We start from the raw sequence: 111,344 nt of genomic DNA, 5'->3' as shown, positions 1-111,344 counted from the left end.
TGCGCTGCCTGGCCGTGGGGTCGATCCCGCCGGCCGCCGCGCTCGGCGTGCTGACCATGCCGCAGCTCTACCTCGTGGCACTGGTCACCGGGGTGCCCCGGAGCGACGGGGGGTCACTTCTTCGCTTCCGGCTTCGGCTTCGGCTGCCCCTTCAGGGCAGGCGCGACCGGCGCGGCCTTGGTGATGTCGAGCGCGAAGTTCTGGACCACCACGGCGCCCCGGTCACGCTCCGGGGTGCTGATCGGGTCGTTCTGGATGCTGCGTCGCTTCATGGGTGTTCACCTCCTTCCATCGACTCGGCGGGAACCCCGGGGCGGTCGCCCCGGGGTGGCCGGGGGAGCGGTGGCGGCCAGGCGTGTTCGGCGAACCGGACCATCGCGGCCAGCACCGATCGGTGGTCGGCGGTCCGGCGGCTGTAGTGGCCGCCGTCCACCCAGAGCAGCTCGTGCGGCACCGCCAGCCGCCGCAGGTCCGCGGCGTACCGGGCGACCTGGTCGGGCGGGCACCGCTCGTCGGTCCGCGAGGCGACCAGCAGGACGGGCGAGCGGACCTGGTGCACGTACGTCCGCGGGTCGGCGGCTCGGTAGCGTTCGGGCACCTCGTCCGGGGTGCCGCCGAAGAGCTGCCGGTCGAGCTCGCGCAGTGCGGGGGTGGTGGTGCGGTACGTGGCGGGGTAGTCCGCGATCGGCTGCGCGGCCATGCCGAGCGACCACAGCTCCGGCTGCGCGCCCATCGCCAGCAGGGCCAGGTAGCCGCCCCAGGAGAAGCCGCACAGGCCGGTGCGCTCCGCGAGCGCCGTACCGTCGGCGACCAGCTCCGCGCGGACGGCGGCCAGGTCCTCGATCTGCGCCAGGCCGACCCGGTGGCCGTACTCGTGCTGCCAGCGGGCGCCGTAGCCGGTGGAGCCGCGGTAGTTGGTGCGCACCACCGCGTAGCCGCGGTCGACCAGGGCGTTCACCCGCGGGTCGTAGGAGTCCCGGTCGTGGGTGGAGGGGCCGCCGTGGACCAGGAAGAGGGTCGGCCACGGGCCGGGGCCGGCCGGGGTGCTGACGAAGCTGTGGATCCGCCCGTACGGCCGGGGCGTCCAGCGCCGGGTGCGGGAGGTGTCGCCGCCGTCCGGGTCGGGGTGGTGCGCCACCTCCGTGCCGGGGCGCAGGACCAGCGGGCGGGGCGGTGTCGACTCCCGGCTCCAGACGCAGTGCAGGGTGCCGTCCGGGGCGCAGGACAGGTCGTGGATGGTGCCGCCGGGGGTGCTGATCTCCTGTACGCGCGACTGTGCGCGCGACTGTGCGTGTGCCTGTACGTGCGTCTGTACGCGCGTCGCCTCCTGTCCCGTCGGCGGGTCGAGCTCGGCGAGGAGGAGCCGGCTCCGCCCGGCCCGCTCGTGCTGGATCAGCACCCCGCGCGGCCCCTGGTACCAGCCGGCCGAGATCTGCGAGTCGAAGGAGAGCCCCGGGTGTCTTCGCAGGCCCGTGCTCGCCCGCCAGGTCGCGACGGTGTACCGCTCGTCCTCCTCGGCCACCAGGAGCAGCTCCGGTTCGTGCACCGCGAGCGGGTTGAACTCGATCGGCCAGAGCCGCAGTCGGCGGTTCCCGGCGAGCCGCAGCGGACCGTCCACCGGGGTGTCGTGCTGGGCGTCCGGCTGGATGTCCGTCGGCCAGAGGAGCACCGAGTCGTCCCCGTCGGGGCGCCCGCCGAGGGCGAGCAGCCGGCCGTCCGGCGACAGGTCGGCCAGGCTCAGGTAGCCCGGCGCCGAACCGACCAGCCGGGCCTCGCCCGCGGGCGGTCCGACGTAGCAGTGCGAGGCGCCGTCGACGCCGACGGCCACCGCCGCGAGCGCGCCCGTCCGGTCGAAGGCGACGCCGTAGGCCCGCCCGGGCGGCACGCCGTGCAGCGCCGCGCCGCCCGTTCCGCCTGTTCCGCCCGCTCCGCCTGTTCCGCCCGCGAACGGCTCGCGCCACCACCGCCCCTCACCGGCGCTGTCGGCGTCGAACCACCAGATGGCCTCGCCGTCCGGCTCGATCTCGCTGAGGTGGACGCCTTCCGGTCGGTCGGTGACCACCCGGCGCCGACCCGTCCCCAGGTCCCAGGCGACCGCCTGCCAGCGCTCCTCGACGAGCCGGGTCTCGACCGCGCGGTCGGCCGCGAGCGCGGCGAAGCCGGGGGACTGGAACGCCTGCGTCATGGACCCGGCCCTTCCGGCTCGACGGCTCGATGGTGGGAACAGGCTGCGCTGAACGTCCCGGGGCCGGTGCGCCGGTGTGAAGGTCCGGTGAACCAGCGTGAAGAAAGGGTCACTTGCGGAAGATTGCGGCCACTCTAGGGAGGCGCCGTGACGGCGACCAGACCTTTCGCACAGTTGGCCGAAAGACGGCTGAAGTGACCGCCGATAGGCGGTGATGCGGATGCGCCGGCAAGGCGCGGAGGCCACCGGCAACGGCCGCCCGCCCACGGGCCCGCCCCGACCCCGACTCCGACCCCGGCCGCGCGGCTGCGCCCGTACGGATGCGAGGCTGGGCCCCGTGAACGAGACGATCATGGCAGCCGCCCGCGAACGAGCCGCCGGACACCGGCGCCGGTTCGACCTCCGCTTCGAGGCCTACTTCGCCGCCCTGCCGGAGCGCCTCGACACGCCGCCGCTCAGCCGCTTCACCCCGCGCTGCCTGGAGCTGCTGCGGGACCTCTCGCTGCGCGGCGGCAAGCGCCTGCGGGTCGCCCTGCTGTACGAGGCCGCCCGACTGGTGACCACCGACCCGGTGCCCGGCCTGGCGGAGGCCGCGCTGAGCATCGAACTGCTCCAGACGCACGGGCTCGTCCACGACGACATCATCGACGACGCGCCCGTACGCCGTGGCGGCCCCTCCACCTACTACGCCTACCGCCGGGAGTTCCCGGAGGCGGGCCGCACCGCCCTCGGCCTGGCCGTCCTGGCCGGTGACCTCGCCGCCTTCCTGTCGATGCGGGTCCTGCTGGAGGCGGACGTCCCCGCCGAGCTGCGCCAGGCGATGCTGGAGGTGCAGCTGAACGCGGGCGCCGAGACCGTCACCGGCCAGATCGTCGACCTCGAACGCGATTTCCGGTCGCTCCCGGACGAGGAGTTCCTGCACACCGTCTGCGAGTACAAGTCCACCCGGTACTCGGTGCTCGCCCCGCTGCGGCTGGGGCTGCTGGCCGCCGGCGCGGACCTGGCCGCCCACGACGCACGGCTGCGCCGCTACGCGACCCTGGTCGGCATCGGCGGCCAGCTGCGCGACGACTACCTCGACCTGTTCGGCGACGAGGACGCCACCGGCAAGTCCACCGGCGCCGACCTCCGCGCGGGACGCCGCAGCTACGCCGTGAGCGCCCTGCTCGCCGCCGCGGACGAGGCCCAGCGGGCCGTGGTGGAGTCCGCGCTCGGCGACCCGCACTGCCCGGACGACACGGTGGAGCACGTCCGCGAGCTGGCCCGGAAGCTGGGCGTGGACGGCAGGCTCCGCTCCGACATGCGCCGCTGCGCCGAGGCGGCCCGCGCCGAGGCCGAGGGCTGGCGCCCGCACTGGCGGGAGGAGGCGGTGGCCTTCTTCGCGGGCCTGCCGCTGTCGAACGTGGTGCCGGACTGACCGGGCTGACCGGGCGCGGGCTCCTCCGCTTCGGGAGGAGCGCCGCTCAGACCCGGGCCGGGAGCCAGCCGTGCTGGACGGCGCGCACACCGGCCTCGAACCGGCTGCGGGCGCCGAGCCGCTCCATCAGTTCCGTGGCGATCCGCCGCGCCGTGCGCGGCGAGACGCCCAGCCGCTTGGCGATCGCCTCGTCGGTGTGCCCCTCGGAGAGCAGCCGCAGGGCGGCCGACTCCTGGCCGCTGAGGCCCCGGGAGTCGCGCACGGCGGGGCCCACCAGGGGCCGCGCGGCGTCCCAGACGTTCTCGAACAGCGCGCACAGGGCCGTCAGCGTGCCGTGGCCGGTCAGCACCACGGCCGCCGCCGCCGTGTCCTCGCTGTTCACCGGGATGACGGCGGTGGCGCGGTCGACCACGATCATCCGGGTCGGCAGCGACGGCTGTCGGAGCCTTCGGGAACTGACGCCCTTGAGGCTGTTGACCAGCTTGGAGAGCTGGATCTCGGGCGGGTAGTGCACCAGCAGATGGACGTGGTCCTGTTCGCCGTTGGACTGCTTCAACTCGGCCTCGAAGTCCGCGCATACGTCCCGCGTGATCTCTTCGCAGCGGGTCAGCATGGCGTCCGTGAAGGCCCTGCGCCGGTACTTCGTGGCGAAAACCAAGTGGACGTGCAGGTTGTGGACGACATGGCGGCCGGTGCGCATATCGGGATTCGGATTCCATCGCGGTGCCATGAACCAAACTGCTACGGTGGGCATCGTGCAGCTTCGGTATGCCTTCCGCGTGTACCCGAGCGCTGGTCAGCGTGCTTTGTTGGCAAGGTCGTTCGGGTGTGCGCGGGTGGTCTTCAATGACGCGCTCCGCGTCCGTGAGGACGCCCGCGCGGCCGGGTTGCCGTTCGTCACGTCGGCCGAGCTGTCCAAGCGGCTGACGGTCTCGAAGAAGACCCCCGGGCGTGCCTGGCTCGGCGAGGTGTCCTCGGTGATCCTGCAGCAGTCCTTGCGGGACCTGGACACCGCGTACCGGAACTTCTTCGACGGCATCAAGGGCAAACGGCCAAAGGCCGGACCGCCGCGCTTCAAGTCCCGTAGGGACAACCGGCAGGCGATCCGCTTCACCGCCAACGCCGGATGGAGGATCACCGACGGCGGGAAGCTGCGCCTGCCGAAGATTGGTGACGTGCGGGTGAAGTGGTCGCGCCCGCTGCCGTCGGTGCCGTCCACGGTGACCGTGGTCCAGGACGCCGCCGGGCGGTACTTCGCCTCCTTCGTGGTCGGGACCGACCCGGCCGCCGACCGTGAGCGGATGCCCGCGGCCGACGCCACGGTCGGCATCGACCTCGGACTGGCCCACTTCGCCGTGCTCTCGGACGGCACGAAGATCGACAGCCCGAAGTTCCTGCGCCGCGCCGAGAAGAAGCTCAAGAAGGCGCAGCGGGTGCTCAGTCGCAAGGTGAAGGGGTCGAAGAACCGGGACAAGGCCCGGGTCAGGGTCGCCCGTGCGCACGCGCGGGTGGCCGACGCGCGGCGCGAGTTCCACCACCGGCTCTCCACCAGGTTGATCCGCGAGAACCAAGCGGTCGCCGTGGAGGACCTGGCGGTGAAGGGACTCGCCCGCACGCGCCTGGCCAAGTCCGTGCACGACGCCGGGTGGTCGGCGTTCGTGACCATGTTGGAGTACAAGGCCGCCCGCTACGGGCGTGCCTTCCACCGGACAGGCCGCTTCGAGCCGACCTCGCAGGTGTGCTCGGACTGCGGCGTCAAGGACGGCCCCAAACCCCTCGGTGTCCGGGAGTGGACGTGCGGGGCGTGCGGGGCTGTCCTGGACCGGGATGTCAACGCGGCGGTCAACGTCGCCAAGGCCGCCGGACTGGCGGTATCGGCCTGTGGAGCGCAGGTGAGACCGGAACGCGTTCCGGCGCAGCGCGGTGAAGCAGGAACCCACCCGAAGCCGTACCGGGCAACGGTGCGACAGGCGGGAATCACTCGCCTTTAGGCGGGTGAGGATGTCAAGAACTGGAACTGTCCCGATCCGGCCCCGCTGGACGAAACCGGCAGGGGACGTTTCCGTCCACCTGACAGCCCTTCCGTCCGCCTCGGGCCACGACGAAGGTAGAGGTCGCCGGCCGGGAGCACCGGCCGGCGAGGCCACCAGGACGAAGCGGCACCGCGGGACGCACGGTCCGGCCGCTCCACCCACCCGGCCCCGCCTCCGTTGAAGGGCCCCACCATGCTGCGCACCCGTCTCGCCAAGGCCGCCGCGGTCGTCACCCTTGCCGTCGCCGCCGCCCTGCCCGCCGTCGCCCTGTCCGTCGCCGGGCACGCCACCGCCTCAGTCCCCCGCGTTGAGGCCGCCGACGTGCACGACGACAACATGATCTGGCAGTAAACGGCACCGCTAACCGGCACCGCCGCGGGCGCCCACGACCGCTGCTCCTGCAGGGCAGCCGTCCCGCCCCGCGCCTATTGAACACCGGTCCCGGTCTCCGTGCCCGTCGCCACCGCCCGACCCGCGGACCGTTCCTCCACTGCCGTACCACGCCTGTCCCAGCCATGCCCGAAACAGGAGAACCCACCATGCGCAAGCGTTCCGCCCGCACGCTGGTCACCGCCGCGGTCACACCCGTCCTCATGCTGGCGGGAGCCCAGATCGCCGTCGCCGGTGTCGGGTCGAACATCGTCGGCACCGCCGAGGCCAACCTCGGCCACGGCGCCTGCGACACCAACAGCGCTGGCGGTAGCGGCTACTACACCAGCTGCGGCGAGAACTGGTGCGCCGACTTCGCCCGCTGGGTCTGGGCGCAGAACGGCGTCAACGTCTCGGGGCTGACCTCCGGGGCCGGCAGCTTCGGACAGTACGGCTCCGGTCTGCACTCGACCCCCCCGCGTCGGTGACGCCGCCGTCTTCAACTACAGCTCCGGCTACGCGGAGCACGTCTCGCTGGTCGTCTCGGTCAACTCCGACGGGTCCGTCGGCACCATCGGCGGCAACCAGGGCAACAGCCAGGTCACCCGCGGCACCATCACCGCCGGCGGGATGTACGGGTCGAAGCACGTCAGCGGCTACGTATCGCCGATCGACGGCCGGGGGTCCTCGGCCGGTACGGAGTCGGGTGGGGCGGGTCGGGTGCGCTGGGCGGACTTCGACGGTGACGGCCGTGCGGACTACGTCATCCTGAACGACAACGGTTCGGCGCGGGTGTTCCTGAACAAGGGTGGTGACGGCCACGGTGGTTGGAGCGACCTGGGCAAGGTCGCCGGCGGTGTCACGGCCGACACCTCGCGGATCAAGTGGGCGGACATCGACGGTGACGGGCGTGCCGACTACAACATCGTGAACCCGGACGGCAGCATCACCAGCTACGTGAACCACGGTGGTGACACCGGTGGCGGCTGGACCCTGCGTTCCAAGATCACCACGGGTCTGACCAGCAACCAGAACACCGTCGACCTGGCCGACATCAACGGTGACGGCCGTGCCGACTACCTCGTGACCACCGGTCCGACCACCGCCTTCCTCAACAACGGCGGAGACGACCGGAACAACCCCGGCTGGATCGACTACGGCCAGATCGCCGCCGGCGCCTGAACCGCGACCGGAAACAGGGAAGGAACCCCGTGAAGCGCACCACCACACTCGCCATGGCCGCGGTGACCGCAGTGGCCGCACTCGCCGCCGTGGCCCCCACCGCGTCCGCCGCCGCACCGACGCCCGCCCCGGTCCTGCGGGTGATGCCGCTCGGCGACTCGATCACCGCCGGGTACCGGAGCACCACCGACGCCGGGTACCGCGGACCGCTCGCCGACCTGGTGGCCCAGCAGAACCGCTACACCGTCGACCTGGTGGGCTCGCGCGGCAACGGCGCGGTGCTCGACCCGGACAACGAGGGCCACAGCGGGTCCATGGTCAACGACCTTCTGGCCGGAGTCGACGGATGGCTGGCCGCTGCCCAGCCGGACGTCGTCCTGCTCCACATCGGCATCAATGACCTGGACCGGGGCACCGACAAGGCGCACGCCGCGGACCGGACGTCGGCGCTGATCGACCGGATCCTGGCCGACCGGCCGGGGGTGACCGTCCTCGTGATGGGCCTGATCCCGACCACGCCGAACCTGACCGCCCAGGTGGCCGACTACAACAGCGCCCTGAGCCAGGCCGTCCTCGCGAAGCAGGCCCAGGGCCGCAAGGTCCGCTACACCGCCGCGCCCGCGCTGACCCCGGCCGAGATGGCCGACGGCCTGCACCCCGACGACCTGGGCTACCAGCGGCTGGCGCAGACCTTCGACCAGGCCCTGGACCGCGCCTTCACGGACGGCCTGGCCGCCCCGGCCCCGGTGCACCACGCCGGTACGGAGTCGGGCGGGGCGGGCCGGGTGCGCTGGGCGGACTTCGACGGCGACGGCCGCGCCGACTACATCGTCCTCAACGACGACGGCTCGGCCCGGGTCCTCCTCAACAAGGGCGGTGACGGCCACGGCGGCTGGAGCGACCTGGGGCAGGTCACGACCGGGATGACCAGCGACCGCAGCCGGGTCCGCTTCGCCGACTTCGACGGTGACGGCCGCGCGGACTACATCCTGATCAACGGTGACGGGTCCGTCCGGGTCTTCCTGAACAAGGGCGGTGACGGCCACGGCGGCTGGAACGACCTCGGCCAGGTCGCGAGCGGGCTCACCGCCGACCCCTCCCAGGTCACCTTCGCCGACTTCGACGGCGACGGCCGCGCCGACTACCTCATCACCCAGCCGGACGGCGCCGTGGGCGCCTTCCTCAACCGGGGCGGTGACGGCCACGGCGGCTGGATCGACGACGGCAAGGTCGCCGGCGGTCTCACCACCGACCGCGGCCGGGTCCGCTTCGCCGATCTCGACGGTGACGGGCGGGCCGACTACAACGTCATCAACCAGGACGGCTCCATCACCACGTTCCTCAACAAGGGCGGCGACGGCCACGGAGGCTGGACCGACTACGGCCGGACGGCGACCGGGCTCACCACCGACCAGGCCACGGTGGCGCTGGCCGACATCAACGGTGACGCCCATGCCGACTACCTCGTCACCACCGGCCCCACCACCGCCTTCCTCAACAACGGCGGTGACGGCCACGGCGGTTGGACCGACTACGGCCGGATCGCGGCGGGCGTCTGAGCCGGCGGGTCATTGATCGACCCGCGTGGCGCGATGCGCAGGGCGGTGGTCTTCGCGGTGGGGAACCCCGCGAAGACCACCGCCCCGCGCGTTCGTGCGCCCGTACGGCCGCGGTCGGCGGCTACCGGCGGGCGAGCGTCGCCGTGACCGCGTCGCGGGCGGCGTCGCGGGGGTCGGCGTCGGTGGAGAGCCAGGCGAGGTGGCCGTCGGGCCGGACGAGGGCGGCGGTGACGCCGGACCAGGCCGGGCGGTGGCCTGCCGGGCGGTCGCCAGCCGGCGGGGCGGTGTGGACGTCGAGGCCGGGCGTCACGTCGTGGGCCAGCGGCGCGAGCGGTGACGGGGCGTCGGGGGCGGTGGCGAGGTCGAGCAGGACGTAGCGGCCGCGGCGCAGCAGGGGCAGCAGCGTGCCGCTGCCGTGGACGGCGAGGTCGGGGGCGCGGGTGCCGGTGAGCGGGTGGGCGCCGGACGGGTCGGCGGGCGGGTAGGTGACGGCGAGCCCGGCGGAGCGCAGGGCCAGGATGTCGGAGAACTCCGGGACGCCGGCGATGAGTTCGCCCAGCAGGTCGCGCATGGCGAGGTTCTCCGGGGTGTAGGTGGTCATCAGGCCGGTCTGCGCGCGGGTGCTGCGCAGCAGGTCGGCGCCGACCGGGTGGCGTTCGGCGTGGTAGCTGTCGAGCAGGCCGTCGGGGGCGGTGCCGGCGAGGGTCTGGGCGAGCTTCCAGCCGAGGTTGCCGGCGTCCTGGAGGCCGACGTTGAGGCCGGGGCCGCCGGCGGGGAAGTGGGTGTGGGCGGCGTCGCCGGCGAGCAGGACCCGGCCGTGGCGGTACCGCTCGGCCTGGCGGGTGGCGTTGCCGAAGGTCGAGATCCAGCGCGGGTCGCGCATGCCGTAGTCGGTGCCGGTGATCCGGCGGACCCGGGTGCGGAGCTCCTCGACGGTGGGGGTCTCGGGTCGTTCCCGGACGCTCCGCGCGTCGTTGCCGACCACCCGGTGGAGGCCGTCGGGCAGTGGGAAGACCATGACGGTGCCGTGCTCGGTGGAGACGGAGTGCGCGGCCGGCGGCGCGTCGAGGACGACGTCGGCCATCCAGGCCCACCGGGTGGCGGCGGTGCCGGGGAAGCCGATGCCGGCGGCGGTGCGCACGGTGCTGCGGCTGCCGTCGCAGCCGACCAGGTAGGCCGCGCGCAGCCGCCGGGGCCCGGCCGGGGCGTCGACGTCGACGGTCACCGCGTCCTCGTGCCGGGTCAGACCGGTCACCCGGTGCTCGCGCAGCAGGCGGACGCCGACGGCCTCGGCGTGGGCGGCGATGAGTTCCTCGGTGCGGGCCTGCGGCAGGGCGAGGGTGAACGGGTAGGGCGTGTCCAGCCGGGAGAAGTCCATCCGGCTGGTGAGCGAGGCGAAGTGTCCGCTGGGCACCCGCAGGCCTTCGGCGAGGAACGGCGCCACCAGCCCCCGGGCGGCGAACAGTTCGAGGCTGCGCGGGTGGACGGTGAGGGCGCGGGAGTGCGGGTCGGGCTCGGCCCGGGTCTCCAGCACGGTCACGTCCACGCCGTGGAGCCGCAGCTCGCAGGCGAGCCAGAGGCCGACCGGTCCGCCGCCGGCGATGACGACCTGGTGCGTGGCGTCCGGTGCGGGGGCGAGGGCGGAGGCGTGCGTGCTGGTGTGCGTGGCTTCGGACATGGCGAAGCCCCCTTTCTTGGTCACTGACCAACGATGGCTCCTCCAGTACACTTGGTCGGTGACCAAGAATCAACCCCGGACCACCGCGCGGCCCCGGCTCGACCCGACCGCCGTGGTGAACGCCGCGCTCGAACTGCTCGACGAGAAGGGCGCCGACGCCGTGTCCCTGCGCGGCACGGCCGAACGCCTCGGCGTACGGATGAACACCGTGCTCTGGCACGCCAAGACCAAGGCCCGGCTGCTGGAGCTGATGGCCGAGGCGATCGTCGCCGAGGTCCGGTTCTCCGACCTGCCCGAGGCCCCGGCCGAGCGCGTGCGCGAACTGGCCCGCCGCTACCGCCGCAGCCTGCTCGCCCACCGCGACGGCGCGGCCGTCGTCGCGGGCACCTACGCCGCCGAGCCCGCGACCCTCGGCTTCGCCGACCACGTCGTGGCGGCCCTGCTCAGCACCGGACTCGACGAACGCCGGGCCGCCTGGACGTTCTGGAGCATCCAGTACCTGACGCTCGGCCTGACCCAGGAGGAACAGGCACTCCGCGCCTCCGACGAGGAGCACAGCCTCGGCCCCGCACTCGCCGACGGCGGCTACCCCGCGCTCGACCGGGTGGCCCGGCACATGGAGGACACCGCGTTCGACGAGCGCTTCGAGTTCGGCCTCGACCAGCTGCTGCGCCCCCTCCGGGAGGCCGAGGAGGGGTGACGCGGGCTCCGGGCGGCGGGGCCCGGACACGACGACCGGCAGGCCGTCCGGTTTTCGTCATGCGGCACGGACTCGACCCCGCGCTCCGGTGGACGCCGTCGCCGCGCGCCCGCCCGCTGCGCCGGGTGCGCGCCCTGGTGCGACGGCGGCGGGCGTCGCACACTGGCGGGGCGACAGTAACCCCGGGTAACGCACGCGCCACCGTCAGCAGGGGGATGCCGATGGAGTACGTACCGATCCTGCGTGGCAAGGCGGGCGAGTTCATCGCCCTTCGCAACATCAGCGCCGACGTCCAGGCGCGCATCCGCCCGCTCCTCGAAGTCCACCCCGACCAGCGCCTGGCCGACGTCGTGCAGACCTTCGCCGACCACGCCGGGGACCACCTGCCCGGCAACCTCACCGTGACCGTCGACTGCGGGCAGCTCTGGCAATACGGCGCCGTGGGGACCGGCTTCCGCGGCCACGCGATGCGCTGGCTCAGCGACGCCTTCCGCGAGTGGCTCCACACGCTCGTCCCCGCCTTCCGCACCACCGACCCGGACGGCTCCCTCGACGAGACCCGCCAGGCCCAGCTCGCCCACGGCGCCGGAGGGTGCCTGCGCGTCGACCTCAACCACCTGCCCCACGGCCCCCGGGAACTGACCGAGGACGTCCGCCGCACCCTCGACGCCGTCGTACTCAAGCCGCCGGACACCGACCTGCTGCTCGACGCCGGCTACCTCCCCGACGCCGACACGGTCACCGGCCTCGTGCCACGGGCAACCGAGGTCCTGGCCTGGGCCCGCGCACTGCCCTGGCGGCGCATCGCGCTCGCCGGCGGCGCGTTCCCGCCGTCCCTGCGCCGCGTCACGCCCCACGTCCTCACCGCGCTGCGCCGCCACGACCTCGACCTCTGGGAGCGCGTCGCCCGACGGGCCGGAGGCCGACCGCCCGACTTCGGCGACCACGGCGTCACCCACCCCGAGCCGCCCGCTCCCGCCCGCGTGCGAGCCGCACCCGTCAACCTGCGCTACACCAGCGGGCGGCACTGGCACGTCGTGCGGGCCGTCGGCATGGCGGGGATCGACACGCTCCGGCTGTGCCGCGAACTCACCCGGGCCGAGGTCTGGTTCGGCGGTCGGACGAACGACGAACTGTCCTGGGGGGACGGTGAGATCCGCCTCCGGGCCGACGGCCTCGCGGCCGGTCCCGGCGGCCCCAGCCAGCGGCGCGCCTGGGAGACCTCCCACCACCTGGCCGCCGTCACCCGGTCCATCGCGGAGCGGGGACGGCCCTGACGGTGCCGCCCGCACGCGGGGCCGTGACGCCTACGGGTGACGCCTACTGGCCGACGTCAGGACGGCAAGGCAATTGGACCGAGCAATGCACCCGCTCGGTGATCATTTGTCGGACAGGCTCCAGCCCTGCCGCTCCAGCCATTCCGAAATCACCTGGTTGGTTTCTTCCGGCATTTCCTCCTGGATCCAGTGACCGCAGTCCAGGCCGACCACTTCCACGTTGGGCACGAACTCTGCCAGTCTTTCGAACCTCGGGATCGCGAAGTCCTGGTCGCCGTAGATCATGAGGGCGGGCTGCTTGATGACCGGGTCCGCGTCCGCCAGCTGGTGCCAGTTGCGGTCGAGGTTCCTGTACCAGTTGATGCCGCCGGTGAATCCCGACGTCTCGAACGCGGAGACGTAGACGGCCAGGTCGCTGTCGCTCATGACGGGCTCACCGAGTGCTGTTTCCGCCTTGGCGAGGTTGATGAACGCCATGCCCGGTTCTGGGGATGCGGGGGGCACGTTCTTCCGGTAGAGGTTGCGGAGGAACCGGGAGGTGTTGGCATCGAATGCGGCGTCCGCGACGCCCGGCTGCCGGTTGAAGTGGACGAAATAGAAGTCGCCGCCGAGGAAGGTCTCCATGACCTCGATCCACGGCGTTTCTCCGCGCTCCTGGTAAGGCAGGCTCAGGTTGATCAGCTTGTTCACCCGGTCGGGGTGCAACAGGGTCAGCCCCCAGACGACGAACGCACCCCAGTCATGGCCGATGAAGGTGGCGTCCTCGTAGCCGTAGTGGTCCAGGAGCGCGACGAGGTCACCCGTCAGGTGTTCGATGTCGTAGTCCGTCACCTCGGTCGGGCGGGATGAGTTGCCATAGCCCCGCTGGTTCGGTGCGATGACGTGGTAGCCGGTCGCTGCGAGGACGGGCATCAGGTGACGCCAGGAGAAGGCGTGCTCCGGCCAGCCGTGGCAGAGCACGATGGGCTTGCCCTTGTTCTCTCGGCCTGCCTCGAAGACTTCGAGCTCCACACCGTTGACCTGGACGAGGGTGGGCTCGGGAAATTCTGCTGGATCGAACACTGCATTTCCTCTCTGGGGCGTTCGCCGGCGGTCGACCTCCTCGATGAGGCCATGTCGCCATCGTGCTCCCCAAACCGGTCACCCCATGACCGGTTTCCATGAGACTTTTATCAGCATGCGATCCGATCGGCTGGTGGCCGTACTCCTCCTGCTCCAACGGCGCGAGCAGGTGACAGCCGCAGAGGTCTCCCGAGAGCTGGACGTCTCCGAGCGCACCGCCCGCCGCGACCTCGACGCACTGGCCATGGCCGGGGTGCCCGTGTACTCCGTACAGGGCCGAGGTGGCGGCTGGCGCCTCGTGGGCGGCGCTCGTACCGACCTGTCCGGGTTGACCGCCAGTGAGGCCCGCGCCCTGTTCCTGGCCGTCGGTCCGGCCTCGGATGCGACGCCGGCGATGAAGGCAGCCCTGCGCAAGCTCGTCCATGCCCTGCCGAAGCCCTTCCAGGTGCAGGCCGAGGCAGCGGCGGCGTCGCTGGTCGTGGACCCGCAGCGATGGGGGGCGAGCCGGATCGAGCACCGGCCGCCGCGCTTCCTCGACGAACTCCAGGACGCGGTGATCAGCGGCGTCCAGGTGTCGCTCGGCTACGTCGACAGCAAAGGCGTCGAAACCCGGAGAACCGTCCACCCGCTGGGCATCGTCGCCAAAGGTCCTGTGTGGTACCTCGTCTCCAACACCGGGACCGGCCGACGGGTCTTCCGGATCGACCGCGTGTCGTCCGCTGACCCGACCGGCGACCCTGTGCACCGACCCGGGGACTTCGACCTTGCCGAGAGCTGGAATGAGATCGCCGAAGAGGTCGATCGCAAACGAACGCCGCTGGAGGTCCAGGCGGTATGCACACCCGACGGGATAGGCATACTCCGGATGGCGCTCGGCGACCGGCTCGACGTGGGAGGTTCCACGACCGATGGCCGCATCGAGGTCGTGATCCGCGGCCCCAATGAGTACATCCTCGCCGGCGAGCTCTCCGGGCTGGTCGAATGGGTCGAGGTGACCGGCCCTCCGGGTGTGCGAGACCACCTGGCCTCGATCGGCAACGCCCTCGTCGAACGATACGGCCGGCCGCGCACCCGCGGAGACCTTCACCCGTCTTGAAGCGGACGAGGCAGGGCTTCGAGAACAGTTCCGTTCAACAGGGTGGGTTCGTCCGTTCGGCAGTCGCCTGGTCACGAGTCGGCGGGCCTGCCGGGCCCTCAGGTTCCGGGGCGCCGGAACGGCTTGAGCCGCACCCCCTCCAGGCTGTCGGCGATCAGCTGGTCCAACCGCCGCTCCCGGGTCTCGTCCCGCTTGGCACTGATCACATGGTGGATCGCCGACTTGCGGTAGGACGGCGCCTGCCCTCTGAACCACTCCCACGCCCGCGGTTCCGCTTGGAAACGAGCCAGCTGCGCCGCCTCGAACTCCCAGACCGGCTTCTCCTCGCGGCCCCGGTCACGGGCTTCGAACACCGCGATGCCGGCCGGCCGCATGAGCCCCTGCGCGGTCAGCTCCTCGATCTTGCGGAGGTTGACCTGGCTCCAGTTGCCGCGCGGCCTGCGCGGGGTGAACCGGATCGTCCAGGAGAAGTCGTCGATCGGGCTCTGCCGGCCGTCGATCCAGCCGTAGCACAGGGCCTGGTCGACCGCCTCCGACCAGCTCAGGGTGGGCTTGCCCGTTCCCTTCTTCCACATGCCCACCCGGCATTCGGAGGCAGTCGCATGGTGCTCCTCCAGCCAGTCCCGGAACTCCTCAGGACTTGAGAAGAAGGTTGGTTCCATGCGCGGTGCTCCCGTCGGTCGACTCGTCGGTTCCATTGAACCTGTCGGGTGCGACAATCCGAGGCCTGGGCGAAGCTGCTGGAACACGTCCAGGTCGACGATGCGGTGGGCCGGGTGGAGTGGACGGTTGCCGTGGACTCCACGGTGCAGGGGTGCGGCCCGCGTGTTGAGGCCATTCCCGGGTGCGGGCGCCCGAACCCGTCGCCCGGCGGGCAGGATGGCCGGCGGCCCGCGCCCCGCCGGGCCTCGACGACCGATCGGAAGGCAGGAACCAGCGATGCCGAAGAGCCCACGGCGATTCACGGCGGTGGCCACCGTCTGCGCCGCACTCATCAGTGCGGTGGGCCTCCTCGCACCGACCGCGCAGGCGCAGGTGCGGACAGGGGCACCGGCGTCGGTGCTCGCCGCACCGGACGCGGAGACGGGCCTGCCGAGGGACACCGGAACTCCCCCGGGCACCGAGGGCCAGTCCACCACGGTCACCCGTCCCGACGGCACCCAGGCGCGGTTCGCGGTCTTCTCGACCGACTACGCCACCGGCCAGACCATCTGGTACCGGACGCAGTCCGCCCCCGGCGGCCCGTTCGGCGCCTGGAGCCAGGTCAACGGCATGAGCCTCAACTTCCAGAACCTGGTGCTCACCGCCGCCGCGGACGCCGACGGCGCCCTGGAGGTGTTCACCATCGGATACCAGTCGTCGGTCCTGGTACGGATCCACCAGGCCGGCCCGGACGGTCCGTGGTCGGCGCCCGAGCCCTTCGGCCCCGCCGGGGCGGGCGTGCCGAGGTTCTTCGGGCCACCGGTGGCCTTCCAGCGGGCGGACGGCACGCTGGCCTTCTTCGAGGTCTACCAGGGCTCGGGCAGCCCGCGGTTGTACGTCAACGAGCAGAGCGCCCCCGGGGTCTGGGGCTCCTGGAACGACCTGGGATCCGGCCCGCTCCCGGCGGGGGTGGCCACTCCCTCCTCCGTCACGCAGTCGGCGGACGGGCGGCTGACGGTGCTCGCGCACATGTGGAACGCCACGTCGTGGACGGCCCGGATCTCCGAGCAGGCTCCGGGCGGCCCCTGGGACCCCTGGCAGGACTGCCGGAACGGCGGCTGCGCCGCGGGCTGACCCCGGCACCCGCCACCCGTATCCGAGCGGCGCCCCGCACGTGAACCCCTCCTGGCCTCCCGGGAGTTGCGTGCGGGGCCGGGCCGCCGGTGCCCAGGCCGTTGTCCGGTCCGGGGTCGGGGCCGGTGACGAAGCCGTCCGGGGAGACCGAGATGTCGGCGATGACGCGGGTCATGCCGGGGTGCGTCCGGTCCGCTGCCCGGGGGCGGCGTCTCCGCCTCCGGACTGCCGCTGCCTGGTTCGTGCCCGGGTCGACGACGCGCGGGCGGAGGGACACGTGGGGCCGCCGACCCGGGTCGGCGGCCCCACGTCCGTCGTCAGGCGGTGGCGCCCTGACGGCGGGCGAGGGCGTCGGAGGCCTTGGCGGTGGCGTAGAGGGAGACGCCGAGGGCCAGCACGAGGGCGGCGCCGGCCGCGAAGACGGTGCCGGAGGAGACGGCCTTGGCGTCCGCGGCCTCGGCGCGCGCCGATCCGGTGATGAACGGGACGACCGCCAGGACGGCGACGCCGAGGGCGACCTCTCCCCACACGACCTTCGGGAAGTGCCGCAGCGTGAGGTGGAGCAGGGAGGAGGTGTCGTCGGTGCGCCGGGCGTGGGCGATGCGGGGCATCAGCCAGAACTGGTTGAAGGCGCCGGCGGTGACGAGGCCGAGGACGAGGAGGACCTTGACGAGCAGGGCGAGGCCGTAGCCGGTGGCCCACAGCTGGGAGACCGCGCCGACGTGCTTCCAGCTGAGCCAGAGGCCGGAGACGGTGACGGCGGCGACGCAGACCATGGCGACCAGGCTGAAGCGGCGCCACAGGTCCGCCCACAGCAGGCCGGCGCCCGTGCCGAGCCGGCCGCGGGTGCCGGCGAGGGCGACGAGCAGGGCGAGGCCGCCGAGCCAGACGGTGCCCGAGACGATGTGCGCCTGGTCGAGGAGGAGGTCGAGCCAGCGGTCGAGTCCGGCGGGGGTGGTGGTCGGGACGGCGGCGATCAGGGTGACGGCGAGGGCGGCCGGCAGCGCGGTGAGCGCTATCGCGTCGACCTGGCGGCGTACGGCGGGGACGAACAGGGCGGCCAGCAGGACGGCCGTCGCGGCCAGGACGGCGTTCTGGACGAGGTGGACGGTGCCCTGGGCGATCCAGGCGCCCTTGGCGGCCGGGGCCTGGAGGTAGTCCCAGAGCCTGCCGGGGGCGAGGGCGTCACCGAAGGGCATGCCCTTGCCGGCGCGGGCGAGGCGGGCGGCGAGCTGGAAGTAGCCGGCGACCAGGAGGACCACGCCGGACACGGCCAGGTAGGTCGCGGCCCTGGTGCGCAGGACCCTGGAGTCGTCGGGGTCCGCGCCGCGCAGGGCGGGGCGGACGGTGGTGGCGTAGGTGACGGTGGTGCCGATGGCCGCGCTGAGGCCGAGGAAGTAGCCGGCCTTGGTCAGGACGCGCCACAGCGGGGGCAGGACGTACGGGGTGGCGGTGGCGGCGAGCGAGGCAGCGTGCATGGGGGAGTCTCACGTGGTGGTGGGTGGATGCGGAGCAGGGTGGTGCGCCGGAGGGCGGGCGGGGTGGCACCCGCCCTCCGGCACCGCCGACGGGCTGTCAGGCACCGGCGGCGACGGCGTCGGGTGCCGTGGCGGCCCTGGCGGTGAGGGCGCGGCCGTAGCGGCGCAGCAGGAGGACCGCGGTGGTGGCGAGGCCGATCAGCAGGCCGAACCAGAGGCCGCGGGTCTCGCCGCCGAGGGGGTAGGCGAGGAGCCAGGAGGCGGGCAGGCCGACGGCCCAGTAGCCGACGAGGGTGATGCGGAAGCCGCTCCTGGTGTCGTCGAGGCCGCGCAGCAGGCCGACGCCGATGTTCTGGGCGCAGTCGAAGAACTGCAGGACGGCGACGACGACGAGCAGGCCGGTGGCGATCTTCAGGCCCTGCTGGTCGGTGGGCGCGTTGGGGTCGAAGTAGGGGCGCAGGACGAGGTCCGGGAGCGCGAGGTAGAGGGTGCCGACGACCGCCATCACCACGGCGCCGCAGGCGAGCGCGGTGTTCTTGATGCGGCGGGCGGCGGCGTACTCGCCGAGGGCGAGTTCGCGGCTGACGTTGATGGACGCGGCGTGTGAGAGGCCGACGGCGACCTGGAAGACGATGTAGATCAGCTGGTTGACGGCGGTGTGGGCGGCGAGCGCGGCGGGGCCGAAGCTGCCGGCGAGCAGCGCGGTGACGGAGAAGAACCCGGCCTCGGAGCCGTAGGTGGCGGCGATCGGCGTGCCGAGGCCGAGCAGGCGGCGGACGGTCGCGGCGTCGGCGCGCCAGAAGTCCAGGCTCAGCAGCGGTGCCAGCCGGTCGTCGCGGCGGGCGGAGGCGTAGAGGGCGAGGAAGGACAGCAGGTAGACGCTGCTGGTGGCGACGCCGATGCCGGTGAGGCCGAGCCGGGGCAGGCCCCAGGTGCCGTGGATGAAGGCCCAGTTGAGGGCGGCGTTGACGGCGACGGAGGCGAGGGTGATCCGCAGCAGGGCCTGGGGGCGGCGCATGCCGACGGTGAACTGGCGGATCGCCTGGAACCAGAGGCAGGGCACGAGGCCGGGGGCGAGGGCGGCGAGCATGCCCTGGGCGCGGTGGGCGACCTCCGCGTCCTGGCCGAGCCAGGTGGCGGCCTGGCCGATGAGGACCATCAGGACGGCGCCGGCCAGTCCGGCGAGGGTGGCGACGGCCATCGCGGCCCGCACCAGGCCCCGGACTTCCTGGTCGGCGGCGTCGGTGTCGGCGTCGGCGGTGGTTCCAGTGGGCTCGGCGGTTCCGGCGCGTTCGGCCCGGGCCGCCGCGGCCGCCACCTGGTTGCCGACGGAGGTGACCAGCCCGACGCCCATGGTGCGGAGCTGGTTGAAGATCACCAGGGCGAGGCCGCCGGCCGCGAGGGCCTCGGTGCCCAGGACGCCCATCATGATCGTGTCGGTGGTGGTGAGGGCGACCTGGGCGAGCTGGGTGAGGGCGAGCGGTACGGCGAGGGCGGCGAGCGCGCGGCTGTCGCGCGCCAGGGTGGTCAGCTGCTGCATGGTGGGTGTCACGTCTCTGGGTGTCACGTCTCTGGAGGTGTCAGGGCCTGCGGAGTTTGGCGAGGGATTCGTCGATGTCGGTCTCGACGGCCTCGTCGAGGAGGTCGCGGGCCGTCATCCAGTCGTCGTTGAAGACGGTGTCCAGGTACTTCTCCCCGCCGTCGTTGATGAACGCGACCATAACGGCGTCCGGCGGCAGGGTCGTCAGGCGGGTCAGGGCGTCGTGGACGACGCCGCCGGCGGAGCCGCCGATGAGCAGCCCGGTGCGGCGGGCGACGACGCGGGCGGTGGCGAAGGCCTCGATGTCGCCGACCTTGACGCCCTCGTCGATGAGGTCGTAGTCGACGAGCAGGCCGATGGTGGCGCCCTCGGGGGTGCCGGTGCCGGACTGGTAGTAGTCGTGGGCGGGCGGGCCGAAGGCGATCGAGCCCTTCGGCTCGACGCCGACGACCGTCACGTCCGGCACGTACGCCTTGAGCTCGCGGGCGGTGCCGCACAGCCCGCCGCCGGTGCCGACGGCGCCGACCAGCACGTCGACCCGGTTGTCCAGGGCCTGGGCGATCTCCCGGCCGACCGCGTGGTAACCGACCGCGTTGCTGGGGTTGTTGTGCTGCTCGGTGAAGAAGGTGTTGTCCCTGCCGCGGGCCATCTCCTCGGCGAGCTCCTCGCGGGCGGCGGTGTGCAGCTCCTCGCCGTCGGTGTCCGCGTCGACGTACACCAGCTCGGTGCCCATCGCCTTCATGCCGCGCAGCTTGTCGGCGGCGGCGTGGTTGTCGACGACGGCGGTGAAGCGGTAGCCGCGTTCGGCGGCGACCACGGCCAGCCCGAGGCCGGTGTTGCCGGAGGTGGACTCGATGATGTGGCCGCCCTCGCGCAGCTGTCCGCGCTCCTCGGCGTCGAGGACCATCTGCCGGGCCATGCGGATCTTGGCGCTGCCGGTGGGGTTGAACATCTCCAGTTTGAGGAGCAGGCGGGCGCCGTTGTCGGCGCGGGCGAGTTCGAACAGCGGGGTGTAGCCGATGAGGTCGGAGATCCGGGTGACCACCGGGGGGCGGTGCAGGGCGTCGGTCATGGCGGGGGGCTTCCTGGTGAGCGCGGTGGGCGGCGTCGGATCAGTGGGATCAGAGGGCGGGGCGGCGGTCGAGGCGCCAGCGCGGTCGGCCGTCCTCGTGCTGGACGACGACCTTGGCCGGCAGGGGGAGGTCGTGGAAGGGGGACTCGTTGGAGTCCATCTGGTAGCCGGCGGTGTTGGGGTAGACGAGGAGGTCGCCGACCCGGGGCCGGGCGGGGAAGGGGATCTTGCGCCAGGTCAGGAGGTCGGAGTCGAGGCAGCTGGCGCCGCCGACGCACGCCCGGTACTCCTCGGCCGCCTGGCCGGGAGAGCGGGGCAGGAGTACGGGCTCGGGCAGGTACTCGCTGTTGAACCACTGCTCGGACAGGCTCAGGCTGGTGCCGTCGACGGTGACGATGCCGTATCCGGCCCGGTCCTTGACGCCCTGGACGACGAAGACGGAGGAGCCGGCCCGGTCGAGCAGCGCGCGTCCGGGTTCCAGCAGCAGCGTCACGCCGGCCTCCCGCAGCCGCTCGGCCAGGTCGGGCCCCTGCCCGCCCGGACGGCCGGTGAGGATCGAGCGCAGCGCGTCGGCCCCGGCGACGGGGGAGTGGTAGGGGTAGAAGTCGCCCGTGGTGAACGCCCTGCCGCCGTGGTAGTGCCCGGGCTCCTGCTCGGCGAGGAACAGCTCCCAGGCGTCGGCGGGCACGTAGTCGACGGCGAAGCCGCCGCCGATGCTGATCCGGTCCGCCCGCAGGCCCATCGTCCGGGCCTTGAGGCACAGGTCGACGAGTTCGCCCGCGAGGTCGGTGCGCGGCCGCACCTCGTAGCCGGACAGGTGGAAGCTGAAGCCCTCCATCCGGACCCGCTCACCGGCCGCGGCGCAGCGCGACAGCGCGGCGTCCAGCTGGTCGTCGTCGAGGCCGAAGCGGCTGCGGGGCTGGGCCGGCGGGTGGCGGCGCAGCAGGAGGCGGACGGGCCGGGGGACGTCCAGGTGCAGGACGCGCTCCAGTTCGTCGAGGGCGTCGACGGCGATCAGCGCGCCCTGGAGGGCCGCGATGCGCAGCAGGGCCTCGGACTTGGCGGGGCCGGTGACGATGAGGTCCTCGCCGCGCACGCCGTGGCCGAGCGCCTCGCGCAGCTCGCCGAGCGAGGCGACGTCGACCCCGGCCCCGGTGGCGGCGCAGCGTTCGACGAACGCGGCGGCCTTGTTGGCCTTCTTGGCGTAGTAGACCCGCCCGTCCACGCCGGTGTCGGCGAGGACGGCGCGGAACGCGGCGAGGTTGGCGTCGAAGCGCTCGGGCAGCAGGTAGTGGAACCCTCCGCCGAGGCCGTGGGCGAGTTCGTGGAGCAGGCCGCTCGTGTGGAGGCGCTCGGCGAGGGGGTCGGGGTGGGCGGGCAGGGTCAGCGCCACAGGTCCACCTCGGTGCCCAGGCCCTGGTCGGCGGCGAGTTGGGCGAAGCGGTGGCCGAGCGCGATGTCGGTGACGACCAGGCCGCTGTTGTAGGCGAAGATCCGCTGGTCGGGTGCGGTACGGGCGTTGGAGGCGCCGGAGATGGCGGCGGGCAGTTCCAGGTCGACGGCGGGCAGGGTGCCGTCGGCGTCGGCCATGTCGGTGCCGGTGACGCGCATCTGGGCCTCGCTGGTGGCGATCACCCGGTCCGCGCGGTGCAGCGTGGACGGGGCGAGGCCGTGGCCGACGAGGATCGCGGTCGCGCCGGGCTTCAGCCAGTCGGCCTCGACGGCGGCGGGGGTGTGGCCGCCGGCGGTGGCGACGATGACGTCCGCGTCCCGGGCGGCCGCTTCGAGGTCGGTGACCAACTCCAGCTCGCGGCCGGGGAAGTGGCGCTCCAGCTCCTGGCGGACGGCGGCGATGCCGTCGGGGTGGGTGCCGGAGAGCAGCAGGCGCTTCAGTCCGGGCAGCGTGGTGAGCAGGAACGGCAGCGCGAGGCGGCCCTGGGTGCCGGTGCCGATCACCAGCGCGGTGGCGGCGTCGGGGGAGGCGCACTCGCGGGCCAGCAGGGCGGAGACGGCCGGGGTGCGCAGCGAGCCGATGCGGGAGCAGTCCATCATGGCGACCGGCAGGCCGGTGACGTCGTCGTAGACCGTCAGCGTCGTGTAGTAGTGCTGCTCGTCGCGGCCCTTGTCCAGGCCGTGCTTGTACGAGGTCTTGAACGCGACGACGTTGCGCACCCCGTCGCGGCCGAGCATGGCGTAGGAGACGGAGTGGCCGTCGGCGGGCCGGACGGTGAGCTTGCGGGGGTTGTCGGACCGGCCGGCGGCCAGGGTGCGGTAGGCCTGTTCGACGGTGTCGACGACGTCGGCCAGGGTGATGTCCAGGCCGGCGAGGTCGCTGGTGGAGAGTACGCGCAGGGTGGTGTCGTCCCGGTCCACGCGGGTGCCCTTTCGGTTCGGTGAGGCGGCGTCTGGAAAAGCAGGGGGGAGAGCGGGCGGTCAGGAGGCCCAGGCGGTGAGGGCGGCCTGGCCGTAGCCGTGCTCGTCGTGCTCGGCGAGCGGGCGGGTGGGGCGGTCCTCGACCCGGACGGAGGCGCGCTTGAGCCAGCGGTCGGTGCCGTCGTAGCGGGCCCGGAAGGGGACGCGGCCGTGGACGACGAGGTCGTTGTCGACGACCAGGACGTCGCCCGGCTCCAGGCTCACCGCGACGGACACCCGGGCCAGCTCCTCGCCCAGGCGCTCGTAGGCGCCGCGCCAGGCCTCGTCCGTCCCCTCCAGCGGGGTGTAGGCGGGGTCGTAGCGCATGGTCAGGCCGTCGGGGGAGTCGAAGAGGGTGGGTACCGGGGCGGGCCGTCCGGGGAACTGCTGGGCCTGCTCGTAGGCGTCGTCGGGCAGGATCGGCGCGACGGGCCGCTTCAGTTGCTCCAGGTCGGCTTGGGCGAGCGCGGTCAGCCGTACGCCGGCCGCGGTGGTGGCGATCCGGTCGTGGTTGCGCATGCAGCAGAGCAGCAGCAGGTGGGCGCGGCCGGGGTGGAAGGCGTCCTCGGTGTGCGGGGTGAGCAGGACGGAGCTGGAGGCGCCGGTCTGCTCGCTCTCGTGCCCGGGCGAGGGCACGATGTTGTGCACGAACCGGCCGTCCTGCTGGCCGTCCCAGGCGATCGGGGTGCCCATCAGGGCGGAGACCAGCAGCAGCGTCACGTCCCACAGCGCGCCGGCGTCGCCGACGGTCGACCAGTGGCCGGGCGTGGGGCCGAGTTCGGTGTCGTCGGGGCGCAGGCCGCGCAGCACGAACAGGCCGTCGGCGGTGTCCACCGGGCGCAGCGCGTGCCGGAGTTCCGCGCTGAGCCGGGTGCGGGTCGCGGGCAGGTCGGCCAGCAGGTCGGGGCTGGTGGCGGAGCCGTGGTGGGCCAGCAACTCGGCGGCGGTGTCGGTCAGTTCCTGGGCGGTGGCGGTGTCGAGGCGGCGTACCGGGGCAGGGCAGGTGGGCACGGCGGGACCTTCCGGGGGCGGGACGGGAGAGGGCGTGCGAGCACGCGGCATCACCGCACCGGTGTGGGACGGGCGGGAGCAGCGCGTGGGGCGTGGGTCCGGGGCGGCTCGAACGGCCGGACGACATGAACGTAACAACGACTTCGAAGTAAGGCAAGCCTTACCCAAATCGGATGTCTACATTTACGTAGTCTCGGCTTCCGGTGGCGGCGCACAGGCCGCGCAGGGTCAATCCTGCTGCTCACGCGGTGTTTTGGGAGTGAGGGGCGCATGGCCGGGATGAGCGTGCGCTCCGCCGGGCGGGTTGCGGGCGGCCTCGAACTTAGGGTAGGTAAGCCTAAGCAAAACGAGCTCAACCCGAAACGAGGAACGAACGTGCGCGTCACCCGACGACAGCTGCTGTGGGCCGGTGCCGGTATCGGGGCGGCCGGTGCGCTGGCCGCCTGCGGCAGCGGCACGGGCGGATCCAAGGACGCCGCACCGGCCGGTACGGCGTCCGCACAGCCCCGCGCCGGGGGAACGCTGAAGGTCGGCGCCCTCGGCAAGGCCTCGGCGATCACCCGTGACCCGCACGGCACCCAGGCCAACGAGAGCGACTACCTGATCATCAGTCTGCTCTACGACACCCTCGCGATACCCGGGGACACCGCCAACACCGTCCCGCGCCTGGCCGCCTCCTGGAAGCCGTCGGAGGACCTGACGACCTGGCGCTTCACGATCGCCGACGGCGCCGTCTTCCACGACGGCACCCCCGTCACCGCCGACGACGTCGTCTGGTCGCTGCGGCGCCTGCGCGACACCCCGGCCGGCAAGAGCCGCCTGCCCGGCATCCAGCCCGAGGGCATCAGGGCCGAGGACCCGAAGACCGTCGTCCTGGTCTCCGACTACCCCAACGCGGACCTGCCGCTGCAGACCCGCCTCACCACCTTCGTCCTCAAGAAGGACACCAAGGACGACGCGATCGCCGGCGCCCCCGGCACCGGCCCGTTCAAGCTCGACTGGTACCGCGACGGCAACGCCCGCCTGGTGCGCAACGACCAGTGGTACGGCGGCAAGGTCCTCCTCGACGCCGTCGAGGTCCGCCTCTTCGAGAGCCCCCAGGCCATGGCGAACGCCCTGCTCGCCGGGCAGATCGACGTCGCCTCCAACGTCGGCGCCGTCGCCGCCCGCACCGCCGAGGCCCGCAAGGACGTCCGGATCCTGCGCCGCCCCAACGACATGGCGATGCCGATCGTCATGCGCACCGCCGACGGCCCCTTCGCCGACCCCCGGGTGCGCGAGGCGCTGAAGCTGGCGGTCGACCGCGACGCGATGGTCAAGCAGGTCCTCTCCGGCTACGGCAGCGTCGCCAACGACATCCTCGGCACCGGCGACCCCGCCCTCGCCAAGGACATCCCCCAGCGCACCCGCGACCTCGCCAAGGCCAAGCAACTCCTCGCGGACGCCGGATTCGACACCTCCCGGACCTACGACCTCATCACCACCGAGGACATCTCCGGCCTGGCCGAGTCCGCGACCCTGTTCGCCACCCAGGTCCGCGAGGCCGGCGTGAAGATCAACGTCGTCAAGCAGGACTCCAAGGTGTTCTGGGACGCCACCTGGCTCAAGGGCACGCTCTACACGACGTACTGGGGCACCAACGACTCGGTCGTCTTCTTCGCCTCCAAGACGATGCTCTCCGACGCCGGCCAGAACGAGTCCGGCTTCAAGGACCCCGCCTTCGACGAGGCCTACCGCACCGCCATGGGCACCGCCGACGCCGCCGCGCGCGGCACGCTGCTGCACCAGCTCCAGGAGATCGAGTTCGCCAGGTCCGGCTACCTGCTGTGGGGCATGGCCGACGGCATCGACCTCGCCGGCGCCGCCGTGCGCGACCTGCCCAAGCTCCCCGGCTACGGCCGCGTCCAGCTCGAGAAGACCTGGCTGTCCCGTTGACCACCCTTCAGCCGCACGGCGTCCCGGCCCGCATCATCCCCGGTGCGGGCCGGGTCGCCCGGCAGGCCGCCCGGCGCCTGGCCATGCTCGTCGTCCTGCTCGCCGGCGTCTTCGCCGCCGTCGAGCTCCTCCCCGGCGACGCCGCCGGCGCGACCTCCGACCGCGGCGTCACCGCCGCCGACCTCGCCGCCCGCCGCACCGCCCTCGGACTCGACCGCCCGGTCGCGGAACGCTTCTGGGACTGGATGACCAGCCTGCCCACCGGCGACCTCGGCACCACCGCGCGCGGCCAGCACGTTACCGACGTCCTCGCCGGCCCCTTCCCCAACACCCTGCTGCTCGGCACCCTGGCCCTCGCCCTGAGTACCATCGGCGCCCTCGCCCTGGGCAGTTGGGCCGCGCTGCGCCCCGGCGGGCGCACCGACCGGGCCGTCGACGCGCTCTCCACCGCCGCGTTCGCCCTGCCGGAGTTCGTCGTCTCCGTCGCCCTCCTGCTCCTGCTCTCCCAGTGGACCGGCTGGCTGCCCGCCGTCACCCTCACCGGCCCCGACGGCGCCCCCGAATCCTGGACCATGCTCGTCCTGCCGCTGCTCTCCCTGGCCGTCCCCCAGATCGGCTGGAACACCCGCATCGTGCGCGGCGCCCTCGCCGACCAGGCCGCACTGCCGCACGTCCAGGCCGCCGTCCTCGACGGCCTGCCGCGCCGGCGCGTCCTCGGCCACCACATGCTCCCCGGCGCGCTGCCCGCCATCGCCGTCGGCATCGCCACCTCGGCCGGCATGCTGCTGGGCGGCACCGTCGTCGTCGAGACCCTCTTCAACTACCCCGGCATCGGCGCCGTCCTGGCCGGAGCCATCACCGACCGCGACACCCCGCTCATCGCCGGCGTCGTGGCCGCGGCCGGCGCCGCCATCAGCCTGCTCCTGCTGCTGGCCGACCTCGTCCGCACCACCGCCCTCGGAGAGGAGCGCCGATGACCGCCGACGCCCCGACAGCAGCGGCCCCCGCGCCCGCCACCCGGCGCAGGGCGCGCGCCCTCGTCCGCGCCGTCCCCGCGCTGCTCCTCGTCCTCCTCGCCCTCGTGGGGCCGTTCCTGGCGCCCCACCCGATCGACACCCCGGTCACCTTCCCGTACGCCGGGGCCGGCGCCGACGCGCCGCTCGGCGGCGACCAGCTCGGCCGCGACGTCCTCAGCCGCCTGCTGACCGGCGGCGCGCCCCTGATCGCCACCGCCCTGGCCATCGCCCTCGTCGTCACCGCCGCCGCCACCGCCCTCGGCATCCTCGCCGCCCTGCGGCCCCGGCTGGGCCGGTGGATCGAACGCCTCGCCGACCTGACGATCCTCCTGCCCTCCGTCCTCGCCATCATGCTCATCGCCCTGGCCTGGCCCGCCGGAGGACGCCTGGCCGTCGCGGCCGCCGCCGTCCTCCTGGGCATCCCGTACGCGGTGCGCATCGTCGCCGCCGCGGCCGCCCCCATCGCCGCCACCGGCTTTATCGAGGCGGCGGCCGCGGGCGGCGAACGGCTGGGGCACCTGATGCTCCGCGAGGTCCTGCCCAACCTGCGCTCCACCCTGCTGGCGCTGTTCGGCCTGCGCTTCGTCGAAGGCGTCTACATCGTCTCCGTCGCCGCGTTCCTCCAGCTCGGCCCCCAACCGCCCGAGGCCGACTGGGCGCTGATGATCCGCGGGAACGCGGCGGGCATCACCCTCAACCCCTGGGCCGTCGGCGCGCCCTGCCTGGCCATCGGCCTGCTCGCCATCAGCGTCAACCTCGCCGCCGAAGCCCTCGCCCCCGCCCGGCCCACCCCGGAGACCCCGCTGTGAGCACCCCCGCTGTGAGCACCCCCGCTGTGAGCGCCCCCGACCCCGCCGCCCGCGCCACCGGCCTGACCGTCATGCTCGGGGACACGCCCCTGCTCACCGACGCCGACCTCGCCCTCGTCCCGGGCCGGGTCCACGCCATCACCGGCCCCTCCGGCGCCGGCAAGACCACCCTGCTGCGCGCCCTCGTCGGCGCCCTCCCGCCCGGCGCCCGCGTCAGCGCCGGCGGCGTCGACGTCCTCGGCCAGGACATCCTCGCCCTGCCGCCCGAGGAACTGCGCCGCCTCCGCCGCCACCGGCTCGCCTTCGTCGGCCAGGACCCGGGCTCCGGCCTCAACCCGCGGATGCGCGTCGAGCGCCTCGTCACCGAGACCGCCGCCGACCGCCGCCGCACCTCCGTACCCGAACTGCTGCGCACCGTCCGGCTGCCCGCCGACGAGCGCCTCGAACACCGCCGCACCGCGGGGCTGTCCGGCGGCCAGCAGCGCCGGGTCGCCCTCGCCCGCGCCCTCGCCCGGCGGCCGGAGATCCTCCTGCTCGACGAACCCACCGCGGGCCTCGACGCCGCCCTGCGCGACGACATCGCCGAGCTGCTGCGCTCCATCGCCGAGCGCGACGGCATCGCCATCGCCTTCACCAGCCACGACCCCGACTTCGTCGCCCGCTGCGCCGACGACGCTCTCGCCCTGTGGCCCGCGCAGGCCCCGTCGTCCGCGCCGTCCCCGCCGCCCGCGCCGGCCCGCCCGGCGGCGGTGGTGGCCGAGAGCGGGCCCCGGCCTGCCGAGGGCGGCGGCCCCGTGCTGAGCGTGCGGGCGCTCGGCGCCCACACGGGCAGCGGCCGCACCCGGCGCACCGTCCTCGCGGACGTCGACCTCGACCTGACCCCGGGCACCCTCACCGGAATCGTCGGCCCGTCAGGCTGCGGAAAGACCACCCTGGTCCGCACCCTAGCCGGACTCCACACGCCCGACACCGGCACCCTCACGCTCCACGACCAGCCGCTGGCCGCCTCCTACCGGCGCCGCACCCGCGACCAGCGCCGCCGCATCCAGCTCGTCCCGCAGAACCCCCTCGGCGCCCTCAACCCCGCCCGCACCGTCGGCGCCACCCTCACCCGGCCGCTGAAGCTGCACTTCGCCCTGCCCGCCGCCCGGTGCGAGGAGCGCGTCGCCGAACTGCTCGACGCCGTCGGCCTGCCCGCGCACTACGCGGCCCGCCACCCCCACGAGCTCTCCGGCGGGCAGCGCCAGCGCGTCTCCCTGGCCCGCGCCCTGGCCGCCGAACCCGACGTGCTGCTCTGCGACGAGGTCACCTCCGCCCTCGACACCGACACCGCCGCCGCGCTCATGGACCTCCTCGACGGCCTGCGCACCGGCCGGGGCCTGGCGGTCGTCCTGGTCAGCCACGACCTTCCCCTGGTCACCGGCCGCGCCGACCACGTCCTGCCGCTCGGGGGGCCGTTGTCCGCACCGTCCGTGAGCAAGCAGCCCGCGGGCAGCGTGCGCTGACCCGGCGCCGCACCGGCTACGGGAGCCCCGCCGGTCGCGGCGCCGTGCTCACCGGCCGGGCGCGGCCCTGTCCGGGCGCGCGGCCGCACCGGCGGCGGCGTCCTGCTCGACGACCCACCTCCGGCGCTGTCCGCCGGTCAGCACCCAGCGGGGGCCCGGCCGCGCGGGCGTACGGCGTCCCGCGCCGCGGCCGGCCGCCGCGCACACCCGCCGCAGCAGGGAGTTGAGCTCGGCGCGCTGGCCCTTCGTCAACGGGGCGAGCAGGTCCTCCTGGACGGCGGAGGCATCCTCGTGCAGCACGTCCAGCGCCGCCTGCCCGGCCGGGGTGATCGTCAGCACTTCCTGCCGTCCGCCGATGTGGACGACCATGGAGTGGACCAGGCCCGCCGACAGCAGGTCGTCCAGCGCCTGGTCGGCGTCGGTCCCGGTCGCGGCGGCGCGCTCGACGAGGTCGTGGCGCCCGTGCGGCCCCAGCTGGGCGAGCGCGGAGAGCAGCGTCTGGTGGGCGCGCCCCATCCCGCGCGAGTCGAGGCGTTCGGCCAGCAGGCGGTCGGCCGCCCGGCCGGCTGTCGACAGGAGGTAGACGGTCTGTTCGAAGGGGCTCGTCGACCCCGTCCTCCCGTCGTACACAGCAGGTCCAATCGTCCGGGAAGGCCGCCGTGTTCTCGGGCCGGGGGCCACAGGGGTGGCATCCGCACGGGAGCGCCGGGCCCCGGGACCGGGTGGACACGGTCCCCGACGGACGGCTGACCGTCGACGGACGACGGCGGCACGGCCCGCGCGCGCAAGCCGAGGCTCACCATACCCGGGCCCGAACAGTTGGTCTACATCGATGTCGTCAAACGGTGCCGTGCGCCAGCAGGGCCCGGGCCGCGTACTCGACGTACTCGTGCAGCCCGTAGGCCAGGCCCACGCCGAGCAGGGTCGCGCCCGCGACGGCCGCGAGCAGGGCGACGGCGGCCCGCGCCCGGTGGCCGGTCGGCCGGGCGGGCGCGGGGCCCAGGAGCGCCTGGACGCGCTGGGGCACCGGACCGGAGCTCACCGACAGCAGCTGGCCCGTGGCGTGGCGGACGGACGGCGACCCGGCCAGGGCCGCCCGGGCGATGGCCGTCGCGGCGGTACGCCGGTCGGCGACCGCGCGGGCGGCCTGCTCGTCGGCCCACCGCTCCAGGTGGAAGTCGAGGTCGGCCCGCAGCCGGCCCAGCGCCGGGTGGACGGCGGCGGCGAGGTCCGCGGCGGCGGAGAGCAGATGATGGCGGCCCCTCAGGTGGGCGCGCTCGTGGGCGAGCAGCACCGCCCGCTCCGTCGGCCCCAGCGCGCGGAGCATGCCGGCCGAGACGACGACCCGGCCGGGACGCCCCCGGTGGGCGGGCAGGGCGAAGGCCTCCGCCTCCTCGCCCGCCACCACGAGCAGGTCGCCGTCGCTGGTCGCGCCGCCGGTCAGCTCCCAGGCGCGGGCCAGCAGCGCGCGCTGCCTCCGCCACCGCCGCCCCAGCCGTACGGCCTGGACGGCCAGCAGCACCCCGGCGGCGCCGGACACCGGCACCACGGCGGGCCACCGGGCGAGGACGCGGGACAGCGGCAGGTGCTCCAGACCCGCCAGGAACGGGACGTGGAACAGGCCGACGAGGGCCGCGGCGGTGCCGCCCGCCAGCAGGACGGCCGCGCCGGCGAGGGTGAACGAGGCCTCGCGCGGCGGCAGCAGGACGGCCAGGCGGCGGGCCGCCGGCACCGCGGCCCAGGGGACCAGCAGCGCCAGGGCGACGAGCACCAGGACCAGGCTCATGCGCGGTCCTCGGGTTCGGCGGCTGCTCCAGCAGCGGCCTCGGCCTCGGGGCGGGTGTCGAGGAGCAGACGGCGCAGGACGTCCTCGTCGTCCTCGGACAGCGAGGAGACGAACCGCTTCAGCACCAGGTCGCGCTGGGGCTCCTTCTCCAGCTCCCGGCGCATCCGCCCGGCCGCCAGTCCGGCAGCGTCCTCCACGGGGGCGTAGGCGAAGGACCGCCCGGGGCGGGAGCGGACCAGGGTGCCCTTCTCGTGCAGGCGGGTGAGGATCGTCGCCACGGTGGTGCGGGCCAGCCCCTGGTTCAGGGTCTCCTTGACCTGCTGGGCGGTCAGCGGCTCCCCGGCCGCCCAGAGCACCGCCAGCACGTCCGCGACCAGCTCCCCGTGCGGACGTCTGGCGTCCCGACCGCCACCCAGCATCTCCACTCCCGTTCTCGCAGCTCTCCGGCAGGCACACCGGAGCGGGCCGCGCGCGTCGGGATGTGAGGTCCGTACCGCCGCTGTCCGCGCGAGGGCGAAGCGCCCATGATATTAGGTGTGCCTAAGCTAACTTTACGGGCCGCTGACACCGCGCTGCCCGGGGGACCGTCGAACGCGGTCCCCCGGGCAGCGCGGTGTCCACGGAGTGCCGTCAGGCCGAGCCGTTCGGGCTGACCCAGTTGTACTGGCGCTGGTCTTCGGATGTCTTCTCCCCCTGTGGTCGCAGCCCGTCGGCGAAGATGACCTCGGGGGTCCGGTTGGACCCCCGCCAGAGGACGTCCTGGTCCGAACGACAGGTCAGTTTCGGTCGGATTTCTTTCACCGGTGCGTCGGGATCGGCTGTGGTGTTCTTCCACTGGATGTACCAGTCGTCGGCGAGCGGGGCGGACCGAATGGTGTGAAGATGCCGGGCGCGCCGATCCCGGCCGCCCGGCGCACCCTCCTTTCCGGGCACCCCGTTCGGGCCACCCGGCGCACCGGGAGCCGGTCCCGACGGCGCGGCGGTGTCCGTCGCCGGATGCGCGACCCGGTTCGGGGCTCCTCCGGAGCGTGGTGCGAGCGGGGGCCGGGTACTACGGTCTCACCGGGTTGTCGCTGTGATGGAGGGCATCGCACATGCGCCTGCTGTTTTGGTCAACGGCCTCGGCCTGTACGGGTGTTGCGGTCGCGCTCGCGCTGTGGGCGGTGCTCGGGGACGCCGCCGGGGCCGAGCGGGCGAGCGCCGTCGTCGGGGCGGTCGTCGGACTCGCCGGGCTCGTCGCCTCGGTGTACGCGCTGCGGCGCGGCGGGCAGGACGACGGCGGCGCCGTCCGGGCCGGCGGACGCGGTGCCGTCGCCGCCGGGGGGAGCGTGACGGGCAACGCGATCGGCGCCGACAGCAGGGTCACGGGGACGCCGCCGGCCCCGCGCGGGGTGTCCGGGCCGGGGCGGGCCGTGTCGGCCGAGGGCGAGGGAGCGGTGGCCGCGGGGGGCGATGTCGCCGGGAACGCGCTGGGCGAGGGCGGCGAGGTGGCCGGCTGATGCCGGGGTCGCGCTTCCGGCGGCGCAGGCCGCAGGACCCGGGAGAGCCCGAGCGGCCGGCCGAGCACGTGGAGGTGCGGGGCGGCGGGGTCGGTGCCGGGGCCGACGTCGCCGGCAACGCCATCGGCCCGCGCAGCTCGGTGACGAACAACTTCAACTACTACGGGCCGGCGGAGTCCGACGCCCACCCCGGCGCTCCGGCGTCGTCGGGCACCGCGCCGCCGGCCGACACCGCCCCTGACGAGCGCCGCTACCAGGTGTTCGTGAGCTCGACCAGCCTGGACCTGAAGCAGCACCGCGAGGCCGTCATCGACGAGCTGGTCAAGGAGGGGTACATCCCCTCCGGCATGGAACTGTTCGACGCGCGGGCGGAGGGCGCCTGGGAGGTCGTCGAGCGGGTGATCAACGACTGCGACTACCTCGTCCTCATCCTCGGAGCGCGGTACGGGGACGTCGGCGCGGGGACCGTCAGCTTCACGGAACGGGAGTACGACCACGCCCGCTCGCTGGACAAGCCCATCCTGGTGTTCGTCCACGCCGACCCCGTCGAACTGCACACGGACAGCTGGCAGCCGACGCCGGAGGACGCGCAGCGGCTGGCCGTCTTCCGCGAGAAGGTGCGGCGCGAGCGGCTCTGGAGGTCCTGGCGCACCGTCGCCGACCTGCGCAACGACGTCACCAGGGCGCTGCGGCTGGCCGTCCGGCACACTCCCCAGCCCGGCTGGGTCAAGGGCAATTCGATCGCGCACACCTTCTCCGCCGAATGGCAGAACCTGGTGGCCCCGGGGACGCAGATCGGCGTGGCCCGGATCAGCGTGGACGGGCAGGCCGGCAACGCCCTGAGCGAGAACCTCGGGAAGGCCTCGTCGATCGGGATCATGTCCACCAGCGGAAAGCGGCTGATCGAGATCCAGACGCCCTACCTGACGAAGGCGCTCGCGGCCGGCTCCCGGATCCGCGTCCTGGTGCCGACGCCCGACGGGCAGTTCCTCGCCGACGTCGACGAGTCCGAGTCGCTGTGGGACCAGCGCTCGCCGATCGCGGCCGAGGTGCGCGAGGTGGAGGCCCGGCTGCGGTCGATCGTGCGCGAGGCCGGGGCGCGCAGCACGGCCGCCGGATCGATCGAGATCGGGTTCTTCACCACGCACCTGCGGTCCACGATGATTCTCTGCGACCGGACCTGGGGATGGGTCACGCTGACCCTGCCGCCGGCGCGGGCCCCGGAGACCCCGTCCCTGGAACTGCGCGGGACCCGGGACTTCGGTCTGATCGACGCCTGCTGGAAGCACTTCGACCGGACCTGGGCCATCGTCGAGGAGCGCGGCGAAGTGAGGACGATATCGTGAGGCGGTCTGCGATGGACTTACGTGACACGTCGGCCCTGTCCCCTGCTACAGCGGGGCGGTGGCGCGAGCGGCTCTCCACGGCCCAGGCCTTCATGCGGGCACGGCGCCACCTGCCGGGCGTGCTGATCGAGGTGGCCGCCCAGCACCCGCTGGCCGACCGGGCCGTGCCGGGCGAGGAGTTCGAGGCCCGGCTGCGGCGCGGCCACGAGCTCTACCGGGGCTACCTGGAGGCCGGCCGGCCGGTGGAGGTCTACGTGCCCGGCAGTCGCCACCGGCACCTCGGGGTGGAGGACGAGAACAGCCTCAGCCGGGCCGGCGGGGAGTTCCTGGAGAAGCTCGGCGTGCCGGCCCCGGTCGTGCGCGGCGACGACCTCAACGAGCGGTACAAGGGCGAGGCCGGCGTCTACGGCTCCGCCGACGAGTGCTTCGTCGCCGCCTCGTACTTCAGGGACGGCGGGTTCGGCACGCTCGTCTCGGTCTGCTCGCCGGCCCAGATGATGCGCAAGACCCTGCACTACCTGCAGTTCGGGGTCTACCCGCTGACCCACACGGCGCCGACAGCGGAGGGCTTCCACGACTTCCTCTACGAACTCCTGGTCGCGGTGCCCGAGGTCATGGGCACCGACGACACGCTCCAGGACCCCGGCTCGGACGGCGCCGAGCGCCTGCGCTCCGACCGCCGCCCCTCGACGGGCTGACACCCGCCGGAGGCGGAACGGCGGAGCGGGCGGCTGGAGCTGCGGGCTCCGGCCGCCTGTCCGGTGGTGGGGTCAGTCGGGGCCGGTGGTGAGGAGGAGGTCGCTGACGCGGTCGGGGCCGGAGGTGACGGTGACCCGGTAGAGGCCCGGGCGGGGGAGGGTGACGGCGGCGACCAGGGTCGCGTCGCTGAGGAGCAGCCGGGGCGTGGCGACGGTCGCCCCGGTGGCCTCGTCGGTGATGCGGCAGGCGGCGTCGTCCGGTGACGCACCGTGCACCATGAGCGGCCAGGGCTGGCCCGGGACGGTCCTTTCGGGGAGGGACAGGCCGAGGCCCGGGCGCTGGAGGGCGTGGCTGACCGGGCGGGGCCGGACGCTGGCCGGCCGCCGGTCGGTGAGCACGGACCGGACGAGTTCCAGGACGTGCGGATCGGAGCAGAGGGTGCCGTGCCGGCCGGACACGAACAGCACGGCGTTCGAGGCGGAGGGCGCGGCGGCGTCGCGCGGGACGAGGCCGTCCCCGCCGCGGTCCCAGCGGACGGCCTCGCCGGACTCGCTCCGGTACGGGCGGCCGTCGTCGTGGGCGCGCGGTGCCGTCAGCACCGGTTCGAGGCCGTCCCCAGCCAACCGCAGGCCCTGCACGGTCGGTTGGCCGATGCCGACCACGGCGCGGGTGCGGGGGAGGAAGGCCGCGCGGGACTCCGCCGCCCGCGCCGCCATGGCGGCGGCGGCGAGCTCCGGATCGCCGCCGAGGCGGCGGACGTCGTCGAGGTCCAGCCGGCGCAGCGCGTCGTCGGTCTCGACGCAGCGGAAGGTCGGCAGCAGGTCGTACACCCCCGGCAGGGTGGCGGCCAGCCCGGACAGCGGGCGCGGGAGGAACCGGCGGCGGCCGACCAGCATCTCGGCGACCGCGGGGGTGCCGTGGAAGGGCGTGGCGATGGTGACCAGGTCGCGGGTGAGCGCCGCCAGCCGGGAGTCGGCCGCCAGCGCCGCCCGGGCGACGAGTCCGCCGGTGGAGTGGGCGACGAAGACCAGCCGGGGCTCCTCGTCGGGCACCCCCGCCCGACGGCGGTGCGGGCTCGCGCGCCAGGCCGCCAGGTGGCGGTGGGCGGCCTCGGCCAGCAGACGCGCGTTCACCTCGGCGGAGAGCCGCCAGTCGTAGGGGAACGGCAGGACGGCGTCCTCGTGGAGGACGGTGGCGTGCAGGGCGTCCAGCAGGGGCTGGTAGGTCTCCAGGCCGCCGAGCGCCGAGAGCCAGGCCGGGGCGCGCAGCAGGCCGTCGGGGCGCAGGCGGTCGGTCCGGCCCGCCCGCTCGTCGGGGGTGACGCGCAGCGAGGAGTCGTCGGTGAGGCTCAGCCGGAGGAGGGTGGTGGGTCTGAGGTCGCCCCAGACGTGCCGGCCGGTCTCGGTGTCGAGGAGCGAACTGCCCATGTGGCCGGGGAGGAGGACGACGGCGTCGTGGGTGGTGTCGCGGGCGGGGGCGGAGGGCGAGGCGAAGTCCACCTCGTGCCGGAGGTTCTCCACCACGGCGTTGTTCAGGGCCTCGGCGTGCTTGCCTCCTGCGCCGAGGTAGGTGTTGACGGCATCGCCGAAGTCAACGCTGGTGAAGGCGGGTTCGGCGTCGTCGGTGTCGGTCGCGGGGAGCGGGACGTCGACGCCGGTGGTCCGGATGAAGTCCTGGAGCTCCTCCGCGGTGAGGGCCTCACGCAGGGCGGCGTCGGCTCCGTCGGAGAGGTCGACGCCGGACTGCTGGGCGGTGTAGGCGACCAACGCCGGTACCTCGTGACCGAGTTCGGTCGCGATGAGCCGGATGAGCTCAGGATTCTGAGCGACATCGTGCAGATCCAGGTCGTTGACGAGCGCGAGTGCGAGGGTGCTGAGCCGCTGGGCGTCAGGCGAGTCGAGGGAGCCGCCGTCCCGGTACAGGCGCAGGAGGTTCGTCATGATCCCTAGAGTGATCACCACGTCCTGAACGACGTCTGCCGAGTGCAGGGCCTGGTTGAGCAGCTCGTGGGCTGAGCCGAAGTCCCCACGGTTCATGGCGCTTCGGGCGCGCAGCATGAGCGTGCCCACCACAGTGGTCGGAGTGGGCTCGGCGGCGAGAATGTCGTCGGCCAAGGTGTCCACCTCGTCCCAACGGTGCAGGGCGGCCAGGACCCTGATGCGCACGGTGGAGAGTCGGAGGTGAGGGCGTTCCCCGAGGAGTGCCATCGCGTCCTCCGGGCGGTCGTCCAGGAGGAACTGGTCCCCGGCGCGCTTTGCCTGCCGGAGCCAGGTCAGGTCGTCGGCCTGCGCCCGGAGTTCCGCGGGGGCGATGTTCCCCATCCGCTCGGCGAGGTAGACCTGCGAACAGGGCGGCAGCTCCTCGTTGGCCGGCTCCAGTAGCCGGCCCGCCTCCTCCTCCCACCGGGCGTCCAGGGTGGCGGTCGGTTCGCCGAGGGCGAGCCGGTGGTACAGCTCCTCGACCCGGTCGCCGACGTCCTCGTAGTGGGCGGCCGCCCGGCCGTGGATCAGCTCCACGACCTCGGCGTGGTCGCGGCGGAGCAGTGGCAGCATGACGGCGCGCACGTCGGCCCGGTGGAGGACCGCGTCCTGCCCCGGTACCTCCTCGACGAGGGAGACCTCGTCCCGGAAGCGGTGGAACAGGCCCCACGCGCGATCCTCGTCCACGGCGCCGAGCCCGCACGGTTCGGCCAGGACGTGGCGGATGACCTCCGGCGTGACCTTCCGGACGATCAGGCCGGGGCTGGCGATGCGGCGCAGGTCCGGGTCCTCCAGGTGGTCGAGGATGCGCCGGTACAGCACGCCCTGGACGGTCTCGGCCTCCAGTTTCCGCCGGAGCTGGTCGTGCAGCGCCGGGTCCCGCAGGGCGTCGGCCTCGCGGCGGAGCAGGGCGGCGGCCAGCTTCAGGTTGAGCGGGCTCCGGCCGACGGTGTCGGTGACCAGGTCGAGTTCCTCGTCGGTGCGCCCGGCGAGTTCGGCGACCTGGCGGCGCAGGTAGTGGCGGGCCGTCGGCGGGTCGAAGCCTTCCAGCGGGAGGGAGCGGAAGCGGGGGTCGTCGACGGGCGCGCGGCCGGCGGCGATGACGCGCAGGTTCGGGCAGCTCCACCGCAGGTCGTCCAGGGCCTGTAGCAGGCGGCGCTGGGCGTACTGGCCGCGCCGCTGCACCCGCTCGAAGGTGTCGAGGGCGAGCAGCGGCGCCCGGCCGCCGTGGTCGGTCCCGAAGGCCGCCAGGAAGGTGCCGACCCGGTGGAGCAGTACGTCGGTGTCGTGGCGGCGTGAGGTCCGGCGCCCGGAGGAGGAGCTGCGGTCCCGCTCCGACCGGAGGTCGGCGGCGATGGTGCGGCGGAGGGAGTGCTCCAGGGCGTCGGCCGGCTCGCGCATGGCCGGTGCCAGCAGGGCGACCTGGCGGACGGCCTCGACCAGGACGGTGAGCGGGCGTTCCGGGGCCAGCTCGGGTCGCTCGAAGGTCAGGTAGACGTGGGCGGCCGGGTCCGCTCCGGCGCGGTCCAGGAGGAAGCGCGACAGCAGCGTGGACTTGCCGACGCCGCCCGGCCCGTGCACCAGGAGCCAGGGGGAGTAGCCGTTCTTGGCGTCGACGTAGTCGGTCAGCGTGCCGAGTTCGTCCTCCCGTCCGGTGAAGCTCTCGTCGGCGAGGGCCTGGAGCGGTTGGAGCAGCCGGGCCCGCTTGAGGTGGTGCTGCACCTCGTCGGCGGAGGGCAGGTCGAGTCCGTGGTCGGCGAGGGCGGCCCGGGCGCGGGGGGCGTCGCGGAACCAGCCGACCACGGTGAGGGCCGCGTACAGCTCGTCGAAGTGCTGTTCCTCCAGCGGCGGGTTCCGCGCGGCGAGGAACCGTTCGGCCCAGTCGCGTGCGGCGTCGCCCTCCGTACGCGGGGCGGCGGTGAGGGTGGCCAGCAGGCGTTCCGGACGGCCCAGGGTCTCGATGGTGTGGCTGCGGACCTCGGGGGCGAGCCGCCAGCGGCGGCCGTCCCGGGTGGTGACCCGTTCGCAGTCCTGGGTGAGGAAGTCCCGCAGGAGCGCGCCGGGTTCGGCCGCGTCCGCGCCCGGGGTGGTGGCCGCCAGGCTCTCGGCGGTGAACGCGCCCAGCAGGACGGTCCGTTCACGGTAGACGGCGTCGGGCATCGGGGCGAGGGTCTCGGTCACCGTCGTCAACATCCCTGGTAGAGGCTTCGGCCGAGGCCGGCGGCCGTGTGCTGGATCGCGGTGGTCAGGGGGAGCGGGCCGTCGGGGAGGCAGCCGTCGTGGCCGGTCTCGCTCAGCACCTTGGCGGCGAGGCCGCGGGCGGTGTCGGCGTCGATCGGGCGGCCGGCTTCCGCCGCGACCGTCCGGAAGAAGTCGTGGAGGTCCTCGATGCCGATCGGGCCCAGCTGTTCCCGGGCGGTGTACCCCTCGACGTCCGGCGGCAGCCAGCCGTCGTAGGCGAGCAGCACGATCCGCAGCCGGTCCGCCATCTCCTCCTCGACCACCGCCTGCACCAGCCGGACGACCGCGCGCAGGGCGGGTTCGGTGAAGCGGACGGACTCCGAGTCGTCGAAGACGAGCCAGTGCCGGGGCTGCGCCGGGACGGACCGCCGCTCCTCCCGCATCCGGCCCCTGAGCTGGCTGACCAGCCGGTCGGCCTGCTGGTCCTCGGAGGAGTGGTGGTCGATCCGCACGCTCCACTCCCGGAACTCGTCGTTGAGGAATCCGGTGAGTTCGGCCACCCGGACCGGCTCGGTGTACTCGCTCAGCCGGATCCGGCAGGGGTGGATCCCCTGGCTCGCGAGCACGTGGTGGATGAGGAACCAGGTGAAGGTCCGGCCGGTCCGCGGACCGCCTTCGACGGTGAGCACGCGGTGGCCGCGGTCGAGGACCATCTCCCGCAGCCGGGAGCGGAGGGACGTCCGGTCGAAGAAGGCGCGCTGCCGGTCGTTGATCAGCCCGTGGCCGAACGGGTCGGTGGTCTGTTCGGCGGGTTGCGAGGTGCGCTGCTCGGCGAGCAGGTACGCGAACACCGGTGAGGCGGCCCGGGAGTTCGGGTCCTCGGCGACGACCTCGACGAGCCTGCGCAGCCGTCCGGTCGCCGCGGCCTTCTCGACGATGTCCGGCCAGACGTCGAGCATCGCCCCCTGCCAGGCGATCTCGGCCTCGGCGATGCCGGCGCGGGCGACGACCTGCCGGGCCGGCTGCGGGAGGCCGTACGTGTACATGAGGGCCCTGAGCAGTTCCGCGGCTCTGGGGTCCTCGTTCGGGAACGCGCGCAGGTCCAGCAGTGCCACCGGCTCACCTCACCCCGGCGGCGGCCAGGCCCTCGGCCACCCGCTCGATCCGGAGGCCCTCGTTGCGGAACTCCGAGGCGCTGAGCCGCTGCCCGATGCGGACGTGGCCCCGGTGCAGGGCGACCAGCCGCCAGCGCTCGTCGAAGACGGGGGCGCCGGAGGAGCCGTACTCGGTGTCCGTCCAGTACTGCACGACCTGCTCGTCCACGTGCCGGACGACGTTGTGCCGGGCGGCGAGCTTCTTCACCAGGCCGTGCGGGTGCTGGATGATGCAGACCCGGTCGCCCTCGGCGACGGTGGCCCGGTCGGGGATCGGCACCACCAGGGCGTCCTCGGGCAGGGGCTCGGCGGCGCGGACCACGGCCCAGTCGCCCTCGGGCCGGCCGACGGCGGTGGCGGGGGCGCAGCGGACGGTGCGGTACCTGAGCTCCCGCCCGTCGAGGTCCTGCTCGTAGCCGAACCAGGCCTCGACCGCCTCGGCGGGCCGGCCGTCGGAGTACAGGACGTGGTGGTTGGTCAGCAGGAGGTCGGGCCCGATCCGGAAGGCGGTGCCGTAGCAGGACTGGCCGTCGGCGTGGGTGACCAGCAGGCGGCAGACGGCGGTGGCGAGTTCGGCGCCGCGGCGCAGGAACGCGACGTCCTGGAACCCGGAGGCGCGGAAGATCTGGCGTTCCTGCTCGTCCGGGTCCCGGAAGGCGGCCCAGTTGCCCGCCGGGAGCTCCGGTTCGGGGGCGGGGAGTACGGGCCGGGCGGCGAGCAGTTCGCGGACGCGGGCGGCGAGCGCCTGGTCGGGGCCCGCGGCGATCCGGTCGAGCAGCGGGCGGAGCTTCTCCTGTTTCCGGGCGACGGTGATGAGGTCGAACCAGACGAGGGACATCGGCTGGTCCCAGTTGACCTCGGCCGGGGCGATGCCCGCCTGCTGGGTCAGCTCCAGCACCGGGTTGACCCGGAAGTGGACGGAGGCGAGCAGGTCGCGGAGTTCGACGGCACCGGGGTCGGTCCACCGGAAGGGGTAGCTGTCCAGGAAGTGGGTCGTTCGCGGTGCGGGGTTCGTCGTCGCCATGCCCTGTGTGCTCGCTCGTCGGAGAGGGGGAAGTCGTGCTGCCGGGGAGGATTCGCGAGGATCGTTACGGCTGGAAGGCCCAGTACGCGCCGTCCGGGTGCGGGACCCGGGCCAGTCCGTAGCGCTGGGACGGCCGGTGGCCGTGGCGCAGCAGCCCGTACAGGTCGGAGAGGACGGACCGGTGGTCGCCCGGGTAGGAGTGGCCCGTCAGGCCGGTGTCGAGCTCGGAGACGTCGACGGTGTCCAGGCCGGGCGCGACCACCACGCCCGGGCCGGCCTGGCCCGCCCGGGGGTGTTCGGCGAGGAGGCGGGAGGCGGCGAGCGCGCGGTCGTTGGCGGAGACGTAGAGGGTGCAGCCGCGCGCCTGGTTGACGATCCGGGGCACGAGCTGGCGGAACACCTCGGCGTCGACGTCGGGCGCGGTGAAGACGACCTGCCCGAGCCGGCCCGCGCCCTCGGGGAGCGCGGTGGTGTCCAGGTCGGCCAGCGCGTCGACGACCACCCGGTTGCCCATGCTGTGGGCGACGACGTGCAGTTCGTCGACGCCGGTGTCCGTCAGCACGTGCCGCAGGAACTCCTGGAAGTACGGGACGGCCCGGCGGGCGGCGTTGCCGTCGGCCGCGTAGTCGGTGACGGAGGCCTTGGACGGCCAGCTGTACAGCATGGGGAGGCCGGTGAAGTTCAGGTCGTAGGCGATCTGGGCGGCGCGGACGGCGGCGTCGGCGAAGGAGACGTTGTAGCCGTGGACGAACACCAGTGCCGATCGGGGGGTTTCGCCGTCCCCGGGGAGGTGGTGGCCATGGGCCCGCTCGGCGAACCCGGCGGCGGTGAGCGGGGTGACGTCGCCGAGCTGGGTGTCCCGGGCCGGGTTGGTGCGGAACCGCAGCCGCCACCAGCGGGGCTTCTCGACGGCGCCGATGCGGTGGTCGTCGGGGACGTTCACCAGGGCTTCCCCGTACGACAGTTGGCCGCGGTCGCCGCCGTAGGACGCGCTGGTGCCGTTCCCGCCGGCCGGCGCGCGGTCGGTGGCGTAGAGGACGGGGACGAGCAGCGAGCGCAGCGCCGTGCCCCAGGAGGGCGGGGGAGCGTCCGGGCCGAAACGCTCCTGGCCGTCGACGAGCGCGTCGAACGCGGCGACGAGGAGGTCGCCCAGGGGCGGGTAGGCCTCGAAGGCGGCGGCCACCGCCTGGGCGGCCTCCTCGACGGGATCGGCCCCGTCGGCCCCTTCGGTCCCGGCTGACGGCGCATCGCCGCGCGCGCTCTCCAGGGCGCGCAGCGCCACCAGGACCTCCGCCTCCAGACGCTCGCGCTCGGCCTCGGACAGGCTGTCGGGCACCTTCGGCCAGACCCGGGCGACGGCCGGCTCCAGCACCTCCCACATGTCCACCATCGTCCCCCACCTGGCTTGTTCACGACGTACCCGACGGCGTGACAACGCGACAACACGTGTCGAACCGGATCGCTCGCATCATAGGTCGTGGAGGGCTACGCGCGGGCGGTTCGCCCAGGTCCGGTGCCGGATCGGGCCACTGTCACGAACGCGTACCGGGGAGGATCTGAGGATGTATCAGAAATCGGAGCACGCCTGACGGTTGACAGGGCCGCGTGTTAGCTTCCGATCGTGTCCCCATCAACTCCGCTCCCGCTCCCGCTGGCCTTCGACACCGCCGGCCTCGAACCGCTCGACGAGGGCCGGTGGTTCGTCCCGGACACCTGGAACGACGTGGTGGTGCTGAGCGTGCGCGAGGCGCTGCCGCCCGCCCCCGTCTGGCTGGACGGGATCGAGGCGCTGCGGGTGACCCTGGCGCGCGGCCACGCCGCGGCCGGCGGATCGCTGCTGGAGGCGGCGGCGGTGTCGCTGGGCGGTGTTCCGGCGCTCTACACCCTGGTGTCCGAACGGCTGCCCGGCTCCCGCACCGGCTTCCGGTTCCGGGGCTCGTTCCTGCTCGCCAGGTCGACCGTCACCGCCGTGCTGACCGGCCAGTTCCAGGAGTCGGGCGTCACCGGCGTCCGCGAGTCGATGGTGCGCCTCAGGCTCGACCCGGCGGGGACGGACAGCGGCGGCCACCCGTACGACCCGGAGCTGCCGTACGAGCGCAGCCACGCCGCCGACTGGGACCCGATGTTCCCGAGGCACGCCCTCTCGCTGGCCCGGGCCTGGGCCCGGACGGTGTGCCGGACGGCCGTGGTGGCACCGGCGTTCGCCGCGCTGCCGCCGTACCGGGCCGCCTGAGGTGCCCGGACCGGCCGTCGGGGTTCCGGCGCCCTGGTCGGTCGGCGAGGTGGTCGCCGACCAGTACCGGGTGCTGCGGGTGCACACCGAGGGCGGCATGGGCGTGGTCTACCGGGTGCGGCACCTGGAGTGGGACGTCGACCTGGCGGTGAAGTGCCCGCGCCCCGAGCTGTTCGGCACGCCGGAGCAGCAGGAGCGGTTCGTCCGGGAGGCCGAGACCTGGGTGTCGCTCGGCCTGCACCCGCACGTCTGCGGCTGCCACTACGTGCGCGTCCTGGACGGGTTGCCACGGGTCTTCGCCGAGTACCTGCCGGGCGGCAGCCTGCGGGAGTGGATCGACGACCGGCGGCTCTACGGGGGCGGCCCGGCCGAGTCCACGGCCCGCATCCTGCGCCTGGCGGTGGAGACCGCCTGGGGCCTGCGGCACGCGCACGAGCGCGGCCTGGTGCACCAGGACGTCAAGCCCGCCAACGTCCTGCTGGACCTGGACGGCACCGCCAAGGTCACCGACTTCGGGCTGGCCCAGGCGCGCGCCACGGGCGGTGAACGGGTGTCCGGCGGTGGGATGACCATGGCGTACGCCTCGCCGGAGCAGGCCAGGCGCGAACCGCTGGACCACCGCACCGACCTGTACAGCTTCGCGGTGTCGGTGGTGGAGATGTTCACCGGCGAGGTGACCTGGCTGATGGGCCCGGTGGTCGGCGAGGCGCTGGCCTCCTACCGGGCGGGTGGCGGTCGCGGGTTCACGCCCGGCTCGACCTGGCGTCCGGAAGGGGACGGCCCGCCGCCGCTGCCGGAGCCGGTCGCCGAGCTGCTGGCCCGCTGCCTGCGCGAGCGCCCGGCCGACCGGCCCGCCTCGATGGCCGAGGTGGCCGACGAACTCGCCGACATCCACCACCGGTTGACGGGCCGGGCGATCGACCGCGGCGAGCCGCGCGAGGCCGAGCTGCGCGCCGACGAGCTCAACAACCGGGCCGTCTCGATGCTGGACCTGGGCCGCGCGCCGGAGGCCGAAGCCGCCTTCGGCGCGGCCCTGGCCGCCGACCCGCGCCACCCGGAGGCGACCTACAACTCCGGCCTGATGCGCTGGCGGCAGGGCGGCCTCACCGACGAGGACCTGCTCGCCGCCCTGGACGCGGCCAGGGCGGACGGCGGCGCCGCGCGGCTGGGGCCGCTGATCGAGGCGGTGCAGCGCGAACGCGGCGCCGTCGGCCCCGCCGCCGAGCCGACCACCTGGACCGTGCCCTGGTACGAGTACGAGCGCTGGACGGATTCGCCCTGGGACGGTGGCCGGACCCGGCGGGCGGCACCCGACATCGAGATCCGGCCCACCCCCGACGGCCGGCTGGCGCTCACGGCCTGCGACGGCGCCGTCAAGCTCTGGGAGGTGGCCACCGGCCGGTGCCTGCGGAAGCTGGACGAGCTGCGGCACACGGTGGACCTCGACGCCGAGGCACGGCGGGCCGTGGGCGTCGGCTCCGACGGCCTGGTCGGGCTGTTCGACCTCGGCGACGGCCGCTGCCTGCGGGTCTTCACCCCGTACTACCGGTCCGGCAGCACCACCGTCCGCTCGCTGCGGCTGCTCGTTGGGGCGGGCCTGGTGGTCGGCGGCACCAGCGACGGCACGGTCCTGGGCTGGGAGCTGACGACCGGCCGGGCCCGCTTCATCCTGGACGGCTTCTCGGGCGGCACCGTCGAGGCGACCGCGGACGGCCGGCTGCTGGTCTTCGACGGCCCCGAGGGAGTGGTCGCGGTGCGCGATCCAGCTGGCGCCGGTGAACAGGCCCCGCTGCTGGAACGCCGCTACGCGCACGAACCGTGCTGCCTCAGCCGGGACGGCCGCACCGTGGCCGCCGCCGTCGGCGACCGGCTCCGGGTGCACGGCCCGGGCCTCGACGCGGAGATCGCCGCCGGCCACGGCGCCGGGCACCGCCTCGCCCTGAGCCCCGACGGGCGGCTGCTGGCCGGCGGGGGCCTGGACGGCGCGGTCCGCCTCTGGGAGCCGGACACCGGCCGATGCCTGCGCACCTTCCGCGGGCACCGGGGCCACGTCGACGCCGTGATGTTCCTGGCCGACGGCAGGCACCTGCTCTCCGCCGGGCGGGACGGCACCGCCCGGCGCTGGCCGCTGCCCGAGCCCCACCCGGCCGCGGCACAGCTCAGCCGCCCCCGTCGGCACGCCGAACTGGACGACCTGAGCAGCCGGCTGGCCGCGCTGGTCGAGCGGGCCGGGCGGGAGCACGCGGCCGGCCGCTGCGCCGCCGCCCTCGACCTGCTGACCCGGGCCCGGGCCCTGCCCGGCCACGAGCGCGATCCCCGGGTGCTGACCGCCTGGCAGGAGCTGGCCCGCGACCGGCGGGTGACCCGCACCGGACTGCGGGCGGCCTGGCCCGCCCGGGTGCTGTACGAAGGCGCCTGGGGCGCGCCGGCCCTGGCACCGGACGGCCGGACGGTGGCCGTCCGGGTGTCCGGGGGCATCCAGCTGCTCGCTGCGGAGACCGGTGAGCGCGGGCCGCTGATCGAGGGCCTGTCGCGGGTGCACGGCAGGCTCCGCTTCGCCGGTGACGGCCGGACGGTGCTGTTCGCGGGCGGCGACGGGACCCTGGGCTCCTGGTCCGCGGCGACCGGTGCCCGGCTCAGCTCGGCCCGGCTCGCCCTGGGCGCGGGGACGGCCTCGTTCACCGCGGACGGGCGGTTCGTCCTGGCCCGTGGCGCCGACGACGGGATCCGGCTGTTCGAGACGGCCACCGGCGCCTGCCGCCGGACCCTGGAGGGCGACCACGGCCGGGGGCCCAACCTCTGGGGGCCCGCGCTCTGGCTCTCCCCCCACGGGCGCACCGCCGTCACCGCGGGCCCGAAGCACTCCATCGGGCTCTGGGACGTCCCCACCGGCCGCCGCCTGCGGGAGTTCCACGGCCACACCGCCACCGTGACCGAGCTGCTGGTCGACGCCGACCGCGGACTGCTGCTCTCCGGCTGCGGCCAGGACCGCGCGATCCGCGTCTGGGACCTGCGCACCGGGGCCTGTCTGCGGGTCCTCGACGACCAGCCGGGCGGCACCGGGGCGCTCCGACTGAGCCCGGACGGGCGGTTCGTGCTGTCGCTCGGCGAGGACGACGGCGCGCTGCGGGTGTGGGAGCTCGGCACCGGCCGCTGCCTGCGGGTGCTGGCCGGCCGTCCGGCCGGCTTCTCCGGGGTCGAACCGGGCCCGGACGGCGGCTCGGCGGTGTGCGTCCGCGGTGACGGTTCCGTTCAACTCTGGTGCCTGGACTGGGAGCTGGCGGTCCGTCGGCAATCATGACGGGAGCGTCGAGGAGAGAGGGGAGGCCGTCGTGTGGTTCGGCCGTAAGCGCAACAAGAAGGCGTCCGAGAAGGCGTCTGCGAAGGCGTCCGGGAAGGCCGGGAGCGACCTGGCGCCGCTGACCCGGGCGATCATGGAGCTGAGCGGCGACCCGGGGCTGGACAGCCGGGTCGCCCGGCAGGAGCGGCAGGCGCGGTCCGGCGATGCCGAGGCCCTGATCCGTCTGGGGGCCCGGCTGCTCGACGAGGGCCGTGACGCCGAGGCCGAACAGCAGTTCCGCCGCGCCGCCGAGCTCGGCGAACCGCTGGCCATGCACAACCTGTCCGTGGTGCTGGGGAAGGCCGGCCGGGCCGCCGAGGCCGCGTCCTGGCAGCAGCGCGCCGCCGAACTCGACTGCGCTCCCGCCATGGTCGGCGCCGGCTTCCGCGCCGTCGACGAGAACCGCCTGGCCGACGCCGAGCGGTGGTTCCGCGGAGCGGCGGAACAGGGCGAGGACCAGGCCGCGTACATCCTGGGCGTGCTGCTGTCCGAGGCGGGCCGCACCGCCGAGGCCGAGCGGTGGCTGCGGGCCGCCGCCGACAAGAAGAACGCGGAGGCGATGTACTCGCTGGCGTACCTGGTGCAGGGGGCCGGACGCGAGCCCGAGGCCGAGCTCTGGTACCGGCGGGCCGCCGACGAGGGGCACCCGCAGGCGATGAACAACCTGGGCACCGTCCTGCGCTACAGCGACCGGGTGGCCGAGGCGCAGGAGTGGTTCCGTCGCTCGGCGGAGGCGGGCGAGCCGATGGGCATGCTCAACCTCGGCGAACTGCTGGAGGCCGGCTCGCCCGAGCGGGCCGCCGAGTGGTACCGGCAGGCCGCCCGACGGGGATCGGCGAAGGCGCAGCGGCATCTGACGCGGATGGCGGAGCAGGGCCCGGGGCGGCCCGCATGAGCGAGGCCACGGTCGTCCTGCACCAGGTGGGCGGCCCCGGGACCGGCGACGAGCACGTCTTCACCGAGCGCACCACCTGCCTGCTCGGCCGGGCCGCCGAGTGCATGCCGCGGCTGCCGGACGACGAGCGCCACCGCACCGTCTCCCGGCACCACTGCCTGCTCGACATCAACCCGCCCGACATCCGGATCCGCGACTTCGGCAGCCTCAACGGGACGTACGTCAACGGGAGGAAGATCGGCCAGCGCGCCCGGAACCAGAGCCCGGAGGAGGGCGCGGCACTCGACCTCCCCGAGCACGACCTGGCCGACGGCGACGAGATCCGGATCGGCGACACCGTCTTCCGGGTCGGCCGGTCCGCCCCCACCCTGCGCCTGCGACCGGCCCGCTGCGCCGCCTGCGGCCGGGACACGGCGGACGAGGCCGACGGCCGGGACGGCAGCTACGTCTGCGCGACCTGCCGGGCCGAGCCCGGCATGGTGCTGCGGCAACTGCTCGCCCTGGCCCGCCAGGGCGGCGGGGCCGTCGCCTCGCTCGCCGACTACGAACTGTCGGCCCAGCTCGGCCGCGGCGGGATGGGCACCGTCCACCTGGCCCGCCACCGGGGGACGGGCCGGGAGGTGGCACTGAAACTGATGCTGCCCAAGGTGGCGGCGAGCACCCGGGCGCGGGCCCTGTTCCTGCGCGAGGTCGCCGTCACCCGCACCCTGCACCACCCGAACATCGTCACCCTGCACGAGGTCGGGTTCGCCGGCGGCACCTTCTTCTTCACCCTCGAGTACTGCCGCGGCGGCAGCGTCGAGGACCTGCTGGGCCGACGCGGCGGGCGACTGCCGGCTGGCGAGGCCGTACCGCTCGCCCTCCAGGCGCTGTCGGGACTGGCCCACGCCCACGCGGCCGGCGTGGTCCACCGCGACCTCAGCCCGGGCAACCTGCTGCTCGACCACGGGCCGGACGGCCGCCCGGTGGCGAAGGTGGCGGACTTCGGCCTGGCCAAGGCCTTCGACCAGGCGGGCCTCAGCGGCCTGACCCGCACCGGCACCACGGCCGGCAAGCCCTCCTGTATGCCCCGCCAACAGATCGTCAACTTCGGCTCCGCCACCCCGGAGGTCGACGTCTGGGGGCTGGCCGCCTGCCTCTACAGGATGCTGACCGGCCGCTACCCCCGCCCGTTCCCGCCCGGCACCGACCCATGGCAGGTCGTCCTGCAGACCCCGGCCACCCCGCTGCGGGAGGTGGCGCCGCACCTCCCGCGCCGCCTCGCCGAGGTGGTCGACCAGGCCCTGCGGGAGCAGCCGGCGATCGGTTTCCCGGACGCCGCCGCCTTCGCGGCCGCGCTACGGGAGGTGCTCTGACCGGCCCGCCCCCGGCACCCGGGGCGGCCGCTACCGCTCGTAGACCATCTCGGGGAAGCGCGGCGACGGGCCGTCCAGGAGGTGGTCGTCGTGGCCGCGCAGCCAGCGGTCGAAGAACGACGCGACGTACGAGCGGGTGGCCGACACCGCGCGGTCCGGGGGGACGTCGCCGACGGCGCCGGTCAGGTCCGTCCCGCTGATCGCGCCCTGGCGGGCGAGCTGGGGCAGCAGGGACTGCGCGTCGGTGTAGGAGCCGTGGCGGGAGCCGGTGAGGGTCACGTCGGCGTGCCAGCCGGTGCTGTGCCGCCACAGGGCGTCCCACCCGGGCTGCCGGTGGTAGCTGCCGGATTCGGGGTCCTGGGTGCCCATGAGCAGGAAGGGCCGGGTGAGGCCGTCCTCGGCGGCGGTGGGCAGGGGCAGTTGGACCCCGGAGCCGTCCGGGTTGGAGAAGTGCAGCTGGCCGTCGAGGTTGACGCCGGCCTTGAGGCGCGGATCGTCGTGCATGGTCTGGAGGGCCGCGGAGCCGCCGCCGGAGTGGTCGACCATGCCGATCCGGTCGAGGTCGAGGGAGGCGGCGAGGCCGGCCGGCAGCCGCTCGTCGTGGCGCAGCCCGGCGAGCCGGTCCAGGACGGAGCGGGTGTCGTCGACCCGGCTCTGCAGCATCCTGCGCAGGAGGGCGCTCATGTCGAGGCCGGGCTGGGCCAGCAGCGCGGGGAAGACGGAGGTGGCGAGGTCCCCGTCGGGGAAGGCGACCTCGGAGGCCTCGTAGGTGTGGTCGACGGTGACGACGACGTAGCCGCGCGAGGCGAGGTCCTCCACCAGGCCGGTGCCCCAGGTGCGCGGGTCCCCGAAGCCCGCCGAGTACAGCACGACGGGCCGCTTGCCACCGGGGAGGGCGGGCGCGTCGGCGCGGGCGTGGGTGCGGATGCCCGCCCAGTCGGTGCGGCCGGGCTCGAAGCGGTAGTCGCTCTGGCCGACGCTCCCGGCGCTGCCGAAGTGGTCGGCGGCGGCGGGGACCATGTACGGTGCGCGGTCGTCGCCGGTGGCGGCCCGGGCGGTCGGGTACCAGAGGCTGATCATCAGCTTGCGGTGCTGCCCGGGCTTCCAGGGGTCGTCCCGGCGGTCGTCCGTCAGCTGCAGGGACGTCGTGCCGACCGGGTACGGCCCGGTGGGCTGCGGCAGCCAGGCCCTGGCCTGCTGCCCGGCGCCCGGCCCCGGCGCCGCCACCGCGCCCGGCGCGCCGACCACGCCCAACGTCACCGTCGCCGCCAGCAGCACCGCCGCCACGGCCCGTCCTCGCCCGCTCATCGTCGTCTCCCCCTCGTTCGGTTTCCGTCGTCGCATTCGACACGGGCGACGGTACGGGCGGGGCGGGGCGGACGCCGTCATCCAGGGGCGCCAAGTCCGCTGTAGTACCCCGGTATGACGGGGCGTTCCGGAGTGTCAGGTGATTCCCCGGTTTCCACCGCTCCGTCCGCTGCCGAGGGCCTCCGGTGGGGCGGCCGCCGTGCGGGGGAGGCATACGGTGAACACCGAGCCGGTGCCGGGGGTGCTGGCCGCGTGGACGGCGCCGCCGTGGAGTTCGGCGAGTTTGCGGACGATGGCGAGGCCGAGGCCGCTGCCGCCGCTCTGGCGGTTGCGGGACTTCTCCGCGCGCCAGAACCGTTCGAAGACCAGCGGCAGGTCCGCCGGGGCGATGCCGTTGCCGGTGTCGGCGACCTCGATGAGCAGGGCGTGGGCCTCGGGCCGGGTCCGCAGGGTGACGGTGCCGCCCGCCGGGGTGTGGCGGACGGCGTTGGCCACCAGGTTGCCGACCATCTGGCGCAGGCGTACCGGGTCGGCGGACAGCTCGTACTCGGCCGTGGCCGTGGCCGTGTCCGTGTCGACGACCAGGGTCACGCCCGACGCCTGCGCCAGGGCGCCGTGCGCGGTGGCGGCCTGGGCGAGCAGGTCCTCGGCGTCCACGGGCTCGCGGTGCAGGGCGAGTTCGCCGGCGTCGGCGGCGGCGAGGTCCCGCAGGTCGTCGATCAGGTGCTGGAGCAGCAGGGCCTCCTCCAGCAGCGAACTCGTCAGGGCGCCGTCGGCGGTGACGACGCCGTCCTCGACGGCCTCCAGCCAGCCGCGGATGTTGCTCAGCGGGGTCCGCAGCTCGTGCGCGATGTCGCCCACCATCGCCCGGCGCAGCTCCTCCAGCTGTTCGCGGCGCTCCGCCATGGCGTTGAAGGCGGCGGCGAGTCCGGCGATCTCGTCCCGGCCGGTCGCGGTCACCCGGGCGGAGAGGTCCCCGTCGGCCATCCGCCGGGCGGCCCGGGTGAGGGCGTTCAGCGGCCGGGAGAGCCGCAGGCCGACCGCCGTGGTGATCGCCACGGTGACGGCCAGCACCAGCGCGGCGACCTCGACGACCCGGCCGCGGTGGGGCGCGGACAGGACGGGGGCCGGCTCCGCCGTGCCGGAGGGCGCGCCGACGAACAGCAGCACGGGCGGAGCCACGTACCGGACGAGCTGCTGGCGACGGGAGTTGGCGAGGCAGGCGGAGACCACCTGGTCCTGCTCCCGGTCGCGGGACGGGGTCCACTGCAGCGACAGGGACAGCTGGACGGGCCGGATCCGCTGGCGCTCCAGGCAGGCGTTGACCAGCCCGGTGAGGTCGGCGAGAGCGGCGCTCTCGGTGCCGGTCGGGGCGTCCAGCACCTGCGGCGGCGCGCAGCGCACACCCGAGGCCGCCTGGCCGCCGGGGACGTTCACCACGGGGCGCCCGGCGGCGTCGTCGGTGACGGTCGCCTCGACGCCCAGGGCCGACCGCAGGCAGTCGGCCCGGGTCCGGGCGGCCTCCTCCATGGCGGCGCGCTCGGCGGCCGTCATCCGGAACGGGCCCACGGCGCGGGCGTCGATCCGGTCGGCGGGGGCGTCGGGCAGCATCGCGAGGTCGACCGAGAGCGGGTCGACGGTGGTGGTGGGCGTACGGGGCAGGGCTGTTCGGCCGGCGGCGGGGTCCGGGGCGGCGGTGGCCGAGGGGGCCGCGGCGGGTGTGGCCGCCGCCGAGTCGATGACCGGCTCGAAGCGCGGCGTGGCCAGCAGGATGCGCTGCCCGGTGTCGGCCGCGAGCCTCCGGACGGTCGGCTCCGCGCCCGTCCAGTCGGGGTGGGTCGCGGCGTAGCCGAGCAGTTCGTGGTAGATCCGGACCTGGTCCGCGAGGACCTGGTGCTGCTCCTGCCGGATCGCGCCCGTCGTGGTGCGGGCCGTCAGCCAGGCCGTCGCGGCGATGGAGCAGAGGGAGACCAGGGCGGAGAGGGCGAGCAGCCGGAGCAGCAGCGTCCGGCGGGGAGGGGCGTCACGACGCACCGTGCGGCTCCTCGGCGAGCTTGTAGCCGATGCCGTAGACCGTCAGGAGCCGGGTGGGGCGCCGTGGTTGGGGCTCGATCTTGCGGCGCAGGTTCATCACGTGGGTGTCGACGGTCCGGGTGGTGATGTACCGGTCGATGCCGTGCAGGTGCTCCAGCAGCTGGGCGCGGGTGAAGACCCGGCCGGGCTGGGCGGCCAGCACCTCCAGCAGCCGGAACTCGCCGGGGGTGCAGCTGACGGGCCGTCCGTCGGCGGTGATCTCGTGGCGCAGCGGGTCGACGGTGAGGGCCCCGGCGGTCAGCACGCCCGGCGGCGGCGCGGTCGGCGTGGCCGGGGGCGTGGCGGAGTCCAGGGGCAGGGACTGGGGCAGGGGCCGGGAGCCGCGGCGCAGCAGGGCGCGGACCCGGGCGACGAGTTCCCGGGGGCTGTACGGCTTGGTGAGGTAGTCGTCGGCGCCGAGGTCGAGGCCGAGCAGCAGGTCCTCCTCGGCGGTGCGGGCGGTCAGCATCAGCACCGGGACGGCGGATTCGACGCGCAGGGCGCGGCAGACGTCGAGCCCGTCCATGACGGGCATCATCACGTCGAGGACCAGGAGCTGGGTCGGGCCTCGGCGGGCCTCCTCCAGCGCGGAGCGGCCGTCGTGGACGACGACGACGTGATGACCCTCCCGTTCCAGGTACAGCCGGACCAGGTCCGCCTGCTTGGGATCGTCCTCGGCAACCACGACGTGTGCGCACATGACCATGATCGTAAAGCGCCTTCGGAGGGCACCCCCACCGGTTCGGGACGGCCTCCCGACAAGTTCCTGACATCTCCGGACCAGGGTGGGGGAGTCCGCCGGGGCAGGTGCCCCGGACCCTGCTGCGAAAGGCGCCCGCCTGATGCCCTCCTCCCGTCCGGTGTCCCTCACCGCCCGCGCCCTCGGGGCGGCCCTGCTGCTCTCCACCGTCCCCGCCGTCGCGGCGACGGCCGCCACCCAGGGGCCGACCCCCGCCGCCGCCACGGCCGTTCCCGCCGCCGCGCCCACCGTCACGGCGGCGGAGGTGATGCCGCACCTCCAGGCCCTGCAACGGATCGCGGACCACAACGGCGGCAACCGCGCGCACGGCACCCGGGGGTACGCGGAGTCGGTGGCGTACGTGAAGCGGGCGCTGGACCGGGCCGGCTTCCAGACGCAGCTGCGCCGCTTCTCCCACGACGGCAAGGACGGCTACAACCTGATCGCCGACTGGCCGGGTGGCGACCCGAACCACGTGCTGCTCTCCGGCGCCCACCTGGACAGCGTCCCGATGGGCCCGGGGATCAACGACAACGGCTCCGGCTCGGCGGCCGTCCTGACCACCGCCCTCCAGGTCGCCAAGGCCGGGCTGAAGCCCGAGCGGCACCTGCGCTTCGCCTGGTGGGGAGCGGAGGAGGCGGGGCTGGTGGGCTCGGCGGACTACGTCAAGAACCTGTCCGAGGGTGACCGCAAGGCCATCGACCTGTACCTCAACCTCGACCAGGCGGGCAGCAAGAACCTCCAGCAGTACCTCGTGGTGAAGGACGAGAAGAACGGCGGGGCCGCGGCCTTCAAGGCCTTCGAGAACTGGTTCGGCAGCCGGGGCTTCGCCACCTTCGACATCCCGCTGGACAGCTCCGACACCGAGTCGTTCGGGAAGGCCGGCATCCCGACGTCCGGCTTCAGCAGCGGCGTCTCGGACTGCCTCCACAGCGCGTGCGACGACCTCGCCAACGTCGACCCCGCGACGCAGGCGACCAGCACCAACGCGCTGATCGGCGTGGTGTGGCAGTACGCCGCCTCCGCTGCCACGGCCCGACCCTGATTCCCCGTCGTCTCCAGGAGCCACAGATGCGCGCACCACTGAGCCACCACCGCCGTAAGGCCGCCACCCTGGTCGCGGCCGCCACCGCCCTCGGCGTCGCCCTGACCGCCGCCCCCGCGGGAGCGGCCGGCATCGGGGACCCGTACTTCCCCGAGGACGGCAACACCGGCTACGACGTGGCGAACTACGACGTCCGGATCGCCTACGACCCGGCGCACCCCGACCGGTTGGACGGTGACACCACCGTCACCGCCCGGGCCCTGCGCCCGCTCGACCGCCTCTCCCTGGACCTGAAGGGCTTCCAGGTCGCCTCGGTCACCGTGAACGGCGCCCCGGCCAAGTCGTTCTCCCGTTCCGGCGAGCACAAGCTGGACATCGAGCCCGCCCGCCGGGTGGCCGGCGGCGCCACCTTCGCCGTACGGGTCGTGTACGCGGGCAAGCCCGACCCCGAGGGCTGGCACCAGCTGGTGTCCGGCGGCGTCAACGCGATGGGCGAGCCGCACTCGGCGACCTCCTGGTTCCCGTCCAACGACCACCCGTCCGACAAGGCCACCTTCTCGCTCACCGCGACCGTCCCCGACGGCTGGACGGCTATCGGCAACGGCCGGCCCGGCCCGACCACCGGCAAGGACGGCTCGACGACCTTCCGCTGGCGCGAGGACAAGCCGATGGCGACGTACCTCAGCACCGTCGCCATCGACAGGTTCACCGTCCACCGCTCGGAACTGGCCGACGGGACACCGGTCATCACCGCCTACGGCCCGGACGTGCCGATCGACGACGTGGCCAAGGCGACGGAGGCCCAGCAGCCGGAGATCATCGCCTTCCTGGCCTCCAGGTTCGGCCCGTACCCGTTCTCCTCCGCGGGCGCCATCGTCCGCAGCTGGACCAAGGAGTCGGGTACCGGCGCGCCGGACCTGGAGACCCAGAGCCGGCCCACCTACACCAACTACTTCTGGGACGCCGCGGCGGTCCACGAGATCTCCCACCAGTGGTTCGGCGACAGCGTCTCGTTCACCGACTGGCGCGACGGCTGCATCGCCGAATGCGTCGCCCAGTACGCCAACCAGCTGTGGGACGAACACCAGGGCAGCGACCTCGACACCGGCTTCTACGCCCCCACCGTCCAGGAGAACCGGAACAAGCCGGAGTTCTGGTCCACCAAGCTGTACGACCCCGGCCAGGGCAAGGAACTCGCCCCGGCCCTCTACTTCAAGGGCTCGCTGATGATGCACGCCCTGCGGCGCACCGTCGGGGACGACGCGTTCTTCGGCACCCTCAAGCGCTGGACCGCCGACCACGCCTACGGCAACGCCTCCTTCCCCCAGTTCGAGGCCCTCGCCGCGAAGGTCTCCGGCAAGGACCTCAAGGGCTTCTTCGACGCCTGGGCCCACGGCACGACGATCCCCCCGCAGCAGTACCTCTACCCCGGCTCCCTGGCCCCGCCGGCCGGCCGGTAGCAGCCCGCCGACGACCGTGCCCGCGGAGGGGCTGTCCCGCTCGGGGACAGCCCCTCCGTCGTGGTGCGGCAGCGGCGACGGTCCAGGCCGTGCCGGTGGGCTGTTTTCTGCCAAATTGGTCTCTACCATTGCCCTGAATCCGGGATTCCGGAAGGCTCGCCGCCGAGCGCCGGGAAGCGGACTCCGGCGTTCTCGCCCGAGGGAGGATCCACCGAGATGGCATTGCGCACTGCGGTTTCCACCATGGCCCTGGCCGGACTGCTGACGGTTGCGGGTGGCCTGGCGGCCGCTCCCGCCGCCCAGGCGTCCACGACGAGGACGACCGGATACACCTACATCGGCATGTACCCGAGCGGCGCCGCGTGCGACGCCGCCGGCCGGGCCTACGTGGCCCGCGGGGAGGCGGTCAGCTACTTCTGCGACGTGGCCCCGACCACGGCCCGGCTCTCGGTCTGGTTCTACTGAGACCGCCTGCCGGGGGCCGTACGGGGTCCGGGCTGACGTCCGCCGCGGCGGGTGTCCGGCGGTGTGACTCCGGCTGAACCGGCAGGTCCGGGTGAGGAGCCGGGGGCGTTCGCGGCGGAGTTCTTCGCTCCGCCGCGGCGCTCGACCTCCGGCGGTGGGCCCGCCGCCGGAGCGGCAGCCGTACCCCCTGGCCGTTTGCCTGTCCGGGTGGCCTTTTACCATCGTGTCGGATTCTCCGACGGACGGTGCCGCCCGCTCGGCCGCTGCGGCCGGGGCTCGCCGTCCGACACCCACACGGCACCACGACTCCACCGCAGACGCTGGAGTCGTGCATCTAGGAGGAACGTTCATGCAAGCCCGGAAGATCGGCGCGGTCGCCGCGACAGCGGTGGCAGTCCTGGCGGCCCGCGACCTCGTCCAGAAGAGGCACGCGCTCCTCCGGAACTTCCCGGTGGTCGGCCACGCCCGCTACCTCCTGGAGACGATCGGGCCGGAGCTGCGGCAGTACATCGTGACCTCCAACGAGGAGGAGCGCCCCTTCAGCCGTGACCAGCGCACCTGGATCTACGCGTCGGCGAAGGAGGAGAACAACTACTTCGGCTTCGGCACCGAGGTCGACGTCGAGCACGTCCAGGGGCACGCCTACCTGAAGCAGCGCACCTTCGCCGGTGCCCTCCCCGACGCCCACGATCCGCAGGCACCGCTGCCCTCGGCCAAGGTGCTGGGCGGGCCGCGCGGCCGCGCCAAGGCCTTCCGGCCGGCCAGCGTGGTGAACATCTCGGCGATGAGCTTCGGCTCGCTCTCCGGCGCGGCCGTCACGGCGCTCAACAAGGGCGCGGCGCTGGCGGGCACGATGCACAACACCGGCGAGGGCGGCCTCTCGCCGTACCACCGCAACGGCGGTGACCTCGTCCTCCAGCTCGGGACGGCGTACTTCGGCTGCCGGGACGAGAACGGCGCCTTCAACCTCGACAAGCTCAAGGAGGTCGTCGCCGGCGCCCCGGTCAAGGCGATAGAGATCAAGCTCTCCCAGGGCGCCAAGCCGGGGCTGGGCGGCATGCTGCCGGGCGCGAAGGTGACCCCGGAGATCGCCGGGATCCGCGGCATCCCGGTCGGCCAGGACTGCGCCTCTCCGTCGCGGCACACCGCGTTCGGCGACGTCGACTCGATGCTGGACTTCGTCGAGCTGATCGCCACCGAGACCGGCCTGCCGGTCGGGGTCAAGAGCGCGGTGGGGGAGGCGGGCTTCTGGCAGGAGCTCGCCACGCTGATGGCTCGCGGCGACCGCGGGGTCGACTTCGTGACGGTCGACGGCGGCGAGGGCGGCACCGGCGCGGCGCCGCGGATGTTCGCCGACTCGGTGTCGCTGCCGTTCCGGATGGGCTTCTCCCGGGTCTACGGCACCTTCGCCGAGCTGGGGCTGACCGACGACCTGACCTTCATCGGCTCCGGCAAGCTCGGCCTGCCGGAGAACGCCGCGGTCGCCTTCGCCCTGGGCGCCGACATGATCAACGTGGCCCGGGAGGCGATGCTGTCGATCGGCTGCATCCAGGCGCAGAAGTGCCACACCGACAAGTGCCCCACCGGCATCGCGACCCAGAACGCGTGGCTCGCCCGCGGCCTGGAGCCGACGTCGAAGGCCGACCGGGCCGCCGCCTACCTGCGCACCCTGCGCAAGGAGCTGATGAAGGTCTCGTCGGCCGTCGGCGTCGCCCACCCGGCGCTCATCACCGCCGACGACATCGAGATCCTGAACGGCGACTACGAGGCCCGCACCCTGGCCGGCGTGTACGGCTACAAGGAGGGCTGGGGCGAGCTCGGCCCGGAGCTGGCCGAGGAGATCACGGCGCTGATGACGGCCGGGCCGGCCGTCTGATCCACCCTGCCGACCCCCGTCGGCCGGCGTCAGGTCGACCGCGACCCGGAGCGCTGACCGTACGGGGGTTCGGCGCTCCCCGGGGGATTGGTCCAGACCTTAAATGGTCCAGACCTATTGACGGGCCCCGCCGCCCCTCCTACGATCCGGACCGGCACAGCCCCACATGTCCCCCCACCTCACCCAAGCCGGGCGTCGCGCCCCCACGCGTCGGCCATGTCCATGGCGCTCGGCGGGAAGGGAGCACCACATGTTCCGTCGAAGGCCGAGTCGTCCACGCCCGCAGCAGGCGCCCGTGGAACGCGCGTCGCAGGCCCCCCGCACCGGCCGCGCCCGGCACGGGTCGAGCGTCCTGACGCGTTCCCTCGCCGGGGTGAGCGCCGCCGCCGTGATCGGCGCCGGCATCGCCGTGGCGGGCACCGTCACGGCCGGCGCCGCCACCCCCAACCTGGTGGCCAACCCCGGGTTCGAGGACGGGCTCTCCGGCTGGACCTGTTCCGGCGGCTCCGGCGCGGCCGTCGGCAGCCCGGTCCACTCCGGCGCCTCCGCGCTCCAGGCCACGCCGACCGGCCAGGACACCGCCCAGTGCACCCAGACCATCAGCGTGCAGCCCAACTCCCAGTACACGCTGAGCGCCTACGTTCAGGGCAGCTACGTCTACCTGGGCGCCACCGGCACCGGCGTCACCAACGCCTCCACCTGGACGGCGAGCAGCCCCTCGTACAGCCAGCTCAGCGTCGGCTTCACCACCGGGGCGAACACCACCTCGGTGACCGTCTTCCTGCACGGCTGGTACGGGCAGCCCGCGTTCTACGCGGACGACGTGGTGCTCACCGGCCCCGGCGGCAGCAGCCCCAGCCCCACGCCGACCACCGCGCCGCCGACCAGCACGCCGCCGACGACGACGCCGCCCACCAGCACCCCGCCCACCACCACGCCGCCGACGACGACGCCGCCCACCACGACGCCGCCGAGCGACACCTGCCCCACGAAGCCCAAGCCGTCGGGCAAGGTCCTCCAGGGGTACTGGGAGAACTGGGACGGCGCCCTGAACGGCGTCCACCCCGGCATGGGCTGGGTCCCCATCACGGACAGCCGGATGGCCGCGCACGGCTACAACGTCATCAACGCCGCCTTCCCGGTGATCCTCTCGGACGGCACCGTGCTGTGGCAGGACGGCATGGACAGCAACGTCAAGGTCTCCACCCCCGCCGAGATGTGCCAGGCCAAGGCGGCCGGGGCGACGATCCTGATGTCGATCGGCGGCGCCGCCGCGGGCATCGACCTGAGCTCCAGCACGGTGGCCGACAAGTTCGTGGCGACCGTCGTCCCGATCCTCAAGAAGTACAACTTCGACGGCATCGACATCGACATCGAGACCGGCCTGTCCGGCAGCGGCAACATCAACACGCTGTCCGCCTCCCAGGCCAACCTGATCCGCATCATCGACGGCGTGCTGGCCCAGATGCCCGCGGGCTTCGGCCTGACGATGGCCCCCGAGACCGCGTACGTCACCGGCGGCAGCGTCAACTACGGGTCGATCTGGGGCGCCTACCTGCCGATCGTCAAGAAGTACGCCGACAACGGGCAGCTGTGGTGGCTGAACATGCAGTACTACAACGGCAGCATGTACGGCTGCTCCGGCGACTCCTACCAGGCCGGCACCGTGCAGGGCTTCACCGCGCAGACCACCTGCCTGAACAACGGCCTGACCATCCAGGGCACCACCATCAGGGTGCCGTACGACAAGCAGGTGCCCGGCCTGCCGGCCCAGCCCGGCGCGGGCGGCGGCTACATGGACCCGGGGTCGGTCGGCCAGGCGTGGAACGCCTTCAGTGGTTCGCTGAAGGGTCTGATGACGTGGTCGATCAACTGGGACGGCTCGAAGGGCTGGAGCTTCGGCGACAACGTCAAGCGCCTCCAGGGGCGTTGATCACCGGCTGACGACGGCCTCCCGCGGTCCGGGCCGCGGGAGGCCGTCGTCAGCCGGTGAAGCGGTCGGCGTGCCGCCGGACGACGCGGCCGGCGGCCCCGGTGGCCAGGATCGGTCGCACGGCCCCTCCGAAGGGGTCCGGACCGGCTCGGCCGGTCGTCAGATGGTGGCGGTGTCGATGACGAAGCGGTAGCGGACGTCGCTGGAGAGGACCCGCTCGTACGCCTCGTTGATCCTCTCGGCGCCGATCAGCTCGATCTCGGCCGCCACGCCGTGCTCGGCGCAGAAGTCCAGCATCTCCTGGGTCTCGGCGATGCCGCCGATGCCCGAGGAGCTCATGCTGCGGCGCCGGCCGCCCAGCGCCCGGATGTCGACCTCCAGCGGCTCCTCCGGGAGGCCGACGTTGACCATCGCCCCGTCGGTGCGCAGCAGGGAGAAGTAGGCGGCGAAGTCGATCGGGGCGGAGACGGTGTTGAGGATGAGGTCGAAGGTGCCCACGAGGCTCTGGAAGGTCGCCGGGTCGCTGGTGGCGAAGTAGTGGTCGGCGCCCAGCCGCAGGCCGTCGTCCTTCTTGCGCAGCGACTGGGACAGCACGGTGACCTCGGCGCCGAGCGCGTGGGCTATCTGCACGCCCATGTGGCCGAGCCCGCCGAGGCCCACCACGGCGACCCGCTTCCCGGGGCCCGCGTTCCAGTGCCGCAGCGGGGAGTAGGTGGTGATGCCCGCGCACAGCAGCGGCGCGGCCTTGTCCAGCGGCAGCGCCTCGGGGACGCGGACCACGTAGTTCTCGTCGACGACCACGGTCTTGGCGTAGCCGCCGTACGTGGGCCGGCCGTCCTTGCCGACGGCGTTGTACGTCCACACCGGGCCCTCGTCGCAGTACTGTTCCAGGCCGGCCCGGCAGTTGTCGCAGGTGCGGCAGGAGTCGACCATGCAGCCGACGCCGACCCGGTCGCCGACCGCGAAGCCGGTGACGCCGGGGCCGACCTCGGCGACGACGCCCGCGATCTCGTGCCCGGGCACCATGGGGAAGACCGCCCGGCCCCAGCCCTCGTGGGCCTGGTGGATGTCGGAATGGCAGATGCCGGCGAAGGCGATGTCGATCAGCACGTCGTGCTCGCCGACCGCGCGGCGCTCGATGGTCGTACGCTCCAGCGGGGCCTTGGGGGCCGGCACGGCGTAGGCGGCGACGGTGGTGGTCATGGGAGTTCGTACCCTCTCTGCGGATGGAGCCGGGCCGGTCGGGTCGGACGGACCGGGACGGTCGAACAGCACACCCACGGTACTCCTGGGGCCGGTGCGCCCTGCTGGGCCGGTGCCCGCTCCGGGGGGCGACCGGCGCGGGTCGGAGGGCCGCCGGTTGTTCGGCCTTTTGTTCAATGACCGAGCGCCGAACCAGAACAACCCCGGTGCGCTACACCGGTAGCGCACGCCACACCCGTGCCGCACGTGGGACCAGGGCCGCAACAGCGGCGAAGGCCGGAAGGGTTCACCAGATGACGACGCTCTGCATCGCGAACAACCGCACCGAGGAGATGGTCGGGGACCTCGCCGGGACGCCGCCGGCGGAGCTGCGGTTCGCCGGGTGCGGGGCGCAGCGGATGCTCTGGTGGGCCGAGGACGGGGACGTCCTGGTGCTGCCCTGCGGCCCCGACCCGGAGTACCTGGCGTACGTCACCGGGCTGACCGGCGTACGGGCCGACAGCCTGGCCTTCGTGGTGCCGCCGCCCGGCGCCCACGGCGACCAGGTGCTCACCGCCGACCGGCTGGCCGACCCGGGCTTCCGCGCCGAGCTGCGCCGCGCGCTGGACGGGCGCGCCGTCGACGAGGTGCTGGCCGTCTCGCCGAACGGCGCGGTGGCCGAGCTGGCGGAAGCGCTCGGGATCGGGCACGCCATGCCCGGCCGGCCCTTCGCCGCGCAGGGCGGCAACGCCCTGGTCAACAGCAAGGCGGGGTTCCGGGCGCTGGCCGCCGGCGCCGGGGTGCCGATCCCGCCCGGGCGGGTGGCCGGCTCGCCCGCGGAGGTCGAGGCCGCGATCGAGGACCTGCTGGCGCGGGGGCACAGCGTGATGGTGAAGGTCGAGTACCAGGCGGGCGGCCTCGGCAACGAGATCCTCGCCCGGGACGAGAAGGTGGAGCCGGTCGGCGCCGAGCGGGTGGTGCCGCTGCCGGACCGGGCGGCGGTGGCCGCGTACGTGGCCGAGCGGTGGACCTGGCTGACCGGCGGACGCGGCCAGCGGGTCGTGGTGGAGCGGTACTTCGCCGACTCGGCGCCGCTGTACGCCGAGTTCGTCATCGGGGACACGGGCGCCGTGCTCTCCGGCTGCGGCGAGATGGTCATGCGGCCGGTGGTGGTCGGGGAGATCACCCCGCCGGTCACCCCGGACGCCGGCACCCGGGACGCACTCGTCCGCGAGGCCGCCCGGCTGTGCGAGGCGCTGCGGGTGATCGGCTACCGGGGCACGGTCAGCGCGGACGCCGTGCTGACCCCCGAGGGCGAGATCTACTTCCACGAGACCAACGCCCGGCTCACCGGCTCCAGCCACCTGCACCACGCCTACGCCGGCCGCCTGCTGCGCCCCGAGCACCGCGGCTCGCGCCACCTCCTGGAGCTGGCCGGCCTCAAGGTGCCGTCCTTCGCCGAGGCCGTGGCGGCGATCGGCGCGGCCGGGCTGGCCTTCGACCGGGAGCGCGGCACCGGCGTGCTGTTCAGCTCCGACTTCGGGCCCGCCGACGGCTCGGTGATGTACTGCGCGGTCGCCGAGGGCCCGGAGGCCGCCCGCGCCCTGGAGGGCGCCCTGCTCGCGCTGTTCGCCGGATGAGTCCCGACCTGGAGGAGAACGGAATGATGCGCGCCGCGCTGATCCACCGCTACGGCGGCCCGGAGGAGCTGAGCGTCGAGACGGTGCCGGAACCGGAGGCCGGCCCGGGCCGGGTGCTGGTCGACGTCGCCCTGGCCGGGCTCAACTACGCCGACCTGGAGTGCCGCACCGGCGAGTACCTCAGGTTCCCGCTGCCGGCGGTGCTCGGCGTCGACGTGGTCGGGCGGCGCCGGGAGGACGGCCGGAGGGTCGTCGCGCTGCTGCGCACCGGCGGCGGGTACGCCCACGTGGCCGCGCCCGAGGCGGCGCACACGGTGGAGGTGCCGGACGGCGTGGACGACGAGCAGGCGCTGGGGCTGCTGGAGCAGGGGGCGACGGCCTACGGCGCGCTGACCCTGGCAGGGCGGCTGCGGCCGGGCGACGCCGTCGGGGTGAGCGCGGCCGCCGGCGGGGTCGGGCACCTGGCGGTGCAGCTGGCCAGGGAGCTGGGCGCGAGCCGGGTGGTCGCCCTGTCCTCCACCCCGGAGAAGCGGGAGTACCTGCTCTCGCTGGGCGCCGACACCGTGCTCGACCCGGCCGACCCCGACCTGGCCGGGCGGCTCGCGGAGTCGGGCGGGCTGGACCTGTTCCTCGACTCGGTCGGCGGCCCGGTGCTGCGCGCCGGGCTGGCCGGACTGGCGCCCTTCGGGCGGCTGGTGTCGGTCGGGGCGCGCGGCGGGGTGGAGGACGCCTTCACGATGGGCGAGCTGACCGAGCGCTCGGCGGGCGCCCAGGGCTTCTGGCTCAAGCACGTGCTGACGGACCGGGCGCTGTTCGAGGGCGTCGCCGACCACCTGTTCCGGCTCGCCGCCGAGAAGCGGGTGGTGGCGCGGATCGACCGGACCGTCCCGCTGTCCGGGGTGGCCGGGGCGCACCGGGCGATGGCCGCGCGGGAGACCATCGGCAAGGTGCTGGTGGACGTCCACCGCGAGGAGTGAGGGCCGGGATCAGCGGAGCGCCTCCTCCGCCTCGCCCGGGGCCAGCGGCAGGCTGGCGGCCACCCGGTAGCCGCCGGTGGCGAGCCCGCCGGTCTCCAGCGTGCCGCCGTGCAGCGTGACGCGTTCGCGCATGCCGATCAGGCCGTGCCCGGTCCGGGCCGCCGCCCCGGCGGTGGCTCCGCCCGCGGCCCCGGCCGGGCCCGTCCCGGTGCCCGCGCCGTCGTCGCGCACCTCGACGGTGACCCGGTCCGGACGGTACGTCAGCCGGACGTGGGCACTGGCCGGGCCGGCGTGCTTGCGGGTGTTGGTGAGGGACTCCTGGACGATCCGGAAGACGGTCAGGCCCACCGTCGGGGGCAGCGGTCGCGGGCGGCCGCTGACCTCGAACTCGGTCGGCAGGCCGGCCAGCCGGGACTCGTCGACGATGCGGTCGAGGTCGTCGGCGCCGGGCTGGGGCGGGCTCGGCACGGTCTCGGGCTCCTCGTCGGCCCGCAGGACGTCGAGGAGCTGGCGCATCTCGCGCAGGGCCATCCGCCCGGAGGACTCGAGGGTGACCAGGGCGTCGCGGACCACCTCGGTGTCGCCCCCGAGGTTGGCCCGGGCGCCGCCGGCCATCAGCTGCATGGTGGTGATGTGGTGGGCCACGATGTCGTGCAACTCCCGTGCGATGCGGCGTCGTTCCTCGGCCACCGCACGGTCGGCGAGCAGCCTGCGATGGGCCGCCACCTGCTGCTGCCAGCGGTTGACCACGACGGCCGTGCCGACCACGACCGCGACCGCGAGGACGGCGGAGAGGACGTTCGCCCCCGTGGGGAGCCGCCCGTGGCTCTGGTTCAGCAGCGTCACCACCGCCGTCGCGCCGGACATCAGCGCCGTCACCGCGGCGGTGCGGACCCTGGCCACCGAGTACAGGGCCACCGAGAGGGCGAAGCCGAAGTGGGTCGACGGCGGTGCGGAGAGGTTCTCCGCCGCGCCCAGGGCCAGTACGGCCGCGAGCGCCGACACCGGGTGGCTGCGCCGGAAGAGCAGCGGCAGGGCCGGCAGCACGATGAGGACGACGCCGAGCGCCGTGGCACCGCCGCCTCCGGGCCCACCGTCGCCACTCACGCCGCCGAGCGAGTAGCCGACCAGGTCCAGGGCGGCCGCGGCGACGGCGACCAGCGCGTCGTCACGCGTCCACGGCACCGCGTCGCCGCCCTTCGGCCTGTCGGCGCCCGGCAGCCTGTCGGAGGCCGGCGGCCCGCCGGAGATCGGCTGCTCGGGGTGTCGGCGCCGGCGCATCTGTGCGTCTCCCTGCTCGTGGCCCGCCGGACCGGTGCGGCGCGGCCGGGCTGTGGTAATCGACCCATTCTGGCACCGGCCGACCGGCCGCGACGGGGCCCCTGAGGCGGGTCCGGGACCGGGACCACGGTCCTGGTCCCGGACGGCTGCCGGACCCTGGGGCCCCGCTTCCGTTCATCCTGTGCCCGGACGAATCCGGGGGGTGCCGCGTGATCGTCTGGAGACCGGCCGGGAACCCGGTGCCGAGTCCACCCGCAAGTCGATACGCAGGAGAACACTTTGATCCGCGCCCTGACCGGATTCTCGACGAGAAACCCATGGAAGGTCATCGCCCTCTGGACGGTGCTGGGTGTCGCGCTGACCGCCCTGAGCGGGGCGCTGATCTTCCGCGTCACGCAGACCCGGGTCGGCGACTTCCTGCCCGCGAGCTACGACTCGGCCGCCGCCCTGAAGATCGCCGAGGACAGGTTCGGCGTGAAGCCCGACGCCGACACGGTGACCGTGCTGGTCGCCCGCTCGGACGGCGGCCCGCTCAGCGCCGCGGACCACCAGCGGATCGGCACCCTGGCCGAGAAGCTGGGCCGGCAGCGGGTCACCATGCCGAAGCCCAAGGAGGAGGACGGGCCGTCCTTCCTGGCACGGGACCACTCGCAGACCCCCGCGGTCGTCCCGGCGATGGTGGCACCGGACAAGAGCTTCGAGCTGCTCTCCGTCGGGCTGGTCGGCAACCCCGAGGAGCCGGGGATGCAGGACCTCTTCCGGGCCTTCCGGGACTCGGCGCGGGCCCAGTTCGACGACGCGGGGCTGCGCACCGGTTTCACCGGCGGCCTGGCCGGCACGGTGGACACCAAGGACGACGGGAAGACCATGGCGAAGGTCATGGGAGCCCTCACCATGGGGCTGATCGTACTGCTCAACGTGCTGGTGTTCCGCAGCGTGCTGGCGGCCCTGCTGCCGCTGCTCGCGGTCGCCCTGATCGGTGGCGTGGCACTGGGCGCGGTGGTCGGCGCCGCGATGCTCACCGGGATCAGGATCGACCCGAGCACCCCGTCGCTGATCCAGGTGGTCCTGATCGGCATCGGGATCGACTACCTGCTGTTCCTGCTGTTCCGCTTCCGCGAGCAGCTGCGGGCGCGACCCGAAACGCCCGTCCGGGTCGTGGCCGCGGAGGTCTCGGGGCGGGTGGGCACGGCGATCACCTCGGCGGCGCTGACCATCGTGGCCGCCTTCGCGACGCTCGGGGTGGCGAGCTTCGGGCAGTTCCGGGTGCTCGGCCCGGCCATCGCCGTCTCGGTCCTGGTCATGCTGCTGGGCAGCCTGACGCTGATGCCCGCCCTGCTGGCGGCCTGCGGACGCGGGATGTTCTGGCCCTCGCGTGCGCTCCAGAGCCGGCCGCGCGAGGGCGTGTCGGCCCGGCTGGGCGGCCTGGTGGCGCGCTGGCCGCTGGCCCTGACGGTGGCCTCCGTCGCCGCACTGGGCGCGCTGGCCCTCGGGACGGTCGGGATCAGGATGGACTACGGCCAGGGCGCCGAAGGCCCGCGCACCGCTGCCACCGCCACCGCGGCCGAGATCTCCCGCGCGCTGCCGGCCGGTGTGTCGGACCCGACCACTGTCTACCTCACCGCCAAGGACGGCGGCACGCTCAGCGCGGACCGGTTCGACGGCCTGTCCCGCGCGCTCGGACAGGTCGCGGGCGTGGGGCAGGTGGCGGGGACCGTCCTCGCCGACGACCGGCGGGCCGCCCGGATCGACCTCTACCTGACCGCGGACCCGCAGTCCCAGCAGGCCCGTGACGTGGTCTCGGGGCCGCTGCGGGCCGCCGTCGCCGCGCACACGCCCGCCGGGACGACGGCCCACGTCGGAGGCACCCCGGCGGTCTTCGCCGACATCTCGAAGGCCGTCGACCACGACCTGCGGCTCGTCTTCCCGGTCGCGGCCGCGCTGATCGCGCTGATCCTGCTGATGCTGCTGCGCAGCCTGCTGGCGCCGGTGGTCCTGATGGTCTCCGTCGGCCTCTGCTTCGCGGCCACGCTCGGCGCCTCGGCGCTGCTCTTCCAGCACGGCCTGGACAAGCCGGGCGTCAACTTCACGCTCCCGCTGGTGCTCTTCCTGTTCGTCGTCGCGCTCGGCACCGACTACAACATCCTGATCAGCGACCGGATCCGGGAGGAGATGGAGCAGCCGGGGCCGGCCCGCGCGGCCGTGGCCCGGGCGGTGCGGCACACCGCCCCGGCCATCGCGACGGCGGGCCTGGTGCTGGCGGGCTCGTTCGCCACCCTCGCCGCCACCCCGGCGAGCCGTCAGGTCGGCTTCGCGCTGGCGCTCGGCATCCTGCTCTCCGCCTTCCTGCTGTCGGTGGTGCTGGTGCCCGCACTGGCCGCGCTGTTCGGCCGCGGCATCTGGTGGCCGGTCCGCCCGGGGCGCGCCGCGGCCCGCCGCCACCCGCAGGACCGGGCGTACGAGCCGGAGCCGGACATGGGCTCCGCCCCGGACCCCTACCGGCTGACGCCGGGCCGCTGACGGCGCCCGCCGGTAGCTCCGCACCCGATGCGGACCGGGCGTCCGGGGACACCGGGCCCGACGGCTTCAGCCGCCGGGCCCGGTGCCGCGCCACGACGGGGCACGGCGTCAGTACCCGGCGACCTCGTCCAGGCCGTGGCCGCGCAGCGGGACGAGGAAGCTGCGGTCGAACACCACCACGGGCTCGCCGGTGGACTTCGTCCCGGTGGTGCGGCAGCTCACGATGCCCTGCCCGTCGCGGCTCTTGGAGAGCCGCTTGGCGAGGGTCTCGGTCTCCGCGTAGAGGGTGTCGCCGGTGAACACCGGGTGGGTCATCCGGATGTTCTCCCAGCCCAGGTTGGCGATGGTGCGCCCGCTCGTCGAGCGGGCGGTCATCCCGCCGACGATGCTGAGCGTCACCAGGCTGGAGACGATCGGCTTCCCCCAGGGGGTGTGGGCGCTGTAGGCGGCGTCGATGTGCAGCGGGGCGTCGTTCATGCTCAGCATGCTCATCAGCACGTTGTCGAGCTCGGTGACGGTCCGCCCGGGGCGGTGCTCGACCACCTCGCCGACCTCGAACTCCTCGTAGTAGCGCCCGACCACCTCGCGGTAGCGGCGCTCGCCGATCCGCCGGTAGCCGGCGGGTTCGGTTCCTTCCATGGCGGTTGCTCCCGGGTCCTAGAGGTCGGCGGTGAGTTCCTTGACGTGGCCGGCGAACTCGCGGATCAGCCGCTCGTCCATGTCGGCGCGCAGCATCAGCCGCAGCCCGGCCTCGCCCTTGGGCACGATCGGGAAGAACACCGCGGAGCTGTAGAAGCCGCGCTCGAAGAGCTGGGCGGACAGCTTGACCGCCCGCTCGGCCTCCCCGACGTCGACCCGGCGCACCGGCAGGCCGTTGCCCGCGAAGGTGGTCGGCAGCAGCTCGTCGAAGAGCTCGATGTTGCGGGCCAGCGCGCCCTGGAGCTCGGCCAGTTCGGGGGAGCGGTGGATGGCGGCGCTGGCCAGCGAGGCGCCGACCATCGGCAGCGGGATGTTCTGCGACCAGCCGATCGGGCCGGCGTGCCGGTGCAGGAACTCGAACTGCTCCCGGTTGCCGAGCATCGCGACGCCGCCGCTGGTGCCGAAGGCCTTGCCGAGGCTGGCGGTGATCACCGTCAGCGGGTTCATCTCCAGCCGGGAGCGGACGTAGCCCTCGCCGCGCTCGCCCGCGATGGACAGCGAGTGGGAGTCGTCGATGTAGAGGAACAGCCCGTAGCGGTCCTGGAGTTCGAGCAGCCCGTCGAGGGCCGCGGTGCCGCCCATCGAGTAGGCGCCGTCGGCGACGTAGGCGACCCGCGGGTACTTGCGGCAGATGTCCTCCAGGTAGTTCAGGTCGTTGTGCGGGCAGGTCAGCACCAGCGACTCGTCCGCGCAGATCGGCTTCATGTACGCCATGCAGAAGTGGCAGAAGCGGTCGAAGACCATGACCCGGGGGCCGCCGCCGCCCTGGCAGGTGCCGTCCAGGTGGCCGGAGGCGATCAGCGGCAGGATGCCGGCGGTGAGCGTGGTACAGGACGCCCCCGGCAGGATGTTCGCGCCGAACAGCTCGCCGAGCTCCTCCTCCAGCCGCACCAGCAGGTTGTGCCGGATTCTGGTGGTGGAGAGGACCAGCGAGGTGCCGCGGGCCTCGGTCAGCGCGTCCACCGCGCCGGCCAGGACCGCGGGGTGGTTGTTCAGGCCGAGGTACGAGCAGGAGACCATGTTGGCGAACTCGTGGCCGGTCTCGCGGACCGTCAGCCGGTTGTTGGACTCCGAGTCCACCGTGACGCCGATCAGGCCGTTGGCGGCGGCCGCCTGCCAGACCGGGTCGGCGCTCGCCAGCATGGCCTCGGCGTTGCGGTACCGGCGCGGGCCGAGGATGGATTCTTCGGTCATCGTCACTTCTCCGTCGTGTGGTTCGGGGTGTCGGTGGGCGCGTGGTGCTGCGGGTCGTGCGGTCCGCCGGGCCGGGGCGGGTCGAACTGCTCGATCAGGCGCTGCGAGGCCTCGAAGAACGGCATGCCGACCATCACGCCGTCCACCACGGTGACCGAGCGGCCGTTCTCCAGGCCCGCCGCGACCACCCGGCGGGCGCGCGCCAGCAGCTCCTCGTCGGGGCTGAACGTCGCGTTGATCAGCTCGAGTTGGCGCGGATGGACGGCGATCTTGCCGCTGAACCCGAAGTCCCGGGCGAGCCCGGCCTCCCGGCGCAGCCCGTCGAGGTCGGTGACCTCGAAGAACGGCGCGTCCATCGCCTCCACCCCCGCGGCGCGGGCGCTGTTGACCACCCGGGCGCGGGCGTGGGCCAGGGCCTCCCAGGAGAGCCGGGCGCCGACCGCGAAGGCGTAGTCGGCCGAGCCGAAGACCAGCCCGCGCAGCCGGTGCCCGGCGGCCGCGACGGCGGGAGCGTTCTCGATGCCCAGCGGGGTCTCCACGACGGCCAGGAACTCCGTCTCCGGGCAGTCCGCGCCGAGCGCGCCGGCGGCGATCTCGATGTCCCGGGGGGACTCCGTCATCGGGATCAGGACCAGGTCCGGTTTGACCCGGTACCGGGCGATGGCGATCAGGTCGCGCAGACCGTCGGGCCCGGACAGGGTGTTGATGCGCACCGCGCTGCGCGCGAGCTTGGTGGACGGGAGGGCGAAGAACTCCTCGGCGAGCCGGCGGGCCTCCTCCTTCCGGGTGGGTGGGACCGAATCCTCCAGATCGACCATGGCGATGTCGGCCCCGGACTGGTGGCTCTTGGTGTACCGCTCCACCGCCATCGCGGGTGTGGACAGGAGGGAACGGCAGTACCGCGTGAACCTCATGGATGTCTCCGAAGTCAGCGAGGGCTGCGGGTTCCGGTTCTATCCCACCGGCTTTGTTCGGCGCCGTACGGCTGGACATTGAACATCAACTCGGAACAACCGACCCGTACGCACCATTGTTTGACGCCAACGGTCCTGTGCATGATGAATCAACGGGGGGATGGACACGGGGCGCACGCGGCGCGTGTGGCGCGTGGGCACTCAAGGTTTCAGGACACCGCTTCAACGGAGAAGGGGGGCCGTCGTGCCGCGTCGGGAAAGTCCACTGGACCCCGGGGACGGGCCGCTGCTGCGCTTCGCGGGCGATCTGCGGGCCCTGCGGGAGCGCGCCGGACGTCCGCCGTACCGTCAACTCGCCCTGCGGGCGCACTGCTCGGCGGCCAGCCTGTCGGTGGCCGCGGGAGGGCGGCGGCTGCCCAGCCTCGCCGTCACCCTCGCCTACGTGCAGGCCTGCGGCGGGGACGTGCGGGAGTGGCGGCACCGCTGGCAGCTGCTCGCCGCCGAACTGGCCGCCGAACAGTGCGCCCGGCGGCGCGCCCAGGACGTCGGACGGGCCCCCTACCCGGGCGCGGCCGCGTTCGAGGCGGCCGACGCCGAGCGGTTCTTCGGCCGCGAGGCGCTGCTGGACCGGCTGGTCGCCCTGCTGGCCGAACGGCGGCTGGTGATCGTCTCCGGGCCGTCCGGGGCGGGCAAGTCCTCGCTGGTCAGAGCCGGTCTGCTGGCCCGGCTCGGCGCGCCCGCCGCCACCGGTGCCGTCACCGGCGCCACCACCGGGAGACCCGGGGCCGGGGGCGGAGCGGGCCGGCCCCCGGCCGACGGCGGTGTCCCGGTGGCGCTGCTGACCCCCGGTGAACGACCCATGGAGGCGTACGCGCTCGCGCTCGCCCGGCTCGGGCAGCGGGCCGGGGAGACGAGGCGCGGCGGGTCCGGACCGACGGCCGGGGACCCGGTCCTGGTGGTCGACCAGGCCGAGCAGCTGCGCACCCGCTGCCGGGACGCCGCCGAGCGGGCGCGCTTCCTGGACGCGCTGGTGGCGACCGCCGCGGGCGATCCTGACGGGGCGTCGGACGGGCTGCCGGTGGCGGCGCCGGCCCGGTGCCGGGTGGTGCTGGTGGTCCGCTCCGACCAGTGCGGCCCGCTGCTCGCCGAGCACCCGGGGCTGGCCGAGGCCGGCCGCCACGGGGTGCTGCCGGTGGGGCGTCCGGCGCCGGACGAGCTGCGCAGGGCGATCACCGAACCGGCGTTACGGTCCGGCTGTACCGTCGAGGGCGCCCTGCTGGCCGTCCTCATCTCGACCGCCGCGCAGCAGCCGGGCGCGCTCCCGCTGCTGTCCGCGGCCCTGCTGGAGACCTGGCGGCGGCGCAGCGGCAACGCGCTCACCCTGGCCGGGTTCCAGGCCACCGGAGGGTTCGAGGGCGCGCTGGCCCGGACGGCGGAGGCGCTCTACAACGGGCTGGACGCGCCCGACCAGGCGCGGGCGCGGGCGGTGTTCCTGCGGCTCGGCGGGGAGTTGCTCGGGGCCGGCGAGGACGCCGCCGGCGGTCCGGCGGCCCTGGGCGACGGGCTGGCGCCGGGCGGCGGGCCGCTGCCCGGCGGTGAACTGGTGCCGGGCGGCGACGAGGGCACCCGCAAGCCGGCCCGGCGGGCCGAGTTCGACGATCCCGGCGTGCCCGAGGTGATGGAGCGGCTGGTCCGGGCCCGGCTCGTGGTGGTCGACCGGGACACCGTCGAACTGTCCCACCAGGCGCTGCCGCAGGCCTGGCCCCGGCTGCGGGACTGGCTGGCGGAGGGCCGGGAAGCACTGGGGGAGCAGTGCCGGCTCACCGCGGCCGCGCGGGGCTGGGCCGCCGCCGACCAGGACCCGGAACTGCTCTACCGGGGCGTCCGGCTGGAGGAGCTGGTGCGGCGGGTGGCGGCCGGCGAGCTGGCCGCGGCCGGGGTCGAGCGGGCGTTCCTGGCGGCCTCGTCCCGGGCGGCCGTCGCCGACCGGCGCCGGGCGCAGCGCCAGAACCTGGCGGTGGCCGGGGTCGCCGCGGCGGGCGGGGCGCTGCTGGCCCTGGCGGGCGGGAGCCGGATCCGCCGGGCCTGGCGGTGGTGAGCGCCGGTCCGGGGCGCGGCGCCTCCCACCGGTGTTGATCAGCGTCGGAGGGAGCGGGTCGAACAACGGGCGGCCGGTCGGCGGGGTGTTCCCGGTGCCGATCACGGTCCTTGCGTCGCCGTCGGTCGTCCGGGTAGCTTGACGATCGATCCCGGCCCTTCGTAGCGGCGAACTCGGTTGCCCCGCCGGTGATTTCCCGTACGTCGTGGCCGGCCGGAGCCGGTCCGGCGCATCCGTCCGCACGGTTCCAGGCCGTCGCCTCCGCCGTCGTCTCCGTGTTTCCCCCAAACCCGTGTCAAGGGAGAGTCATGTCCGATTCGGCCCGTCCGGTCCAGAGCTGGGACGAGTTCACCACACTGCGGGAGATCGTGGTCGGGACCGCCGTCGGCGCCCGGCTGCCCGAGCAGACCGAGCCGTCCTCCTGGCTGTCCTGCTTCCCGAAGACCAACGCCGCCGACCTCGCCTCGATCGAGGCCGGCCCCTACTCGCGGCAGGTCGTGGAGGAGACCGAGGAGGACCTGGACGACCTGGTGGCCACCCTGCGCGGCCTCGGCGTCACCGTCCACCGGCCCGATCCGGTCGACCACGCGGCCGAGTTCGCCTCCCCGCTCTGGAACGCCGACGGCGGCTTCCACTCCTACTGTCCGCGGGACCTGACCCTGGTCGTCGGCGAGACGCTGATCGAGGTGGCGAGCCCGATGCGGCAGCGCTACTTCGAGGCCTTCGGCCTGCGCGGACTCTTCCAGGACTACCTGCGCCGCGGCGCGCGCTGGCTGGCCGCCCCCCGGCCGCAACTGGCCGACGAACTCTTCGAGTTCGACGAGGCGGGCCTCCCGCTGCTGGGCGAGGCCGAGCCGGTCTTCGACGCCGCGAACGTGCTGCGGCTCGGCCGGGACGTGTTCTACCAGGTCTCCCGCAGCGGCAACGAACTCGGCCTGCGGTGGCTGGAGTCCACCCTCGGCCTGCTCGGCGACGGCGGCCTGCGGCTGCACCCGCTGCGCGACATCTACGGCTACACCCACATCGACAGCACCATCGCGCTGCTGCGCCCGGGCCTGGTGCTGCTCAACCCCGAGCGGATCAGCCCGGAGACCGTCCCGGAGCCGCTGAAGGGCTGGGACGTCCTGTGGTGCCCGCCGGCCGAGCCCACCGGCGACGCGCCCGAGCACGCGCTCAGCGAGAGCTGGATCAGCATGAACCTGCTGATGGTCTCCCCGGACACGGCGATCGTCGAGTCCGAGCAGGAGGGCCTGATCAAGCTGCTGGAGCACGCCGGGATCACCGTCCTGCCGCACCGGCTGCGGCACTCCCGGGTGCTCGGCGGCGGCTTCCACTGCGTCACCCTGGACACCCGGCGCGACGGCGGACTGGAGGACTACCTGTCCTGACCCGCCGCCGCTCAGGGCTTGCGGGCCAGCGCGCAGGAGATCAGCCGCTCCCACACCGACAGGTCGCCCTCGTCCGCCGGCACCCCGCCGGTGCCGGCGGGCTCCGGACGCCACAGCGGGCAGGGCACCAGCCCCGGTTCGAGCAGGTCGAGGCCGTCGAGCAGGCCGAGGATCTCCTCGTCGGTGCGCCAGCGGCCGCGACCGAAGCTCTCCCGCAGTTTCCGTTCCGCGCGCCGGCCCTCCTCGGTCCCGTCGGAGTTCCCGACGGAGCGGAAGTGGGAGACGTAGACCAGGCTGCCCGACGGGACCCGGTCCACCCACCAGCGCACCAGGTCGGCGGGCCGCTCGGCGTCGTCGAGGTGGTGCAGGACGGCGCTGAAGACGACCCCTACCGGCTCGTCGAAGTCGATCAGCCGCCGCACCTCGGGATGGCGGCGGATCTCCTCCGGCTCACGCAGGTCCGCCCGGACCAGCGTGGTGCGGGGGTCGGCGGCCAGCAGGGCACGGCCGTGGGCGAGCACGGTCGGATCGTTGTCGACGTAGACGACGCGGGCGCCGGCGTCGTGCCGCCGGGCGGCCTGGTGCACGTTGTCGGCGGTGGGCAGGCCGCTGCCCAGGTCGACGAACTGGCGGACGCCGTCGCCCGCCATCGCGCCCACGGCGCGGATCAGCGCCTGCCGGTTGGCGAACGGCAAGGCCACCGAGCCGGGCAGCTCCCGGAGGAAGAAGTCGCCGACCTCGCGGTCGGCGGCGAAGTTGTCCGTGCCGCCGAGCAGGTAGTCGTAGACCCGGGCGATGCTCGGCTTCGACCGGTCGATCCCGCTGGTGCTGTCGTCGGTCATGGGAACCTGCCCGTCCCTGGGGTCCGTTGTCGCCTCGATCGTAGGAGAACCGTCGCGCCCCGGCCCGTCACCCCGGCCGCCGGGCGGCCGCCGCCGCACCGGATATTGGCAGCGGTCACCCGTCCGTGTGACGCAGACTGGGGCGAGAACTGTTCGGATCTGAGGATGGATTTTCATGGCTGACCGGCCTTTGACGCTGATGGCAGTGCACGCCCACCCCGACGACGAGGCGAGCGGGACCGGGGGTGTGCTGGCCCGGTACGCGGCGGAGGGCATCCGTACGGTGCTCGTGACGTGTACGGACGGCAGGTGCGGCGACGGCCCGGGAGGGGTCAAGCCCGGCGAGGACGGGCACGACCCGGCGGCCGTCGCCGCGATGCGCAGGAAGGAACTGGAGGCCAGCTGCGAGGTGTTGGAGGTCGGGCACCTGGAGCTGCTGGAGTACGCCGACTCCGGGATGATGGGCTGGGAGAGCAATGACGCGCCCGGCTCGTTCTGGAGCACGCCGGTGGCGGACGGCGCCGCCCGGCTCGCCGAACTGATGCGGCACTACCAGCCCGACGTGGTCGTCACCTACGACGAGAACGGGTTCTACGGCCACCCCGACCACATCCAGGCCCACCGCATCACGGTGGCGGCGCTGGAACTGGTCGACCTGTCGCCGAAGGTCTACTGGACGACGGTGCCGCACTCGGCGGTGCGGCGGTTCGGGGAGGTCATGCGGGAGTCCGGCCCCGACGGGGAGCAGTCGGAGCCGGTGGAGCCGGTGGAGGCTGCCGAGCTGCCCGAGATCGGCCTGCCGGACGAGGAGATCAGCACCTGGGTGGACACCACCGCCTTCGGCGGCCGGAAGTTCGACGCCTTGGCCGCGCACGCCAGCCAGGGGGACAACATCTTCTTCCTGCGGATGGGCAAGGAGCGGTTCACCGAGCTGATGGGCGTGGAGACCTTCGTCCGGGTCAGGGACACCACCGGCGCGGCCCTCCCGGAGAACGACCTCTTCGCCGGCCTGCGCTGAGCCCGGGGCAGCGGTGTGCCGGCGGCGGGGCGGATCGGCCCCGCCGCCGGCACGGTACGGAGCCACCGAAGCCACTCGGGGCCATCGAGGCCGCTACAGCCCGCGCAGCACGGAGAGCAGCAGGTCGACCTCCTCCGGGGAGTTGTAGACGTGCAGGCTGACCCGCACCGAGCTCTCGCTCTCGCCGGCCCGCGCCTGGCAGTGGCCGTCGGCGCGCACCATCAGGCCGTGGCTGGCGAGGATGAAGCCCAGGTCGTTGGAGCCGATGCCGCGGTGCCGGAAGGTGACGATGCCCTCGCGCCGCTGGACCTCGGAGTCGGCGGCCAGGCTCCGCTGGCAGCCGAGGACCTCGTACGGGGCCAGGGTCCGCAGCCCGTCGGTGAGCCGGGCGGCCAGCGCGCTGTTCCACCGTCGGATGCGGTCCGGCCCGGCGGCGTCGAGCCAGTCCAGGGCGGCCTCCAGGCTGGCGATCCCGGCGGTGTTGGGCGTGCCGGCCCAGCCGCCGGGGGTGAAGGCCGGGCCCCGGGTGTTGCGGGCCCACACCGCGCCGGTGCCGGGCAGGGCCAGCGCCTTGTGCCCGGAGAAGACCACGAAGTCGACGTCCAGGGTGCCGACGTCCACCGGCAGGTGGCCGACGCTCTGCGCGGCGTCCAGGCAGATCGGCACCTCGGGCCCGACCGCGGCCCGGATGCGGTGGACGTTCATGTCGGCGCCGTACACGTGGTGCACGTGGGTGGCGGCGACGAACGCCGTGCGTCCGGTGACGAGCCGGGCCAGCGCCCGGTGGTCGTAGTCCTGCGAGGCGGGGTCGTACGGCAGTTCGCGCACGGTGACGCGCACGCCCCGGTCGGCCAGCAGCTGCCGGGCCTCCAGCCAGGGCAGCGCGTTGGCCTCGTGGTCGGCGAAGGGCACGATGATCTCGTCGCCGTCCCGCAGGTGGTGGGGGAGCCAGTCCCGGGCCACCGCGCGCAGCCCTTCGGTCGCGCCGCTGACGAAGTGGACGCCGGAGCGCTGCCGGGGGGCCGGGTCGCCGAGGAAGCGGGCGACCCGGGTGCGGGTGCGGTCGACCAGTGCGGTGGTGGCGTTGGCCCAGGTGTAGGTGCCGCGGCCGGCGTTGGCGTTGGCGGTGGTCAGGTAGCGCTGGACGGTGTCGAGCACCGCCCGGGGCTTCTGCGAGGTGGCCGCGCTGTCCAGGTACGCCTGGTCGGGGTGGCCGGTGACGATGGGGAACTGGTCCCGCAACGCGCGGTGCCAGTCGTGGAGTTCGCCGAGGGTTTCGTCGGGGGTGGTCATGGCCGGCCCCGCTCAGTCCCGGACCAGCGGCGCACCCGCGTCGCGCCAGGCGATGACGCCGCCGGCCAGGCTGCGCGCGTCCCGGTGTCCCATCCGGGTGAGCAGCGCCGCGTAGACCGCCGACTTCTCGCCGACCGGGCAGGCCAGCAGCACCGGCTGCCGGGTGCCGAACGGCAGGCCGCCGTGCAGGAGTTCGTCGAACAGCTCGTCGACGATGTTGACCGAGCCCTCGATGTGCAGCGCCGCGTACGCGGCCGGCCCGCGCAGGTCGACCACCAGCGGCCGCTCCTCGGCGATCCACTTCCGGGCGGCGTCGACCTCGACGACCCGGGCGGCGGCCAGTTCGGCCGGCGTCACGGTGGCCACCGTGTTCGGCCGGGCGGGCTGGTTGAACAGTTCGGGCCGCCGTTTGCGGATGTAGCTCAGGTAGCTCTCCACCCGGTCGCAGACGATGAACACGGCGGTGCGTCGCTCGCCCGAGCCCCGCTGCTTGAACTCCTCGTCCAACTCCTCGTCCACGGAGCGGAGGTGGCGCAGCGCGCCGAAGAAGGCGCCGCCGCCGGTCGGGCCGGCCGGCAGGCCGCAGCGGCGCACCAGGGTGAGCATGCCGTCGATGGCCTGGTCGGCGGTCACCGTCGCGATGGTGTCGTAGGTGGCGGGGTCGAACAGCCCGACCTCGTGCACCTCGTCGATGGTGCGGATGCCCGGGATGAAGTCGGACTTGTGGGCGACCAGTCCGAGCACGTCGACGGCCGGGTCGTGGGCGCGCAGCACGGCCGCCACGCCGGTGGAGGAGCCGGCGGTGCCGACGCAGGCGATGAAGTGGTCGGGGGCGCGGCCGTCGAGGTCCCGGACGATCTCGGGGCCGGTGCCGGTGAGGTGGGCGTCGAGGTTGAGCCGGCTGTAGTACTGGTCGGTGTGCAGGTAGCCGGACTCCGCCTCGGAGAGCATCCGGTGGATGCGGGTGAGCGGGTCGTCGGTGTCGGTCGGGTCGAGGCACTCGGTGCGGCCGGGCAGCTCCTCGATCTCCGCGCCGAGCAGCAGGAGCAGGTCCTTGATCTCGGGGACCCGCATCCGGTTGGTGACGCTCTTGAACGGCAGTCCGTGCAGGCCGGCGATCAGCGCGAGCGCCTTGGCGGTGTTGCCGCTCGACAGTTCCACGACGGTGTCGCCGCGCTCGACGGCGCCGGGGATCGCCTCGCGGGTCATGTTCCAGGCGGCGCGGTCCTTGACCGAGCCGAAGGGGTTGAGCAGTTCCAGCTTGGCGTACAGGTCGATGTGCCGCAGGCCGGTGACCGCCGGGTCGATCCGGACCAGCGGGGTGTTGCCTATGGCGTCGGTGATGCTGTCGTACCTCATGCGTGTCCGTCCCCCCGGTGTTCCGCGCCCGCCGTCACGTCGACGGGCCAGTACTGCTCGTCCAGGCGCCACCGCCAGGCGCCGTCCTGCCGGTACGCGGCGACCTTGCGCGCGACGGGCTGGCGCAGCGCCGAGCCGGCGCTGAAGTCCATGAGGTAGCCCGCGGTGTTGGCGAAGGCGAGCAGGTCGCCGGGGGCGGGGAGGCGGGGCAGGAAGACCGTCCGGCGGGTGATCAGGTCGGTCTCCAGGCAGAGGTTGCCGATCAGGTACACCCCGACCGGGCCGTCCGGCGAGTCCGGGCCCTCCGAGCCGTCCGGCGCGGCCGGGGCGCCGGAGCGGGGGACCAGCAGCGGGTCCATCAGCACCCCGTGCTCCTCCAGGCCCACGTCCCGCGCGTTCATCTCCAGCCGCACCAGGCGCTCGCCGGCCGGGGTCTGCCGGACCTCCAGGACGCGGGCGAGCGTCGCCCCGCACTGGTCGGCCAGCGCCCGGCCGGGCTCCACCGCCAGGTCGTAGAGGTTCTCCAGCAGCAGCGTGCCGAGCGGCCGGCCGAGCGTGGGCGCCGGGGTCGAGAGCAGCTCGTCCAGGTAGGCCTCGGCGGCCACCGGGCGGTGCGCCGGGTAGAGGCCGAGGGCGCCGCGCAGCCGGCCGGACTCGGCGCGCAGCCCGTAGCCGTGGCCCTGCCAGGTGAGGGCGGGGCGCCGGCCGAGGACGGCGTCGGTCAGCTCGCTGGTGTACCGCTCCCACTGGGCGGCGTCCGCCAGGTAGCTGACGCCGAACCCGCCGCCGATGTCGATGGTGCGGGGGTTCAGGCCCCGGCGCCGGCACTCGTTCAGCACCGTGACGCAGGTTTCCAGGGCGACGGCCTTCTCCGGCACGCCGGTGGTGTCCAGGTGGTAGGCGACGCCGGTGGTCTCGACGGCGTCCCGGTGGCGCTCCAGCGCGTCGAGCAGGCCGTCGAGTTCGGCGACGTCGGTGCCGAACCGGCTCGGCCGGGTGAGCACCGTGGTGCCCGGCGCCCGGAAGCCCGACAGCCGCGGCATGACGGGCACCGGGGGCAGGGCGTGCGCGCGTACGAGGCCGGCCAGGGCGTCGAGTTCGGCGCGGGAGTCCAGGTGGACGGTGGCGCCGGTGCGGGCCGCCAGCCAGAGGTACTCGCGGTTCTTCGGGCCGGTCGCCATGATCCGCTCGGGCGGGCAGCCGGCCCCGAGCACGTGCTGGAGTTCGGCGAGCGAGGCGACGTCCAGTCCGGCGTCGGTGGCGGCGAGCCGGCGGACCAGGGCGCTGGAGCGGTTCGCCTTGTGGGCGAAGTGGATCCGGCCGGTGAGGCGGTGCTTGCGGTAGACGGCCCGGAAGCGTGCCAGGTTGTCCGCGATCTGTTCGGGCAGGAGCAGGTTGAGGGGGGAGCCCAGCGCGTCGGTCAGGGTGTGCAGGAGGTCGCGTTCCGCCAGGAGGGACCGGAGCGGGGGCTCCAACCGTGGTTCGAGATACAGCGGTGAGGACCGCATGCGAAACCAGCTCTCCGTGAGAAGTCGGCGTGAGGCGTGCGCGGCAGGGACGTCGGCGACCGAGGGAAACGGTAACTGTTTCCCTGGGTGATCAACAGGGCGCTTTCTGTCACGCCCTCGCAAAGACTGTGCCCATGCGGAACCCGGCTTCCCGCATGGGCACTTGAAGCGGGGTCAGCGCAGGGCCACCAGGACGGAGCTGGTGCCGTACTGCCACACCGGTCCGGCCTGGCGGAAGCCGGCCTCCCGCAGCAGTTCGCCGTGCCGGGCGGCCGACAGGCCGTTGCCGGGGCCGTCGGTCGGGGGCAGCTGCCGCTCACGGGCCGTCAGCAGGTCGGCGAACTCGGGGACCCGCCCGGCCGCGGCCCACCACTGGGACCAGTCCTCGGCGGCGCCGGTGCCCTTGCGCTGGGCGCGGCGGCGGCCGATCGCGAGGGCGAGTTCGGCGAGCGGCCGCTCCTCGGGGATGAGGTGGTCGCCGTTGACCAGGACGCCGCCGGGCCGCAGCGCGCCGGCGAGGTCGCGGTAGATCCTGAGCAGGGCGTCCGGCGGCGGGTAGTGCAGCGCGGTGGTGGACACCACGGCGTCCAGCGGGCGGTCGAGGGCGAGGTCCCCGATCCAGCCGGGGCGGCCGATCAGGGTCTCGACCCAGCGCGCGACCCGGGGGTGCCGGGCGCGGCCGAGGGCGAGCAGCAGCGGGTCGATGTCGACCGCGATGATCTCGGCGTGCGGCAGGCGGGCCGCGACCCGCGCCGACAGCGAGCCGGGGCCGCTGCCGAGGTCCGCGACGAGCGGCCGCGCGCGGTGGCCGACGGTCTGTTCCAGTACGTCGGCGATGACGGTGAACCGCTCCTCGCGCTCCACCGCGTACCGCTCCTGCTGGCGCTCCCAGCGGTCCACCCAGGTCCCGGCCAGAGCGGCGTCCACTCGCATCCCGACTCCCGCCGTGTCCGTGCGCATTCGAGGCTTCGCCTTCCGCCAATGTTTGTCATGTTCATCAGGCTCCGCAACCGGTCCGGCACGGGTCCGGCGGATCGTGCCCGGCCAGCGAAACGATATCCGTTTTCATGTGAAGGTTTCCACCCGGTGCACCCGCAGGACGCTCGCAGGACCGCCACAGCGCGGGCCGCTGCTGTTCCGCCGGAGTTCAACCGGGCGCACCTGACGGCGCCCGGTCAACCCCCTAGGTTCCCTGGGGAACCGCGAGAAGGAGCCATGACGGAGAACCAACCTGCCGTACGCGCACGGGCACTGACGAAGTGTTTCGGCGACGTCGTCGCGCTCGACGCCGTCGGACTGGAGCTCGCGCCCGGGCGGATCCACGGACTGGCCGGGCCCAACGGCGCCGGGAAGACCACGCTGCTCGGGCTGCTGCTCGGACTGGCCGCCGCCGACGAGGGCGACCTGGAGGTGCTGGGCAGGCCGGTCGGCCGGGCCCGGCCCGCGCCGCCCGGGGTGGCCGGCTTCGTGGACGGGCCCGGGCTCTACCCGTCGCTGACCGCACGGCGGAACCTGGCCGCGCTGGCGACGCTGCGCGGGCAGGACGGCCGGGCCCGCCGGATCGACGAGGTGCTGGCCGAGGTCGGGCTCAGCGACGTCGCCGACGACCGGGTGCGGGGCTTCTCGCTCGGCATGCGGCAGCGCCTCGGACTGGCCGCGGCGCTGCTCACCGAACCCCGGCTCCTGGTGCTCGACGAGCCGTCCAACGGCCTGGACCCGGCGGGCAAGCAGCACGTGCACGGGGCGCTGCGCCGGCTCGCCGCCGACGGCGTGACCGTGGTGCTCTCCAGCCACCGGATGGACGACCTGGAGGCGCTCTGCGACGAGGTCACCATCCTGGCGACCGGACGGGTCCGCTTCTCCGGCCCGCTCGGCGAGCTGGCCGCGGACGACCGCGCGCTCGACCACCGGCTGCTCACCTCCGATCCGGCCGCCGCCCGGCGGGTGGCCGCCAGGGTCGCCGGGGTGCGGGTCGCGGCGGAGGCCGGGACGGGACGCGCGGCCGGGGCGCTGGTGGTGCGCGCGCCGGGCCCGGCCGTCGAGGAACTGGTGGCGGCGCTGGTGCGGGCGGATGTCCGGGTGCGCGAGGTCGCCCCGGTGGTCCCGCCCCTGGAGGCGGCGTTCCTCGCCCTGACCGAGCAACAGGAGGACGGACGATGACCGAGCGCGGCGAGGGAGTCATCGAGCGGGGCGGGCGCACGAGCACGGTCACGGCCGGACGCGCGGCGGCCGCCGCCGGCGCCGCCCCCGGGGCGCGCCCGGTGCCGGTGGGCCGGGTGTACCGCTTCGAGCTGGTCAAGCTGCTCTCGCAGTGGCGGATCAGGCTGCTGGTGCTGGCCTGCTGGAGCGCGCCGGGCCTGTTCACGGCCGCCGTCGCCCAGCAGGGGACGCTGCCCTCCGACACCCTGTTCGGCCGCTGGATGCACGCCACGGGCTGGGCCGGGCCGCTGGTGGTCCTCGGCTTCGCGGGTTCGTGGGCGCTGCCCCTGCTGACCTCGGTGGTCGCGGGCGACGTGTTCGCCGCCGAGGACCGGCTCGGGACCTGGCGGCACCTGCTGGTGACGGTCCGCTCGCCGCGGCGGATCTTCGCGGCGAAGGCGCTGGCCGGCGCCACCGTGATCGTGCTGCTGACGGCCGGCCTGGCGGCGTCGAGCACCGTCGGCGGGCTGGCGGCGGTCGGCGACGAGCCGCTGGTCGGCGTGGACGGTCACCTGCTGGCGCCGTCGGACGCGGCCGTGAGCGTCCTGCTGGCCTGGGCGTGCGCGCTGGCGCCGACCCTGGCCCTGGCGGCGCTCGGACTGCTCGGCTCCGTCCTGCTGGGCCGCTCGCCGATGGGGCTGCTGGTCCCCGCGCTGGCGGCGGTCGCGATGCAGCTCGCCCAGCTGCTGCCGCTGCCGGTGGCGCTGCGCCTCGCCCTGCCCGGGTACGCCTTCGTCGCCTGGAACGGGCTGTTCGCCGACCCGGGCCGGCTCGACGAGCCGCTGATCGCCGTCGCGGTCGCCCTGCTCTGGGCGGCGGCCGCCACCGCGGCGGCCTACCTGCTCTTCGTCCGGCGGGACTTCACCACCGGCAGCGAGGACGGGGTGGGGCGCCGCACGCTCCTCGCCGGGGTGCTGCCGCTGGCCGGGCTGCTCGCGCTGACCACCGGCGCGCTCGCGGTGGCCACCCCCTCCAGCGGCTCGGGGATCACGCAGGCGAAGGTGCAGCAGGAGGTCGCCACCGTGTTCGCGCACCTGTACCGGCTGCAGACCGAGCAGCTGCACCGCCCCGCCGTGACCGAGGCCGACCTGCGGGCCACCGCGGACTGCCGGCGGGGCGACGGCCAGGTCGAGCCGGAGGGCCCGGGCAACGACTGGCGCTGCGTGGTCACCTGGCACCTGCCCGGCACGGACGCGCCCGGGACGGCGGTCTACCAGCTCGACGTGGCCTCGGACGGACGGCTGACGGCCGACGGCGACGGCCCGAAGGAAGTGAACGGCTACTTCCTGGTGCGCACCCCGACCGGGGACGCGCCGAACCCGCTCTGGCAGTTCGACGGCCAGGTCGCACTGCTCGCTTCCCCCACCAGCACGACGAACTCAACGAAGGGCTGACGCCATGCAGGTAACGCGTCGTCGACGCAGCCGGAACGCCCACGTGGTCCTCCTGGGCCGCCGGATGGGCCGCAAGGCCGCACTCGCCACCGCCTGTGTCACGGCGGTGGCCGTGGCCACCGGCACGGCCTTCGCGAGCACCCACCAGTTCGACGAGGACCAGGTCGGCCAGACCACCGAGAACGGGCTGGTGATCTCCAGCGACCAGTACCTCGCCCCGTACGGCAGCCGTCAGGTCCTGGACAACGGCAAGATCATGGGCTCCACGGTCAGCCCGGACGGCGCCCACCTGGCCGCCGCCGTCACCGACGGCGACGCGGCGCTGGTCGTGGTGGACCTGAGGACCGGCAAGGTGAAGCAGCGCGTCGGCACCAACAAGGCGGACGAACTGCGCATCCCCAACGCCTCGGTCGGCCAGGAGTCCCCGGTCTACTCGCCGGACGGCAAGCAGCTGTGGCTGGGCCAGCTGGACGGCTACACCCGGTTCACCGTGCAGCCCGACGGCACCCTCGCCGCCCCGGTGGCGGTGAAGATCCCGGCGGACGGGGAGAAGCACGCGCTGGCCTCCGGGGCGGTGTTCTCCGCCGACGGCTCGACGGTGTACGCCGCCGTCAACGGGCAGAACCGGGTGGTCGCGATCGACGCGGCGACCGGCGCGGTCCAGCGGAGCTGGACGGTCGGCAACGCGCCGCGCGGCGTCGTCCGGGTCGGCGGGAAGCTGTACGTCTCGAACGAGGGCGGGCGCACGGCCACCGCCGGGGACACCACGATCAACTCCTACGGCACCCAGGTCCCGGCCGACCCGGCGACCGCCGCCACCACCACCGGCACGGTCAGCGTGATCGACCTCGCCGACCCGGCCGCCGCCGTCGGCTCCATCGCCGTCGGCCTGCACCCGACCGCGCTGTACGCGAAGAACGGGGTGCTGTTCGTCGCCGACACCGCGAGCGACGAGGTGTCGGTGATCGACACCGCGCACGACAAGGTCGTCCAGACCGTCTCCACCAAGCCGTGGCCGGAGGCCTCCGTCGGCTACGAGCCCACCGCGGTGACGCTCACCGAGGACGGCCGGCTGCTGGTCACCCTCGGCCGGGCCAACGCCGTGGCCGTCTACCGCTTCGCCGGCGCGCAGGAGCCGGTGAGCTACGTCGGCCTGCTGCCCACCGACTACTTCCCGGCGGAGGTCGCCACCATCGGCTCGGAGGTGATCGTCTCCAACACCCGTGGCATCGACGCCCGGCGGCCCAACAGCACCGGCGCCCACAAGACCCACGACACCACCTCCAGCCTCACCCGGTTCACGCTGCCGAGCGACAAGGTGATCCGCGCGCAGACCGCCAAGGTGTTCCAGCAGAACGGCTGGACGAACAACGCGGTCAAGCTCGCGAACGGCCACAAGGCGAAGGAGGAGGTGGTGCCGAAGCGGATCGGCGACCCGTCGCCGATCAAGCACGTCTTCCTGATCGTCAAGGAGAACCGGACCTACGACCAGGTCTTCGGCGACGTCGCCGAGGGCGACGGCGACCCGAAGCTGGCCCAGTTCGGCGCCGCCGTGACGCCCAACCAGCACGCCCTGGCCGAGCAGTTCGGGCTCTACGACAACACCTACGACATCGGCACCAACTCCGCCGAGGGCCACAACTGGCTGATGCAGGCGGACAACCCGGAGTACACCGAGTCCTCGGCCGGCGAGTACGAGCGCAGCTACGACACCGAGGACGACGCCCTGGGCCACCAGCGCTCCGGCTTCCTGTGGACGGGCGCGCAGGCGGCGGGGAGGACCGTGCGCGACTTCGGCGAGTTCCACCAGTTCCTGGACAAGCCCGCCGACGCCACCTGGCAGAACCTGTACTGCGACGCCAGGACCATGGACGCGACCGGGCAGGGCAGCGCCTACGCCCTCAAGTCCTCCTCGCCGATCCCCTCGCTCAACAGCGTCTCGGTGCCCGGCTTCCCGAGGTTCGACACCGACGTGCCGGACCTGTACCGCTACCAGGTCTGGAAGCAGGACTTCGAGCGGAACGGCCCGGCGAACCTCAACATGCTCTGGCTGTCCAGCGACCACACCGGCGGCCCGGCCAGCCCGGCCGCGCAGGTCGCCGACAACGACCTGGCGACCGGGCGGATCGTCGACGAGATCACCCACAGCCCGTACTGGAAGGACTCGGCGATCTTCGTCGTCGAGGACGACTCCCAGGCGGGCCTCGACCACGTGGACGGCCACCGCGCCCCGATCCAGATCATCAGCCCCTGGGCGCAGCACGGGGCCGTGGACAGCCGCTACTACTCGCAGATCACGATGGTCCGCACCATCGAGCAGATCCTCGGCATCCACCCGATGAACCAGAAGGACAGCGCGGCCAGCCCGATGACCGGGGCCTTCACCGACCGGCCGGACTACACGCCGTTCACCGCGGTGCCCAACCGCACCTCGCTGACCGACGGCCTGAAGACGCCGCCCTCCTGCGGCCTCGACGTCCCCGGGGAGCAGGACCTCCGGGCGGCGGCGCCGGTCACGACCGCGCCGCCGGCGGCGCAGCAGCCGGTCGTGGACCGGTGGGAGGCCTGGAAGTCGCACCAGCGGCTGACCGGCCCGAACGCCGTGGCGGACCACGCCAACCCGGCGCAGATGGAGCACCTGGTCTGGTACCAGACGCACAACTGGACCGCGCCGTACCCGGGGGAGAGCACGATCCTCGCGCCGGACGACGTGCCCGGCGCCTACCTGCCCTCGCCGGAGAGCGACGGCTGATCCCGCCGCGCCCGCACCGGGCCCCGGGCCGCTTCCCCGGCCCGGGGCCCGCGCGTCAGGCGAACAGGACGGTGGACGCCGCCGGGACGGCCAGCGAGCCCGCCCGGCGGGGGACGCCCGTGGCGGCGTCCAGGTCGAACCAGGTGACGTCGCCGGAGTGCTGGTTCGCCGCGTACAGCCGGGTGCCGGTGGGGCCGAGCACCAGGTCGCGCGGCCAGCGGCCCCCGCAGGGCACCGAGGTGACCACGTGCGCCCGCTCGCCCGTCGCGTCGAGGGCGAGCACCACGATGGTGTCGGTGCCGCGCTCGGCCACCCACAGGAACCGGCCGTCGGGGGAGACCACCGGGGCCGACGGCGAGACCGGGCCCTCGACGCCGTCCGGGAACAGCGGGACCTCCGCGACCGGTTCGAGCGCCCCGGCCGCCGCGTCCCAGCGGCAGACCGTCACGACAGGGCGCAGCTCGCCGAGCACGTACGCGTGCCGGCCGGAGGGGTGGAAGGCGAGGTGCCGCGGCCCGGTGCCGGGCGGCAGCGCGGTCTCCGCGTGCACAGTGAGTTCCCCCGTCGCCGGGTCCAGGGCGAGGACCCGCACCGCGTCGGTGCCGAGGTCGACGGCGAGCACCCAGCGCCCCGACGGGTCGGGGAGCACCTGGTGGGCGTGCGGGGCCCGTTGGCGGTCCGGGTGCGGCCCGCTGCCCCGGTGGCGCAGCACGGTGGCCGGGGGCCGCGGGGTGCCGTCGTCGGCGAGCGGCAGCACGCTGACGCTGCCGGAGCCGTAGTTGGCCGTCAGCAGGTGGCCCCGGCTGAGGCTCAGGTGGGTGGGGTGGTCCCCGTCCACCGGGACGGGGGCGCCGAGCGGGCGGGGCGCCGGAGCGGCGATGTCGTGGGCGGTGACGGCGCCCGGCTCCGTCTCGGACACGGCGTAGAGCACCGGGCCGCCGGCGGCGAGCCCGAGGGCGAGGTAGGACGGGTCGACGGCCTCGACGACACCGGTGGCGGTCAGCGCCCCCGAGTCCGGATCCAGCGATGCCAGGACGATCCCGCGCCCGCCCTCCGAGGTGAACGACCCGATGAAGGCCCGCTCCGCGCCGCTGTCCGCCACCGCAAACCTCCGTCGTCCACCGTCCGCCGTCCGGGCTCGAACGCTAGCAGGTGCGGGGTCCGGGCTCTTTCGCCGGAGAGCGCTTTTTCACTGGAAAGCACCGCTGCCGGAGCGGCCGGATCGCGGACCGGCCCGATCCCCGGGAACGTGGGAGCCGTTGGCCGCGCGGCCGGGTCGCCGTCGGCCCGGCGGTCCGCACCGGGACGACGCCCCTTCGACCACCCCCCTTGGCGCTGCGGAAGCGAGGCGGCATGTACGACCCCGACCCACCGTTCCGGCCGGTCCGCCGCCGGAACGGCTACCCGCCGCTGGAGGACCTCGGCCTGATCGGCAACGGCGCGACGGCCGCGCTGGTCGGCCTGGACGGCGCCATCCCGTGGCTGTGCCTGCCCCGGTTCGACTCCGAGCCGCTGTTCTGCGGCCTGCTGGACCACGCCCGGGGCGGGCACTTCGCCCTCGCCCCGGAGGGCCTGGTGGAGGCCAGGCAGCGCTACGAACCGGACACCGGCGTGCTGGTCACCGAACTGCGCGGCCCCACCGGCCTGGTGCGCGTCACCGACGCGCTGACCCTGCGCTCCGGCGCCGACCTCACCGACGACGCGCCGGCCGACCGGGGCGAACTCGTGCGCTCGGCCGTGGTGCTGGACGGGACGGTCCGGCTGCGGGCGGAGCTGGAGCCGCGCGGCGGCGCGCAGGCCCGCGCCCTGTTCAGCGGACTGGAGGTGCGCCCGCACCGGCGCCCGGACCTGCGGCTGCACCTGCGCTCCAACCGCCCGCTGACCGGTCTGCACAGCACTTACGAACTGCGGCAGGGCGAACGCCTGGACCTGGTGCTCTCCTGGGGCCGCTTCCACCGCCACCACCGCTTCGACACCGACGCGACGCTGACGGCCACCGCCGAGGCCTGGCGCCGCTGGATGGGGCACTTCGCGTACGACGGCCCCCAGGAGCCCCTGGTCCGGCGGGCCGCGATCACGCTGAAGCTCTGCGACGACTGGGCCAACGGCTCGCTGGTCGCCGCCCCCACCTCCTCGCTGCCCGCGCCGATCGGCGGGATCCGCAACTGGGACTACCGCTACAGCTGGATCCGCGACGCGGCGTTCGCCGTGTTCGCCCTGCGCCGGATCGGCTTCGGCGGCGAGGCCGACGCCTTCCTCGGCTGGGTCCTGGACGCCTTCGAGACCAGCCGGCGGCCCCGGATCATGTACGACCTGCGCGGCGGCCCGGTGCCGGACGAGGTCGTGGACGGCGAACTGGAGGGCTACCAGGGCTCGGCCCCGGTCCGCTGGGGCAACGGCGCGACCGACCAGCGCCAGCACGACGTCTACGGCGAGATCCTGGACTGCGCCCACCAGTGGCTGCGCTCCGGCGGCGAGATCCAGCCCGCGCTCTGGGCCGGCCTGGCCGAGCTGGCCGACGCCGCCCGGCAGGCCTGGCGGGAGCCGGACCAGGGCATCTGGGAAGTGCGCAGCGAGGGCCGGGTGTTCACGTACTCGGCGGGCCTGTGCCAGGTGGCCCTGGACCGGGCCGCGCGGATCGGCGAGCGGCTCGGCCGGTCCGACGGGCCGGACCGCTGGCGCGCCTCGGCCGAGGAGCTGCGCCGGCTCGTCCTGGAGCAGTCCTGGGACGAGGAAGCCAAGACCCTCAGCGCCCACCTGGACGGCGGCGGCACGCTGGACGCGAGCCTGCTCGCGCTCCCGCTGCGCCGGGTGGTGCCGGCCGACCACCCGCGGATGGTGGCGACCGCCGCGGCCGTCGCCGAGCGCCTGTCGGCGGGCGGCGGGCTGCTCTACCGCTACCTGCACGAGGAGTCCCCGGACGGGCTGCCGGGCGACGAGGGCGCCTTCGTGCTGTGCAGCTTCTGGCTGGTCGACAACCTGGTCGGCCAGGGCCGGACCGACGAGGCCGGGGAGCTGTACGCCTCGCTGTGCTCCCGGGCGAGCCCGCTGGGGCTGGTGTCCGAGCAGATCGACCCGTCCACAGGAGAGTTCATGGGCAACTTCCCCCAGGCGTTCAGCCACATCGGGATCATCTCCAGCGGCGTGAACCTGGCCCGGGCGAGGGCGGGGGGACGGGCATGATCGACCGGCTCGCGATCCTCGGCGCGACCGGGGACCTCAGCGCCCGCTTCCTGCTGCCGGCACTGGCCGCGCTGCGGGCGGCGGGGCACACCGGCGACGCGCTCCGGGTGACCGGGGCGAGCCGGGAGGACTGGGACACCGGGCGGTACCGGGCGTGGGCCGCGGAGCGGCTCGACCGGCACGGCGGCGCCCTCCCGGCCGGGGCCGGGGAGGCGGTGGTCTCCGCCCTCGACTACCGGCGGGCCGACGTCACCGACCCCGCCGACGTGGCCGCGGTCGTCGCCGGGGAGGGGCCGGTGGCCGTCTACCTGGCCCTCCCGCCGGCGCTCTTCCCCGGCGCGGTCACCGCCCTGCACGCGGCGGGCCTGCCGGAGGGCAGCCGGATCGTGCTGGAGAAGCCGTTCGGCGAGGACCTGGCCGGCGCGCGGGAGCTGAACCGGCTGCTCGCCGAACTCCTGCCGGAGCGGGCGGTGTTCCGGGTCGACCACTTCCTGGCCATGACGACCGTCCAGAACGTCCTCGGCAGCCGGCTGGCCAACCGGGTGCTCGAACCCCTCTGGAACAGCACCCACATCGCCGAGGTGGACATCACCTGGGACGAGACGCTGGCGCTGGAGGGCCGGGCCGGGTACTACGACCGGGTCGGGGCGCTCAAGGACATGGTCCAGAACCACCTGCTGCAACTGCTCTGCCTGGTGGCCATGGAACCGCCGCTCACGCTCGGCGAACGGGACCTGCGCGACCGGAAGGTGGACGTGCTGCGCTCCGTACGGCCGCTGACCGAGCACGACGTGGTGCACCGCACCCGGCGGGCCCGCTACCTGCCGGGCCGGATCGGGGACCGGGACGTCCCCGCGTACGCCGAGGAGGAGGGCGTGGACCCGGCGCGCGGCACCGAGACCTTCGCCGAGGTGGAACTGGAGCTGGACAGCTGGCGGTGGGCCGGGACGCGGTTCCGGCTGCGCAGCGGCAAGGCCCTGGGGGCGGACCGCAAGGAGGTCGCGGTGCACTTCCGCCCGGTGCCCCACCTGCCGTTCGGCCCCGGCGGGAAGAGCCACGGCGGGAAGGGCTCCGGCGGGGAGGGCCACGGCGGGGAGGCCCGGCCCAACGTGCTGCGGTTCGAGCTGGAGCCGGAGGGGCTGGCCCTGGACCTGACCGGCATCGGCGCCCACGCCCACGAGCTCGTCCCGCTCTCGCTGACCGCGCGGATGGAGCCGCAGGACCTGCCCGCGTACGGGCGGCTGCTGCTGGACGTCCTGAACGGCGATCCGGCGCTGTCCATCCGCGGCGACGAGGCCGAGGAGGCCTGGCGGGTGCTCGAACCGGTGCTGGCCGCCTGGGAGCGGGGGCTCGTCCCGCTGGACGAGTACCCGGCGGGCTCGCAGGGGCCGCCGCCGCACTGGTGGTAGCCGCGCCGGTGCCCGGGTGACCGGCCGGTGGGGGGCCGGTCGGCCGGGGCCCGGGCGCTCGGGCCCCGGGCAGTGCCACTCGCGGCCCGCCCGGTGAATTCCGTCGCATTCAGGCACAGCAATCCCAGGCATCACAGTCACCACATTCGTCACAGGCGCCCGGTAAATCACTCGGCTATTTCGACGAATGACTGTTCGAGTGGCTGGTGGGATCCGAACCTTATATTTTCGGCCAAAGAATTCGGGCCCGTTCTCGGGCGTTCCGGGCGCGGCCGGGAGTCGCACCTGGGATTTTGGCGTTCCGATTACCGACGGCGGTCGCTCTCCGTTCAATCGGAAGGGGTTGCGAGCGGCTGACCCGCCGTGAAGACTGTTGCGCGTTCGTCGTCCGGACGTTCGGGACGACAGGGATTGTGCGACTCCCCGACCGTGTCGGCGCGTTCCGCGCGGCGGTTGCGGGGGTGGATCGCCAAAAGGGGGAATGGGCATGCCGGGTACGGCCGTTGCGCAGGTGGGGGCCGGGAGAGCGGCCGGCCGCCGGGGGACGGTTTTCTGTTCGAACGTGCCGGCGGGGTAAGAGTATTCGGAGGCTCGCGGTTCACCGCGATCCGGTCCGCCGTTCATCGCGCGGAGGGAAATCCGGATCGTATTCGCACCGCCCGGTCCGGGCGCGCCGACGCGACCGCGGAACGGCTCCGCGAGGGCGGGTGCGGTGCCCGGCCGCGGGCGTCCGGGGATTCCCGTTCCCGGGGCCGGACGGCCTCCGCCGGCCGGGCCGACGCCGATTCCCCCCGTTCCCGCGCGTCCTGAAGCAGGCGACGACGGCCGGGAATTCCCGCTGTGCCGCCTCCCAATCCGCGATTCCACCGCGGGCGCCCGGCGCGCCCGCACCCGAGAACCAGTCAACGGGAGTTCCGCCATGCCGTACGCCAGTCCGGCGCCCGCCCGCGAGCGGTCGCCGCTCCTCCTGCGCGGCGAGCTGCAGCACCGGCTCGACACGCTCGCGCGCGCCCACCGGGTGCCCGGCGCCCAACTGGTGCTGGACACCGGCCCGGAGGCCGTCGTCCTGCACACCGGGGTGGCCGACACCGGCACCGGGGCACCGTTCACCGAGGACACCGCCGTTCCGGTCGGATCGCTCACCAAGCCCTACACGGCCGCCCTGGTGATGCTGCTCGCCGACGACGGCGACCTCGACCTCGACGAGCCGGTCGCCGAGCACCTTCCGGAGTTCCGGCAGCTGCCTGAAGTAACGATTCGTCACCTGCTGAGCCACACCGGCGGACTGCCCACCGGACCGGACTCCGACGCCGCCGCCCGCACCACCGCGACCCGCTACCTGTCCGCCGTCTGCACCGCCCCGGACGCGCTGTTCCCGCCCGGGACGGACTTCTCCTACTCCAACGCCGGCTACGTCGCCGCCGGGCGCCTGGTCGAGACGGTGACCGGGATGCCCTGGCACGAGGCGGTGCGCGCCCTGCTGCTCGAACCCTTCGGCACCGGGCCGGTGTTCGTCGACACCGCCGCCCCCGGGCGACCGGTCGCCGCCGGGCACGCGCTCAACGCCGCGACCGGCCTGCCCCGGGCCGTCCGGCAGAACCTGGCCCCGCTGGAGGCCCCGGCCGGCGCCCTGCTGGCCAGCGCCGCGGACCTCGCCGCGCTCGGCGCCGCCCTGGTCGGCCGCGCCAAGGTGCTGCCCCCGGACACCGCCGAGCTGATGCGCCGCCCGGAGCCCGGTGCCCGGCCGGGAGCGCTCGCCGACGGCTGGGGCGCCGGCGCGGCGCTCTACCGGCAGGACGGGCGGCTCTGGTGCGGCCACGACGGCAACGCCATGGGCACCTCCTGCCACCTGCGGGCCGACCCGGACAGCGGCCTCGTGGTCGCCTTCACCGGCAACGCCGGCGCCGCCACCGCCCTCTGGCGCGAACTCGCGGCCGACCTGGAGGAGTTGGCCGGAGTGCGGGTGCCCGCGGGGATCGAACCGGTCGGCGCGGGCGGACCGGTGCTGCTCGCCGCCCCGGCGACCCTGGCCGAGTGCGCGGGCGACTACCGCAACGGCGCCATCCGCTACCGGGTCGAGCCGGCCGGCGCCGGACCGGCCACCCTCTCGGTCGACGGCGACCTCCCGATCCCGCTGCGCTGCTACGCCGACCTCTCCTACGACCTGATCGCCCCCGACACCGGGCGCCCCGAACCCGGCGGGCGCTTCCACCGGGACCCGGCCACCGGCCGGATCGACCGGGTGCAGGTCTCCGGGCGCACCGCCCGCCGGGCCGCCGCCGACTGAGCCGACCGGCCCGGCCGCCGTACGCCCACCCCTGCACCGACACCCCGCACCGTTCCCCGGGGCCGAGGGCCGGCCACCGCCTGCCCCGCCGCCCTCGTCGTCGCCCCCCTCGGAAGGACCTTCCGCCATGGCCGACCGGCCTGCCCAGCCCGTGCGCCCGACCGCTCCGCCGCAGGCGCCGGCCGGTGGCACCACCGCACCGTCGGCGGCGCCCCGGACCCTGGACGCCCTGTTCGCCGCCCAGGCGGCCCGCACGCCGCACGCGCCCGCGCTGACCGACGGGCAGCGCAGCTGGACGTACCGCGACCTGGCCGACCGCGTCGAGCGGCTGGCCCGCGACCTGCGCCGGCGCGGCGCCGGGCCGGAGCGGACGGTGGCCCTGGTCCTGCCGCGCTCCATGGAGCTGGTCGCCGCCGAGCTGGCCGTCGTCCGGGCGGGCGCCGCCTTCCTGCCCGTCGACCCGGGCTACCCCGCCGAGCGGCGGGCGCTGATGCTCGCCGACGCCGCCCCCGCGCTCGTCCTGGACGACCCGGCCGCCGTCCGCGCGGCCCTGGAGACGGAGCGCCCCGAGGACCGGGACCGCACCGACCTCCCGGCCGCCGACGGCACCGACCACCCGGCGTACGTGATCTACACCTCGGGCTCCACCGGGACGCCCAAGGGCGTGGTCGTCACCCACCGGGGGATCGCGGGCTTCACGGCGGCGGCGATCGACAACTACGCGGTCGGGCCGGGGGACCGGGTGCTCCAGTTCTCCTCGCCCAGCTTCGACGCCTCCGTCCTGGAACTGTTCGTCTCCGTCCTCACCGGCGCCACCCTGGTGATCCCCCCGGACGGCCCCTGGCTCGGCGAGGAACTCGCCGCCGTCCTGGACGGGCAGCGCATCACCCACACCCTGATCCCGCCCGCCGCCCTGGCCACCGTCCCGGCCGGCGCGGGCCGCCACCTGCGCACCCTGATCGTCGGGGCCGAGGCCTGCTCCGCCGAGCTGGTCGACCGCTGGGCGCCCGGCCGGCGCATGGTCAACTCCTACGGCCCGACCGAGGCCACCATCGTCGCCACCTGGACCGGCCCGCTCACCGCCGGCACCGGCGCGCCCACCATCGGCGGCGCCCTGCCGCACGCCCGGGTGTACGTGCTCGACGAGGCCATGCGGCCCCAGCCGCCCGGCACCGACGGCGAGCTGTACCTCGGCGGCGAGGGCGTCGCCCGCGGCTACCTCGGCCGCCCCGGCCTGACCGCCGCCCGCTTCGTCGCCGACCCCTTCGGCCCGCCCGGCGCCCGGCTCTACCGCACCGGCGACCGGGCCCGGTTCACCGCCGACGGGGAGCTGGAGTTCCTCGGCCGGCTCGACCGGCAGGTCAAGGTCCGCGGCTTCCGGATCGAGCCGGGCGAGATCGAGGCCGCGCTGCGCGCCCACCCCGCCGTCGACCAGGCCGTCGTCGTGGTCCGCGAGGACGAACCGGGCCACACCCGGCTGGTCGGCTACGCCACGCCCGCCGACCCGGAACTGCCCCCGGACCCGGCCGCGCTGCGCACCGCCCTGGCCGCCGCGCTGCCCGCCCACCTGGTGCCCGCCGCCGTCGTCGTGCTGCCCGCCTTCCCGCTCACCCCGCAGCTCAAGATCGACCAGCGGGCGCTGCCCGCGCCCGCCCGGCAGGGCGCCGCCGGCGGGCTCGCCCCGCGCACCGAACGGGAGCGCGCCCTGGCCGCCGTCTGGGCCGAGGTCCTCGGCCTCGACGCGGTGGGAGCCGAGGACGACTTCTTCGACCTCGGCGGCGACTCCGTCCTCGCCGCCCGCACCCTGGCCCGGATCACCGAGCGCCTCGGCGTCCGGCTCACCCTGCGGGACATCTTCACCGCCCGCACCGTCGCCGCCCTCGCGCCGCTGCTCGACCGGCCGGCCGCCGCCGCGCCCACCGGGCCCGTCCCGCCCGCCCCGCGCGGGGAGCCGTTGCCGCTCTCCAGCGCCCAGCGCCGGCTCTGGTTCCTGGAGGACCTCGCCACCGGCGGCACCGGCAACCACACCGGCGTCGCCCTGCGGCTGCACGGCGACCTCGACGGGGAGGCCCTCGGCCGGGCCCTGCGGCGGCTCACCGCCCGGCACGACGCGCTGCGCACCACCGTCACCGCCGTCGACGGGCGGCTCGAGCAGCACGTCGCCGAGCGGGCCGACCTGCCGCTGCGCACCGAGGACCTCGGCGCCCTGCCAGCCGGCGAGCGCGCCGAAGCGGCCGACCGCCTGCTCGCCGAGGAGCTGGAGCGGCCCTACGACCTGGCGCGGGGCCCGCTCAGCCGGGCGCTGCTGGTCCGGCTCGCCGCCGACGAGCACCTGCTGCTGCTGGCGCAGCACCACATCGTCACCGACGGCTGGTCGGTCGGCGTCCTCACCCGCGAACTGGCCGCCCTCCTGCGGGCGGAGGCCACCGGCGAACCCGACGGCCTGCCCGCCCCCGCCCTCCAGTACCCCGACTACGCCCACTGGGAGCAGCACCGCCCGGCCGACCACGCGTCCGACCTCGCCTACTGGAAGCGCGCCCTGGCCGGCCTGCCCACCCTGCGGCTGCCCACCGACCGCCCCCGGCCCGCCGAGCGCGCCGGCCGCGGCGCGGCGCACCGCCACCACCTCCCGGCCGAGCTGGTCGACCGGCTGCGCCACCTCGCCGCCGGCCGCGGCACCACCGTGTTCACCCTGTTCGCCGGGGCGTCCGCGCTTCTGCTCTCGCGCCACTCCGGCCAGCGGGACGTGGCCCTCGGCACCGTCGTCAACGGGCGGGAGCGGCGCGAGCTGGAGGAGGTGACCGGCTTCTTCGTCAATACCGTGGTGCTGCGCGGCGACGTGGACGAGCAGGCCACCGTCGACCGCTTCGTGGAGTCCATGCGCACCACTCTGCTGGACGCCTTCGCCCACGCCGAGGTGCCCTTCGACCGGGTGGTCGAGGAACTGGCCCCGCCCCGCGACCCCAGCCGCACCCCGCTGGTCCAGGTCGCCGTCGTCCAGCAGACCCCCGCCGCCCCGGCGCCCGCCGGCGGGCTGCGCTTCACCGACCACCCGCTGCCCCGCCCGGCCGCCCGCTTCGACCTGGTGCTGGAGTTCACCCCCGACGAGGCCGACGGCGGCTGCACGCTGACGGTCGAGTACGACACCGACCTGTTCGACCGGCGGACGGTGACCGCGCTGGCCGGCCACCTGCACCGGCTGCTGGCCGGGATGGCGGACGGGCCGCGGCGCACCCTCGCCGAGCTGCCGATGATCCCCGAGGAGGAGCAGCGCGCGCTGCTCGCCTCCCGGAAGCCGCCGCGGGAGCTCCCGGGCACCGACCCGGCCCGGCCGTCCGGATGGAGCCGGGTCCACGTGCTCGACCGCGCGCGGCGCCCCCAACCCGTCGGGGTGCCCGGCGAGTTGTACCTCGCGGGCTACCTCCCGGAGCAGCCGGACGAGCGGCTCGTCCCCGACCCGTACGGCGCGCCGGGGGAGGCGATGTACGGCACCGGCGAGCTGGTGCGGTGGACCGCCGACGGCGGGCTGGAGCACCTCGGCCGGGTCGAGGAGCGGGCGAAGCCCCGCGGCGGGGAGACCGACCCGGCCCCCGCCCCCGCCGCGGCCGCCCCCCGCCACGTCGCCCCCCGGACCCCCGCCGAACGCGCGCTGGCCGGCATCTGGGCCGAGGTGCTGCGGCTGGAGCGGGTCGGCGCCGACGACAACTTCTTCGACCTCGGCGGCGACTCCATCCTCGGCATCCAGGTGGTGGCCCGCTCCCGGCAGGCCGGGCTGGCGGTGACCTCCCGGGACCTCTACCGCCACCAGACGGTCGCCGCGCTCGCCCTGGCCGCGGAGGACGCCGAGGCGCCCGCCGCGCCCGCGCCGGTGGCCGCCACCGGGGAGGCCGCGTTGACCCCGATCCAGCGCTGGTGGTTCGAACGGGCCGCCGGCCGGGCCGGCCACTTCGCCCAGGCCGTCTCCCTGCTGCTGCCCGGCGACCTCGACCGGGCGGCCCTGGAGGAGGCCCTGAACGACCTGGTCGCCCACCACGACGCGCTGCGCTCCGCCTTCATGACTCCGGACGGCGCCGGCGCGGTGCGCTGGCGGATCCAGGAACCGACGGCCCGCGCCACCCTGGCCCGGCACACCGGCCCCGACCAGGACACCCCGCACTTCGGCCCGTACGACCTGGCCGGCGGCGCCCCGCTGCTGCGGGCCGTCCTGCACGAGCGCGCCGGAGGCCGGCCCCCGGTCCTCCACCTGGCCGTCCACCACCTGGTGGTCGACGGGGTCTCCTGGCGGGTCCTGCTGGAGGACCTCGACACCGCGTACCGGGCCCGCCGCGAGGGCCGGGACGGCGCGGCCGCCCTCCCGGCGAAGTCCTCGCCGCTGCGGCAGTGGGCCGAGCGGCTGAGCGCCTTCGCCGCCGCGGGCGGCTTCGAGGACGAGTCCGCGTACTGGGCCGGGGCCGTGCCCGGGCAGTCCGACGAAGAGCTCGGGAAGCCCGCCGCCGAGCCGTTCCCCGCCGAGCTCGACGGCCCCGACAGCTACGCCACCGAACGCTCCGTCACCGTCCGGCTGAGCCCCGCCGACACCGCCGCCCTGCTGCGCACCCTGCCCGACACCTACCGCACCCAGGCCAACGACGTGCTGCTGAGCGCGCTGGGCCGGGCGCTGTGCGGGGCGAGCGGGCTGGAGCGGGTCGTGGTGGACGTCGAGGGCCACGGGCGCGAGGAGCTGTTCGCCGACCTCGACCTCGGCCGTACGGTCGGCTGGTTCACCACCCGCCACCCCGTCGCCCTGGCCGTCCCCGCCGGGGCCGGCTGGGACGCCGTCCTCAAGCAGGTCAAGGAGCAGCTGCGCGCCGTCCCCCGGCGCGGCCTCGGCTTCGAGGCGCTGCGCCACCTCGGCCGCCCCGGTACGGCGCCCGAGGTGCCGGCCGCCCGGATCAGCTTCAACTACCTGGGCCGCATCGCCCTGCCGGACGACCCGGACGGGCTGTTCCGCGGCACCTTCCGGCCGCTGGAGCTGGACGCCGATCCGGCGGTCGAGCGCCCCCACCCGCTGGAGGTGGTCGGCCGACTGGACGGCGACGCGCTGGAGTTCACCTGGTTCCACTCCGCCGCCGTCCACGGCTCCGCCACCGTCGAGGCACTGGCCCGGCGCTTCGCCGAGGAGCTGGCCGACCTCGCCCGCCACGCGACCACCCCCGGCGCCGCCGGGCGCACCCCGTCCGACTTCCCGCTGGCCCGGCTCGACCAGCCGGCGGTGGACCTGATCACCGGCGCCGACCCGGGCGCGGTGGAGGACGTCCTGCCGCTCACCCCGACCCAGTCCGGCATGCTCTTCCACGGCCTCGCCGAGGAGGACAGCGGCGCCTACTTCCAGCAGCTGGACTTCGTCCTCGACGGGGTGCCCGACCCGGCCCGCCTCGCCGAGGCCTGGCAGTGGGTCACCGACCGCACCGCGGTGCTGCGCGCCCACGTCCGCTGGCAGGAGGTGCCCGAGCCGCTGCTGGTGGTGCACCGCCGGGTGGCCGTGCCGGTCAGCCACCTGGACTGGCGCGCGCTGCCCGAGGAGGAGCGCCGCACCCGGCTGGCCGAACTGCTGGACCGCGACCGGGCCCGCGGCCTCGACCTCGCCCGGGCCCCGCTCCAGCGGCTGCTGCTGATCCGCCTCTCGGACAGCCGGGTGCGGGTGCTCTGGTCGTTCCACCACCTGGTGCTGGACGGCTGGAGCCTGTTCCAGGTGCTCTCGGACGTCTTCGCGGTGCACGCCGCCCTGGCCTCGGGGCCTGAGGTCCCGTACGGCACCGTGCCGGAGCGCCGGCCCTACCGCGACTACCTGGCCTGGCTGGGCGGGCGCGACCACGCCGAGGCCGAACGGCACTGGCGCACCCGCCTCGCCGGGCTGGTGGAGGCGACGCCGCTGCCGTACGACCGCGAGCCGGTGCAGAGCCACCGCGCGGAGTCCACCCGGGCCGTGCCGTTCACCCTGCCCGCCGCCGCGACCAGGGCGCTGGAGGACCTCGCGCGCGGCTCCGGGCTGACCCTCAACACCCTGGTCCAGGGCGCCTGGGCGGTGCTGCTGGGCCGTCAGGCCGGGCGGGCCGAGGTGGTGTACGGCACCACCTCCTCCGGGCGGCCGCCCGAGCTGCCCGGCGTCGAGTCGATGACCGGCCTGTTCATCACCACCCTGCCGACCCGCACCATGGTGCCCGCCGAGGGCACCCTGCTGGACTGGCTCCAGGCCCTCCAGCGGGAGCAGAGCGAGGACCGGCGGTACGGCTTCGTCCCGCTCACCCGGATGCGGGCCGGCACCGGACTGTCCGAGCAGACCGGCCTGTTCGACAGCCTGGTGGTCTTCGAGAACTACCCGGTCGACGAGGACGCGGCCGACGCCCACGGCCTGCGGCTGCGCGACCTGGACGGCATCGAGACCACCAACTACCCGCTCGCCCTGCTCGCCTACCCCGGCCCGGAGCTGTCCCTGCGGCTCTGCTACGACCCGCGGCTGTTCGACGAGTCCACCGTGCGGCGGCTGGCCGGCCGGCTCACCGCCGCGCTGACCGGCCTGCCCGCCGGCGCCCACCGCCCGCCCGCGCGGCTGCCGCTGCTGACCGCCGAGGAGCGGCACCGCGTCCTGGTCGACTGGAACGCCACCGCCGTCGAGCAGCCCGCGGCCGACATCGCCGAGCTGTTCGCCGAGCAGGTGCTCCGCACCCCCGGGGCGGTCGCCCTGGAGGCTGGCGACGAGCGCCTGACCTACCGCGAACTGGACGCCCGGGCCGCCGAGTTGGCCGGGCACCTGGCCGCGCACGCGGTCCGGGTGGAGCAGCCGGTCGGGGTGCTGATGGAGCGCTCCGTCGAGCTGGTCGTCGCCCAGCTGGCGCTGGTCCGCACCGGCGGCGTCTTCGTGCCGCTGGACGGCCGGGCGCCGCGCGAGCGGCTGCACCGGATGCTGGCCGAGGCGGGCGCCGAGCTGCTGCTCACCGACGCCCGCTGGGCGGACACCGCCGCCGAGCTGCGCCCCGCCGAGCGGGTGCTGCGCGTCGACCGGTCGGACCGCACCGGGGCGCCGGCCGCGTCCCCGGCGGCCGTCCACCCCGACAACGTCCAGTACCTGATGTTCACCTCGGGCTCCACCGGCACCCCCAAGGGCGTCGCGGTGCGCCGCCGGGACGTCGCCGCGCTCGCCCTGGACCGCGCCTTCACCGGCCACGACCGGGTGCTGGTGCACTCCCCGCACGCCTTCGACGCCGCCACCTACGAGCTGTGGGTGCCGCTGCTGCGCGGCGCCACCGCCGTCCTCGCCCCTCCGGAGGACCTGGACGCCGCCGCCGTCCGGCACGCCGTCACCGAGCAGGGGGTGACCTGCCTGTGGCTGACGGCCGGGCTGTTCCGGCTGCTCGCCCAGGAGGACCCGGGCTGCCTGCGCGGCGTCCGCGAGGTGTGGACCGGCGGCGAGGCGGTGCCCGGCGCCGCCGTCCGCAAGGTCCTGGCGGCCTGCCCCGGCCTCACCGTGGTCGACGGCTACGGGCCGACCGAGACCACCACCTTCGCCACCCGCCGGGCCTTCCGCCACGGCGACGAACTGCCCGCCACGCTGCCGATCGGCCGCCCGCTGGACAACACCCGGGCGTACGTCCTGGACGGCGCGCTCCAGCCCCAACCGCCGGGCATCACCGGTGAGTTGTACATCGCCGGGGCCGGGCTCGCACGCGGCTACGCGGGCCGCCCCGGCGAGACCGCCGCCCGCTACCTCGCCGACCCCTTCGGCCCGCCCGGCGCCCGGATGTACCGCACCGGCGACACCGTCCGGTGGAGCGCGGACGGCGAACTGCACTTCGTCGGCCGCGCCGACGACCAGATCAAGATCCGCGGCTTCCGGATCGAACCCGCCGAGATCGAGGCCCGGCTCACCGCCCACCCGGCCGTCGCCGAAGCCGTGGTCTCGCTCCACCAGGACGCCGGACGCAAGCGCCTCGCCGCCCACCTGGTGCCGGCCGAGGGCGCCGAGCCGCCCGGCGCCGCCGAGCTGCGCGCCCACCTGGCCGCCGACCTGCCCGACTACATGCTGCCCGCGGCCTTCGTCACGCTGCCCGAACTCCCGCTCACCGCCAACGGCAAGGTGGACCGCCGCCGGCTGCCCGCCCCCGACTGGGCGGCGGCGGGCGGAGACCGCCCCCACCGCGCCCCCGGCACCGACCGCGAGCGCCTGCTCGCCGCGATCTGGGCCGAGCTGCTCGAGGTCGAACGGGTCGGGCTGGACGACGACTTCTTCCTGCTCGGCGGCGACTCCATCCTGAGCATCCAGGTGGTCTCCCGGGCCCGCGCCGCCGGCCTCGCGCTCTCCCCGCGCGACCTGTTCCGGCACCCCACCGTCGCCGCCCTGGCCGCAGCGGCCGGCAGCGCCGTCACCGTCGCCGGCACCGAACCGGTCGGCGGCGAGGTCGGCCTGACGCCGATCCAGCGCTGGTTCCTCGACCCGAACCCGCCGTACGCCCACCACTTCGACCAGTCCCTGGTGGTGGAGGCCCCCGGCGCCGTCGACCCCCGGGCCCTGCGCCGCGCCCTGGCCGCCCTCTGGGCCCACCACGACGCGCTGCGCTCCCGCTTCACCCGCGCCGAGGACGGCACCTGGCGGCAGCACTGCGCCCCCGCCGAGGAGGCCGCGCCCGAGCTGCTGGAGGTCCACGGCCACGGCACCGAGGAGGCGGTGACCGCGGCCGCCCACGCCTCCTTCCGGCCGGCCGACGGCCCGCTGCTCACCGCCCGGCTGTTCCAGGGCGACGGCGCCCGGCCCGACCGGCTGCTGCTGGCCGTCCACCACCTGGTGGTCGACGGCGTCTCCTGGCGGGTGCTGCTGGAGGACCTGGAGACCGCCTACCGGCAGGCCGTCGAGGGCCGCCCGCTGCGGCTGCCCGCCCGCACCAGCTCCGTCCGGGAGTGGGCCCGCCGCCTGGCCGCGCACACCGCGGCCGGCGGCTTCGACGGGCAGCGCGACCACTGGGCGGCCGCCGCCCGGGCCTGCGCCACCCCGCTGCCGGTGGACGGCGACGGTACCAACACCGCCGCCGACCTGCGCGAGGTGACCGTCCGGCTGGACCGCGACCGCACCGACGCCCTGCTGCGGCAGGTCCCCGCGGTCTACCGCACCCGGATCGACGACGTGCTGCTCACCGCGCTCGGCCGGGTGCTCGCCGACTGGACCGGGCGCGGCACCGTCGCCGTCGGCCTGGAGGGCCACGGCCGCGAGGACCGGCTGTTCGACGGCCTCGACCTGTCCCGCACGGTCGGCTGGTTCACCTCGCTCTTCCCCGTCGCCCTCGACGTCCCGGCGGGGGACTGGGGCACCGCCCTGAAGGCCGTCAAGGAGCAACTGCGGGCGGTGCCCGACCGCGGCCTCGGGTGCGGCGCGCTGCGCCACCTCGCCCGGGACGCGGCGCTCGCCGACGCGCCCGCCCCCGGCATCGCCTTCAACTACCTGGGCCGCTTCGACTGGTCCGCCGACGGCGCCGCCCTGGTCCGCGCCGTCCCCGGCGGCCTCGGCGGCGCGGAGGCGCCCGGCACCGAGCGCCCCCACCTGCTGGACGTGGTCGCCCGGGTCGAGGACGGCGAGCTGGAGATCGGCTGGTACTACAGCGCCGGCCGGCACCGCGCCGACACCGTCACCGGGCTCGCCCACGCCATGCTGGGCGCCCTGGAGGAGATCGTCGCCCACTGCGCCGAGCCCGGCGCGGGCGGCCGCACCCCCGCCGACTTCCCGCTCGCCCGGCTCGACCAGGCGGCCGTGGACCGGATCGCCGGGGACGGCCGAGCCGTCGCCGACGTCTACCCGCTGACCCCGATGCAGGCCGGGATGCTCTTCCACAGCCTGCTCGACCCGGACGGCGACACCTACGTCAACCAGGTCCAGCTGGTGCTGGACGGGGTCACCGACCCGCACGCGCTGGCCGAGGCCTGGCAGCGGACCGCCGACGCCAACGCGATCCTGCGCACCCGGCTCAGCTGGCAGGACGGCGCCGAACCGCTCCAGGTCGTCCAGCACCGGGCCGCCGTCCCGGTCGCCCACCACGACTGGACCGGCCGCCCCGCCGAACAGGTCGAGCGGGACACCGCCCGGCTGCTCGCCGAGGACCGGGCGGCCGGCATCGACCTCGGCGGCGCGCCGCTGCTGCGCCTCGCCCTGATCCGGCTGACGCCGACCCGGGTCCGGGTGGTGTGGACCTTCCACCACGTGCTGCTCGACGGCTGGAGCGCCGCCCAGGTCTTCGACGAGGTGTGCGAGCGCTACGCCGCCCTGACCGCCGGACGCGCCCCCGCTCCGGCCGAACGGGCGCCCTACGCCGACTACCTGCGCTGGCTGGCCGGCCAGGACGGGGCGGAGGCCGAGCGGTACTGGCGCGACACCCTGGCCGGCTTCCCCGCCCCCACCGAACTGCCCCGGGACCGCCGCCCGGCCGGCGCCCACCGCGCCTCCTCCTCGGCCTCGGTGCGGGTCGCCCTCGGCGCCGAGCTGTCCGAGCGGCTGCGCGACACCGCCCGGCAGGCCGGGCTGACCGTCAACACCGTGCTCCAGGGCGCCTGGGCGCTGCTGCTCTCCCGCTACGGCGGCGGGGACGACGTGGTGTTCGGCACCATCGTCTCCGGCCGGCCCGCCGAACTCCCCGGCGTCACCTCGATGGTGGGGCTGTTCATCAACGCCCTGCCGACCCGGGTGCGGATCGACCCCCGGCGCCCGCTGCGGGAACTGCTGCGGGAGGTCCAGGACCACCAGTCCGAGGCCCGCCGGCACGACGCCGTCTCGCTGGCCCAGCTCCAGGGCTGGAGCGAACTGCCCGGCGGCACCGCCCTGTTCGACAGCCTGGTGGTCTTCGAGAACTACCCCTTCGACGCCCAGTCGCTGACCCGGCACGGCCTCGGCGTGGAGACCGAGCAGGTGCTGGAGCCGACCAGCTACCCGCTCAGCGTGGTGGTCGCGCCCGGCGAGTCCATCGAGGTCGGCCTGGACCACGACCCGGCCCTCTTCGACACCGCCACCGTCGAGGGGCTCGGCGCGGGCCTGCGCACCCTGCTCGCCGGAATGGCGGCCGGCCTCGACCGGCCGGTGGGCGAACTGCCGCTGCTGGACCCGGCCGAGGGGCGCGCACTGGTGGCACGCCTCGGCGGGGCGTTCACCGAGGCACCGGACGGCATCCTGCCCGAGGCCTTCGCCCGGCAGGCCGCCCGCACCCCCGACGCCCCGGCGGTCCGCTCCGGCGACGAGCAGCTGACCTACCGGGAGCTCGACGAGCGCTCCAACCGGCTGGCCCGGCTGCTGATCGCGGCCGGGGCCGGCCCCGAGCGCTTCGTCGCGCTCGCGCTGCCCCGCACCGTCGAACTCGCCGTGGCACTGCTCGCGGTGCTCAAGAGCGGCGCCGCCTACCTGCCCGTCGACCCCGGCTACCCGGCCGAGCGGATCGCCTACCTCTTCGAGGACGTCCGGCCCGACGCCGTCGTCACCGGCACGGCGACCGCCGACCGGCTGCCCGACGGCCCGTCCACCCGGATCGTGCTGGACGACCCGGCCTGCCGCGAGCGCCTGGCCGCCGCCCGCGCCGACGCCGTCCGCGACGAGGAGCGGCACGGCGCCCTGCGGCCGGAGCACCCCGCGTACGTCATCCACACCTCCGGCTCGACCGGCCGCCCCAAGGGCGTCGTGGTCGCCCACAGCTCGGTGCTCGCCCTGACCGACTGGGCCGCCGCCGAGTTCGCCGACGGCGGCCTGGCCCACGTGCTCGCCGCCACCTCGCTCAACTTCGACGTGTCGGTGTTCGAGATCTTCGCGCCGCTGCTCTCCGGCGGCCGCGTGGAACTCCTGCGCGACCTGCTGGCGCTGGCCGAGCGCCCCGGCCCCTGGCGGGCCGGCCTGCTCAGCGCGGTGCCCTCGGCCCTCGGCGGACTGCTCGCCGACGGCGCCGTGCACCTCGCGGCGGACACCGTGGTGCTGGCCGGCGAGGCACTGCCCGCCCGCACCGTCCGGCAGGTCCGCGAGGCCGTCCCCGGCTGCCGGGTGCTGAACGTCTACGGCCCCACCGAGGCCACCGTCTACGCCACCGCCCACACCTGCGACCCCGCCGACCCGGACCGCGACCCGCCGATCGGCCGCCCGGTCGGCGGCGCCCGGGCCTACGTCCTGGACGAGCGGCTGCGCCCGGTGCCCGTCGGCGCTCCCGGGGAGCTGTACCTGGCCGGAACCGGCGTGGCCCGCGGCTACCTGCGCCGCCCCGGCCTGACCGCCGCCCGCTTCCTGCCCGACCCGTACGGCCCGCCCGGCGCGCGGATGTACCGCACCGGCGACCGGGTGCGCTGGAGCGCCGACGGCGGCCTCGACTACCTCGGCCGCGCCGACGACCAGGTCAAGGTGCGCGGCTTCCGGATCGAACTCGGCGAGGTCGAGGCCGCGCTGGCCCGCCACCCCCGGGTGTCGGCGGCCGCCGCCCGGGTGGTCGACCAGGACGGCCACAAGCGGCTGGTGGGCTACGCGGTGCCGCGCGACGGCGCCCTGCCCGACCAGGCCGAGTGGCGGGCCTTCCTCGGCGACACCCTCCCCGGCCACCTGGTGCCCGCCCTGGTGGTGCCGCTGGAGCGGCTGCCGCTCGGCGCCACCGGCAAGCTGGACCGGCGCGCCCTGCCCGAGCCGGTGTGGGCCGCGCCCGCGACGGAGGCCGGCCGGCTCCCGCGCACCGACACCGAGCGCGCCCTCGCCGCCATCTGGCGCGAGGTGCTCGGGGTGCCCGAGGTCAGCGCGGACGACAACTACTTCGCCCTCGGCGGGGACTCCATCCTCGGCATCCAGATCGTCTCGGCGGCCCGCCGGGACGGCCTCGCGCTGACCCCCCGGCACCTGTTCGCCCACCAGACCCTGGCCGAACTCGCCCGCGCCGCCGAACGCTCACCGCGCCCCGAGCCCGCCGCCGACCAGGGCGCGGTGGTCGGCGAGGCCCCGCTCACCCCCGTCCAGCACTGGCTGCTGGACACCCTGGACGGCGACCCGGCCCGGCTCACCCAGTCCGTCTCCTTCACCCTCGCCCCGGACACCGACGAGGAAACCCTGCGGGCCGCGCTGGCCGCCGTCCTGGACCACCACGACGCGCTGCGGCTGCGCTACGAGCCGCTCGCCGACGGCCGGTGGCGCCAGCACGGCACCGCCCCCGGCCAGGCCCCCGAACTGCGCCCGCACGAGCTGCCCGCCGCCGAGGGGGAGCAGCGCGCGACCGTCCTGCGGGACCTCGGCGAGCGGCTGGCCGAGGGCTTCGACCTGGCCGCCGGACCGCTGCTGCGGGCCGCGCTCTGCCGCTTCGCCGAAGACCCCCGCCCGGTGCTGCTGCTGGCCGCGCACCACCTGGTGGTGGACGCGGTGTCCTGGCGGATCCTGCTGGAGGACCTGGAGCGCGCCCACAACGCGCTGAGCGCGGGCGAGCGGCCCGACCTCGGCGCCAAGAGCACCTCCTTCCGGGCCTGGGCCGAACGGCTCGCCGCGCACACCGCGGCCGGCGGCTTCGACGCGGAACTCCCGTACTGGCAGGGCCTGGTGGACGGTGACCTGCCGGTGGACCTGGACGGCGCCAATACCGCGGAGAGCGAGGAGTCGCTGACCTTCGCCCTGGACGCCGAGTCCACCCGCCGGCTGCTCCAGGACGTCCCGGAGGCCTACCGCACCCGGGTCAACGACGCCCTGCTCTGCGCCCTCGGCCGGGTGCTGGCCCGCTGGACCGGACAGGACAAGGTGCTGGTCGCCCTGGAGGGCCACGGCCGCGAGGAGCCCTTCGACGGCGTCGACCTCTCCCGCACCGTCGGCTGGTTCACCACGATGTACCCCGTCGCCCTGGACGTGCCCCCGGACGCCGACCCCGGCACCGCCCTGAAGGCCGTCAAGGAGAGCCTGCGCGCCGTCCCCGGCGGCGGCCTCGGCCACGGCGCCCTGCGCCACCTCAAGCCGGTGCCGGGCCTGGCGCTGCCGCGGATCGGCTTCAACTACCTGGGCCGGCAGGACTGGACCGCCACCCCCGGCGGCCTGCTGCACGCCCCGGCCGGCCCGCTCACCGGCGGCATGGACCGCACCGCCCGCCGCCCCCACCTGCTGGACGTGCTCGGCCTGGTCGCCGAGGGCCGGCTCTCCTTCACCTGGTCCTACTCCCGCGCGGTGCACCACAGCGGCACGGTCGCCCGGCTGGCCGCCGAACTGCTGGACGAGCTGCGGGAGCTCGTCCGCCACTGCGCCGAACCCGGCGCCGGCGGCCGCACCCCCTCCGACTTCCCGCTGGCCGGCCTCGACCAGGCCGGCGTCGACCGGCTGGCCGGCACCGGACGGGAGGTGACGGAGATCCAGCCGCTCACCCCCACCCAGACCGGCATGGTGGTGCACGGCCTGGACGAGGCCGAACACGGCCTCTACGTCGAGCAGATCACCTTCGTCCTGGACGGCGCCCGCGACCCGGGCCTGCTGGCCGCCGCCTGGCAGCACGTCGTCGACCGCACCCCGGTGCTGCGCACCTCGGTGGCGCTGCGCGACGTGCCGGTGCCGCTCCAGGTGGTCCACCGCCAGGCGCAACTGCCGGTCGCCGAGCACGACTGGAGCGAGCTGGGCGAGGCCGAGCGCGCGGCCCGGCTGGAGGAACTGCTCGCCGAGCAGCGGGCCCGCCCGCTGGTGCTGGACCGGCCCCCGCTGCTGCGGCTCGACCTGGTCCGGCTCGGCCCGGAGCAGGTCCGGGTGGTCTGGGCCTTCCACCACGTGCTGCTGGACGGCTGGAGCGTCTTCCACGTCCTCGCCGACGTGCTGGCCGCCCACGCCGCCCTCGCCCGGGGTGAGCGCCCCGAGCTGCCCGAGCGCCGCCCCTTCGCCGAGTACGTCCGCTGGCTCGCCGCCCGCGACACCGGTGCCGCCGTCGAGCACTGGCGCGGCGTGCTGGGCGACCTCGCCGCCCCCACCCCGCTGCCCTACGACCGCCGCCCCGCCCAGGGCGACACCGCCCGCTCCGGCGACTGGCTCTCGCACCGGCTGGACGAGGCCGCGACCGCGCGGCTCCAGGAGTTCGCCCGCCGCCACCGCCTCACCCTCAACACCGTGGTGCAGGGCGCCTGGGCGCTGCTGCTGTCGCGCTGGAGCGGGGAGCAGCGGGTCTGCTTCGGCACCACCGTCTCCGGCCGGCCCGCCGACCTGGCCGGCTCCGACGGCATCGTCGGCCTGTTCATCACCACCCTGCCCGCCCGGGTCGCCGTCGACGGCCGGCAGCCCTGCGCCGACTGGCTGCGCACCCTCCAGGAGGAACAGGCTGAGGACCGCCGCTTCGACCACCTGCCGCTGGCCAGGATGCACGGGCTGAGTCAGGTCCCGCCGGGCACCGAGCTGTTCGACAGCCTGGTGGTCTTCGAGAACTACCCGGTCGGCGACGCCACGGCCGGCGCGTACGGCCTGCTGGTACGCGACCTGGACGCCCGGGAGGCCACCAACTACCCGCTCACCGTGGTCGTCTCGCCCGGCGGGCGGCTCGCCGTGGAACTCGGCCACGACCCGCGCTTCCTCGACCGGCGGACCGCCGGGCGGCTCGCCGACCAGCTGCTGCACACCCTGAACGCGCTGGCCGCCTCGGACGGCGCCACCCCGCTGGACGGGCTCGACCTGCTGCCGCCCGGCGAACGGGAGCGGCTGCTGCACGGCCCCGCCCGCCCGGCGCTCGCCCCGGTGCCCCCGACGACCCTGCCCGCCCTGGTCGAGGCCGCCGCGGACCGGTGGCCGGAGGCCGTCGCGCTGAGCGCGGACGGCCTGGAGCTGACCTACGCCGAGGCCGAGGCGCACGCGAACCGCCTCGCCCACCGGCTGATCGCGCGCGGCGCCGGCCCCGGGGAGACCGTCGCCCTGCTGCTGCCCCGCTCGGCGGACACCGTGCTCGCCGAACTGGCGGTGGCGAAGACCGGCGCCGCCTTCCTCCCCGTCGACCCGCACTACCCCGAGGAGCGGATCGGGGCGATGCTGCGCGACGCGGCGCCCGCGCTGACCCTGGACGCCAAGGAGGTCGCCGAGCTGCTCGCCGCCGACCCCGACGGCGCCCCCGGCCACCGCCCCACCGACGCCGACCGCACCCGCCCGCTCGACCCGGACGACCCCGCCTACGTCATCTTCACCTCCGGTTCCACCGGCACCCCGAAGGGCGTCGTGGTCACCCACCGCGGCCTCGCCGCCTTCGCCGCCGCCGAGGCCGCCCACTACCAGGTGGCCCCGGGGGACCGGGTGCTGGCCTTCGCCACCCCCAGCTTCGACGCCTCCGTGCTCGAACTGTGCCTGGCCCTGCCGCACGGCGCCCGGCTGGTGGTGCCCGAGCCCGGACCGCTGCTCGGCGCCCACTTGGCCGGACTGCTCCGGGCGGAGCGGATCACCCACACCCTGCTGCCGCCCGCCGCCCTCGCCACCCTGCCGGCCGACACCCCCGGCAGCCTGCCCGCGCTGAAGACCCTGATCGTCGGCGCGGAGGCCTGCGGCCCCGACCTGGTCGCCCGCTGGGCCCCGCACCACCGGATGGTCAACTCCTACGGCCCCACCGAGGCCACCGTCGTCGCCACCTGGTCCGCGCCGCTCACCGCCGACGGCGCCGCCCCGCCGATCGGCCGCCCGCTGCCCGGCACCGGCGCGTACGTCCTGGACGCCCGGCTGCGGCCGGTGCCCGACGGCGTCCCCGGCGAACTGTGGCTGAGCGGACCGGCCCTGGCCCGCGGCTACCTCGGACGCCCCGGGCTGACCGCCGCCCGCTTCACCGCCGACCCGTACGGGCCGCCCGGCGGCCGGATGTACCGCACCGGCGACCTGGTGCGCCGCGACCGCCACGGCGAACTGCACTACCTGGGCCGCACCGACCACCAGCTCAAGCTGCGCGGCCACCGGATCGAGGCGGGCGAGGTGGAGGCCGTGCTGGCGCGCCACCCGGCCGTCCTGGACGCGGTGGTGAGCATCCGGGAGGACGAGCCCGGACTGCCCCGGCTGGTCGCCCACCTGCTGGCCGCCCCCGGCGCCGAACCGCCGACCGCCGCCGAACTGCGCGCCCTGGCCGCCCGCGCCCTGCCCGGCCCCATGGTCCCCACGGCCTTCGCGGTGCTGGAGCGCTTCCCGCTCACCGCGAGCGGCAAGACCGACCGCGCGGCCCTGCCCGCCCCCGACCCGGCCGAGGCCGAGCCGGCCGGACGGGTGGCCCCCCGCACCCCCACCGAGGAGGCGGTGGCGGAGATCTGGGCCGAGGCCCTGCGCACCGCCGTCGGCGCCACCGACGACTTCTTCCAGCTGGGCGGCGACTCCATGCGCGCCCTGCTGATCGCCTCCCGGGCCAACGACGCCTTCGGCGTCACGCTCACCCCCCGCGACGTACTGGTCTCCCGCACCGTGGCCGCCCTGGCCGACCTGGTGGAGGACCTGGTGCTCAGCGAACTCGAAGCCGCCGCGCTGGACGGCCCCGACGAACCCGCCGCCCCCGGCAGCCCCGACGATGACGAACGGTGAGGACCCGACGACCATGACGCCTTCGACGCCTCCGACGCCCTCGAAGCGGGACCGCGCCGCGGCCCTGCCCGCCGACCTGCGCGAAGCCCTGCGCCGGCGGCTGGCCGGCCGGTCCGGCGGCGACGGGGCCGCCGCCGAGCGGGCCATCCCGCGCGCCGACCGCGGCCGTCCGCTGCCGCCGTCCTTCGTCCAGCAGCGGCTCTGGTTCCTCGACCGGCTGCGCCCCGGGGACCCGCGCTACAACAGCGCCGTCGCCCTGCGCTTCACCGGCGAGCTGAACCGCACCGCGCTCGCCGCGGCGCTGACCGCCGTGGTGGCGCGCCACGAGGCGCTGCGCACCACCTTCGCGGAGAGCGACGGCCGGCCGGTGCCGACCGTCCGGGAGCCCGCGCCGGTGGAGCTGCCGGTCCGCGAACCGGCCGAGGGCGAGAGCCTGGACGCCGTCCTGCTCCAGGAGTACTCCCGGCCCTTCGACCTCGAACGGGGGCCGCTGCTGCGCGCCCTGCTGGTCGCCGAGGCGCCGCACGCCCACGTCCTGCAGCTGACCGCCCACCACATCGTCACCGACGGCTGGTCGATGGGCGTCGTCCTGGACGAGCTGTGCACCGCCTACGAGGCCCTGGCCCGCGGCGCCGACCCGGCACTGCCCGAAGTCGCCGCCCAGTACCCGGACTTCGCGGCCTGGCAGCGCGAGCAGCTCGCCGGCGACCGGCTGGAGCGGCAGCTCGCCCACTGGCGGGAGAAGCTGGCCGGCGCCGTGCCGTCCGACCTGCCGCTGGACCACCCGCGGCGCGGCGAGGAGGCCGGCCCGGGCGGCCTGCACACCTTCACCGTCCCCGCGCCGCTCACCGCCCGGCTGCGCGCCCTCGCGACCGAGCAGCAGGGCACCCTCAACACCGCGCTGGTGGCCGGCACCCAGGCGCTGCTCGCCCGCTGGTCCGGCCAGCAGGACGTCACCGTCGGCTCGCTGATGGCCGGGCGCACCCGCACCGAGCTGGAACGGGCCGTCGGCTGCTTCGTCAACACGGTGGTGCTGCGCACCCGGGTGGCGCCCGACGCCTCCTTCCGCGAGCTGCTCGCCGCCGCCACCGAGACCGGCAACGACGCCCTCGCACACGGCGACACGCCCTTCGAACGGATCGTCGAGGCGGTCGGCGCGCCCCGCGAGGCCGGCCGCAACCCGCTGTTCGACG

The 111,344-nt window shown here is 74.7% G+C and carries 74 protein-coding genes and 1 pseudogene (1 of these 75 running past the window's edge); 40 read left to right on the top strand and 35 right to left on the bottom strand.

Annotation, left to right across the window (positions count from 1 at the left end):
• Positions 1–113: 113 nt before the first annotated feature.
• Together ACWDD9_RS07380 and ACWDD9_RS07375 are read right to left on the bottom strand one after the other, a co-directional pair.
• The gene (locus ACWDD9_RS07380) at positions 114–272 is read right to left on the bottom strand and encodes a hypothetical protein (protein WP_181970410.1); all 159 of its coding nucleotides are present in this window, start codon (positions 270–272) and stop codon (positions 114–116) included.
• Positions 269–2,185 carry an alpha/beta hydrolase family protein gene (locus ACWDD9_RS07375; RefSeq protein WP_449811062.1) on the bottom strand — a complete coding sequence of 639 codons (1,917 nt, stop codon included), beginning with the start codon at positions 2,183–2,185 and terminating at the stop codon, positions 269–271. Before ACWDD9_RS07375 ends, ACWDD9_RS07380 begins: the two co-directional genes overlap by 4 nt.
• Positions 2,186–2,537: 352 nt before the next feature.
• Here ACWDD9_RS07375 and ACWDD9_RS07370 point away from each other — a divergent pair, with 352 nt between their 5' ends.
• Complete coding sequence (locus tag ACWDD9_RS07370) at positions 2,538–3,602, top strand: polyprenyl synthetase family protein (RefSeq protein WP_449811069.1); 1,065 nt, start codon at positions 2,538–2,540, stop codon at positions 3,600–3,602.
• 46 nt (positions 3,603–3,648) lie between these two features.
• Here ACWDD9_RS07370 and ACWDD9_RS07365 read toward each other — a convergent pair whose 3' ends face one another.
• On the bottom strand, positions 3,649–4,020 hold the full coding sequence (locus ACWDD9_RS07365; RefSeq protein ID WP_387828013.1) for a helix-turn-helix transcriptional regulator: 372 nt from the start codon (positions 4,018–4,020) through the stop codon (positions 3,649–3,651).
• Between the two features lie 21 nt (positions 4,021–4,041).
• Positions 4,042–4,332, bottom strand: a pseudogene (tnpA, locus tag ACWDD9_RS07360) (IS200/IS605 family transposase); the annotation flags it as partial.
• Positions 4,333–4,357: 25 nt separating this feature from the next.
• Here tnpA and ACWDD9_RS07355 point away from each other — a divergent pair.
• From ACWDD9_RS07355 to ACWDD9_RS07335, 5 genes are all read left to right on the top strand, one after another.
• Positions 4,358–5,593 (top strand): RNA-guided endonuclease InsQ/TnpB family protein, encoded by a 1,236-nt coding sequence (locus ACWDD9_RS07355; RefSeq protein WP_449811068.1) that lies wholly within the window; start codon positions 4,358–4,360, stop codon positions 5,591–5,593.
• Between the two features lie 234 nt (positions 5,594–5,827).
• On the top strand, positions 5,828–5,986 hold the full coding sequence (locus ACWDD9_RS07350) for a hypothetical protein (RefSeq protein WP_375873014.1): 159 nt from the start codon (positions 5,828–5,830) through the stop codon (positions 5,984–5,986).
• A 188-nt stretch (positions 5,987–6,174) separates the two neighbouring features.
• On the top strand, positions 6,175–6,492 hold the full coding sequence (locus tag ACWDD9_RS07345; protein WP_449811061.1) for a hypothetical protein: 318 nt from the start codon (positions 6,175–6,177) through the stop codon (positions 6,490–6,492).
• A 142-nt stretch (positions 6,493–6,634) separates the two neighbouring features.
• Positions 6,635–7,186 carry an FG-GAP repeat domain-containing protein gene (locus ACWDD9_RS07340; RefSeq protein WP_449811060.1) on the top strand — a complete coding sequence of 184 codons (552 nt, stop codon included), beginning with the start codon at positions 6,635–6,637 and terminating at the stop codon, positions 7,184–7,186.
• A 29-nt stretch (positions 7,187–7,215) separates the two neighbouring features.
• Entirely contained in the window at positions 7,216–8,745 is a 1,530-nt protein-coding gene (locus tag ACWDD9_RS07335; RefSeq protein ID WP_449811059.1) for an FG-GAP-like repeat-containing protein, read from the top strand.
• A 121-nt stretch (positions 8,746–8,866) separates the two neighbouring features.
• Here the strand turns inward: ACWDD9_RS07335 and ACWDD9_RS07330 are convergent, their stop codons facing one another.
• Positions 8,867–10,423 carry an FAD-dependent monooxygenase gene (locus tag ACWDD9_RS07330; protein ID WP_449811058.1) on the bottom strand — a complete coding sequence of 519 codons (1,557 nt, stop codon included), beginning with the start codon at positions 10,421–10,423 and terminating at the stop codon, positions 8,867–8,869.
• Positions 10,424–10,481: 58 nt separating this feature from the next.
• Between ACWDD9_RS07330 and ACWDD9_RS07325 the strand changes: the two genes are divergently transcribed.
• Together ACWDD9_RS07325 and ACWDD9_RS07320 are read left to right on the top strand one after the other, a co-directional pair.
• Positions 10,482–11,123 (top strand): TetR/AcrR family transcriptional regulator C-terminal domain-containing protein, encoded by a 642-nt coding sequence (locus tag ACWDD9_RS07325; RefSeq protein ID WP_449811057.1) that lies wholly within the window; start codon positions 10,482–10,484, stop codon positions 11,121–11,123.
• 221 nt (positions 11,124–11,344) lie between these two features.
• Positions 11,345–12,400 carry a beta family protein gene (locus ACWDD9_RS07320; RefSeq protein ID WP_049651707.1) on the top strand — a complete coding sequence of 352 codons (1,056 nt, stop codon included), beginning with the start codon at positions 11,345–11,347 and terminating at the stop codon, positions 12,398–12,400.
• Between the two features lie 102 nt (positions 12,401–12,502).
• On the opposite strand, the gene ACWDD9_RS07315 is transcribed toward ACWDD9_RS07320, so the two are convergent.
• Positions 12,503–13,462, bottom strand: coding sequence for an alpha/beta fold hydrolase (locus ACWDD9_RS07315; RefSeq protein ID WP_449811056.1), 960 nt, complete (start codon positions 13,460–13,462; stop codon positions 12,503–12,505).
• Between the two features lie 115 nt (positions 13,463–13,577).
• Between ACWDD9_RS07315 and ACWDD9_RS07310 the strand changes: the two genes are divergently transcribed.
• Positions 13,578–14,558: a helix-turn-helix transcriptional regulator gene (locus ACWDD9_RS07310; protein WP_049651711.1), complete on the top strand. Its 981-nt coding sequence runs from the start codon at positions 13,578–13,580 to the stop codon at positions 14,556–14,558.
• A gap of 98 nt (positions 14,559–14,656) precedes the next feature.
• On the opposite strand, the gene ACWDD9_RS07305 is transcribed toward ACWDD9_RS07310, so the two are convergent.
• Complete coding sequence (locus tag ACWDD9_RS07305) at positions 14,657–15,220, bottom strand: YdeI/OmpD-associated family protein (RefSeq protein WP_449811055.1); 564 nt, start codon at positions 15,218–15,220, stop codon at positions 14,657–14,659.
• Between the two features lie 277 nt (positions 15,221–15,497).
• On the opposite strand from ACWDD9_RS07305, the gene ACWDD9_RS07300 reads away from it, so the two are divergent.
• Positions 15,498–16,334, top strand: coding sequence for a hypothetical protein (locus ACWDD9_RS07300; protein WP_449811054.1), 837 nt, complete (start codon positions 15,498–15,500; stop codon positions 16,332–16,334).
• A 317-nt stretch (positions 16,335–16,651) separates the two neighbouring features.
• Here ACWDD9_RS07300 and ACWDD9_RS07295 read toward each other — a convergent pair whose 3' ends face one another.
• The 6 genes from ACWDD9_RS07295 to ACWDD9_RS07270 form a co-directional block, all read right to left on the bottom strand.
• Entirely contained in the window at positions 16,652–17,812 is a 1,161-nt protein-coding gene (locus tag ACWDD9_RS07295) for a CopD family protein (RefSeq protein ID WP_449811053.1), read from the bottom strand.
• 97 nt (positions 17,813–17,909) lie between these two features.
• The gene (locus tag ACWDD9_RS07290; RefSeq protein ID WP_449811067.1) at positions 17,910–19,352 is read right to left on the bottom strand and encodes an MATE family efflux transporter; all 1,443 of its coding nucleotides are present in this window, start codon (positions 19,350–19,352) and stop codon (positions 17,910–17,912) included.
• 40 nt (positions 19,353–19,392) lie between these two features.
• Positions 19,393–20,424 carry a cysteine synthase family protein gene (locus tag ACWDD9_RS07285; RefSeq protein ID WP_449811052.1) on the bottom strand — a complete coding sequence of 344 codons (1,032 nt, stop codon included), beginning with the start codon at positions 20,422–20,424 and terminating at the stop codon, positions 19,393–19,395.
• A gap of 49 nt (positions 20,425–20,473) precedes the next feature.
• Positions 20,474–21,817, bottom strand: coding sequence for a Y4yA family PLP-dependent enzyme (locus ACWDD9_RS07280; RefSeq protein WP_449811051.1), 1,344 nt, complete (start codon positions 21,815–21,817; stop codon positions 20,474–20,476).
• Positions 21,808–22,797 carry an ornithine cyclodeaminase family protein gene (locus ACWDD9_RS07275; RefSeq protein WP_198959361.1) on the bottom strand — a complete coding sequence of 330 codons (990 nt, stop codon included), beginning with the start codon at positions 22,795–22,797 and terminating at the stop codon, positions 21,808–21,810. The genes ACWDD9_RS07280 and ACWDD9_RS07275 overlap by 10 nt, the downstream gene beginning before the upstream one ends.
• Before the next feature lie 60 nt (positions 22,798–22,857).
• The gene (locus tag ACWDD9_RS07270) at positions 22,858–23,847 is read right to left on the bottom strand and encodes a TauD/TfdA family dioxygenase (RefSeq protein ID WP_449811050.1); all 990 of its coding nucleotides are present in this window, start codon (positions 23,845–23,847) and stop codon (positions 22,858–22,860) included.
• A gap of 375 nt (positions 23,848–24,222) precedes the next feature.
• Here ACWDD9_RS07270 and ACWDD9_RS07265 point away from each other — a divergent pair, with 375 nt between their 5' ends.
• The 4 genes from ACWDD9_RS07265 to ACWDD9_RS07250 are packed head-to-tail and all read left to right on the top strand — an operon-like array spanning position 24,223 to position 29,112.
• Positions 24,223–25,782 (top strand): ABC transporter substrate-binding protein, encoded by a 1,560-nt coding sequence (locus ACWDD9_RS07265; RefSeq protein ID WP_380744599.1) that lies wholly within the window; start codon positions 24,223–24,225, stop codon positions 25,780–25,782.
• Positions 25,779–26,759, top strand: coding sequence for an ABC transporter permease (locus tag ACWDD9_RS07260; protein ID WP_449811049.1), 981 nt, complete (start codon positions 25,779–25,781; stop codon positions 26,757–26,759). The genes ACWDD9_RS07265 and ACWDD9_RS07260 overlap by 4 nt, the downstream gene beginning before the upstream one ends.
• The gene (locus ACWDD9_RS07255) at positions 26,756–27,607 is read left to right on the top strand and encodes an ABC transporter permease subunit (RefSeq protein WP_449811048.1); all 852 of its coding nucleotides are present in this window, start codon (positions 26,756–26,758) and stop codon (positions 27,605–27,607) included. The genes ACWDD9_RS07260 and ACWDD9_RS07255 overlap by 4 nt, the downstream gene beginning before the upstream one ends.
• The gene (locus ACWDD9_RS07250) at positions 27,604–29,112 is read left to right on the top strand and encodes an ABC transporter ATP-binding protein (protein ID WP_449811047.1); all 1,509 of its coding nucleotides are present in this window, start codon (positions 27,604–27,606) and stop codon (positions 29,110–29,112) included. The genes ACWDD9_RS07255 and ACWDD9_RS07250 overlap by 4 nt, the downstream gene beginning before the upstream one ends.
• 48 nt (positions 29,113–29,160) lie before the next feature.
• Here the strand turns inward: ACWDD9_RS07250 and ACWDD9_RS07245 are convergent, their stop codons facing one another.
• From ACWDD9_RS07245 to ACWDD9_RS07230, 4 genes are all read right to left on the bottom strand, one after another.
• Entirely contained in the window at positions 29,161–29,742 is a 582-nt protein-coding gene (locus ACWDD9_RS07245; protein WP_449811046.1) for a MarR family winged helix-turn-helix transcriptional regulator, read from the bottom strand.
• A gap of 208 nt (positions 29,743–29,950) precedes the next feature.
• Positions 29,951–30,898, bottom strand: a complete 948-nt coding sequence (locus tag ACWDD9_RS07240) for a M48 family metalloprotease (protein WP_449811045.1) — start codon at positions 30,896–30,898, stop codon at positions 29,951–29,953.
• Positions 30,895–31,317, bottom strand: coding sequence for a BlaI/MecI/CopY family transcriptional regulator (locus tag ACWDD9_RS07235; RefSeq protein WP_449811044.1), 423 nt, complete (start codon positions 31,315–31,317; stop codon positions 30,895–30,897). The genes ACWDD9_RS07240 and ACWDD9_RS07235 overlap by 4 nt, the downstream gene beginning before the upstream one ends.
• A 211-nt stretch (positions 31,318–31,528) precedes the next feature.
• Entirely contained in the window at positions 31,529–31,831 is a 303-nt protein-coding gene (locus ACWDD9_RS07230) for a hypothetical protein (RefSeq protein ID WP_449811043.1), read from the bottom strand.
• A 161-nt stretch (positions 31,832–31,992) separates the two neighbouring features.
• On the opposite strand from ACWDD9_RS07230, the gene ACWDD9_RS07225 reads away from it, so the two are divergent.
• From ACWDD9_RS07225 to ACWDD9_RS07215, 3 genes are read left to right on the top strand one after another with little or no spacing between them, the layout of a single operon-like run.
• Positions 31,993–32,397 (top strand): hypothetical protein, encoded by a 405-nt coding sequence (locus tag ACWDD9_RS07225; protein ID WP_375873030.1) that lies wholly within the window; start codon positions 31,993–31,995, stop codon positions 32,395–32,397.
• A complete protein-coding gene (locus tag ACWDD9_RS07220; RefSeq protein WP_449811042.1) occupies positions 32,397–33,743 on the top strand; it encodes a DUF4062 domain-containing protein in 1,347 nt (448 codons plus the stop codon). Before ACWDD9_RS07225 ends, ACWDD9_RS07220 begins: the two co-directional genes overlap by 1 nt.
• 11 nt (positions 33,744–33,754) lie before the next feature.
• Entirely contained in the window at positions 33,755–34,441 is a 687-nt protein-coding gene (locus ACWDD9_RS07215; protein ID WP_449811041.1) for a hypothetical protein, read from the top strand.
• Positions 34,442–34,513: 72 nt separating this feature from the next.
• Here the strand turns inward: ACWDD9_RS07215 and ACWDD9_RS07210 are convergent, their stop codons facing one another.
• The 4 genes from ACWDD9_RS07210 to ACWDD9_RS07195 form a co-directional block, all read right to left on the bottom strand.
• Complete coding sequence (locus ACWDD9_RS07210) at positions 34,514–38,602, bottom strand: AAA family ATPase (RefSeq protein WP_449811040.1); 4,089 nt, start codon at positions 38,600–38,602, stop codon at positions 34,514–34,516.
• A 5-nt stretch (positions 38,603–38,607) separates the two neighbouring features.
• Positions 38,608–39,717: an effector-associated domain EAD1-containing protein gene (locus tag ACWDD9_RS07205; RefSeq protein WP_380778888.1), complete on the bottom strand. Its 1,110-nt coding sequence runs from the start codon at positions 39,715–39,717 to the stop codon at positions 38,608–38,610.
• Between the two features lie 4 nt (positions 39,718–39,721).
• Positions 39,722–40,780: a trypsin-like peptidase domain-containing protein gene (locus ACWDD9_RS07200; RefSeq protein WP_449811039.1), complete on the bottom strand. Its 1,059-nt coding sequence runs from the start codon at positions 40,778–40,780 to the stop codon at positions 39,722–39,724.
• 64 nt (positions 40,781–40,844) lie between these two features.
• Complete coding sequence (locus tag ACWDD9_RS07195) at positions 40,845–42,170, bottom strand: alpha/beta hydrolase (protein ID WP_449811038.1); 1,326 nt, start codon at positions 42,168–42,170, stop codon at positions 40,845–40,847.
• A 231-nt stretch (positions 42,171–42,401) separates the two neighbouring features.
• On the opposite strand from ACWDD9_RS07195, the gene ACWDD9_RS07190 reads away from it, so the two are divergent.
• The 4 genes from ACWDD9_RS07190 to ACWDD9_RS07175 are packed head-to-tail and all read left to right on the top strand — an operon-like array spanning position 42,402 to position 48,603.
• Positions 42,402–43,013 carry a hypothetical protein gene (locus tag ACWDD9_RS07190; RefSeq protein WP_074002787.1) on the top strand — a complete coding sequence of 204 codons (612 nt, stop codon included), beginning with the start codon at positions 42,402–42,404 and terminating at the stop codon, positions 43,011–43,013.
• Between the two features lies 1 nt (position 43,014).
• The gene (locus ACWDD9_RS07185) at positions 43,015–46,314 is read left to right on the top strand and encodes a serine/threonine-protein kinase (protein ID WP_449811037.1); all 3,300 of its coding nucleotides are present in this window, start codon (positions 43,015–43,017) and stop codon (positions 46,312–46,314) included.
• 31 nt (positions 46,315–46,345) lie between these two features.
• Positions 46,346–47,248: a tetratricopeptide repeat protein gene (locus ACWDD9_RS07180; RefSeq protein ID WP_449811036.1), complete on the top strand. Its 903-nt coding sequence runs from the start codon at positions 46,346–46,348 to the stop codon at positions 47,246–47,248.
• Positions 47,245–48,603 (top strand): protein kinase domain-containing protein, encoded by a 1,359-nt coding sequence (locus ACWDD9_RS07175; protein ID WP_449811035.1) that lies wholly within the window; start codon positions 47,245–47,247, stop codon positions 48,601–48,603. The genes ACWDD9_RS07180 and ACWDD9_RS07175 overlap by 4 nt, the downstream gene beginning before the upstream one ends.
• Positions 48,604–48,633: 30 nt before the next feature.
• Here the strand turns inward: ACWDD9_RS07175 and ACWDD9_RS07170 are convergent, their stop codons facing one another.
• From ACWDD9_RS07170 to ACWDD9_RS07160, 3 genes are all read right to left on the bottom strand, one after another.
• On the bottom strand, positions 48,634–49,911 hold the full coding sequence (locus ACWDD9_RS07170; protein ID WP_449811034.1) for an alpha/beta hydrolase family protein: 1,278 nt from the start codon (positions 49,909–49,911) through the stop codon (positions 48,634–48,636).
• Positions 49,912–50,046: 135 nt separating this feature from the next.
• On the bottom strand, positions 50,047–51,945 hold the full coding sequence (locus ACWDD9_RS07165) for a sensor histidine kinase (protein ID WP_449811033.1): 1,899 nt from the start codon (positions 51,943–51,945) through the stop codon (positions 50,047–50,049).
• Complete coding sequence (locus tag ACWDD9_RS07160; RefSeq protein WP_449811032.1) at positions 51,935–52,684, bottom strand: response regulator transcription factor; 750 nt, start codon at positions 52,682–52,684, stop codon at positions 51,935–51,937. Before ACWDD9_RS07160 ends, ACWDD9_RS07165 begins: the two co-directional genes overlap by 11 nt.
• Before the next feature lie 142 nt (positions 52,685–52,826).
• Here ACWDD9_RS07160 and ACWDD9_RS07155 point away from each other — a divergent pair, with 142 nt between their 5' ends.
• The 5 genes from ACWDD9_RS07155 (at position 52,827) to ACWDD9_RS07135 (ending at position 59,502) form a co-directional block, all read left to right on the top strand.
• Positions 52,827–53,768, top strand: a complete 942-nt coding sequence (locus ACWDD9_RS07155; protein ID WP_449811031.1) for a M20/M25/M40 family metallo-hydrolase — start codon at positions 52,827–52,829, stop codon at positions 53,766–53,768.
• 26 nt (positions 53,769–53,794) lie between these two features.
• Positions 53,795–55,228, top strand: coding sequence for a M1 family metallopeptidase (locus ACWDD9_RS07150; RefSeq protein WP_449811030.1), 1,434 nt, complete (start codon positions 53,795–53,797; stop codon positions 55,226–55,228).
• A 216-nt stretch (positions 55,229–55,444) separates the two neighbouring features.
• Entirely contained in the window at positions 55,445–55,693 is a 249-nt protein-coding gene (locus ACWDD9_RS07145) for a hypothetical protein (protein WP_049651741.1), read from the top strand.
• A 349-nt stretch (positions 55,694–56,042) separates the two neighbouring features.
• Complete coding sequence (locus ACWDD9_RS07140; RefSeq protein WP_449811029.1) at positions 56,043–57,569, top strand: FMN-binding glutamate synthase family protein; 1,527 nt, start codon at positions 56,043–56,045, stop codon at positions 57,567–57,569.
• A 373-nt stretch (positions 57,570–57,942) separates the two neighbouring features.
• The gene (locus ACWDD9_RS07135; protein WP_449811028.1) at positions 57,943–59,502 is read left to right on the top strand and encodes a carbohydrate binding domain-containing protein; all 1,560 of its coding nucleotides are present in this window, start codon (positions 57,943–57,945) and stop codon (positions 59,500–59,502) included.
• Positions 59,503–59,661: 159 nt separating this feature from the next.
• On the opposite strand, the gene ACWDD9_RS07130 is transcribed toward ACWDD9_RS07135, so the two are convergent.
• Positions 59,662–60,705, bottom strand: a complete 1,044-nt coding sequence (locus ACWDD9_RS07130) for an NAD(P)-dependent alcohol dehydrogenase (protein ID WP_449811027.1) — start codon at positions 60,703–60,705, stop codon at positions 59,662–59,664.
• 293 nt (positions 60,706–60,998) lie between these two features.
• Between ACWDD9_RS07130 and ACWDD9_RS07125 the strand changes: the two genes are divergently transcribed.
• On the top strand, positions 60,999–62,324 hold the full coding sequence (locus ACWDD9_RS07125) for a preATP grasp domain-containing protein (RefSeq protein ID WP_449811026.1): 1,326 nt from the start codon (positions 60,999–61,001) through the stop codon (positions 62,322–62,324).
• Positions 62,321–63,301 carry a quinone oxidoreductase family protein gene (locus tag ACWDD9_RS07120; protein ID WP_449811025.1) on the top strand — a complete coding sequence of 327 codons (981 nt, stop codon included), beginning with the start codon at positions 62,321–62,323 and terminating at the stop codon, positions 63,299–63,301. The genes ACWDD9_RS07125 and ACWDD9_RS07120 overlap by 4 nt, the downstream gene beginning before the upstream one ends.
• Positions 63,302–63,310: 9 nt before the next feature.
• Here ACWDD9_RS07120 and ACWDD9_RS07115 read toward each other — a convergent pair whose 3' ends face one another.
• Entirely contained in the window at positions 63,311–64,582 is a 1,272-nt protein-coding gene (locus ACWDD9_RS07115; RefSeq protein ID WP_449811024.1) for a sensor histidine kinase, read from the bottom strand.
• 279 nt (positions 64,583–64,861) lie between these two features.
• Here ACWDD9_RS07115 and ACWDD9_RS07110 point away from each other — a divergent pair, with 279 nt between their 5' ends.
• The gene (locus ACWDD9_RS07110; protein WP_449811023.1) at positions 64,862–67,102 is read left to right on the top strand and encodes an MMPL family transporter; all 2,241 of its coding nucleotides are present in this window, start codon (positions 64,862–64,864) and stop codon (positions 67,100–67,102) included.
• Positions 67,103–67,210: 108 nt separating this feature from the next.
• On the opposite strand, the gene ACWDD9_RS07105 is transcribed toward ACWDD9_RS07110, so the two are convergent.
• The 3 genes from ACWDD9_RS07105 to ACWDD9_RS07095 are packed head-to-tail and all read right to left on the bottom strand — an operon-like array spanning position 67,211 to position 69,909.
• On the bottom strand, positions 67,211–67,741 hold the full coding sequence (locus ACWDD9_RS07105) for a MaoC family dehydratase (RefSeq protein ID WP_049655810.1): 531 nt from the start codon (positions 67,739–67,741) through the stop codon (positions 67,211–67,213).
• 18 nt (positions 67,742–67,759) lie between these two features.
• On the bottom strand, positions 67,760–68,995 hold the full coding sequence (locus ACWDD9_RS07100) for an 8-amino-7-oxononanoate synthase family protein (RefSeq protein ID WP_199823146.1): 1,236 nt from the start codon (positions 68,993–68,995) through the stop codon (positions 67,760–67,762).
• A 2-nt stretch (positions 68,996–68,997) separates the two neighbouring features.
• Entirely contained in the window at positions 68,998–69,909 is a 912-nt protein-coding gene (locus ACWDD9_RS07095) for an HpcH/HpaI aldolase/citrate lyase family protein (RefSeq protein WP_117486016.1), read from the bottom strand.
• A gap of 244 nt (positions 69,910–70,153) precedes the next feature.
• Between ACWDD9_RS07095 and ACWDD9_RS07090 the strand changes: the two genes are divergently transcribed.
• Positions 70,154–72,007, top strand: a complete 1,854-nt coding sequence (locus ACWDD9_RS07090; protein WP_375873052.1) for an nSTAND1 domain-containing NTPase — start codon at positions 70,154–70,156, stop codon at positions 72,005–72,007.
• A 308-nt stretch (positions 72,008–72,315) separates the two neighbouring features.
• On the top strand, positions 72,316–73,395 hold the full coding sequence (locus tag ACWDD9_RS07085; RefSeq protein WP_375873053.1) for an inosamine-phosphate amidinotransferase 1: 1,080 nt from the start codon (positions 72,316–72,318) through the stop codon (positions 73,393–73,395).
• Positions 73,396–73,406: 11 nt separating this feature from the next.
• Here the strand turns inward: ACWDD9_RS07085 and ACWDD9_RS07080 are convergent, their stop codons facing one another.
• Positions 73,407–74,237, bottom strand: a complete 831-nt coding sequence (locus tag ACWDD9_RS07080) for an SAM-dependent methyltransferase (protein ID WP_449811022.1) — start codon at positions 74,235–74,237, stop codon at positions 73,407–73,409.
• Between the two features lie 175 nt (positions 74,238–74,412).
• Here ACWDD9_RS07080 and ACWDD9_RS07075 point away from each other — a divergent pair, with 175 nt between their 5' ends.
• Entirely contained in the window at positions 74,413–75,255 is an 843-nt protein-coding gene (locus tag ACWDD9_RS07075) for a PIG-L family deacetylase (protein WP_449811021.1), read from the top strand.
• A gap of 93 nt (positions 75,256–75,348) precedes the next feature.
• On the opposite strand, the gene ACWDD9_RS07070 is transcribed toward ACWDD9_RS07075, so the two are convergent.
• The 4 genes from ACWDD9_RS07070 to ACWDD9_RS07055 form a co-directional block, all read right to left on the bottom strand.
• Positions 75,349–76,548: an aminotransferase class V-fold PLP-dependent enzyme gene (locus tag ACWDD9_RS07070; protein WP_449811020.1), complete on the bottom strand. Its 1,200-nt coding sequence runs from the start codon at positions 76,546–76,548 to the stop codon at positions 75,349–75,351.
• Between the two features lie 12 nt (positions 76,549–76,560).
• Entirely contained in the window at positions 76,561–77,907 is a 1,347-nt protein-coding gene (locus ACWDD9_RS07065; protein ID WP_449811019.1) for a pyridoxal-phosphate dependent enzyme, read from the bottom strand.
• Positions 77,904–79,415, bottom strand: coding sequence for a Y4yA family PLP-dependent enzyme (locus tag ACWDD9_RS07060; protein WP_449811018.1), 1,512 nt, complete (start codon positions 79,413–79,415; stop codon positions 77,904–77,906). The genes ACWDD9_RS07065 and ACWDD9_RS07060 overlap by 4 nt, the downstream gene beginning before the upstream one ends.
• Positions 79,416–79,589: 174 nt before the next feature.
• Positions 79,590–80,348 (bottom strand): class I SAM-dependent methyltransferase, encoded by a 759-nt coding sequence (locus ACWDD9_RS07055; protein ID WP_449811017.1) that lies wholly within the window; start codon positions 80,346–80,348, stop codon positions 79,590–79,592.
• Between the two features lie 282 nt (positions 80,349–80,630).
• Here ACWDD9_RS07055 and ACWDD9_RS07050 point away from each other — a divergent pair, with 282 nt between their 5' ends.
• From ACWDD9_RS07050 to ACWDD9_RS07040, 3 genes are read left to right on the top strand one after another with little or no spacing between them, the layout of a single operon-like run.
• Positions 80,631–81,575 carry an ABC transporter ATP-binding protein gene (locus ACWDD9_RS07050; RefSeq protein WP_387825165.1) on the top strand — a complete coding sequence of 315 codons (945 nt, stop codon included), beginning with the start codon at positions 80,631–80,633 and terminating at the stop codon, positions 81,573–81,575.
• The gene (locus ACWDD9_RS07045; protein ID WP_449811016.1) at positions 81,572–83,008 is read left to right on the top strand and encodes an ABC transporter permease; all 1,437 of its coding nucleotides are present in this window, start codon (positions 81,572–81,574) and stop codon (positions 83,006–83,008) included. Before ACWDD9_RS07050 ends, ACWDD9_RS07045 begins: the two co-directional genes overlap by 4 nt.
• 4 nt (positions 83,009–83,012) lie before the next feature.
• Positions 83,013–85,760, top strand: a complete 2,748-nt coding sequence (locus tag ACWDD9_RS07040; protein ID WP_449811015.1) for an alkaline phosphatase family protein — start codon at positions 83,013–83,015, stop codon at positions 85,758–85,760.
• Positions 85,761–85,815: 55 nt separating this feature from the next.
• Here the strand turns inward: ACWDD9_RS07040 and ACWDD9_RS07035 are convergent, their stop codons facing one another.
• Positions 85,816–86,862 carry a lactonase family protein gene (locus ACWDD9_RS07035; protein WP_449811014.1) on the bottom strand — a complete coding sequence of 349 codons (1,047 nt, stop codon included), beginning with the start codon at positions 86,860–86,862 and terminating at the stop codon, positions 85,816–85,818.
• Between the two features lie 251 nt (positions 86,863–87,113).
• Here ACWDD9_RS07035 and ACWDD9_RS07030 point away from each other — a divergent pair, with 251 nt between their 5' ends.
• The 5 genes from ACWDD9_RS07030 to ACWDD9_RS07010 all read left to right on the top strand — a co-directional run.
• The gene (locus tag ACWDD9_RS07030; protein ID WP_449811013.1) at positions 87,114–88,943 is read left to right on the top strand and encodes a glycoside hydrolase family 15 protein; all 1,830 of its coding nucleotides are present in this window, start codon (positions 87,114–87,116) and stop codon (positions 88,941–88,943) included.
• Positions 88,940–90,352 carry a glucose-6-phosphate dehydrogenase gene (locus tag ACWDD9_RS07025; RefSeq protein WP_449811012.1) on the top strand — a complete coding sequence of 471 codons (1,413 nt, stop codon included), beginning with the start codon at positions 88,940–88,942 and terminating at the stop codon, positions 90,350–90,352. Before ACWDD9_RS07030 ends, ACWDD9_RS07025 begins: the two co-directional genes overlap by 4 nt.
• A 919-nt stretch (positions 90,353–91,271) precedes the next feature.
• Complete coding sequence (locus ACWDD9_RS07020) at positions 91,272–92,639, top strand: serine hydrolase domain-containing protein (protein ID WP_380738281.1); 1,368 nt, start codon at positions 91,272–91,274, stop codon at positions 92,637–92,639.
• 127 nt (positions 92,640–92,766) lie between these two features.
• Positions 92,767–110,151 (top strand): non-ribosomal peptide synthase/polyketide synthase, encoded by a 17,385-nt coding sequence (locus tag ACWDD9_RS07015; protein ID WP_449811011.1) that lies wholly within the window; start codon positions 92,767–92,769, stop codon positions 110,149–110,151.
• 13 nt (positions 110,152–110,164) lie between these two features.
• Positions 110,165–111,344 carry the start of a non-ribosomal peptide synthase/polyketide synthase gene (locus tag ACWDD9_RS07010; RefSeq protein WP_449811010.1) on the top strand. The gene runs 18,689 nt beyond the window's last position, so the window shows 1,180 of its 19,869 coding nt (coding positions 1–1,180); the start codon lies at positions 110,165–110,167; the stop codon falls past the right edge of the window.

It is taken from the genome of Kitasatospora sp. NPDC001119, from assembly GCF_053598475.1.
This window is presented reverse-complemented; position numbering and strand designations above follow the sequence as displayed.

Bases quoted from the DNA above. Each gene is read 5' to 3' on its own strand.
- ACWDD9_RS07085 (WP_375873053.1), top strand. From the start codon at position 72,316: ATGTCCGATTCGGCCCGTCCGGTCCAGAGCTGGGACGAGTTCACCACA.
- ACWDD9_RS07040 (WP_449811015.1), top strand. From the start codon at position 83,013: ATGCAGGTAACGCGTCGTCGACGCAGCCGGAACGCCCACGTGGTCCTC.
- ACWDD9_RS07305 (WP_449811055.1), bottom strand. From the start codon at position 15,220: ATGGAACCAACCTTCTTCTCAAGTCCTGAGGAGTTCCGGGACTGGCTG.
- ACWDD9_RS07130 (WP_449811027.1), bottom strand. From the start codon at position 60,705: ATGACCACCACCGTCGCCGCCTACGCCGTGCCGGCCCCCAAGGCCCCG.
- ACWDD9_RS07170 (WP_449811034.1), bottom strand. From the start codon at position 49,911: ATGAGCGGGCGAGGACGGGCCGTGGCGGCGGTGCTGCTGGCGGCGACG.
- ACWDD9_RS07015 (WP_449811011.1), top strand. From the start codon at position 92,767: ATGGCCGACCGGCCTGCCCAGCCCGTGCGCCCGACCGCTCCGCCGCAG.
- ACWDD9_RS07030 (WP_449811013.1), top strand. From the start codon at position 87,114: ATGTACGACCCCGACCCACCGTTCCGGCCGGTCCGCCGCCGGAACGGC.
- ACWDD9_RS07255 (WP_449811048.1), top strand. From the start codon at position 26,756: ATGACCGCCGACGCCCCGACAGCAGCGGCCCCCGCGCCCGCCACCCGG.
- ACWDD9_RS07350 (WP_375873014.1), top strand. From the start codon at position 5,828: ATGCTGCGCACCCGTCTCGCCAAGGCCGCCGCGGTCGTCACCCTTGCC.
- ACWDD9_RS07370 (WP_449811069.1), top strand. From the start codon at position 2,538: ATGGCAGCCGCCCGCGAACGAGCCGCCGGACACCGGCGCCGGTTCGAC.
- ACWDD9_RS07340 (WP_449811060.1), top strand. From the start codon at position 6,635: ATGTACGGGTCGAAGCACGTCAGCGGCTACGTATCGCCGATCGACGGC.
- ACWDD9_RS07175 (WP_449811035.1), top strand. From the start codon at position 47,245: ATGAGCGAGGCCACGGTCGTCCTGCACCAGGTGGGCGGCCCCGGGACC.
- ACWDD9_RS07240 (WP_449811045.1), bottom strand. From the start codon at position 30,898: ATGAGCCTGGTCCTGGTGCTCGTCGCCCTGGCGCTGCTGGTCCCCTGG.
- ACWDD9_RS07310 (WP_049651711.1), top strand. From the start codon at position 13,578: ATGCGATCCGATCGGCTGGTGGCCGTACTCCTCCTGCTCCAACGGCGC.
- ACWDD9_RS07235 (WP_449811044.1), bottom strand. From the start codon at position 31,317: ATGCTGGGTGGCGGTCGGGACGCCAGACGTCCGCACGGGGAGCTGGTC.
- ACWDD9_RS07055 (WP_449811017.1), bottom strand. From the start codon at position 80,348: ATGCGAGTGGACGCCGCTCTGGCCGGGACCTGGGTGGACCGCTGGGAG.
- ACWDD9_RS07045 (WP_449811016.1), top strand. From the start codon at position 81,572: ATGACCGAGCGCGGCGAGGGAGTCATCGAGCGGGGCGGGCGCACGAGC.
- ACWDD9_RS07200 (WP_449811039.1), bottom strand. From the start codon at position 40,780: ATGGCGACGACGAACCCCGCACCGCGAACGACCCACTTCCTGGACAGC.
- ACWDD9_RS07145 (WP_049651741.1), top strand. From the start codon at position 55,445: ATGGCATTGCGCACTGCGGTTTCCACCATGGCCCTGGCCGGACTGCTG.
- ACWDD9_RS07220 (WP_449811042.1), top strand. From the start codon at position 32,397: ATGCCGGGGTCGCGCTTCCGGCGGCGCAGGCCGCAGGACCCGGGAGAG.
- ACWDD9_RS07295 (WP_449811053.1), bottom strand. From the start codon at position 17,812: ATGCACGCTGCCTCGCTCGCCGCCACCGCCACCCCGTACGTCCTGCCC.
- ACWDD9_RS07330 (WP_449811058.1), bottom strand. From the start codon at position 10,423: ATGTCCGAAGCCACGCACACCAGCACGCACGCCTCCGCCCTCGCCCCC.
- ACWDD9_RS07365 (WP_387828013.1), bottom strand. From the start codon at position 4,020: ATGATCGTGGTCGACCGCGCCACCGCCGTCATCCCGGTGAACAGCGAG.
- ACWDD9_RS07125 (WP_449811026.1), top strand. From the start codon at position 60,999: ATGACGACGCTCTGCATCGCGAACAACCGCACCGAGGAGATGGTCGGG.
- ACWDD9_RS07195 (WP_449811038.1), bottom strand. From the start codon at position 42,170: ATGGTGGACATGTGGGAGGTGCTGGAGCCGGCCGTCGCCCGGGTCTGG.
- ACWDD9_RS07290 (WP_449811067.1), bottom strand. From the start codon at position 19,352: ATGCAGCAGCTGACCACCCTGGCGCGCGACAGCCGCGCGCTCGCCGCC.
- ACWDD9_RS07075 (WP_449811021.1), top strand. From the start codon at position 74,413: ATGGCTGACCGGCCTTTGACGCTGATGGCAGTGCACGCCCACCCCGAC.
- ACWDD9_RS07115 (WP_449811024.1), bottom strand. From the start codon at position 64,582: ATGCGCCGGCGCCGACACCCCGAGCAGCCGATCTCCGGCGGGCCGCCG.
- ACWDD9_RS07095 (WP_117486016.1), bottom strand. From the start codon at position 69,909: ATGAGGTTCACGCGGTACTGCCGTTCCCTCCTGTCCACACCCGCGATG.
- ACWDD9_RS07155 (WP_449811031.1), top strand. From the start codon at position 52,827: ATGCCCTCCTCCCGTCCGGTGTCCCTCACCGCCCGCGCCCTCGGGGCG.
- ACWDD9_RS07225 (WP_375873030.1), top strand. From the start codon at position 31,993: ATGCGCCTGCTGTTTTGGTCAACGGCCTCGGCCTGTACGGGTGTTGCG.
- ACWDD9_RS07080 (WP_449811022.1), bottom strand. From the start codon at position 74,237: ATGACCGACGACAGCACCAGCGGGATCGACCGGTCGAAGCCGAGCATC.
- ACWDD9_RS07020 (WP_380738281.1), top strand. From the start codon at position 91,272: ATGCCGTACGCCAGTCCGGCGCCCGCCCGCGAGCGGTCGCCGCTCCTC.
- ACWDD9_RS07345 (WP_449811061.1), top strand. From the start codon at position 6,175: ATGCGCAAGCGTTCCGCCCGCACGCTGGTCACCGCCGCGGTCACACCC.
- ACWDD9_RS07105 (WP_049655810.1), bottom strand. From the start codon at position 67,741: ATGGAAGGAACCGAACCCGCCGGCTACCGGCGGATCGGCGAGCGCCGC.
- ACWDD9_RS07140 (WP_449811029.1), top strand. From the start codon at position 56,043: ATGCAAGCCCGGAAGATCGGCGCGGTCGCCGCGACAGCGGTGGCAGTC.
- ACWDD9_RS07285 (WP_449811052.1), bottom strand. From the start codon at position 20,424: ATGACCGACGCCCTGCACCGCCCCCCGGTGGTCACCCGGATCTCCGAC.
- ACWDD9_RS07320 (WP_049651707.1), top strand. From the start codon at position 11,345: ATGGAGTACGTACCGATCCTGCGTGGCAAGGCGGGCGAGTTCATCGCC.
- ACWDD9_RS07070 (WP_449811020.1), bottom strand. From the start codon at position 76,548: ATGACCACCCCCGACGAAACCCTCGGCGAACTCCACGACTGGCACCGC.
- ACWDD9_RS07065 (WP_449811019.1), bottom strand. From the start codon at position 77,907: ATGAGGTACGACAGCATCACCGACGCCATAGGCAACACCCCGCTGGTC.
- ACWDD9_RS07380 (WP_181970410.1), bottom strand. From the start codon at position 272: ATGAAGCGACGCAGCATCCAGAACGACCCGATCAGCACCCCGGAGCGT.
- ACWDD9_RS07120 (WP_449811025.1), top strand. From the start codon at position 62,321: ATGAGTCCCGACCTGGAGGAGAACGGAATGATGCGCGCCGCGCTGATC.
- ACWDD9_RS07215 (WP_449811041.1), top strand. From the start codon at position 33,755: ATGGACTTACGTGACACGTCGGCCCTGTCCCCTGCTACAGCGGGGCGG.
- ACWDD9_RS07100 (WP_199823146.1), bottom strand. From the start codon at position 68,995: ATGACCGAAGAATCCATCCTCGGCCCGCGCCGGTACCGCAACGCCGAG.
- ACWDD9_RS07025 (WP_449811012.1), top strand. From the start codon at position 88,940: ATGATCGACCGGCTCGCGATCCTCGGCGCGACCGGGGACCTCAGCGCC.
- ACWDD9_RS07300 (WP_449811054.1), top strand. From the start codon at position 15,498: ATGCCGAAGAGCCCACGGCGATTCACGGCGGTGGCCACCGTCTGCGCC.
- ACWDD9_RS07375 (WP_449811062.1), bottom strand. From the start codon at position 2,185: ATGACGCAGGCGTTCCAGTCCCCCGGCTTCGCCGCGCTCGCGGCCGAC.
- ACWDD9_RS07160 (WP_449811032.1), bottom strand. From the start codon at position 52,684: ATGTGCGCACACGTCGTGGTTGCCGAGGACGATCCCAAGCAGGCGGAC.
- ACWDD9_RS07050 (WP_387825165.1), top strand. From the start codon at position 80,631: ATGACGGAGAACCAACCTGCCGTACGCGCACGGGCACTGACGAAGTGT.
- ACWDD9_RS07060 (WP_449811018.1), bottom strand. From the start codon at position 79,415: ATGCGGTCCTCACCGCTGTATCTCGAACCACGGTTGGAGCCCCCGCTC.
- ACWDD9_RS07150 (WP_449811030.1), top strand. From the start codon at position 53,795: ATGCGCGCACCACTGAGCCACCACCGCCGTAAGGCCGCCACCCTGGTC.